We start from the raw sequence: 115,343 nt of genomic DNA, 5'->3' as shown, positions 1-115,343 counted from the left end.
GTCTTTCCTCCGGAGGCCGCCTCACGGCGCGCGCTCCAGGCGCCGTAGCCGTAGCCGACCGCCTCCATGGCACGCATCGCGACCATGCCGGCGGCGTGCAGGGGGCGTCGGGCCAGGTCGCCGCGGTGGCTCCAGTACGCGCCGAGCACCGCACGCCCTTGGTCGCTGACGGCACCGTCGTGCTCGGCTTCGAGGGCCGGGATGCTTCGGCCGTAGTAGCGCCGCTTGTCGAAGACGTCGCGCAGGGTGAGGTGACCCTCGTCGTGGTCGATGACGATGGGAGCGAGTTCGATGCGGTGTCCCGCACGGCGCATTTTCATGCGAAGGTCGGCGTCCTCCGGTCCGGACATCGCGAGGTGGAACTCGCCGTCGCCGACCATGAACTCACGGCGCAGCAGGCGTGGGTTGTGCAGCCACGGTTGGTCGAGGTAGCACTCACGCTCGAGGGCCCGGCAGGCTGTCCAGAACCCCGTGCCGATCGTGCGCTCGGGCAGGGCGACGCCGGCCGCGCCTGTTTGCTCGGCGGTGTCGAGGGCGACTTCGAGAGCACGCGGCGGCAGGATCATGTCGCTGTCGAGCCACACGATCCACGGCGTCTCGGCAGCCTGAATGCCGCGGTTGCGCTGGGCGGAACGCTCGGGGCCCGCCTCGAGGTAGACGTCGGTGTACCGCTGGGCGATCTCGGGCGTCGCGTCGTTACTCGCGTTGTCGACGACGATGAGCGTCACGTTCGGCTCGGTCTGCGCAACGACGGACGCGAGCGTCGCCTCGATCGTGCGCTCGTTGTTGCGCGTCGGCACGATGACGCTCACCGCGCGCGCAACACCGCCCTCCACATCGCGCCCGGCAGGCGTCCCTGCGCTCACGTGGCTGTCACTCATCCTCGGATCCTCCGTCGCTGTCGCTGTCGCGCGTGCGTCCCTCGTCCTCGGTGCGATCGGCGGAGTCGGTGGCGTCAGCGGCCGGCTCGGCCGTTGCGGCACCGCGGGATCCCCCGGCCAGGCCTTCACGGCGCAGGAGGCCTGCGATGGCGACGACGAAACCGGCGCCGGCAACGCGATGCGGCCACAGGCTCGCCGAGATCGCATCCGCGCTCACCTCGCCGAGGTCGGGGCTGAGGACGAGGAACAGGAGAATCGCCACGAACACCAGGGCAGCGCCGGTGACGACGAGTGCCCGTGATGTCACGCGTCCCCAGCGCAGGCCCGCCACGACGGCGAGACCCGCCACGAGTCCCGGAAGCCCCACAGCGAGCGCGGCGGCCACGACGAAGCCGGCTTGGAGCAGGACCTGACGACCCGAGCGACCCGGGGACCCGCCGCCACCGGTCATCCGCTCCTGTGTCGCGGACCGGTGCGCGCGATGAGCCGGCAGGTCCTCGTCGGCGCTCTCGTCTCGACCACCGACAAGCGCACCCGTCAGCCACGCACGCACCACGAGCGCTGCCGCGATCAACAGTGCCGCAAGCGAGAAGAGGATGGCCCAGTTGGCGTAACGCTGAGGCGTGAAGCGCATCTCGACGGTGCCCTCGGCGCCGGCCGGCAGAACCCACCCGGAGGAGTAGCCGTCGAGCAGGACGGGGCGTCCCAGATCCTTGTCGCCCAGCGTGGCGCTCCAGCGTTCGTCATAGCTCTGACCCAGCACGACGGCCTTCGGCGTGGAGCTCTTCGCCACGCGCACGGATTTCACGCTCGGCGAGTTCTTCGTCACGGCGAAGTCGACCGGGGCAGGCGAGACGCCGGCCCCCGCCTTCTCCGACACGGTGTCGCGCAGCACGAGCGAGTCGACGACGAAGTCGCGCACCGGCTCGACGTGCTGTTCGCGGGCCTTGAGGACAACCGGGTTGCACGCCGTCCAGCGGGTGCCGGCGTCCTTGGGCCCGGCCACACGGTCGCCCGACAGACGCATCGGCAGCGCCGTACCGTTGATCGTCGAGACGGCGAAGCACCGGTTCTTACCAGGCTCGTCGAACGCACCGAGAGGAGCCTTGCGCAGCGCTTGTTTCGTGTCGATCGACGTGAACTTCGCCGGGGCGCCGTTACGCGGGCCGCTCGAGGCGTCGAGCTGCACCCGCACGACCTTGCCCCGCGTCGCCGTGATGTCGATCGACGCCGTGCCGTTCGGCTTGAGAGCTCCGGAGCCGACGACGCGGCCGTCGACGCTGACCGTGGCCCGCGTCGCCCATTGGGTGCGTGATGCACCGCCCTCACCGGGGGCCTGGGTGACGGAGACAGAGCTGATCTCGCGCTCGGGCCCGCGCATCTGCCACCAGGCACCCTGCGGGCTTGCGCCACCGGGAACCCAGGCCGTCTTGTCGTTGTCGTCGGCCGCCTGGGACGCACGGTACTCGGGGCGGTTGAACCAGAACTCCGACGACGACGCCGTGACGGCATCGCTGTAGCCCGCGCTGCGGTCGTAGAAGCGCTCCTGGTCGGCCTTCGCGAGGCGCACCGTGGCGGAGGCGTCGTAGCGACGGGCGTCGGGCATCGTGAAGATGCGGTTGAGCGAGGTCTCGGAGTCGTCGTTCGGGGAGGACGAGTTCTGCACGCGCTGGAAGAGGATGTCGAGCGGTGCCTTCTCGAAGGCCGTGCGGCCCTCGGCGTCGAGGCTGTCGTACAGGTCCTTCAGAGTCGACGGCGTGCGCGCCGCACGCTCTGCCTTCGCCCCGGGTAGCCCCACTTCGGAAACACCGACGAGGTTGTAGCCGTCGCCGCGGGTCGAGTCGATCCGCAGGCGGACGGACTCGGCGTTCACGCCGCCCATGCGGAACGTGGCACGGCCGGTGTCTGGCACGCGCACGGAGACAGACTTGCCGCCTGCGATGAGGGTGGCGCGATCGATCTTGACGGGACCGAGATCGGCCTGAGCGACCGACACGTCACCGAGGCGGGCGGGCTTGTCGAGCTTCACGTTCAGGCTCTGGCCTGCGGCTCGCTGGAAGTCACCGAACCGCCACGACGTCGCATCGTCACCGTCGAAAGCGTTCTCGGCGGCGGCGAAGGGCAGGTCGAAGAACGTTCCACCGGCCGAGCTCGCGGTGACGTGCGCCCCGGAACGCTCCAGGACGGTCTGGTTCTTCGGATCGGTGCCCAGTGTGCGGCTGTTCTTCAGCGCCTCGTTCGCGGCAAGGAGCGAGCCCTGGCCGGCGGTGAGGCGCTGAGGGATGGTGTTGCGGCGGGCGTTCGTGTCGGTTTGCGCGAGGCGTGCGCCGTCCTTGAGCGCGGCCTTGAGGCTCGTCTCGTCGAGGTCCTGCGCGTAGCGCACGGTGGGGCTCGAGCGAAGCAGGCCGGCGGAGGCGAGCTGGGGGAACGCCCAGCCGTCGCCGGCGACGATCATCTGACCCGCGAGGCTCTGGGCCCGGACCGCACGTCGGGAGTCCTTGACCCCGTAGAGCTGAACCGGCGTGAGCAGGGCCTCGTCCATGCTCTCGGGCTGGTTCGTGGGCGACAGGACGTTCTGACCGGGACGTCCGAAGTTCGCGACGCCGTACAGACCGCTGTCGCCGTCGATGAGGCGCGACATGGCCGCTGGCCGCGCACCGCCGTCGTTCTCCCAGACGGTGTCGTGACGCACGAGCACGTTGTCGGCCCCGAGGTAACGCGCGAACGTCGAGGCGATGTCGCCGTTCGAGCGATCCGACTGCACCGTGTCGTCCATGGCCGCGAGGAGGTTGGCGCCGGGTGCACTCGCGTTCGGCGTCGTCTCGGGCAGCACGGCCTCGCGCTTGAGAAGCGAGTTCGTGAGGTCGTCCGGCCGTTGAACGGTCCAGCGATAGGTCGGCCTGGTCTGGCCGGGAAGCATGAGGGTACGCGCGTTCGGGTCTCCCCCGTCGGCCGTCTTGGCCGCCTCGCGCCAGTAGTTCGGCACGTCCATCTCGGAGATGTAGAGCCCGTTGGACAGGGCCGGCAGGATCCAACCGGCCACGAGAACCGTGGCCAACGAACCGGCCACGGGGGCGAGCGCGCTGCGTCGTTGGACGAGGCGCACGAGTTGCACCGCGCCGAAAGCCAGCGCCAGCGCGAAGGCCAGCGCGAGAAGCGCTCCGATCTTGTTCGTCGTGCGGAACGCGGCGAGCGGGCCGAGGCCGAGCACCTTCTCCAGCACCCACCCGACGGGGCTCTGGGCGCGTCCCTCGCCCGGGAACAGCCCGACCATGACGACGGCAGCCAGGGCGGCGAGCAACACGAGAGTGCGGCGAAGAGCAGTTCGCGCAAAGGCGAGGGAGACGAGCGCAAGCGTCGGCCACAGCGCGGTGAGGACGATGACGACCGGGCTCGTGATGTAGGTGGCGTTCTGAGGCACCCACGGCCCCGTGTCACTGTGGCCGTAGAGCGGCCACAGACCGAGGCCGCGCAGCACCTCGGTGAAGGACGACACCTTGTGAATACCGGTGAGCGTCTCGGACATGTCGACGATCTGCGCGCCTGTGCCAAGCGCTGCGGTGGCGGGCACGAGCCAGTAGACCGAGACGGCGACGACGAAGAGGCCGCACTTGGCCGTCACGGCGAGCACCTGACGCCACGTAGCGCGGCGGTGCCACAGCGCGACGGCGGCGATCGGCACGAGCGCGAGCAGCTGGTACAGCGGCACGACGGCCACGTTCATGCCGCTCATCGCGAAGAACGCAAGGCCGAACGCGGCCGGCCAGACCCAGCTGCGAGGCTGCTGCAGACCCCTCAAGTAGGCCAGGAGCATCCAGGGCAACAACGCCATCGGCAGGGCGATTGCGAGCGTGTTTCCGGCGGCGATCGTGTAGGGGTTGGCGAGGTAGAAGACCCCCGCGAACAGGCCGACCCACTTCGTCGCGCGGACGGTGGCTGCCCGCACGAGACGGTTCGCTCCCCATGCAGCGACGAGCCAGAGAGCGAAGTGGAAGACCTTGAAGGTCCACTCCGGTGACAGACCGAGCCCGCGCAGCGCCGACAGCAGAAGCAGCACGGGGACGAGGCCGACGTTGAAGTTCGCCGACCCGAGGTAGGGAGAGCTCGTCCACGACGAGAGGTAGCGCTCGACCATCGTCCACGGCGCGAGGTAGACCTCTGGCTTGATGTCGGTGTGGAAGTGACCGAGCGAGTTGCCGAAGACGATGATCGCGAGAAAGAGAACGAGCCCGCCGGTCGTGAGCGCGTACGGGCTGACCCGCGCGGCGAAGCGTCTCACGTCGTTGGCCTCCGGATCGTCGACTTCGTCACTGCACCGCGCGCCGAGCGCGCTTTCCGTCGGCGCCCCGGCGGTGACTGCCTAATATAACTGGGAAGTAACCCCCAAGAGGACCAACAAGAGGACCAACCCGAGAAGGTGGAGACGTTGAACGCTGGACGCACCGACGTCTCCACTGACTCCGCCGACGAACCGTCCGAGGCTCCTGGCAACCGGACCGAGCGCACGGCGGGCATCGGTTCGGGCGCCCTCCTCGGAGTCGCCATGGGCGTCGGCAACGCCCTGAGCTACGTCTTCGTCCTCGTGCTGACGCGCGCCCTCGGTACCGCGGGGTTCGGCGCCTACTCGGCGCTCATCACGCTCGGCATCGTGCTCGTCATCCCGGCCGGCGCCTTCCAGGTCATCATCGCGCGACGCTGGGCCGACGAGGAAGCACGCACGTCCGGGCTCGTGGCCGCGGCCGGGACGGGCGTCGCTCTCACCGGGCTCACGTGCCTGCTCGCCGAACCGATCGGCGACATCTTCCACCTCGACGGTGTGGCCGCCACCGTCGCCATGTCGCTCATGCTCCTTCCGATGACGCTCACGGGCGCGTTTCAGGGCATGTTGCTGGGGGCCGAACGCCTCGGGCACCTGTCTGCGCTCTACGTCCTCACCGCGGCCACCCGTCTGCTCGGCGCGTTCGTGTGCCTCGCGATCGATGCGAACGTCACGCAGGTCTTCGTCGCCATGGCGATCGCGGCCTGGCTCACCGCGGCGTACGGGTGGTGGGCCTGTCGCGATCTGGCCGCCACCACGCGGCGCCACTCCCCCTCGCTCCTGGCCGAGATGGCGCGATCCAACTCGACGCTCGCGGCGTTCACTGCCCTGACGAACGTCGACGTGCTCCTCGTGCGCCACTTCCTCGACGAACACACCTCCGGCGGCTACGGCCTCGCGTCGACCTTCGGGCGGGCGATGTGCTGGGGCACCCAGTTCATCGCGCTGCTCGTCGTGCCGCGCCTGTCGCGTCAGGGGTCGTCGATGATCTGGCGGGCGGCGGCGCTCGTCGTCGGAATCGGCGCGATCGCGGCCGCGGTTGTCGCGATTGACGCCGACGCCCTCGTGCGGCTCATCGGCGGCACGGCCTTCGACGGTTTCGGAACGCTCGTCCTGGCCTGCATCGCGCTCGGCACGCTGTGGGCCCTGGCGCAGCTGTGGCTCTTCTCCCAGATGGCCGACGACGACACGACTCTCGGCAAGGTGGCTTGGCTGGCCGTTGCCGTCGAGCTCGTCGTCGGGTGGCTGTGGTGGCACGACAGCGCCGAGCAGATCATCGGCCTCGCCGCCGGCTGCGCGGCGCTCGTCGTCCTCGTCGGCGTGGTGCGCACCCGCCGTCACGCCGTGACGCAGCTCGAGTCCGAGGAGGACCTCCTCGTCACCGACCGCACGTGACACGCATCGGGCCGAGCCGACACACGTGGTCAGCTCGGCCCGAGGCAACGGTGGGTCACTTCGCGCTGTCGTCGTCACCGATCTTGCGCGAGCGTCCGAGCAGCACCTTCGCGACCGCGGTGATCGGGCCGGGCACGATGCCCACGGCCTTCCACATCACGGCGTTGACGCGGTCCTGCACCGTCACCTGGTAGCGGCGCAGGGCCTCGTCCGTGCCCGAGAGTTTGCGGGTTGTACCGGGCACACGGCGGAATGTGAGGGCGTGCAGGCCGTTGGCCCAGCGCGGGTCGTCGGCGTGCGCAGCGTCCCACGTCTCGACGATCTCCCAGCCCTTGTGCCGCTGGAGGAAGAGCTTGTGGGCCTTCTGCACGACCGGCCACGACGCGTCGTCGATGAGCACGAGCGCCTCGTCCGCGAGCAACGGCTCGACGACAGCCAGGGCGAGGTAGTGCGACAGCAGCGTGTGCTCGCCGTCGTAGAAGTAGACGCCGACCGGCCGATCGAGCGCGCCTGGCTCGACCATGAGCTTGAAGCAGTCGCCCTCGAGCAGTTCGACGTCGGCGTCACTCGCGTGCTGGGCGAGGTTCGTCATGAGCTCCTTGCGGGCCATCTCACCGGCCATGCCGAACTCCATGAAGTTCTCCATGACGACGAACTTCTTGCCGGCGTTGCCCCGCACCGCAGCGCAGATCGAGCGTCCCTTGAACGTGCCGACCTCGAGGTAGGCCTCGCCCTCGGGCAGGTGACGCGCGGCCTCGTTGAGCACCGCGAGTTCGTTGACCGCCGTATAGCCGGCCACCTGGGCGGTGAGGTCCTTCCATGCACCGTCGACCGGGTCGCCGCTGTGGACGTCGGGGGTGAACAGCGCCGGAAGGGCTTCGAAGAAGGCAGACGTTTTCATGGGTTCCTTACGTGGGTGAGGCCCGAACGCACACGGCGGACCACGGACGGTGTCGGCGAACTCGGGCGGCACAAGAATGCCACCTCATGCGCCTCAGCGCTGGGCAGTCGCCAGAACCTGGGGCGCCAGCCACTTCCAGATCATCGGTGTGGCCTCCTCGGAGAAGTGGACGCTGTCGGTGTACAGCCGCTTACCGCTCACCTCGGGCTGGAAGGGATTGCTGCACACCGTCCTCGCGAGGTCGAGCAGCGGCACGTGCTCCTCGGACGCCCACTCACGGATCAGGGCGTTGACCTGGTCGGGTCGCTGCGACTCGGCGAGCGCAGGGCCGTCGGCGCGCATCGCGGCGGCGTCCTCGGGCGGGAGGACGGACAGATCGGCCTGACGGCACGGCACCGTCGTCACGTAGACACGCTGCGCTCCCCCGGCGCGGATCTTCCCGACGGTCTCGGTGAGACGCTTCTTCGCGAGGTCGCGGTAGGCGGCGTCGTCGATCCACACCTTTCGGCCGTCGAGCATGTGCCGCGAGGCGAGCTGCACGCCGGGCATGAGGACGGCGGCCTCCGCACCCGAGCCGCGAACCTTCGACGTCAGGTCGCGCTTGAGGGAGGCACAGTCATTCGGGTTGGGCACGATCTTGCTCTTGGAATCGACGATCGGGATGTCGAGCACGTCGCAGCCCGGCACGGCCAGAGCCACGGGGTGGAGCCCCGGGAAATTGAGCGACGGGTAGTTCTCGACGAGCTTGAGGGGCACCGAGTCGCCCACCATGGCCACCGTGGTCCGGCTCGAGGTCATGGGGTAGGCCTTCTGCCCCGGCACGAGGTCGGCAACGTTCGCCACGTACTGCGGCGGGCCGCTGACTCGGGTCATCGTCCACATGAGGCCTGAACCGAGGACGAGGGCCAGTGCCGAACCGACGGCGACGAACTGCCGCGTGCCGGAAGTGGATTTCGGCAGCAGACCCTTGACGCCGTTCTGCAGGACGGGCACTTCGATGTAGCGGAAGCTGAGGTACGCAGCGGCGAACGTGAGCGCACCCTTGAGCACGGCCTCGGCGATGTCGGGGAGGCCCGGCACGTCGACCCACAGGTTGATGGGCCAGTGGTAGAGGTAGAGCCCGTACGAGATGCGGCCCAGGAACGCCAGGGGCTCCCACCCGAAGATGCGGTTGATGAGCAGGTTGCGCGGGTCGACGCTCGACCACCCCATGAGGGCGGCGCCGACGGCGAAGAGCAGGATGCCACCGCGGTCGTAGACCCACGTGGTGCTCGGGTCGAGGAGGAAGACCGCCGAGACCGAGACGCCGAAGCCGATGACGCCGAGCGCCTGCGTCACGGCGCGTGGAGGGAGCACCGGGCCCCGTTTGTCGTTGCCGAGTCCGAGCAGACAGCCCAGCGCAACACCGACGAGCAGAGCCTGCACGCGGGTGTCGGTGCCGTAGTAGAGGCGCGTCTGGTCCTGCGGCGTCTCGAAGCCGAGCTGCGCCGTCCACCAGGCGCTCACCGCCGCAAGAGCGAGAGCGATGCCGGCCTTCGCGCCCCGGCGACGGGCGAGGGCGACGAGGGCGAGCACGAGGAAGGGGACAATGACGTAGAACTGTTCCTCGACCGAGAGCGTCCACGCGTGACGCAGCGGCGACGGGTCGACGAACTGGTCGAAGTAGGCGTCGCCACGGCTGATGAGTCGCCAGTTGAGGAAGAACCCGAGCGTCGCGAAAGCGTCGCCGGCGTACTCCTTGCGCTGCTCCGCGTCGGTGAAGAAGGCCGTGTGAACGAGCACCGCGGCGACGAGCACGAACATCGCGGGGAGAACGCGGCGGGCCCGGCGGACGTAGAAGCGGCGGACGTCGATGCGCCCCGTCTTCTGGCGCTCCTTGAGGAGCAGGCGAGTGATGAGGAAGCCGGAGAAGACGAAGAAGTGGTTGATGCCGACCCAGCCACCGACGAGCGCCGTCACGCCGAAGTGGTAGGCGATGACGAGGACGACGAACAGGCCGCGGTACCCGTCGAGCGCCGCATAGCGCCACGGCGTGCGAACGCCCTTGCCGCTGCGTCGCTGTGCGCGCGTGCTGCCCGTCACGGACGTCCACCTGCCTTGCTCAGAAACTGCGGGGCGAGCCAGCCCCAGATCATCGGGGTTGCCTCGGGCGAGAAGTGAATGCCGTCCTCGTAGACCTTCTTGCCGTGCAGCGTCGGCTGGTAACCGTCACCGCACACGGCGGAGGCGAGGTCGACGACAGGCACGTTCTCCTCCTTCGCCCAGGTCCTGATGAGGGTGTTGAGGCGCTTGGGGTTCTCGGCCTCGGCCACGAGTTCGGGTGAGCGGCTCAGCTCCGTACGGTACTGGGGCGGAAGGTTGAGTTCGCTCATCCGTCGGCACGGAACGGTGGTGATCTGCACCGAACGCGCCCCGGCCGCCTCGGCCTTCGTCGTGAGTTCGGAGAGCTTCGAGCGCACGGCAGCAACGTACGCCGGGTCGTCGAGCCACACCGTGCGTCCTCTGAGATGGTGGCGCAGCGCGAGCTGGAGACTGGGCAAGATGACGAACGTCTCGGCGCCCGAGGTACGCACCTTCTCCTCGTAGGTCGCCTTGTTCTGCCGGCACGCGGCGTCGGCGCCGAGCGCCACCGTCGGTGTCCACTGCACAGGGGCGTCGACGATGTCACAACCGGGTGTGCCGAGGTTGACGACCTCAAGGCCCGGGAAGTTGCCGCTGGGAAAACGGGAGACGAGGTGGAACGGCACCGAGTCACCGAACAGCGCGACCTTCGTCGGCGGCTTCGGCGCCGTGAACGTCGGCTGCCCCTCGACGAGCTGGGGGATGTTCGCCACCTTCTGCGGGACGCTCTCGTCGCGCACGGGTGCGGTGGCCTGCGCCGTACCTCCCGAGACGAAGAGCGCGCCGACGACGACCGCGGCCATCCCTGCGAAGCCTGCGGCCCCCGTCCGACGGCGACCGAACGCGCCGAGTCCGTGCTTCATGATCGGCCGTTCGAGGAAGCGGTAGCTCACGGCGGCCGCCGCGTAGGACAGGGCGAGCGTCAGCACCGCAAGAACCCAGACGTTGACGCCGGTGAGGTAGCGCGAGAGCCAGATGAAGATCGGCCAGTGGTACAGGTAGAGGCCGTACGAGATCTTGCCCGTGTAGACCGCGGGTGGCAGGGAGAACACGCGAACGAGGGGTGTGGCGCGCCTCTGCGCACAGCCGATGATCCACGCCGTCGCCGCGATGGAGGTCAGCAGCATCCCGCCGCGCGAGAACATCCACGGTTCGAGCGGCTCGATCGTGACGAACGCGACGAGCGTGGCCGCCAGCCCGAGCCACCCGACGATCTCGATCCACGGGCGGCCGTCGTCGAGGGGATCACGCGGGTCGCGGGGTTTGAGCAGCGCCCCGCCGCTCCCCCGGTGCCCGCTCCACACGCCCGCCGCGACGCCGAGCGCCAAGGCCTGAACGCGGATGTCCGTGCCGTAGTAGGCGTGCGACTGACCACCCAGCCCGACGAGGTCCAACCGCGTGGCCCACAGGGCACTGAGTCCGGCGAGCAGCACGAACGGAAGGGTCCTCGCCAGGCGCGTACGCCCCAGGGCCAGTACGGCCACGACGAGCCACGGCACGACGAGATAGAACTGCTCCTCGACCGACAGACTCCACGCGTGCCGCGTGATGCTCGGGTGGCTGAAGGCCTCGAAGTACTGATCGTCACGGGCCACGAGACGCCAGTTCATGACGTAGGTGAGGGTGGCGAGGATGTCGCCCTTGAGGAACGCCTTCTCCTCATCGGGGGCCAAGAACAGCCCGTCGAGCGTCACCGCGCCGAGCATGACGAGCAGTGCCGGGCCGAGGCGCCGCACCCGTCGGACGTAGAAATCGCGAACGCTGATGTCGCCGTAGCTACGCCGCTCGGCGAGGAGCAGACGCGTGATGAGGAAGGCGGAGAGGATGAAGAAGACGTTCATGAACACCCACAGCCCCGGCAGAACCGTGAGCGCCCCCACGTGCCACAGCATGAAGACGACCATGCCGTAGCCGCGGATGCCGTCCAGGCCAGGACGGTGGGCGAAGAGCCGTGCGGCCATGAGTTCCTCTCCGATCGAACGCGTGCGAGCGTCCGCTCACGGCGACGGGCTCACCCACCGACGAATCGGAGCGGGTGAGCCCGTTGCCGTCAGTGCGGCAGTCAGTCGCGAACCGTGTCGGGCTCGTCGTCGTCGAAGCGCGCGCGACGGCGCGCCGGACGCACATCGTCGTCGTCCTCGTCGTCGACCAGGCGCGTGCGGCGGACCTTGCGAGGGGCGTCGTCCTCGTCGTCATCGTCATCGAGGAACCGCGCGCGACGACGCTCGTCGCGTTCAGTGTCGTGCTCGTCCTCGTCACCCAAACGGGGCCGACGGCGCGGCTCCTTGGTGCGCTCGCTCTGGCGCTCCGTGCGACCGGCGAGGAGGCCCGGGCGGCGATCGGAGTCGGCGTCGTCGACGTCGTCGTCCTCCACGGCCTCGTCCTCGAGGCGGGTGCGGGCGCCGCGGGTCTGCGCTGCCGGCTCCGAGCCGAAGAGGAGGAAGCCGAGGGCGGCGGTGATGATGGCGAGGGCGAGGAAGAGGAAGCTCTGATTGCGTGCGACGTCCTCGAGGATGCCGCACTGGCCCTTGGCCAGACCGTTCGTGTTCGGTGACATCGGGCTACCGCAGCCGAAGAGGCCGCCGTCCTTGCCCATGAAGCTGGTCGGCGTGAGGAAGAAGTACGCGGCCACCGCGAGGAATCCGGTGGCGACGATGAGCGCGACCTTCGTTCCGGGGCGCAGCGACGTCACTGTACGAGTGTCTGACTGGTTCGACATGCCCGCATGCTAGCGAAGTGGAACCGCCTGCGGCCCGGCCATTCGGCAAATAGACTCGCGCCCATTGTCCTGTTCCCGTCGAGAGGCCCACCCCGTGCCACGTCGCGCACCCACTTCGTCGGGTTACCGCCCGGCGCTCGACGGACTTCGTGGCGTCGCCGTCCTCGCCGTTCTCGTTTTTCACCTCTGGCCGGTGGGGGTTCAGGGCGGCTGGCTCGGTGTCGACCTCTTCTTCGTCCTGTCGGGTTACCTCATCACGAGTCTCCTCGTGCGCGAGTACGCCCGTTCGGGCCGCATCGACCTGCGCCGCTTCTGGACTGCCCGCGCCCGACGCCTGCTGCCCAGCCTCATCACCGTGCTCATCGCGGTGCTGGCGGCGGCAGCTTTCTGGACACCCTCGGGACGACGCAGCTCGGTGGCGCTCGACACTCTCGCGACGCTCTTCTACGTCCAGAACTGGCGCCTCCTCGCGAGCAACGAGGCCTACTTCGACGCCAACGGCGTTCCCTCTCCGCTGCGCCACGCCTGGTCGCTGGCCATCGAGGAGCAGTACTACCTCCTCTTCCCGCTGCTGTTCCTCGTCCTCGCGCGGTATGTCCACCGCCGCTGGACGCTCGCGCTCGTCTTCGCCGTCGCTGCCGCCGCCAGTGCTGCCTGGATGGCCTACCTCTACGTGCCGGACGTCGACCCGACGCGCGTCTACTACGGCACCGACACCCGCGCCTTCGAACTGCTCATCGGCGCTGCGATCGGCGCGTGGGTCGGTCCGAGCCAATGGGGGCACGAACGCCCGTCGCGCTGGGTCGAGACCATCTCGAAGCTCGCCTGGCCGAGCCTCGCGGCGCTGCTCGTTGCGTTCGTCGCCCTCTCCGAGGATTCGCCGCTCGTCTTCCGCGGCGGCCTCGTCGTCGTCTGTCTTCTGACGCTGCCCGCGATCCTCGCCGCGGCGTCACCGCACGCGAACGCCTTTCAGCGGGCGTTCTCGTTCGAGCCACTGCGGCAGATCGGCCTCATCAGTTACGCGTTGTACCTGTGGCACTGGCCCGTACACGTCTTCCTCTCGCCTGAGCGTCTGGGCATGAGCACCGCTGCCGCCGCGCTCGTGCAGGCCGTCCTGTCGATCGTCTTCGCGACGCTGACCTACCGCTACCTCGAGGCGCCGATCCGGGCGGGTGGACTGCGCGGTCTGGTGCCCCGCTCGCCCAGGATCTCCCGCCTGGTCGCGGTGACGGCCTGTGCTGCCGTCGCCGTGGGTACGGTTGCGCTCCCGAGGGTCACCAGCGGTAACCCGACCGAGGAGACCGGTGCGGGAGGCGGCGAACTCACGTACGCGGTGCCGTCGTACCAGCCGGGCGCCTCGCAGCGCGTCGTCGTCGTGGGTAACTCCATTCCGCACAGCCTCATGGTGAACTTCCCGTCCACACGGTTCACCGACCTCGACGTCTCGGAGTCGACGAGCTTCGGCTGCACCACCTTCCCCGGTCAGCAGATCCTCAACGGCAAACCTGCCCCCATCCCCGCGGCCTGCCGCACGTTCTGGAAGAACTGGCACCTCGGGCTCTTCGAGGCAGACACGATGCTGTACTTCCTGCCGCAGAACCTGCTCGACGACTACGAAGTCGACGGCCGACGGCTGAAGGCGGGCAGCGCCGAGCACGACGCCTTCATCCGTTCCTCGCTCGACTCGATGCTCGCCAAGTCCAAGGAATCCCGGGTGAAGCGCCCGGTGCTGCTCGACCTCGCCTGCCACGAGATGCCGACGTTCGGCCAGAATCCGCCGTCCCTCAACGACACCGCGAAGGTGCGTCACCTCAACGGGGTCGCCAAGCAGTGGGCTGCGCAGAACAAGGTGCAGTTCCTGTCGCAGTTCGACCGGCTGTGCCCCGGCGGCACGTACCACGGCAAACTCAACGGCCAGGAGCTCTACGAGGACGCTCTGCACTACACATCCGTCTCCGGACCCATCATGTGGTCGTGGATCGCACCGCAGATCCGCAAGGACACCGCGAAGTGAGCCTTCACGCCGTCATCCTCGCGGGCGGCTACGGCTCACGGATGATGCCGCTGACGACACGCACGCCGAAGCATCTTCTCCCGATCGGTGACGAGCCCGTCATCGCTCACCAGCTTCGTCGCCTCGCCGCCGCGGGAGTGGACTCCGTGACGTTGGCGACCGCCCACCACGCCGAGGCCTTCCTGCCGGCGCTCGGCCACGGTGAGCGCTTCGGGCTCCACCTGCGCTACACCCGTGAGCCCGAGCCGCGGGGCACCGGTGGCGCGCTGAAACACGCGTGCGCCGGGCTCACGCTTCACCCGGACGACGCGCTCGTCGTCATCAACGGCGACCTCGTGAGCGACCACGACCTCGCCGCGCACGTGCGCGCGCATGTCCACGCCGGCGCACCCCTGGCGACGATCCACGCGCGACCGGTCGATGACGCGAGTGCCTTCGGCCTGCTCCATCTCGACGGTGACCGCATCACCCGGTTCGAAGAGAAGCCCGCCGGCGCACCTGCCGGTTTCGTCAACGCCGGCACGTACGTCGTCAGCCCGTCATTGCTCGATCTCATCCCGGCCGGCGAGGTGGTCTCGCTCGAGCGGGACGTGTTCCCCCGAGCCGTGGCGCTCGACGAGGGTGTGCGGGTCTACCGCGAAGACGCGCGCTTCGCCGACATCGGAACACCCGCCGCGCTGCTCGCGGCGAACCTGGCGTGGGCCCGGGATCACGTCCCGAGCGACCGCCCGAACGCCACGAGTGTTCTGCTCGGCGCCCAGGTCGCCCCCACGGCTCGCGTCGAGCGCTGCCTCGTCATGCCGGGTGCCCAGATCGGCGCCGATGCGGTGCTCACCGACAGCGTGCTCGGGCCGGGCTGCGTCATCGGTGACGGCGCGCACCTCGAGGGTTGTGTTCTGGGCGACGGGGCTCGGGTGAGCCCCGGGCTGCGACTCGCCGACGCCGTACTGGAGGTCGACGAGCGCCGCTGAACGAGTCTCACTCAGCCGGGCGACCCGATATCAGTGCTCGGCGTCCTGCCAGCTCGCGCCGGTGCCGACGTTGACGTCGAGCGGAACGTCGAGATCGGCGGCCGATCCCATCTGTTCACGCACGAGCTTCTCGACGGCCTCGCGTTCACCCTCGGCGATCTCGAGGATGAGTTCGTCGTGCACCTGAAGCAGGACGCGCGAGGCGTACTCGCCGTCGCGCAATGCCTCGTCGACCCCGAGCATCGCCTTCTTCATGATGTCGGCCGCGCTGCCCTGGATGGGCGCGTTGAGCGCCATGCGCTCGGCCATGTCGCGGCGCTGACGGTTGTCGCTCGCGAGGTCGGGCAGGTAACGGCGGCGGCCCATCATCGTCTCGGTGTAACCGACGGCGCGCGCGTCGTCGACGACATGACGCAGGTAGTCACGCACCCCGCCGAAGCGCTCGAAGTAGCCGTCCATGAGGCGCTGGGCCTCGGCGGTGGAGATGCGTAGCTGCTTGCTCAGGCCGAAGGCCGACAGGCCGTAGGCCAGGCCGTACGACATGGCCTTGACCTTGGCGCGCATCTCGGGCGTGACGCCGTCGGGCTCGACGCCGAAAACGCGGGAGCCGACGAAGCGGTGCAGGTCTTCGCCCTCGTTGAACGCGTGGATGAGGCCCTCGTCGCCGGACAGGTGCGCCATGACGCGCATCTCGATCTGCGAGTAGTCGGCCGACATGAGGCACTCGTAGCCCTCACCCACGACAAACACGCGTCGGATGCGGCGGCCCGACTCGGTGCGGATCGGGATGTTCTGCAGGTTCGGGTCGGTGGAGCTCAGGCGGCCCGTGGCCGCGATCGTCTGCTGGTACGTGGTGTGGATCCGGCCGTCGCCCGCGACCGACTTGATGAGACCGGCCACGGTCGAACGCAGCTTCGAGGAGTCGCGGTGGCGCAGGAGCGCCTCGAGGAAGGGGTGCGGCTCCTTCTCGTAGAGGTCGGCGAGAGCCTCGGCATCCGTCGTGTAGCCGGTCTTCGTCTTCTTCGTCTTCGGCATGCCGAGCGTCTCGAAGAGCACTGTCTGCAGCTGCTTGGGCGAACCGAGGTTGACCTGCTCGCCGCCGATGGCGTCCCACGCGTCGTGCTGAGCCTGGACGACGAGGGCGTCGTAGTCGCTCTCGAGGTTCTGCAGCTCGTCGAGGTCAACGGCGATACCGGCCTTCTCCATACCGGCGAGGACGTCGACGACGGGCATTTCGAGGTCGGCCATGAGCTCGGTGCCCCCGACCTCGGCGACGGCCTCGTCGAGCGCCGTGGCGAGCTTGGCGACGGCTGCTGCGCGTGCCATGACGTCGTCGGTCTCGGCCGTGGCAGTGCCGCCGAGGTCGAGCATGCCCTGACCGGTGGCAGCGTCACCCGCCTGCGGGAGTTCGATGTGGCAGTAACGCAACAGGAGGTCGACGAAGCCGTACGAGCGCTGGTCGGGTCGCACGATGTAGGCGGCGATCGCGGTGTCGCTCGTCAGGCCGCGCAGCGTGAGGCCGCGCGCGTCGAGGGCGTGCATCGGGCCCTTGGCGTCGTGCATCGCCTTCGGCTTGGACTCGTCGGCGAGCCAGGCGGCGAGGGCCTTCTCGTCGTCCGGTGTGAGCGCGGTGAGGTCGATGTAGAGCGCGCGACCGTCGTCACCTGCGAGACCGATGCCGGCAGCGTCACCGGTGCCGCGAGCCCAGGTGCCGAGGACGTGGACGCCGGTGCGTCCGGTGAGTGAGGCCAGGGCCTTCTCGGCGCCGCCCTCGGCAACGACCTCGCCGTCGACGTCGACGTTGCCCTCGGCCTCCGGCTCGCTCGTACCGAGCGTGGCGAAGAGGCGGTCGCGCAGCACCTTGAACTCGAGACCGTCGAAGACGCGGTGCACCTCGTCACGGTTCCAGTCCGCTCGCACGAGGTCGTCCGGTCCGAGGTCGAGCGGGACGTCGGTGAGCAGCTGGTTGAGGCGGCGGTTGCGCAGCACACCGTCGAGATGGGCACGCACGGACTCGCCGGCCTTGCCCTTGATCTGGTCGATAGAGGCGACGAGACCGGTGAGGTCGCCGTAGGTCGTGAGCCACTTGGCGGCCGTCTTCGGGCCGACGCCGGGCACGCCGGGCAGGTTGTCGGACTTCTCACCGACGAGGGCCGCGAGGTCGCTGTAGCGCTCGGGCGGAACGCCGTACTTCTCCTCGACGGCGGCCGGCGTCATGCGCGTCAGTTCGGAGACGCCCTTGACCGGATACAGGACGGTGACCTTCTCCCCCACGAGCTGCAGGGCGTCACGGTCACCGGAGCACAGCAGCACCTCGTCGAAGCCCTGATCGACGGCCTGCGTGGTCAGGGTGGCGAGGATGTCGTCGGCCTCGTAGCCGTCGAGTTCGATGTGCGCGACGCCCATGGCGTCGAGCACCTCCTTGACGAGGCTGACCTGCCCCTTGAACTCGTTCGGCGTCGTGGCGCGCCCCGCCTTGTACTCGGCGTACTCCTCGGTGCGGAACGTCTGACGCGACACGTCGAAGGCCACACCGAGGTGGGTGGGTTCGGTGTCGCGCAGGACGTTGATGAGCATCGAGGTGAAGCCGTACACGGCGTTCGTGTGCTGCCCCGTGGAGGTGGAGAAGTTCTCCGCGGGCAGCGCGAAGAACGCCCGGTAGGCGAGGGAATGACCGTCCAGCAACAACAAGCGCTTCACACATGGCAGCCTATGTCCCGACACTGACAACCCGAAAGGCGACCGACATGACCGAAGCTTCCCGCCCCTCCTCCGCCGCGGAGAACCGCCCCGCCACCGACGACGAACTCGCGATGCTGCGCGAGATGAGCAAGGGAACGCTCGACGAGCGCATGGGCATCGAGATCGTCGAGGCCAGCGCCGAGCGCGTCGTCGCGACGATGCCGGTGGAGGGAAACACCCAGCCCTACGGTCTCCTCCACGGCGGCGCGAACGTCGTCATCGCCGAAAGCGTGGGTTCGATCGGTGCGGCAATCGCCGCGGGCCCGGGCCGCTACGCGGTCGGCCTCGACATCAACGCCACGCACCACCGCTCGGCGCGTTCGGGCATCGTGACGGCGACGGCGACCGCCTTGTCGCTCGGTCGCACTCTCGCGGCCTACGACGTCGTCATCACCGACGACCAGGGGCGGCGCACCTGCACGGCACGCATCACGTGCATGCTGCGCGACCAGTGAACTGAGTGCAGGGTCAGTCGCCGAACTCGGCGATGACACCGTCGCAGACCTGCTGCATCGACAGGCGCCGATCCATGGCCGTCTTCTGGATCCACCGGAAGGCGGCCTGCTCGTCGAGGCCGAGCTTCGTCGTGAGCAGCCCCTTGGCACGGTCGAGCGACTTGCGCGCCTCGAAGCGCGTCTTCATCTCCTCGAGTTCGTCACTGAGCGACCGGGTGTCACTCCAGCGACGCAGCGCGACGGTGAGCGCCGGGCCGAGGTCGTTCCAGGTGAACGGCTTGACGACGTAACCCATGACGCCCGCATCACCAGCACGGTCGACGAGGTGCTTGTCGCTGAACGCGGTGAGCAACACGACGGGCGCGAGGTGCTCGCGGCCGATCTCCTCTGCGGCGCTGATGCCGTCCTTGGCCGGCATCTTGACATCGAACACGGCCAGGTCGGGGCGATGCTCGCGAACGGCGGCGAGTGCTGCCTCGCCGTCGGAAACCGCCGCGACGACGTCGTAGCCGCCCGCCTCGAGCATCTCGACGAGGTCGAGGCGGATGAGGGCCTCGTCCTCGGCCACCACGACGCGGGGAAGGGTGTTCGTCGGTTCAGCGCTGTTCGTCGTCACCCGGAGCATCCTAAGCCCGCGTCGAACACGACTCGATCACGCAGCCAATCATGCTTTGGAGCGGGAGAACTCCGACGCCGCGCGAATCTGCTCGTCGGTGGGACGCACGCCCGTGTAGAGGACGAACTGCTCGGCGGCCTGGAGTGCGATGACCTCGGCCCCGGTGATGACGCTCTTGCCGCGCTCACGCGCCGCCGCGATGAGTGGGGTCTCGCTCGGCTTGGCGACGACGTCGACGATCCAGTCCCCAGCGTCGATCTCCGCTTCGGTGAAGCTGAGTTGGCCCTCCCCTTCGCCCCCGGCCATGCCGAGCGGCGTGACGTTGACGAGGACGTGAGTTCCCTCCGGCACCTCGCGCGAGTGCTCCCAGCCGTACTGTTCGGCGAGGGCACGGCCCGTGTCCACGTTGCGCGCGACGACGGTTCCGTGGGTGAATCCCGTGTCCCGACAGGCTGCGACGACGGCCTTGCCCATGCCGCCGCTCCCCCGCACGGCGATCGTCAGGTCGGTCGGCACGCCGTGGCTCGCCAGGAGTGAGGCGACGGCCGAGTAGTCGGTGTTGTACCCGGTGAGGACTCCGTCGTCGTTGACGATCGTGTTGACCGAATCGATGGCCTTCGCCGACTCGTCGAGCCGGTCGAGCATGGGAATGACCTGCTCCTTGAACGGCATGCTCACCGCGGCGCCGCGGATCGGCAGCCCCCTGATGCCCGCCACGGCCTGCTCGAGGTCGGGGGGCGAGAACGCCTTGTAGACGTAGTCGAGCCCGAGTTCGTCGTAGAGGCGGTTGTGGAAGCGCGTGCCGATGTTGCTCGGGTTGCCCGACATCGAGATGCACAGCTGGGTGTCCTTCGAGAGCATGGCCCAACCCTACTGAGGCGCCGCGAGGGCTTCACCCCGGCGCTCTACGGGTACGCGGCCCACTGGGCGCGACACACCTTGCTAAGCGCCCAAGAGCTCACCGAGGTTGCTGAGCCGCTCTTCCGAGAACGGATGCGTCGGCCAGGTGTCGAGGTACGCGCCCCGATCGACGGCTGCGACGCCGTCAGAGATCAACCGCGCCAAACGCCCGGACGTTGACGTGAAGCGATACGCACGACGGTCGTCGCTCGAGGTGATCAACAGCAGGACGTCGTTCTCGGTAGCGAGGCATCCGACGATCGTCGCGTCAGGTTCGCGGTGAAGAACGAAGCTCGCAGCGCGCGACGACTCCGTCGCCAGCGTCCACGCGGCATCGAGGAAGTCGGTCAGAACGTCCGAGACGTAGCTCACCCGAACCGTGAGTGGGACCCCGTCGCTCGCCGCGAACGTGCAGTCCATCCACCCGGAGGAGTCGAGGGCGAACGAGATCGCCTCCAGCTCGCGCGGTGCGTCCTCGAAACTGAGGTGCGAGTCTATCTCGGTCATTCATGCCTCCAGTGAGAGGACGAAGGCCCTCGTCCGGTGCCGGACGAGGGCCTTGCGGGTCCAACATTCCTGACGAACCCCGGTGTGCCGACGGGGGGATTCGAACCCCCACGCCCGAAGGCAAAGCATTTTGAGTGCTCCGTGTCTGCCGTTCCACCACGTCGGCGCGTGACCCGGACATGCTAGCCGACGCCGGGCCCGTCGCCGTCATCGGGACAGCCCATGGCCACAGACGCGAAACACCCCCGACAGCGCACGGAAACGTGGGCTTGTCAGGGGTGTTTCGAGACCGGTCGGCCGATCAGGCCTCGGTGCCCACCGCGTTGTACGCAGGAGCCACCCGGTTCTTCGCGTCACCCATCTTGTGGACGCGGAGCGCATTCGTCGAGCCGGGGATTCCGGGCGGAGAGCCGGCCACGATGACGACGAGGTCGCCCTCGGACACGCGACCGTCGCCGAGGAAGATCTCGTCGACCTGCTGCGCCATCTCGTCGGTGTGACGCACCTTCGGGCGGCAGATCGTCTCGATGCCCCACACGAGCGCCAACTGGGCGCGCACGACGGGGTCGGGCGTGAACGCGACGATCGGCGTGCTCGGTCGCAGACGCGACATGCGCTGCGCGGAGTCACCGGTGGTCGTGAAGTTGATGAGGTACTTGCAGTCGAGCTCGGTGGCCACGACGACAGCGGCCTTCGTCACGACGCCGCCCTTGGTGTTCGGCTTCGTGCCGAGCACCGGAACGCGGTCGAGACCGTGGTCCTCGGTGGAGGCGATGATGCGCGCCATCGTGCGCACCGTCTCGACCGGCCAGGCGCCGACCGAGGTCTCGCCCGAGAGCATGACGGCGTCCGCGCCGTCGAGCACCGCGTTGGCGCAGTCGGAGGCCTCGGCGCGCGTCGGGCGCGGGTTCTCGATCATCGACTCGAGCACCTGCGTGGCGACGATGACGGGCTTCGCCGCGCGGCGGGCCAACTCGATGGCCCGCTTCTGCACGAGCGGGACGTCTTCGAGCGGGAGCTCCACACCGAGGTCACCGCGGGCCACCATGATGCCGTCGAACGCCTCGACGATCTCCTCGAGGTTGTCGACGGCCTGCGGCTTCTCGACCTTGGCGATGACGGGGCGGCGGATACCCTCCTCGTCCATGATCTCGTGGCAGCGCACGATGTCGGCGGCGTCACGAACGAACGACAGGGCGATGAGGTCCGCACCGGCCTTGAGCGCCCAGCGCAGATCGGCCTCGTCCTTTTCGGACAGGGCCGGAACGCTGACGGCCACGCCGGGCAGGTTGATGCCCTTGTTGTTCGACACAGTGCCTGGCACGACGACCTCGGTGATGACGTCGGTGTCGGTCACCTCGACGGCACGCAGTGCGACCTTGCCGTCGTCGATGAGCAGGTCGTCGCCGACCTTCACGTCACCCGGCAGACCCTTGTACGTCGTACCGACACGCTCGGCGTTGCCGTCGACGTCCTCGATCGTGATGGTGAAGCGGTCGCCCTTGGCGAGTTCGACCGGGCCACCCGAGAAACGAGCCGTGCGGATCTTCGGGCCCTGCAGGTCGGCCAGGACGCCGACAGCGCGACCGGTTGCCTCGGCAGCAGCGCGGACGTTGTCGAGACGCGTCTGGTGCTCGTCGTACGAGCCGTGCGAAAGGTTGAAGCGGGCCACGTCGAGGCCGGCCTCGACGAGTTCACGGATACGTTCGGGGGTTTCGGATGCGGGACCTAGAGTTCCTACGATCTTTGCGCGACGCATGCCTCAACCCTAGCCCCCGTCGAAGGCACACATCACGCGGTATCGCGCGCTGAGACCCCCGAATTGCCCTACTGGTGAGTACCCGCTCGGGGACGCCGAAAGCCCCCGTCCGCGTGCTGCGAACGAGGGCCTTCGAGGCTGCGATCAGACCGTCAGCGGACGATCCGTGGGCGCGATCGGCGCCGGGAGCGTCGAGTCGCCCATGAGCCAGGTGTCCACGCCGTGGGCCGCTGAACGGCCCTCGGCGATGGCCCACACGATGAGCGACTGACCGCGGCCGCAGTCACCTGCAACGAACACGCCGGGCACGCTCGACATGAAGTTCGCGTCACGGCTGACGTTGCTGCGCTCGTCCTTCTCGACGCCGAGCTGCTCGAGCAGACCTTCGCCCTGCGGGCCGAGGAAGCCCATGGCGAGGAGCACGAGCTGCGCAGGGATGACCCGCTCGCTGCCCTCGACCTCGTTGAACTTTCCGTTCTCGAACGTCACCTCGACGATTTTGAGGCCCGTGACGTTGCCGTCGGCGTCGCCCATGATCTCCTTCGTCGACGCCGAGTAGACACGCTCGCCGCCCTCCTCGTGCGCCGAGGCGACACGGAAGATCATCGGGTAGGTCGGCCAGGGCTGGTTCGTCGGGCGGTCCTCACCCGGACGCGCCATGATCTCGAGGCTCGTCACCGACTTCGCGCCCTGACGCAGCGCGGTGCCGATGCAGTCGGCGCCGGTGTCACCGCCACCGATGACGACGACGTCCTTACCGGTGGCGAGGATCTGGTCCTCCACCTCGCCGCCGAGCGAGACACGGTTGGCCTGGGGCAGGTACTCCATGGCCTGGTAGGTGCCCTTGAACTCGCGGCCCTCGACCGGCAGGTCGCGACGCACGGTGGCGCCCATGGCGAGGACGACCGCGTCGTAGCGCGCACGCAGCGACTCCGCCGTCATCGTCACGCCGATCTCGCTGTTGCAGCGGAACCGGGTGCCCTCGGCCTTCATCTGGTCGATGCGGCGGTCGAGGACGGCCTTCTCCATCTTGAACTCGGGAATGCCGTAGCGCATGAGGCCACCGGGCGCGTCGTCACGCTCGTAGACGGCCACGGTGTGACCGGCGCGCGTGAGCTGCTGGGCCGCTGCGAGACCGGCAGGGCCGGAGCCGACGACGGCGACCGTCTTGCCCGTCAGGCGCGTGGGCACCTGCGGCGCGACGTGGCCACGCTCGAACGCCTCGTCCACGGTGGTCTTCTCGATCTGCTTGATCGTCACCGCGGGCTGGCTGATGCCGAGCACGCACGCCGTCTCGCACGGCGCCGGGCACAGGCGCCCGGTGAACTCGGGGAAGTTGTTCGTGGCGTGAAGGCGCTCGATGGCCTCCTCCCACTCCCCCTTCCACGCGAGGTCGTTCCACTCCGGAATGAGGTTTCCGAGGGGGCAGCCCGAGTGACAGAACGGGATGCCGCAGTCCATGCATCGGCCGGCCTGACGCTGCAGGGTGCCGAGCTGCTGCTCCTCGTACACCTCCTTCCAGTCACGGATACGAACGGGAACGGGGCGACGGGCCGGGAGCTCGCGCTCACGGGTCTTGAGGAATCCGCGGGGGTCAGCCACGAGACGACACCTCCATGATCTGGTCCCACACCTGGGCACTGTCGGGGTCGACGCCCATGCCTTCGGCGTCCTTTCGGATGCTCAGCACGCGCTGGTACTCACGCGGCGTGACGAGCGAGAAGCGCACGAGGCTGGCGGGCCAGTCCTCGAGCAGTGACGTGGCGACGGCCGAACCGGTCTCCTCGGCGTGCTGGGTGAGCAGTTCCTTGACGATCTCCTCGTCGCTCTCCCGCAGGCCGGTGATGTCGACGAGTTCGGCGTTGACGAGTTCCTCGCGCAGGTCGAGGACGTAGGCCTCGCCGCCGGACATGCCGGCCGCGAAGTTGCGTCCCGTCGGGCCGAGGATGAGGACGCGACCGCCCGTCATGTACTCGCACCCGTGGTCACCGACGCCTTCGACAACGGCGGTGGCACCGGAGTTACGCACGCAGAAGCGTTCGCCGACCTTGCCGCGCAGGAACAGTTCGCCGCTCGTCGCACCGTAGGCGATGACGTTGCCGGCGATGGCGTTCTCCTCCGCGACGAGGGCCGTGTCGGTGTCGGGGCGCACGATGATGCGTCCACCCGACAGGCCCTTGCCGACGTAGTCGTTGCCCTCACCGACGAGGCGCAGCGTGAGCCCCTTCGGCACGAAGGCGCCGAAGCTCTGCCCCGCAGCACCGCGCAGGGTGATGTCGACGAGGTTGTCGGGCAGTTGCTCGTCGCGGTAACGCTTCGTCAGCGTGTGGCCGAGCATCGTACCGACGGTGCGGTTGACGTTGGACACCTTCGTCTCGAACGCGACTGCTTCCTTGTTCTCGATCGCGGCCTTGGCCTTTTCGATGAGCTCGTGGTCGAGTGCTACATCGAGGTGGTGGTCCTGGCCCTGGGAGTTGTACAGGTCGCCACCGAAGGGCATCTCCGCCTTGGCGAAGATCGGCGACAGATCCATGCCGCTGGCCTTCCAGTGCTCGACGGCCTCGTCGGTGTCGAGGGCCTCGACGTGTCCCACGGCCTCGGCGATCGAACGGAAACCGAGCTCGGCGAGCAGTTCGCGCACCTCTTCGGCGATGTACTCGAAGAACGTCTCGACGAACTCGGGCTTGCCGGAGTAGCGCTCGCGCAGCTCCGGGTTCTGCGTCGCGATGCCGACGGGGCAGGTGTCGAGATGACACACGCGCATCATGATGCAGCCGGAGACGACGAGCGGAGCCGTGGCGAAACCGAACTCCTCGGCACCGAGCAGGGCCGCGATGACGACGTCACGGCCGGTCTTGAGCTGGCCGTCCGTCTGGACGACGATGCGGTCGCGCAGGCCGTTGAGCAGCAGCGTCTGCTGGGCCTCGGCGAGGCCGAGCTCCCACGGGCCACCCGCGTGCTTGAGCGACGTGAGCGGCGAGGCGCCCGTCCCGCCGTCGTGACCGGAGATGAGCACGACGTCCGCGTGGGCCTTGGAGACACCCGCGGCGACCGTGCCGACGCCGACCTCGGAGACGAGCTTCACGTGGATGCGCGCGCTCGGGTTGGCGTTCTTGAGGTCGTGGATCAGCTGGGCCAGGTCCTCGATCGAGTAGATGTCGTGGTGCGGCGGCGGCGAGATGAGGCCGACGCCCGGCGTCGCGTGACGCGTGCGCGCCACCCACGGGTAGACCTTCGGGCCGGGCAGCTGACCACCCTCACCGGGCTTGGCGCCCTGGGCCATCTTGATCTGGATGTCGTCGGCCTCGGTGAGGTAGAGCGACGTCACGCCGAAGCGGCCGGAGGCCACCTGCTTGATGGCGCTGCGGCGCGTCGGGTCGAGCAGGCGCTCGACGTCCTCACCGCCCTCACCGGTGTTCGACTTGCCGCCGAGGCGGTTCATCGCCACGGCGAGCGTCTCGTGGGCCTCACGCGAGATGGAGCCGTACGACATGGCACCCGTCGAGAAGCGCTTGACGATCTCGCTCACCGGCTCGACCTCGTCGATCGAGATCGACGGGCGGTCGGAGGCGAACTTGAACAGGCCACGGAGCGTCATGAGCTCCGCCGACTGGTCGTCGACGGCCTGTGTGTACTGCTTGAAGATGTCGTAGCGGCGCGAGCGCGTCGAGTGCTGGAGGCGGAACACCGTCGTCGGGTTGAACAGGTGCGGTGCGCCCTCGCGACGCCACTTGTACTCGCCGCCGACCTCGAGCGTGCGGTGGCTCGGTCCCTGGCCGTCGCTCGGGTACGCCTTCGCGTGACGCGCCGCGACCTCGGCCGCGACGACGTCGAGACCGACACCGCCGAGGCGGGAGGTCGTGGCCGTGAAGTACGCGTCGACGAGTTCCTGGCTGAGGCCCAGCGCCTCGAAGACCTGCGCACCGCGGTAGGAGGCCACCGTGGAGATGCCCATCTTCGACATCACCTTGAGCAGACCCTTGCCGAGCGCCTTGATGAGGTTCTTCACGGCCTGCTCGGGCGTGATGTCACCGAGCGCGCTGTCACGGGCGAGCTGCTCGACGGACTCCATCGCGAGGTAGGGGTTGACGAGGGCCGCGCCGTAGCCGACGAGCAGGGCCACGTGGTGGACCTCGCGCACGTCGCCGGCCTCGACGATGAGGCCGACCTGCATGCGCGTCTTCTCGCGGATGAGGTGGTGGTGCACGGCTGCCGTGAGCAGGAGCGACGGGATCGGGGCGAACTCGGCGTTGCTGTCACGGTCCGAGAGCACGACGAAGCGGTGGCCGTCGGCAATCGCCTGGCTCACCTCCGCGAAGATGCCCTGGAGGCGTGCCTTGAGGGCGCTCGCTCCCCCGTCGACCCGGTAGGTGCCGCGGATGACGTAGGCCGCGAAGCCCTCCTGGTCGCCGTCGGCGTTGATGTGGACGATCTTGGCGAGCTCGTCGTTGTCGATGACCGGGAAGCCCAGCTCGACCTGACGCGCATGCTCCGGACCGTCGCCGAGAAGGTTCGACTCCGGACCCATCGTCGTGCCGAGGCTCGTGACGAGCTCCTCACGGATGGCATCGAGCGGCGGGTTGGTGACCTGCGCGAAGAGCTGCGTGAAGTAGTCGAACAGGAGCCGCGGCCGGGAGCTGAGCACGGCCACGGGCGTGTCGGTGCCCATCGAGCCGAGCGCCTCGGCGCCCGTCTGAGCCATGGGCGACAGGAGGATCTTGAGTTCCTCGTGCGTGTAGCCGAACGTCTGCTGGCGGCGCTCGACCGAGCTCTGCGAGTACATGACGTGCTCGCGGTCCGGCAGGTTCTCCAGCTTGACGATGCCCTCGTCGAGCCACTGCTGGTACGGGCGCTCCGCGGCGAGCTGGGACTTGATCTCGTCGTCGGGAACGATGCGCCCGGCCTCGGTGTCGATGAGGAACATGCGGCCCGGCTGCAAGCGGCCGCGTTCGACGACGTCCTCGGGCGGCAGGTCGAGCACGCCGGCCTCGGAGGCGAGGACGACGAGGCCGTCCTTGGTCACCGAGTAGCGGCCGGGGCGAAGGCCGTTGCGGTCGAGAACGGCACCGATGAGGCTGCCGTCGGTGAACGTGACACACGCAGGGCCGTCCCACGGCTCCATGAACGCTGCGTGGTACTCGTAGAACGCGCGGCGAGCGGCGTCCATCTCGGCGTGGTTCTCCCACGCCTCGGGGATCATCATGAGCACGGCGTGCGGCAGGCTGCGGCCCGACAGGTGGAGCAGTTCGAGCGTCTCGTCGAACGTGGCCGAGTCGGAGGCGTCCGGCGTGCAGATCGGCAGCAGACGCGAGATGTCGCCCGGCAGGACGTCGCTCTCGAGCTGCGACTCACGGGCGCTCATCCAGTTGCGGTTACCGCGGACGGTGTTGATCTCACCGTTGTGCGCGATGAAGCGGAACGGGTGCGCCAGCGGCCAGCTCGGGAATGTGTTCGTCGAGAAGCGGCTGTGCACGAGGGCGAGGGCCGTCGCGAAACGCTCGTCGGACAGGTCCGGGTAGAACTGCTCCAGCTGCGCGGTGGTGAGCATGCCCTTGTAGACCATGGTGCGCGCCGACAGGGACGCGAAGTACACGTCGAGGTCGTGCTCGGCACGCTTGCGGGCGCAGAAGGCACGACGATCGAGTTCGAGGCCGCTGACGCTCCCGTCGGCAGCCGCGAGGAAGACCTGGCGGAAGACGGGCATCGTCTCGCGGGCCGACTCACCGACGACGCTCGGGTCGACCGGAACGTCGCGCCAGCCGAGAACCGTGAGGCCCTCCTCCTCGGCGATGGCGTCGAACTTCTCGCCGACGGCCCACTGACCGTCCGCATCCTGCGGCAGGAACGCGATACCGACGGCGTACTCGCCCTTGGCCGGCAGGTCGAAGTCGACGACGGCGCGCAGGAACTCGTCGGGAATCTGGGTGAGGATGCCGGCGCCGTCACCGACGAGCGGGTCGGCGCCGGTGGCGCCGCGATGCTCGAGGTTCGTCAGGGCCAGAAGGGCTGCATTGACGATGTCGTGGCCGCCGTGGCCGCGCATCGTCGCGACGAGAGCGACACCGCAGGCGTCGTGCTCGAAGGTGGGGTCGTACAGCCCCTGGGCGGATGGTTGGGCGGAGAAAGCATGCGCTGACATGGCTCACCGTCCTGTTCGTCGTCGGGACGCACGCATCGTCGTGAGACGGCACGTGCGTCGAGCAGTGTTCGGAACAAACCGCGGGACGGCGTTGGCCTGCGGGCACGAGAAGACTATCGACTGTCGAGCGTTTTCGCTCAGAAAGCGGACACCCTCATCTCACTGAATGAAATGAGGGTGTCATCGTGCGAACGGCGTCTCAGTCCGTGGAGTCCTTCGTCGTGGCGGTCGCCTCGTCGGAGGTGGCGGTCTCGGACGTGTCCGACGACGCAGTGGACACGCCGTCGTCGGCGCCCCGGTCGCTGTCGTCGCCAGCCCGTGCCAGCCGGACATCCGGATCGGCTTTCCTGCGCGCCAGGAAGATTCCCAGGCCCAGGAGGAAGACGAGGATCGAGACCCACACGTTCACCCGCAGCCCGAGGATGCGGTTGGCGAAGTCGCTTCGCATGAGCTCCACGATGATGCGGCCCATCGGGTAGAGCATGACGTAGAGGCCGAAGGCCTGTCCGCGACGCAGACGTCCGCTGTCCGAGATACGCCAGATGACGAACGCGATGAGCAGGCACCACAGCGCCTCGTAGAGGAACGTCGGGTGGAACGTGCCGAGCACGACCGGCTGACCCGTGGAGTCGACGACGGCCTTGCCGGCTCCACTGTCCCACTGGTGGATCTCCAGGGCCCACGGCACGTCGGTGCGGCGGCCGTAGAGCTCGTTGTTGAAGTAATTGCCGAAGCGGCCGATGGCCTGGGCGAGCGGCAGGCCGGGGGCGATGGCATCGGCCAGAACGGCGAAGGGCACGCCCTCACGGCGTGCGCCGATCCAGGCGCCCAGAGCACCGAGGGCGACCGCGCCCCAAATACCGAGGCCGCCCTGCCACACCTTGAGTGCGTCTACGGGGTTGCCGTTCTCGCCGAAGTACGGCTGCGGTGTCGTGATGACGTGATACAGCCTGCCGCCGACGATGCCGAACGGAACGATCCACAGCACGACGCCTACGGCGGCGTCACGCGCGTACCCGCGGGTCTCGAGGCGACGACCGGCGATGATCGTGGCCACAACGACGCCCGCGAGGATGCACAGGGCGTAACCGCGCAGCGGGATCGGCCCCAGCCACAGGACGCCCTCGGTGGGCGAAGGGATCGTTGCGAGCATCAGGACTTCGCCAGAACCTTGTCGATCGTCGTCGGGGTGGAACCCTCGATGTTCATCATTCCGGCCATGTCGGCGTTCTCGACGTCCTTGCCGTTGATCTTGACGACAGGGGTGGAGTTCACGCCGTCCTTGTTCGTCTGCTCCTCGGTCTGCTCGACGTAGGAGCCGTACGTGTTGTTCTTCACGCAGGAGGCGAAGGCGGACTCGGCACCGTCGCTGATGCCCACGTTCTTGCCGAACTCGAGCAGGTCGTCCTGCGTGTAGCCCTTGCCCTCCTCCGGCTGGTTCTCGAACGTCTCGCGCGTGAACTCGGCGAACTTGCCGGCGTTGGCCGAGCAGAACGCGGCGTTGGCGGCGCGGGCCGAGTTGTCACCCGGGATGTTCTCGTCGAGGAACGTCTTGACGTGGTAGTTCAGCTTGATGTCACCGGACTTGGCCAGTTCGGTGAGCTTCTCCCCCTGCGCCTTTTCGAACTTCCCGCAGAACGGGCACTGGAAGTCGAGGTAGACGTCCACGGTCTTCGCGCTGTCCTTGGCCTTGTCGGCGAAGACCGGCATGCCCTTGCCGCCCGCCATGGCGCCCTGTGGCAGCGACTTGGCACTTGTCGCCTGGGGTGTCTCGTCCTTGCGAAGGCTCATGAAGGCGACGAGGCCGATCGCGAGGACGGCCACGAGCCCCACCACCGACGCGATGACGGCCTTGCTCGGCCCCTTCCTGGGGCCGACGGAGGCCAACTTGTCGGAAGCGTCGGGACGCATGCGCACGAACCTTTCGAAGAAGACCTGAGTGTGTCGTTCAGCCCCAGAGGGCCTGATCCACACTAAACCGGCTGCGTGGGCGCAGGCTGAGTGCCCCCGCCATGACGAGGAAAACGAGGTCGCGGGCGATCTCGAGCGGATACTTCGTGGCGTTCTCGGAGACTGCTCCACCTTCGCTGAAGCAGCCGCAGTCGATGGAGAGCCCCCGGGCCCACGCCGAGGCGATTCCTGCGATGAACACGACGAGAAGAAGCGCCGCGCAAAGCGCCGAGAAGCGGGTGAAGAGCCCCACGAGCAGGAGCACGCCGAGGGCGACCTCGACCATGGGCAACAACGTGCCGATGAGGTTCGACACGTCGTAGGAGAACAGTTCGTAGGCGCGCACCGAACGGCGCGATGCGGGGAAGTTCGTCAGCTTCGGCACACCGGCGAAGAGGAACACCGCGGCCAGTGCGAGGCGGAGCACGAGCGACACCCACGGCATGCGGGTGCCCTCGAGACGCGCCCTGTCCGTCATCCGCGGACGCCCGCCGCGAGTTCGCGCGTTTTCTCCGCAAGTCGCTCGAGACCTTCGTCGAGGTCGACGTCGAGCAGGCACTTGACGAGGGCCGAGCCGACGATGACGCCGTCCGCGTACTGGCCGATCTCGCGGGCCTGCTCGCCGCTGGAGACACCGAGGCCGACGCACACGGGCAGATCGGTGGTGGCGCGCACCTTCTCGACGAGGCCCTTGGCGGCCTCGCCCACCGACGTGCGAGCACCTGTCACACCCATGACGGACGCGGCGTACACGAAGCCGGAGGTGACGTTCGTCGTCGCTGCGATGCGAGCGGGCGTCGAACTCGGCGCCACGAGGAAGATCTTGGCCAGGCCGAGCTCGTCGGCGATCTCGATCCAGTCGGCGCCCTCGTCGGGCACGAGGTCGGGCGTGATGAGACCGCTACCGCCTGCGGCGGCGAGGTCCTGGGCGAACTCGCGCACGCCGTGACGCAGCACGGGGTTCCAGTACGTCATGACGACGGCCGCTCCCCCGGCGTCCGAGACCTCGCGCACCGCGGCGAAGACGTCGGGCACGTGCACGCCCTGCTCGAGCGCCTGCGTGGCAGCCGTCTGGATGACCGGACCGTCCATGAGCGGGTCGGTGTAGGGAAGGCCGACCTCGACGATGTCGCAGCCCGCCTCGACCATCGTGCGCACGGCCCGCAGGCAGCCCTCGCGCGACGGGAATCCGGCGGGCAGGTACCCCACGAGGGCCGCACGGCCCTCGCTGCGCGTCGCCGCGAGAACCTCGTCCAGCTTCGTCATACCTGCGTCTCCTCTTCGTCGCCCGCGACGACGACCTCGTCCTCGTCGATGAGGCCGAACCAGCGTCCGGCGGTGTGGACGTCCTTGTCACCGCGCCCGGACAGGCTGACGAGCACGAGCCCGTCCGGGCCGAGTTCGCGACCGACCTTCATCGCGCCGGCGAGGGCGTGCGCCGACTCGATGGCCGGGAGGATGCCCTCGGTCTGCGACAGGAGCTTGAAGGCCTCCATCGCCTCGGCGTCGGTGATGGGGTGGTACTCCGCCCGGCCGGAATCCTTGAGGTAGCTGTGCTCCGGGCCGACGCTCGGGTAGTCGAGACCGGCCGAGACCGAGTGCGTCTCGATGGTCTGACCCTCGTCGTCCTGGATGACGTAGGTGTAGGCGCCGTGGAGCACCCCGGGCGACCCCTCGCCGGTGAAACGCGAGGCGTGCTTGCCCGTCTCGACGCCCTCGCCGCCGCCCTCGAGGCCGATGAGGCGCACGTCCTCGTCGCCGATGAAGCGGTGGAAGATGCCCATGGCGTTCGAGCCGCCGCCGACGCACGCGCAGATGGCGTCGGGCAGGCGTCCGGTCTCCGCGAGGATCTGCTCACGGGCTTCCTCGCCGATGACCTTGTGGAAGTCACGCACCATCTCGGGGAACGGGTACGGGCCCGTCACCGTACCGAGCACGTAGTGGGTGTGCTCGACGTTCGCCACCCAGTCGCGGAACGCCTCGTTGACGGCGTCCTTGAGCGTCTGACTGCCGTGTTCGACAGGCACGACCTTGGCGCCGAGCAACTGCATGCGCGCGACGTTGAGCGCCTGGCGCTCCGTGTCGACCTTGCCCATGTAGACGACGCACTCGAGCCCCATGAGAGCCGCGGCCGTGGCCGTCGCGACGCCGTGCTGGCCCGCCCCCGTCTCGGCGATGACGCGCGTCTTGCCCATGCGCTTGGCGAGCAGCGTCTGGCCGAGGACGTTGTTGATCTTGTGCGAGCCCGTGTGGTTGAGGTCCTCACGCTTGAGGAAGATCCGCGCACCGCCACAGTGCTCGGCGAACCGCGGCACCTCGGTGAGGATGCTGGGACGGCCCGTGTAGCTGCGCTGCAGTTCGGCGAGTTCGGCGGTGAACGCCTCGTCCTCCATCGCGGCGAGGCGGTGCTCGTCGAGTTCCTCGAGCGCCGCGACGAGCGCTTCGGGAACGTAGCGGCCGCCGTAGGCGCCGAAACGGCCGAGGCCCGCCGGGACCAGCCCTTCACCGGAGGGGCGAACCTGCTTCTCGCTCATGCCAGGGCTCCTTCGCAGGCGCGGATGATGTCGGCCAGCCCCTCACGCGGGGTGCCGTTCTTGACGAGCGCCTCGCCGATGAGGAGCGCCTGGGCGCCCTCCTCGGCGTAGCGACGGGCGTCGTCCGGGCCGGAGATGCCGGATTCGGCGACCTTGACGACGTCCGACGGCAGCGTCTTCGCGATGGGGCCGAAGACCTCGGGGTGGACCTCCAGCGTCTTGAGGTTGCGCGCGTTGACGCCGATGAGCTTCGCGTCGAGCGCGAGAGCCCGCTCGGCCTCATCGGCGTCGTGGACCTCGACGAGGGCGGTCATGCCGAGCTCGCGCGTGATGTCGTGGAAGTCGCGCAGCTGGGCGTCGTCGAGCGCGGCGACGATGAGCAGGACGAGGTCGGCACCGTGCGCCCGGGCCTCGAAGAACTGGTACGGCTCGACCATGAAGTCCTTGCGCAGAACCGGGATGTCGACCGCCGCGCGAACGGCGTCGAGGTCGGCGAGGCTCCCACCGAAGCGCCGCTGCTCGGTGAGAACGGAGATGGCCGTCGCGCCACCGTCGGCGTATGCGCTCGCGAGGTGCGCCGGGTCCGGGATCTCGGCGAGCGCGCCCTTGCTCGGGCTGGAGCGCTTCACCTCGGAGATGACGCCGATGCGGCCTTGCTCGCTGGAGGCGCGATAGGCCGCGAGCGCGTCACGTGCCGGTGCCTGCGCACGAGCGTCGGCTTCGACGCTGGCGAGGGACCTGACGCGGACGCGCTCAGCGAGATCTTCGCGGACCCCGGCGATGATCGAGTCGAGAACAGTGGTCACTGTCTTATCCAATCATCGTGAGGCCCACGGCCTCACGGGTTGTCCACGGGACGGGTCAGGCGTGGCTCGCCTGGCCCTTCTTCTTGCCCTTGTTCGCCTTGCCCATGGCCCAGCCGACGAGGCCGCCGGCGATGAAGACGATGCCACCGACGATGGCAAGCATGTCGTTACCGAAAAAGACGCCGGCCGCGATGATGAGCGAGGCGATCAGGCAGATGGTGACGCCCGTCCACGCGGCGACGCTGTGACCGTGGTCGAGGTAGGGGCTGTCTCCGGACATCGTCAGGCTTCTCCTTGATGAGGGCGCGCTGAGTCGTTCCGATTCGTACCGGATCCGACGGGCGCGGCGAGGTGTTCCAGGTCATTCTGTCAGGCTCACACGGCTCGTGCGAGCCCGGGGTGTGGCGCGTGTCGCTCAGGTGCGATCGGTCGGGTCGACGCCGCGCGACATGAGATCCCAGTCGCTCTCCTCGGAGCGCTTGGGCGCCTCACCGTCGACGGGCGCCTCGTAACGACTCGACAGACCGTGCCAGCGGCGCAGACCGAGCAGGCCGAGCACCGAGGACAACAGCGCGAGGAGCGCCGCGAACACGGCCACCCAGAACCAGACGGTGAACTCGCCGCGGGCCACCGCTTCACCGGTGTGGCCGGTGACGGAGGACATGCGGCTCTTCACGGCCGAGGCAGGGTCGAGCAGTGTCCGCAGCGTCAGAGCGACCATGGCAATCGAACCGAGCAAGGAGATGACGCCGGCGGGCCAGCGCGCAATGCGACCGGCGGTCGCGGCGGCCAGCAGGCCCGCGCACGCGACGAGGGCGATTCCGAAGTACCCCGGGATCGCCTGGTTGCCCGTCACGTCGACCGCGTTCGTCGAGAGGACCCCGTCGTTGAGGGTGCCGTTGATCCACGCGCGTCCGGAGGCGATGAGCGCGAGGACGCCCGCGATGAGCGACAGGAGGATGACGCTGCGCTTCGAGGAGATGTCCCTCATCGGATGGGCTCCATCCCGGTGGCGGTCGCAACTGCTCGCAGGGCGGCCGCCGCCTTGTTGATCGTCTCTTGATATTCGCTCTCGGGCACCGAGTCGGCCACGACGCCGGCTCCCGCCTGAACGTGGGCCACGCCGTCCTTGAGCACCGCCGTGCGGATGGCGATGGCCGCGTCCGCGTCACCGGCGAAGTCGAAGTAGCCGATCACTCCCCCGTACACGCCGCGGCGTGAGCCTTCGCGCGACTCGATGATCTGCATGGCGCGCGGCTTCGGGGCACCCGAGAGCGTCCCGGCCGGGAAGGTGGCCTCGAGCACGTCGTACGCGCTGGCGTCCTCGCGCTTCGTGCCGACGACGGTGGACTCGAGGTGGATGACGTGGCTGTAGTTGCGGATGTTCATGAACTCGACCGTCTCCACGGTTCCGGCGCCGCAGACGCGTTGCAGGTCGTTGCGCGAGAGGTCGACGAGCATGAGGTGCTCGCTGCGTTCCTTCGGGTCGTTCAGCAGGTCGTCGCCCAGCTCCCGGTCGTGTTCCGGCGTCTTGCCGCGCGGGCGCGAGCCGGCGATGGGGTGGGTGATGACCCGCTCGCCAGTCACCTTGACGAGAGCCTCGGGCGACGAGCCGACGACGTCGTAGACGCCGCCGTCGGGCAGGGGCAGGCGCAGCAGGTACATGTACGGGCTGGGGTTGCTCGCACGCAGTGCGCGGTAGACGTCGAGCGCGTCGGCGTCGGTGTCGACGCTGAAGCGCTGGGAGACGACGATCTGGAACGCCTCGCCGGCGCGGATGTCCTCCTTGCAGGCCTCGACCATGTCGTGGAACTGCTCGCGCGTGTGCGTGCTGCGCACGTCCTGCTCGGGCGTGTGCAGCACGGCGACCGTGGAGGGTGCCGAGTCGCCGAGGCGCTGCTGCATGGCGTCGAGGCGCGCAACGGCGTCCACGTAGGCGCCCTCGACGCCGGTGTCGAGGCCGTCGAAGTTGACCGCGTTGGCGATGAGCAGGAGCGAGCCGTCCTGGTGGTCCATGACGGCCAGGTCGGTGGCGAGCAGCATCGTCACCTCGGGGATGCCCAGCGCGTCCTCGGCATCGTCGCCGATTTTCTCCCAGCGGCGCACGGCGTCGTAGCCGATGGCGCCCACGAGGCCACTCGTCAGGGGCGGCAGGCCGGGGATGCGTTCGGTGTGGAGTAGTTCGAGGCTCTCGCGCAGGGCGTCGACGGCGAGGCCGCTCGTCGGAAGGCCGGTAGGCACATCGCCGAGCCAGACGACCTCGCCGTCACGCTCGGTGAGCGTGGCGCGGCTCGCGGCGCCGATGAACGAGTAGCGTGACCACACGCCGCCGTGCTCGGCGGATTCGAGGAGGAACGTGCCGGGCTCGTCGCGCGCGAGCTTGCGGTAGACGCCGATCGGGGTTTCGGCGTCGGCGAGCAGGCGTCGGACGACGGGAATGACGCGGCGTTCCGTTGCGAGGTGAGTGAAGACGTCGGCGCTCGGCCACGTGGCGCCCCAGGTGAGGTCGGCGGCCAGGCTGGGCGTCGTCGTCATGCGGGATCCTCCGTGGGGTGCTGCTCGTGGGTCGGCTTGAGGTCGTGCTGGTCGATCTCCGACATCGCATCCGCGGCGGGGCCAGTGGCGTGTGTCGGAGCTCCGACGGTGGCGTCCAGATCGGTGAAGAAGCAGGTGCGCGCGCCGGTGTGGCAGGCGGCACCGATCTGCTCCACGCGGACGAGGAGTGCGTCACCGTCGCAGTCGAGCGCGACGGACTTCACGTACTGCGCATGCCCCGACGTGTCGCCCTTGCGCCAGTACTCACCACGGCTGCGCGACCAGAAGGTGACGCGCCCGTCGTTCAGCGTGCGCCGCAGCGCCTCGTCGTCCATCCAGCCCAGCATGAGCACCTCGCCACTCGCCTCATCCTGGACGATGGCGGCCACGAGACCCGAGTCGTCGCGCTTGAGCCGCTGGGCGATCTCGGTGGGCAGGGGCGTCGAAGTCATGGGTGCCATTGTGCCAACCGCACGTGCCGGAGCGAGAACCCGTCTGTGCTTGGCGGCACCGGGCGGGCGTGAGGGCGCCGCGCCGACGCGGGCAGATGATGCGATTTAGTTCACGTGACGCAGTCTGAGCAGGCGCAAAACGCGTCAGGTGAACCGAACTGCGTCAGCTGCGCCACAGCGACGCTCAGGCGACGCGGCCCGCGCGCGGTTCCAGCGGCACCGTGGCTCCGCCGGGGCGGGTCAGCCAGCGGCGGCCGGTGGGCGACTCCCACTCGCATGTGGCTTCGGCATCCATGCTCACCGCGTATCCGCCGAACGTCTTGGCGCGGTGGTGATGACGGCACAGGCTCTGGAGGTTCGACCCGCTCGTTGCGCCGCCCTCGGCGAACGGGATGACGTGGTCGAGGTCTGCAGATGCCCCGGGCCGCGTGCCGTACGGGAAGCGGCACACCTCGTCGCGATCGGTGACGAGGGCCGCCATTGTGGCGTGCGGTCGGTACGTCTGCGACAGCGTGCCGGTTGTCACGACGCGACCGTTAGCCAGATCGCGGGTGAGGCGAACCGCGAACGTCGTTCCGATCGACGCGGCTAGCCGAGCGAGCGCCTCACCTGTCACGACACCCATTCCTGGCACGTCGACGTCAGCGAAGGCAGAGCTCTCCCCTGGTGAGGAACGCAGCGCTCTGACGAAACGCATGGTGGAGCACTGCTCGCGCCGGAGGGACTGAGTGGGCGGCGAGTCAGCGGCCAACGGCACTTGCAGCGTGAAAGCAGCATGCACCGAACTGTTCTCGACCATCAGGTCGACCAGCGCATCGACACGACAGCGACCCCGCGACGGCGGCAGCCCTCCTCCGCCCCAGCCGGCGCGCAGGTGTTCGGCGCGGGCCTCGATGACGGCGTGCAGCGCCAGCGCGTCGCCCGTGTCGAGGACGACACGCATCTCGGTGAGTGAGTCGATGTCGAGGTGCGGTTCGGACCACACACCCTTCTCGCGGTCGACCAGCACTTCGTCAGCCTCCCGAGCGAGCCCCAGTGCACGCAGGAGCTTCCGCACGTGCCGCCGCGCGGCACTGCCGCCCATGCGGTGCGCACCGGACTTCTCCACCAGGTCAGTGACGCGGGCCAGGGCTTCCGGTTCGACGATGTGGTCGAGTTCGTCCGAGATGACCGTGGCCGTCGCGAAGCGCGCTCGACCGGTCACCGACCTCAGATCCATGCTCCATTATCGCACCCCTGTTCGAATCATGTCCGGTCCGTGCGCACCCAATGCCCTGACCCACGTGCCGCTGACTACAGGATCACCGCCCGCAAGCGCCCATCCTTTAGCCGCAGAGCCTCGCTGTTCCGCGGACTAGTGAACGGTTTCCCGGAGTGGCCAAGCGCGTGTCTGACGCACTGGCGATGGCGCGCCCCGAACCAGCGCCCGATGCGCCACGATGGGTTCTGCCCGAACCCAGCAGAGTCACCCGAAGAGGAGCCGCCCGCATGCCCCGTGACGACGACCTGCGTCAGCACATTGCGCAGCAGCTCTCCTCCTTCGAGCCTCGTGAAGCCACCGGTAACCCCCTGCGCGAGGCCGCGGTTTGCGTCGTCATCGCCCACAGGGCGGACGAGCCGGTTGTTCTCATGGAGAAGCGAGCACCCAGCCTCCGCGCCCACGCCGGTCAGTTCGCGCTACCGGGCGGCCGGATCGACGCGGGCGAAACGCCCCAGGAAGCTGCCCTCCGCGAACTGCACGAGGAACTCGGCATCGCGGCTTCGGCCGACGCAGTCTTGGGCAGGCTCGACGACTTCGCGACCCGCTCGGGCTATCTCATCCGGCCGTTCGTCGTCTGGGCCGGCGATGTGCTCGACGAGGTGGTGCTCAATCCGGCCGAGGTTGCGGTGCTCCACGAGATCACGCTCCCCCAACTGGACGCGGAACCGCGGTTCGTCGAGCAGCGTGGGCTGGGCGAGCCGGTGTTCCAGTGGCCCTTCGAGGACTACTGGATCCACGCGCCGACGGCGGCGATCCTCCATCAGTTCCGGGAAGTCGTTCTCCACGGCCGCAGCACGCGCGTGGCCCACTTCGAGCAGCCCAAGTTCGCCTGGAAGTAGCGCGCTACTCCGCGTGGGAGGCCACCCAGCCTTCGTGCAGCCGCCGGTAGGGTCCGTCAGCGCCGACGAGTTCAACGTGCGAGCCGCGCTGGACGAGTCGTCCGGCGTCCATGACCCAGATCTCGTCGGCCTTCTCGGCCGTCGCGAGGCGGTGCGCGATGATGACGCTCGTCCGGCCGCGCATCAGCTCGTCGAGTGCCTGGCCGACGGCAACATCGGTCGACGGGTCGACACTTGAGGTGGCCTCGTCGAGGATGAGCACGTCCGGGTCCGTCACATACGTGCGCGCGAGCGCGACGATCTGCCGCTCCCCCGCGCTGAGCCGCGATCCGCGAGCGCCCACCTCGGTGCGCACGCCCTCGGGCTGACGGACGAGCCAGTCCTCGCACCCGATCCCGACGAAGGCGCGCTCGACGCCCGCGTCGTCGAGGTCCGGGCGCGCGAAGCGCACGTTGTCGGCGATCGTGCCGGTGAAGAGGAAACCCTCCTGCGGCAGGTACGCCACGGCCTCGCGCAGCGACGCATCATCGACGTCGCGCAAGTCGAGTCCACCGACGCGCACGACACCCGACGTGGGGTCGACCAGGCGGGTCAGCAGTTTTGCGAGCGTGCTCTTGCCCGAACCGGTCTCACCGACGACGGCGACACTCGTACCCGGCGCGATCGTCGCGTCGACGTCGCGCAGCACGAGGTCGGCGTCGGGCGAGTAGGCGAAGTCGACGTGGTCGAGCTGCACCGACTTGGCGCCCGCGTTCAACGTCTGCGGTTGCGCCGGCGGCACGACCTCGAGGGGCGTGTCGAGCAACTCGATGACGCGTCGCCAGCCGGCGAGAGCGTTCTGCAGGTCGTTGAGGACCTCGGTGGCCGTCTGAACGGGCTGCGTGAAGAGGTTGGTGAGGAACACGAAGGCGGTGATCTCACCGATCGTCATGTGTCCGTTGGCGCCCATCCACGCACCCGCGATGATGACGAGGATGAGCGCGGCGCCGGAGACGCCCTGGCCCGACACGAACGCACCCACGGCACGGATCTGCGCCCCGATGGCGGCCTTGCGCTGCGCCTCGATCGCATCGTCCATGCGCTCCTGGGTGCGCGGCTGAATACCGAACAGGCGGACGGTCGCTGCCCCGGCCACGGACTCCGAGATCGTGCTCAGCATGTCGGCCACCCGCTCGCGGACGACGGCGTACGCGCGCCCGACGAGCCGCTGGAAGTAGCGCAGGAGGAAGAACAGCGGCAGGAAGCAGATCCACACGAAGATGGCGAGCGGCCACGAGTACCAGAGCATGAGGATCGTCGCGACGAGCAGTTGCCCGATGGAGACGATGAGCATCATGCCGCCGCGCTGGACGAACATCGAGATCTGGTCGACGTCGCTCGTCACGCGCGAAACCATCGAACCGCGGCGGGACGCGTTGAGCGTCAGCGTCGACAGGGCGTGCACGTGGGCGAACGCCTTGCGGCGCAGCGTCGCCAACCCCCGCTCGGACGCGCGGAAGAGCCTGACGTTCATGACGTAGGAGCAGACACCCGCCACGACGACGCCGAGGGCCGCGAGGGCAAACGTCCACCGCACGACGCCGAGATCGACCCCGCCCGGCGCGAGGATGCCGTGGTCGATGGCGCGCTGGAGCGTCAACGGCACGATGACCTGGCTCGACGTGGCCACGAGCGCGAGCAACAGCGTCCAGCCGAAGCCCTTCGTCATCTCCGGAGCGAGCGAGAGCCCGCGCCGCAGGGTGCCGCGGTCGCTCGTCACCTTGGTTGCGCCGGCGCTCATGCCCGGCCCCCTTCAGCCTCGGCGTGGGATGCGTCGGCATCGTCCCCGTCATCGGCGTCGGCTGCATCAGGGGCAGCACCCTCGGCTTCCTCCACCTCGTACGCGCTGAGCAGCGCCGCGTACCCGGGGTGGCCGGCCATGAGTTCGTCGTGACGGCCGCTGGCGGCCACCCGTCCGTTCTCGAGGTACACGACGCGGTCCGCGAGCAGGATGCTCGAGCGGCGGTGCGCGACGATGACGGTGGTGCTGCCCTCGGTCGCAGAACGCAGCGACGTGAGGATGTCGCCTTCGACGGCGGGGTCGATCGCGCTCGTCGAGTCGTCGAGCACGACGAGACCGGGCTTACCGGCGATCACTCGGGCGAGCGCGATGCGCTGACGCTGACCGCCCGACAGGCGCGAACCACGCTCACCGAGCGCCTCGTCCCGACCGTGAGGCAGGGCCTCGACGAACGTCGCCGCGTGCGCGACGTCGAGTGCGTGATCCACCTCGCCGCGACCGAGATCCGAGCGCCCCAGCGCCACGTTCTCCTCGCTCGACTCGTTGAACACGAACGCGTCCTGCGTCGCGAGCGCCACCCGCTCCTCACGGTTCGCCACGCCACCGATGTCGTGACCACCCACCTCGACGACGCCGGCCGTCGGCGGGGTGAGCCCGACGAGCACCTGAGCGAGCGTGCTCTTGCCCGAGCCCGTCGCACCGACGACGGCGAGCGAGCCGCCGGCGGGAACCTCGAGGTCGACGCCGGTGAGCGCGGGAGCGTCGGCGTCCTCGTACGTGAACGAGACACCGTGCGCCCGCAGCTCCAACGGCCCTTCGGGCAGGGACGCCTCCCGGCGGCGCGGCGGCAGATCGGCTGCGTCGTCGAGGATCGGCTTGACGCGCTTCCACCCGATGGCCACCTGCGGGAGGCTGAACAGGATCCAACCGAAGGCGCGCACCGGCCACGCGAGCAGGCTGAAGAGGTAGGCGACCTGAACGACGTCAGCGGCCGTGATCGAGCCCGAGGCCACGCGTTCGGCACCGACCACGACGACGGCAAGCGACCCGAGCGTCGGCAACGCATTCGTCATCGGGTCGAAGATGCCCTCGGTCCGTCCGAGACGGATGTTGGCATCACGCAGTTCCTCGGCCGAGCGCGTGAGTCGCGCGGTCTCCGAGTCGGCGCGACCGAGCGCCTTGACGACGAGCGCGCCGTCGAAGCTCTCGTCGGCCACGGTGCTCACCTGCGCGCGGGCCGCCTGCGATGCTTCGACACGACGGCGCATGACGATCTGGAACCAGTAGTTGATGACGATGAGCAGCGGGAACACGACGAGCGCGACGAAGCCCAGGACGACGTCGACGAGGAAGATCGAGACGAAGCCGAAGAGCAGCATGATGGCGACGCCGAGCGCCATGGGCAGTGGCTGGAAGATGTTCCAGATCGTCTCGACGTCCGAGTTCACGTGCGAGAGCAGACGTCCCGAGGGATGTACCTGGTGCCAACGCATCGGCAGGTCCTGGTAGGCGCGCGTCACCCGACGCCGCGTCGAGGCGATGAGGTTGTTGTACGTGATGCCGGCGGCGATACGTCGCACGATGACGGCGATGACGTTGAGGAACACGACGCCGCCGAGTTGCCAGGCCACCTGCCAGGCCATCGCGCCGGTGAGTTCGCCCTCGCGCACGGCAGGCGTGACGACGTCCGCCACGAGCCCGCCGATCACGGACGCGGTGAGCACGGTGAGCACGCCGTAACCGGTCGCCCCGAGGACGGAGAAGACGAACCAGCGCCACTCCTCACGGCACCCTGCCAGGGTGACGCGAACGGGTGACGCGTCGGGGGCCAGGTCGGCTGCACTCACGCGGGGGTTCCTTTGCTCGCTCGGTCGCGGGGGTGACAACATTGCGCCATGCCGAACTATGCCCAAGCCGAACGACAGGCTCTCTGCGACACCGCCCTACGGATCGGACCGGACGCTCCGACGCTCTGCGACGGCTGGACCGTGAAGGACCTCCTGGCCCACCTCGCGATGCGTGAGCGTCGCCCGGAGGCCGTCGGCATCTTTCTGCCCCAGGCACGCGACCTCGCCGAGCGTACCCGCGCGCGCTACGCGCTGCGTCCCTTCGAGGACCTCGTCGACATGGTGCGCCGAGGCCCGCACGAATTCTCGCCCTTCCGCATCCCCGCGGTCGACGCGCGCGCGAACCTGCAGGAGTACTTCATCCACCACGAGGACATCCTGCGCGCGCAGCTGCCTTACGCCGACGAGTCGCAGGTGCGCACCGTCGGTGAGCGCCTGCAGAACTCGCTTTACGCCGCCCTGCCGGCCGCCGGCACGATGATGCTGCGCCACTCGCGGATGCGCGTTGCCGCCCTCTGCCCGGGACGCACGCCGGTTGCCCTCACCAGCCCCGACGAGCCGCTCGGTGAAGTGGTCATCGAGGGCCTGCCCAGCGAGGTTCTCCTCCACCTGGCGGGCCGCATGAGCTTCGTTCAGTTCGCGGGCGAGCCGGACGACATCAACCGCTTCGCGTCGGCGCCGAAGGGCATCTGACCAGCGTCCTTCCTTGCTAGTTCAACGAATTCGGGCCCCACCTTCGAGTTGAAGGTGAGGCCCGAAATCGTGTGGCGCGGTCAGCGCACCGGCGCACCGGTGGCTGCCAGGGCCTGCTTGACGTCGCCGATCGTCATCTCGCCGTAGTGGAAGACGGAGGCTGCGAGCACGGCGTCGGCGCCGGCTTCGACCGCGGCCGGGAAGTGCTCGACGGCGCCCGCGCCACCACTCGCGATGAGAGGCACTGTGACCTCGCTGCGCACTGCCTCGATGAGTTCGAGGTCGAACCCGCGCTTCGTGCCGTCGGCGTCCATCGAGTTGAGCAGGATCTCCCCTGCCCCCAACTCCTCCGCGCGCGCACACCACTCGACGGCCTCCAGGCCGGAGCTCGTGCGGCCGCCGTGCGTCGTCACCTCGTATCGCCCGTCGATGCGCCGCACGTCCGCGGACAGCACGAGAACCTGGGCGCCGAAGCGGTCGGCGATCTCGGCGATGACCTCGGGGCGGGCGATGGCACCGGTGTTGATACCCACCTTGTCCGCGCCCGAACGCAACAGTCGGTCGACGTCGCCGACAGTGCGCACGCCTCCCCCGACGGTGAGGGGAATGAAGACCTGCTCGGCCGTGCGCGCGACGAGGTCGTACGTCGTCGATCGGTCCGCCGAGCTCGCGGTGACGTCGAGGAAGGTGAGTTCGTCAGCGCCCTGACGCTCGTAGCGTGCCGCGAGTTCGACGGGGTCGCCCGCGTCACGAAGATTCTCGAAGTTGACGCCCTTGACGACGCGTCCTGCGTTGACGTCGAGACAGGGAATGACACGTACCGCAACCGACATGGCACCGAGCCTAAGCCCTCAGGCCCCGGGCCCGGCCGGTACGTTTGCTCCGTGAACACGCCGCCCATCGCCGTCCGATCGCCCGGTCTCGCCGCGGCGCCGACGTTGTCACCGGACGCCGTGCTCGCGTGGTTCGACACCCGCGCGTCCCTGAACGAGCGCTGGCTGTTCACCCTCGACGGGCGCTCCGGAGCAGGTAAGACCCAGCTCTCGGACCGCCTCGCTCAGCACTACCCTCACGCCCAGGTGCTTCACCTCGACGACCTCTACCGCGATTGGGACAGCCTGCCCAGCGGCGTGTTGCGTGCCCGCCAGCTCGTCGAACACTGGCGCGCCGGCCGCTCCCCGAGCTACAAGCCGACGCAGTGGGCCGGTATGCCACCGCGCGAGCGCGAGCCCATCCACGCCACCCGCTCCCTCATCGTCGAGGGCGTCGGCGCTGGATGGGTGGGACAGAACATCGCGGAGGGCTCGGCGTGGCTGGAGGCCTCGCGCGAGCAGCGGCGCATCCGTGCACTGCGTCGCGACGGCGAGATGTTCGCGCCGTACTGGGTGAGCTGGGAGGCGCAGGAACGGTCCTGGTTCACCGCGCATCCGCCCCGGGCGGACGTCGTCGTCGACGCGAGCGACCTCACGGACGGAGAACGCTCCGCTGCGCACTGAGGCCGCCGACCTGCCTCAACCAGAACGTGACCGTTCAGTCGTTCGGGATCTCGCCCTGATTGACGTGGACGAGAGCGGCCAGCCGTGAGGCCTCCGCCTCGGCGGACGGGCCGTCCGCGCGCTGGATCGCCATGACGGCGAGCTGCTCGGTGTCGGCCAGGTCGAGCAGGCACCACGGGCGCCCGCCGCCGAACTGGACGCCGACGATCTCGGCCCACGGCACGAAGCGCTTCGTCAGCAGGTTGCGCACCGTGATGCCCTCGGGCGACGGCTCGGCCTTGACGAGCCCCCACCGGCTCAGACCCCAGCTGAGGAAACAGCCGAAGAAGAACACGGCCCACTTGTCGAGCATCGTCCAACCGGTAGCCCCGCCGGTGGGCAGGACGACGAAGGCAACGACACCGAAGGTCACGACCATCGCCACGGCGGCTGCGAAGGCCACCGCGCGGCCGCGACGCGGAATGAACGGACGGTAGGCGTCCTCGTTCTTGGCCATGTGATGACTCCTCTCGGGTGCTCGGGCGCGAGGCGTGGATCAGAGCCGGCAGGCGGCGATGTCAGTGACGAGGATGGCGCGCGCCCCGAGGTCGTACAACTCGTCCATGACGCGGTTGAGCGAACGGCGGTGCACCATGACGCGCACGGCGACCTGGTTCGGGTCGTGAAGCGGCGACACGGTGGGCGACTCGCTGCCGGGCGTCAGCGCGGCGGCCTCCTCGACGAGTGCGGCGTCGATGTCGTAATCCATCATGACGTAGTGGCGCGCGGTGAGAACGCCCTCGAGACGGCGCACGAGAGTCGCGGCCTGACCGGACAGCTCGCGGTCGGAGGGACGGATGAGCAGGGCCTCGCTCGTGAGGATCGGGTCACCGAAGACCTCGAGTCCGGCGTTCCGCAGGGTCGTACCGGTCTCGACGACGTCGGCGATGACGTCGGCGACGCCGAGCGTCACAGCCGTCTCGACCGCACCGTCGAGGCGAACGACCTCAGCGTTCACACCGTTCTTCTCGAGGTCGGCCCTGACGAGGCCGGCGAACGACGTCGCGATGCGTCGACCTTCGAGGTCGGCAACACTCGACGCGACGCCCGGACGCCCGGCGTAGCGGAACGTGGACGCCCCGAAGCCGAGCTGCAGGTGCTCGACGGCCTTCGAACCGGAGTCGAGCATGAGGTCGCGCCCGGTGATACCCAGGTCGAGGGTTCCCGAGCCGACGTAGACGGCGATGTCCTTGGGGCGCAGGAAGAAGAACTCGACCTCGTTGTCGGCGTCCACGACGACGAGTTCCTTGGAGTCGCGGCGCCCGCGGTAGCCGGCCTCCTTGAGCATCGAGGCGGCGGATTCGGAAAGGGCGCCCTTGTTGGGGACTGCGACGCGCAGCATGGTGTCCTTCCGGCTCAGAGGTGGGAGTAGACGTCGTCGAGCGTGATACCGCGCTCGATCATGAGCACCTGCAGGTGGTACAGGAGTTGACTGATCTCCTCGGCCGCGGCGGCGTTGCCCTCGTGCTCGGCGGCCATCCACACCTCGGCGGCCTCCTCGACGATCTTCTTGCCGATGAAGTGCACGCCCCGGTCGAGTTCGGCGACGGTGCCGGAACCCTCTGGGCGCGTCTGCGCCTTCTCATTGAGTTCGGCCCACAGCTCTTCGAACGTCTTCACAGGGTGCAAGGTTACCGGTCGCACGCCCTCGGCCCGCGCGCCGTCCGGCATGGAAGCCGGACGACGTTCATGCACCGAGCGCGCGCAGCGTCACCTCGGTGGCGACGGCCGCGGTCGCGGCCTCGTGGCCCTTGTCCTCCGAGGAGTTCTCCAGGCCTGCACGGTCGAGCGCCTGCTCGTCGTTGTCGCACGTGAGTACACCGAAGCCGATGGCCTTGCCCGTCGTGACGCCGATCTGGGTGAGGCCGTCCGTGGCAGCGCTGCAGACGTAGTCGAAGTGCGGCGTTCCGCCACGGATGACGACGCCGAGCGCGACGAGGACGTCGAACTTCTGCGCAAGACGCGCGCAGGCCGCTGTCAGTTCGAAGGTGCCGGGCACGCGCACGAGCGTGACGTCGGACTCGGCGACGCCGGCGTCGGCCAGGCCGCGGCGAGCGCCGTCGATGAGGCCGTTCATCACGACGTCGTGCCAGCTGGCCGCGACGATCGCGACGCGCAGACCCGAGCCGTCGACGTTGAGATCGGGGGAACCGTGTCCACTCATGATGCTTCTCCTACCTGAGGTTCGTCGCCACGGTCGAAGGTGTGACCGAGACGTTCGATCTTGGTGCGCACGTACGTCGCGTTGTCAGGCCCCATACCGGCCACGAGCGGAACCCGCTCGACGACCTCGATGCCGAAGCGCGCGAGCTGCGCTGCCTTGTCGGGGTTGTTCGTCAGCAGCCGCACGCGGGTGTGACCGAGCGCGCGCAACATGGCGGCCGCCGCACCGTACTCGCGTCCGTCGATGGGCAGCCCGAGCTCGACCTGAGCGTCGACGGTGTCGAAGCCCGCGTCCTGCAGGCCGTACGCGCGCATCTTGTTGAGCAGCCCGACGCCGCGCCCCTCCTGGCCGCGCAGGTACAGCACGACGCCGCCCTCGCGCGAGACGAGGCGCTGCGCCTCCCGCAGCTGCGGGCCGCAGTCGCAGCGCAGCGAACCGAGCGCGTCACCGGTGAGGCACTCGGAGTGCAGGCGCACGAGCGGTACCTCCCCCGGCTCGCGCTCGCTCACGAGGGCCAGGTGCTCGGCGCCGCTCTCGCGGTCCTCGAAACCCCACGCCGTAAACGTGCCGTACTCCGTCGGCAGGTTGGCGGAGGCGATGTGCTCGACGCGGTCGTGGCGCCGGCGCCACTCGATGAGCTGCTCGATCGTGATCACGGCGAGCCCCTCGGCCTCGGCGAGCTCCACGGCACCTGGCAGGCGCATCATCGCGCCGTCGTCGTGAACGAGTTCGACGATCATCGCGACCGGGGAGAGGCCCGCGAGTCGGCACAGGTCGACCGACGCCTCGGTGTGGCCGTCACGCTCGAGCACGCCGCCCGGTCGGGCGCGCAGCGGGAAGACGTGACCGGGGCGCGTCAGCGCCGCGGGAGGCGTCGTCGGGTCGGCGAGCAGACGCAGCGTCAGTGCGCGGTCGGCGGCCGAGATGCCGGTGTGCACGCCGTCCTTCGCATCAACGGAGATCGTGTACGCGGTGCCCTTCGGGTCTTCGTTGCGCGAGACCATCGGCGGAAGGAGGAGCCGGTCGGCCACGTCGTCCGGCATCGGTGAGCAGATGACGCCCGAGCTGTGACGGATCGCCCACGCCATCCATTCGGCGGTCATCGTCTCGCCGGCCATGACGATGTCGGCCTCGTTCTCGCGGTTCTCGTCGTCGGCAACGAGCACGGGGCGTCCGGCACGCAGCTGCGCGAGGGCGTCCTCGACGCTCGACAGCCGCAGTGCCTCCTCGGATGCGTTCGGGGTGGTCATCACGATGCCTCCATCTCACGGGCCGCCACGTCCCGGCTGCGTGAGGCACGCAGCCACTGGGTGAAGCCGTAGGCGACGAGCAGGGCGTACAGCGCATAGAGCGCAGCACTCGGGTAGTACTTGGCATAGATGAGTTCAGGCACGCCGACGAGGTCGACGGCCAGCCACATGAGCCAGAAGTCGTTCCAGCCCCGGGCCATGGCGTACGTCGCGAGTAGCGAGCCGACGAAGATCCAGGCGTCGCACCAGAAGTACCACCAAGGGGCGGGCCACCCGGCACCGATGATCTCGAACACCCAGTGCATGACGACGACGCCCGCGCCCCAGGCGATGACGTAGCCGAGACGCTGTTGCGCGCTCGCCCAGTGCGGGATGACGGCCTCGCCGGTGCTGCCCTTGTTCTTGCTCTCGCGCCACACGTACCAGCCGTAGAGCGAGGTAACGATGAAGAAGATCTGACGCCCGGCCTGCCCGAGCATCGGCGCCCGGTCGTCCATGCCGAAGACGAGGCCCGCGAACACGGTGAAGAGCAGCACGTTACCGACGATGCCGACAGGCCATGCCCAAACCTTGCGGCGCATGCCGCCGATCGCCGAGGCCATGCCGAAGCCGTTGCCGATGATCTCGCGCCACGTGATCTGCGAGCCGCCGATAGTGAGGTGCGCCGTGTAGATCTGCTCCCAGACGCTCATGCGCTCTCCGCCTTCGCAAGGCGTTCCTCGAGGGCCGCAAGGCGCGGGCCGACGAGGTGCTCGACGTACTTGGCGAGCACATCGACCTCGACGTTGACGGCGTCGCCGACGCTCGCGTCACCGAACGTCGTGAGGTCGAGCGTCGTCGGAATGAGGCTGACGGTGAAGGTGTCGGCCTCGCGTGAGGCCACCGTGAGCGAGACGCCGTTGAGCGTGATCGAACCCTTCTCCACGACGTAGGGCGCGAGCTCGACCGGCAGGTCGAAGCGCACGACGCTCCAGCGCTCCCCCGGCTCGATGGCGACGATGCGCGTCGTGCCGTCGACGTGACCCTGCACGACGTGGCCGCCGAACCGCGCGTCCGCGCGCATGGCGCGCTCCAGGTTGACCGGCGATCCGGGCTGCAGGGCACCGAGGCTCGTGCGGTCGAGCGTCTCCTTCATGACGTCGAGCGTGAAGGTGAGGGTGTCGAACGTCGTCACCGTGAGGCAGACGCCGTTGACCGCGATGCTGTCGCCGTGGTGCGCGTCCGTGAGCACCTCGGCCCCTTCGACGACCAGGACGACGGCGTCGGCGGTGTGCTCGATCGAGGCAACCCGGCCTTTGGCTTCGACGATTCCGGTGAACACGGTGTTCAGCTCTCCTCACGCGTCGCAAGCGGGCGCAGGGTCAGGCGCAGGTCGGTCTGCGCTGGGGTGGTGGCATCAGCGGGCGTGACGAGGCTCGTCACGTCGACGAGGTCGAAACGCCGCAGGTCGGTCATGGACGCGGCGCCGAAGTCTGCCGCTGCGGGCCTGCCGGCGCCGAGCATCGCGGGGGCGACGTACGCGAGTACCTCGTCGACGCGCTCGGCCGCGAGGAAGGCGGCGGCGAGCGTCGGCCCGCCCTCGAGCCACACCGCGTGGATGCCGCGCTCGTGCAGCACCTCGAGAACGGCGTCGACGTCGTGGGTGCGCAGCTGGAGGGTCTCGGCGGCGTCGTCGAGGACGCGAGCGTCGGCGGGCAGGTCGCGGTCACCGACGACGACGCGCAGGGGCTGCGTCGGGAGGTTCGTGCCGTCGGTGTCGCGGACGGTGAGCTGCGGGTCGTCGGCGAGCGCCGTTCCCGTGCCGACGACGACGGCGCCGTGCTCCGCGCGCAGCCGGTGGACATCTGCGCGGGCCGTGGAACCGGTGATCCATCGGGAGGTGCCGTCGGCGGCAGCGCTGAAGCCGTCGAGGGTGGCGGCGAACTTCCAGCGGACGACGGGCCGAGCGTGGGTGACGGAGAACGTCCAGTCCTCGTTGAGCGCGGCCCCCTGGCGTGCAAGCTCGGCGTCCTGGTCGACGGCGATGCCCGCGTCCGAGAGGACGCCTGCTCCCCCGGCGGCTGCGCCGTTCGGGTCGCTCTGGCCGTAGACCACGCGGCCCACACCGGCTGCGACGAGCGCGCGGGCGCAGGACGGCGTACGGCCCTGGTGGGCACAGGGTTCGAGGGTGACGTAAGCGGTGGCTCCACGCAGGTCAACGCCATCGGCGTTCGCCTGGGCGATGGCCGCCGCTTCGGCGTGCGGCGTTCCGGCGCCTCGGTGGTAGCCCTCGGCGAGCACCGAGCCGTCGGTCGAGACGATGACGCAGCCGACGCGCGGGTTCGCGTCCGGAAGCGGCGAAAGAGCCGCGAGCGCGACGGCACGACGCACAGCGCCTGAGCGGTCGAGATTCATCGTTGTCACCTCCGGTTCGGAACATCACCGTTCACCGGGGTGGCGCGAGATCGCACGAAATGCAGGCTCGTCACACGACGAGCAGTGCACGGCATCTTGGGCGATGCCGAACACCGGCGCTCGCTCACGCGACCGCCCTCATGCTGCCTCCCATCCGGACTTTAACCGTCGGTCTCGGAATTTCACCGAGTCAACCGACCCCTGACGAAGCGGGCCGGGTCGCGGACTTTAACCGCCGGCTAGGAATTTCACCTACCCCGGAGCACGCCGCTCATGTTACACCCGGGGTGCGCGCCTGCGACCCCGGGTGTCAACGATCGGTCCGTCAGTGAGCGTGGCCGGCTGCGAGACGTCGCAGATCCTCGACGGCGTCGGCCGCCGAGGCCGCCCCGTACACGGCGGAACCGGCGACGAACGTGTCCGCACCGGCTTCGGCGCACTGCTCGATCGTCTTCGCGGAGACGCCGCCGTCCACCTGGATCCAGATGTCACCGCCGTGCTTCTTCACGCTCTCGCGCACAGCGCGCACCTTCGGCATCTGCTCGGCCATGAAGGACTGCCCACCGAATCCGGGCTCGACCGTCATGACGAGCACCATGTCGAGTTCGGGCAGCAGTTCCTCGTACGGCTCCCACGGGGTGCCGGGCTTGATGGCCATCGACGCGCGGGCACCGGCAGCGCGGATGTCACGCGCGATCTTCTTCGGGTCGGCGGCGGCCTCGACGTGGAAGGTGACGCTCTTGCAGCCCGCTTCCGCGTACTGCGGGGCCCAGCGGTCGGGGTCGTCGATCATGAGGTGCGCATCGAGCGGCATGGGTGCCACCTTGAGCAGCGACTCGACAACGGGAAGCCCGAGCGTCAGGTTGGGCACGAAGTGGTTGTCCATGACGTCGACGTGTGCCCAGTCGGCATTCTTGATCGCGTCGAGTTCGCTCTGCAGGTTGGCGAAGTCGGCCGAGAGGATGCTCGGCGCGATGCGCATGGTGGGTTCGACGCGGGTGGTGTCGGTCATCTCGGGCCTTTCCGGTGGTCAGCGCGTCTTGCGCAGGAGGGCGAAGAACATGGCGTCGGTGCCGTGAAGGTGCGGCCACAGCTGGACCGACGGCAGGGTGCCGATGCGCTCGAGCGGCTCGTCGTAGGCGTCGAGGAAGTACGGCCAGGCGTCCTCCTGCACGACGTCGTCGCGCGCACCGAGCACCTCACCGACGACAGCGAGCGTCTCGGCCGGGTGCGGCGAGCACGTCGCGTAGCCGACGATGCCGCCCGGACGCGTGGCGTCGAGCGCGGAGTTGAGCAGTTCCACCTGCAGGGCGGCGAGCTCTGCGACGTCGAAGGGACGCCGGCGCCAGCGCGACTCGGGTCGGCGACGCATCGCACCGAGGCCGGTGCAGGGAGCGTCGAGCAGGACGCGGTCGTACGTCGCGGGTTCCTCGGCGCCGAGCTCACGGCCGTCACCGGTGCCGACGTAGATCTCGGCGCCGTCGTCGAGCAGAGCGCGCAGCGTGCGGCGAACGAGCTCGGTGCGGTGCTCGCTCGACTCGTTGCAGAACAGGACGTGTCCGCGCAGGTGCGCGATGGAACCGAGTACCGCCGCCTTGCCACCCGGGCCGGCGCACATGTCGAGCCACTGCTCGCCGGTCTTGGGGCGGGCCGAGGCCTCGGCCATCTCGTTGTCGGCCTCGATCGGCTTCGCAGGCTCGACGGGCGCTTCGGCCAGGGCGATGGCGAGCAACTGAGAGCCTTCGTCCTGCACAGCAGCGCGCGTCTCGCGGACGGCCGGGATGTTCGCCGGGTCGCCGAACGGCAGGGTAGCCGCGATGGGCGACAGATCGCTGAGTTCGGCACCGGCCTCGACGAGTTCGTCGACGTCCGCGAGGCCCGGACGTGCCACGAGCGCGACGCGGGGTGCCTCGTTGTCCGCGGCGAGCAACGCGTCGAGCGCGTCGTCGAGGCTCGGCTGACCTTCACCGCCGGCCGCTTCGTGACCGCGCAGTGCCTGACGCAGGGCCGAGACGACCCAGGCCGGGTGCGACGTCGCGATGGCGCGCACGTCGTCGGCGTCCTCGACGCCACGGGTGAGGGCGGCGATCCAGGTGTCGCGGTCACGTTCCCCAGCGCGGCGCAGAACGGCGTTGACGAAGCCGGACGCACCGGCGCCCGCATGCTCACGAGCGAGCGCGACGGTCTCGGACGTCGCCGCATGCGTGGGCACGCGCATCGAGAGCAGTTGGTGAACCCCGAGGCGCAGGATGTCGAGCACGATCGGGTCGATGTCGGCCGGCGCGCGGCCTGCTCCGACCTCGATGACCCGGTCGTAGAGGCCCTGACGCCGGATGGTGCCGAGGGCCAGTTCGGTGGCGAAGGCCGCGTCGCGACCGCTGAGGTCGTGGCGACGCAACACCTTGGGCATCTCGAGGTTGGCGTACGCGCCGTCGTCTACCGCGCGCAGAACGGCAAGAGCCGCGGTACGCGCCGGGTCGCCGCTGCGGCGTCGCTCGGACGGGGCGGCCGCGCTGCGGTGGCCCGCACTGCGCAGCCGGGCATCCGATCGCTCTCGGCCCTTGGCGTCACGACGCGAGGCGTCGTGGCCACCGCGAGAGCCGCGACCGTCACCGCGGTCGTCCCGTCGGGGGTTCGAGCCGCGGCCGTAGCCACCCGATCCTTCGCGCGCGTCAGCCACCGAGGCGTTCTCCTTCGTCGATTCGTACGCCGCGTGCCCAATCGGCCGCGACCATGCTCTTCTTGCCCTGAGGCTGCACCTCGAGCAATTCCAGGGTGCCTCCGACGGCGCCCACGAAAACCTGCTTCTTCGTCGCGCGCAGCGCACCGGCCGCCAGGGGCGGGTTCGCCTCGTCGGTCACCGCGAGGGTGCTGCGCAGCACCTTGAGGCGCTCAGCCCGGAACGTCGTCCAGGCCCCTGGCGCCGGGGACGCGCCGCGAATGCGGCGGTCGACAGCGAAGGCGGGCGACTTCCAGTCGATCTGCACGTCCTCGACGAGGATCTTCGGCGCGAGGGAGACACCGTCGGCCGACTGGGCGACGGGCGTGACCTCTCCCGCTTCAAGGGCATCGAGGGTCTTGACGAGCAACGACGCTCCGCCCTCGGCGAGGCGTCCCAGCAGGTCGCCGGCCGTGTCCGTGGCGCGGACGGCCTCTGTCATCGTGCCGAAGACTGGCCCGGTGTCGAGGCCCTCCTCGAGGAGGAAGGTCGAGGCACCCGTGACATCGTCGCCGGCCATGAGGGCGTGCTGCACGGGCGCAGCGCCACGCCACGCGGGCAGGAGCGAGAAGTGCAGATTGATCCAGCCCAGACGAGGCACGTCGAGGACGTCACGTGGGATGAGCGCGCCATAGGCGACGACGGGGCAGGCATCGGGTGCCAGTTCGCGCAGACGTGCGACGAACTCGGGGTCGGACGGCTTGGTCGGCGTGAGTACCTCGACGCCGGCGTCCTCGGCGACGCGACGCACCGGCGAAGCGGACGTCTTGCGACCGCGCCCAGAGCGGGCGTCGGGGCGGGTGATGACACCCACGACGTCGTGGGCCGAGTCGAGCAGTGCGCTCAGCGAGGGAACCGCGGCCTCGGGAGTGCCGGCGAACACAACGCGCATGGGAGCACGTCCCTTCGTCGAGTGGAGCGGGGTCGGGGTATCGGCCTCGGCCGACGTCCGGCCAAGTCTAGTGGGGGCGCTAGCGCCGACAGTCACGCACGATCGGCGCCAACGGCAGACCCCTCAGGAGCAGTTCGTCGCGCAGCGTGCCCGGGTCGGTGAACAGCAACGCGTCGAGCCCCGCCTGCTCGGCGCTCATGACGTTGGCGCTCGAGTCGTCGATGAACACCGCGTCCTCGAGGCCCCCGATGTGACGGGTCACCTCCTCGAGGATCTCCCACATCTCCGGATCGGGCTTCGTCACGCCCTCCTCGCCGGAGACGATGATCTCCTCGAACAGCTCGAGGAAGTCGTGCAGTTCTCGGGCGATCGGGAAGAGCTCGGCCGAGAAGTTCGTCACGGCGAACAGCGGCACCTGCGCTTCGTGTAGTTCCCGCAGGATGGCGACGGTGCCGTCGATGGGCTCGCGGATGGCGTCGGCGTAGTGGTCGACGTAGGCCTGGCCCACCTCTCCGACGGCTGCGTCGTGTTCGGTGAGTTCGGCGACGATCTCGGACCACGGCGTGCCCCCGTCCGCGCGCAAGTTGCGCCCGTGGAAGTCGATGGCGGCCTCGGCGAGAAAGGCATCGGCGCGCTCGCGCCCGACGACGGGTTCTAGGGCGAGCAACGGCTCCCAGCGGATGAGCACGTTGCCGATGTCGAAGACGACGAAGTCGACCGGGTTGGGGGCCGTGTCGTCCGTGAAGCCCCCGAGTTCCTCGAGATCGGGGCCGTCGAGGTCGTCGAGTCTGCTCAGGTCAGGCGTCGAAGTCATGGCGCCCACCGTAACGGAGTGGTTCTCATGCCAGGCCGTCGAGCATCGGGTCGAGCCGCAGCGTGACGACCGGTTCGCGTGCCGCCGAGCGGGCGGCCTGCACGCCACGCAGCAGCTTCGGGGGCTCGGGCGCACCGGGGTCGTTCCAGCGCACGAGGTAGCGCACCTTCGGGTCGTCGTCGTTCGAGCGGCCCGTCGCGCGATCGAACATGTGGCGTCGTCCCAACGGCAGTGGTCCGAGCACGTCGAGCGGCACGCCGTCGTCGTTCGCGCGGCGCGAGACCTCGTCGGCCACGTCCTGCGCCGCACGTCTCGGCCCCTCGAGCGCGGCCATCCGGACGACCGGGGGTAGACCGACCTCGGCGCGTTCGGCCAGCTCGCGCTCGGCGAACCACCGCGGCGCCGCACGCACGAGCGCCTCCACGCTCGGGAACGGCACGTGGCGCGGCACGCCGCACAGGTAGACCGCTCCCCCGTCAGCGGCGCCCCGCACGAGGCCCGCGGCGGTCGACCAATGCGTGAGCGCCCGCTCGGACGAGTCGAGCCCGGCGCGATCGAGCAGTGCCCACGCGTCGAGCAGGATGGCTGCGCTGTAGCCGTTTTCGGCGACCGGCTCTGCACCGGGCGTTGCGATGACGAGCGCGGGGGTGTCGGGCACCGTGGCCAGAACGTCCGGTGCACCCGATCGGCGCACCGGCACGCCGGGGAAGGCACGCCCCAGTTCCTCCGCGGTGCGACCGGCACCGACGACGAGTGACCTCAGGTCGTGCGCACCGCACTCCGGGCAGGTGATGACGTGGGCGACGTGGCCGCACCAGCGACACGCGGGCGTGGCCCCTTCGTCGGCCAACCCCAGCGGCCCGTGGCAAACGGGGCACGCAGCCTTCGTGCGGCAGCGCGCACAGGCGAGAGCCGGAACGTAGCCGCGCCGCGGCACCTGAACGAGGACGGGGCCGTGTGCGAGTGCGTCCGTGGCTCCGCGCCAGGCCTGGGCGGGAATGCGTGCCCGGGCGGCCGGGCCGTGACGTTCGACCGCCCGGTCATCCCCCGTCACGACGACGGCCGGCCCGGTACGAGCCACGGCATCGACGGCGACGAGATCCCCGCTCTCCACCCAGGCCTCGACCGCCGCCGATCGCGTGGGTCCGGCTGAGACGAGCGACGCACCACTGAGGCGGGCTCGCTCGCGCAGGACGTCGCGCACGTGCGGGTAGGGAGCATGGGGCTCGGCGTGCAGCGAGTCCGTGTCGTCCCACCACACGACGAGCCCCAGGTCCTTCACTGGGGCGAACATCGCGGCCCTCGTGCCGACAACGACGTCGGCCTCACCGCGCACCGTCTTGAGGAACGAGGTGTAGCGCGCCTGCGGCCCTTGATCGGCACTGAGGCGCACGACTTTGTCTCGCCCGAGCAGTGCGGTGCACGCCTCGAGCACGCGCTCGACGTCGCGCGCGTCCGGCACGACGACGAGGCTCCCCCGCTTCGAACGTCGAGCCGCGTCGGCGAGCTCTGCGACTGCCGCCGGCCAGGCGTCGTCACCGAACAGCCCGGGTGCCACGTTCCACGACGCACGTGGCCCTTCGCCGTCGGCGATGTGCTTGAGGAGCGACAACCCGCCGCCGTAGAAGCGCCAGGCGCTCGATGCTTCGTCGACCGCTGCCCCGGCAGGCTCGGTCGGCTCGCTCTCGGCCCGCTCATCGTCGCTCGGCGCACCCGGCGATCCGTCCGCCGCCGTCGTGTCCGATGCGTCAGCGGTCTCCCCGACGGCGTCGACATCCGCCCTTTCTGACGCCGCGGCCTTCTCGTCCCGAGCGTCGAGCGCCGCCTCGGCGCGGGCGTGCCGGGGCGGGATGGCCAGGCGCAGGACGTCGCTGACGTTCCCCGCGTCACGAGCGGCCACGGCGCGAGCCAGCTCCCACACGTGCGGCGTGAGCACGACTTGGGACGAGATGACGCGTTGGATGGGCCGCAGGGTGCCCGAGAACTCGGCCTGCTCGCGCAGAGCCACGACGTAGCCGGTGATCTGTTGCGCCTTGAACCTCACCTTGACGGCGACACCGACTGCGATGTCGTCACGCATCTCCTCGGGCACCGTGTACTCGAACTCGCGGTCGAGGTGAGGCACTTCGAGCATGGGCCAGACGACGGCGACCAGGTCGGGTTTCGACCCGGACGACGCGGGCGCTGCGTCGGCGACGTCCGTGCTGGCGTCTCCCGGCTCCTTGCGTTGGGGACGCGCGGCCTCACGCAGCAGGGCCAGCTGTTCGCTGGTCGGTGCGTGCGGCTCGCTCATGGCCCCATGTATACGGCACACCTCCGACAACCGTCGAACGTCCCCGCGTGGACGCCGAAGGGCGCCGCCCCGTCCGGTGTGGACAGGCGGCGCCCTTCGCTCTGTGAGGTCGGTGATCAGCCGGCAGCGCGCTGCAGTTCCTCGACGCGGTTGGTGCGCTCCCACGTGAACCCGTTCTCCAGGCCGGGTGCCTCGGTGCGACCGAAGTGGCCGTAGGCCGCGGTGGGCTGGTAGATCGGGCGCAGGAGATCGAGCTGCTCGACGAGCGCGGCGGGGCGCAGGTCGAACGTCGTGTCGATGGCCTTCTGGATGACGTCGAGCGGCTTGGTCTCGGTGCCGAAGCACTCGACGTAGAGGCCAACCGGCTGAGCCTTGCCGATGGCGTAGGCGACCTGCACCTCGCAGCGCTTCGCGAGGCCTGCGGCGACGACGTTCTTGGCCACCCAGCGCATGGCGTAGGCGGCCGAGCGGTCGACCTTCGACGGGTCCTTTCCGGAGAAGGCGCCGCCGCCGTGGCGGGCCATGCCGCCGTAGGTGTCGACGATGATCTTGCGACCGGTGAGGCCGGCGTCACCCATGGGGCCGCCGATGACGAACTTGCCCGTCGGGTTGATGAGCTGGCGCACGTTCGTGGTGTCGAGCGCGACGCCGCTGGCCGCGAGTTCGGCGATGACCGGGTCGATGACGTGACGTTCGATGTCGGGCGCCAGCTGCCCGCCCAGGTCGATGCCTTCGTCGTGCTGCGTCGAGAGCACGACGGTCTCGAGGCCGACCGCCTTGTCACCGTCGTAGGCGATGGTGACCTGCGTCTTGCCGTCCGGGCGCAGGTACTCGAGCGTGCCGTCCTTGCGCACGCGGGTGAGGCGCTCGGAGAGGCGGTGCGCGAGGAAGATCGGCAGCGGCATGAGTTCGGGAGTGTCGTCGCAAGCGTAACCGAACATGAGGCCCTGGTCGCCGGCGCCCTGCAGATCGAGCGGGTCGACGCCACCGTCGACGCGGTGTTCGTGCGCCTGGTCGACGCCCTGCGCGATGTCGACCGACTGCTGGCCGATCGAGACGGAAATGCCGCAGCTGTGCCCGTCGAAGCCCTTGAGCGAGGAGTCGTAGCCGACCTCGGTGATGACGTTGCGCACGAGCGTCGCGATGTCGGTGTAGCCCTCGGTGCGCACCTCTCCCGCCACGTGCACGAGGCCCGTCGTCACCATCGTCTCGACCGCGACGCGCGACTTCGGGTCCTTCTTGAGCATGTCGTCGAGGATCGCGTCACTGATCTGGTCACAGATCTTGTCGGGGTGACCTTCGGTGACGGACTCGGAGGTGAACAGACGGGTCAAAGCGGACTCCTGACGTGGGCAGCGGCTGCTGACTGGGGCGCTAACCACCCCGTCACAGCATGTTACTGAGTAGTGAAGATAGACGCGGCGAGGTCGACGACCGCTGCCGCGATGTGAGACTTCGGGGCGGGCCCGACGGTGACGACCTCGTCGGAGTCGGCTCGCAGCAGGTGGGCGGTCGACTCGTCCTGACCGAACGTGACGCCGTCGCCGACCTCGTTGGCCACGAGAACGTCGCACCCCTTGCGAGCGAGCTTGGCGCGGGCGTGGAACAGGACGTCGCCGTCGGCGTCGCCCGTCTCGGCGGCGAACCCGACGATGACGCGACGACGCGCCTCCGAGTCGGCCTTCGCGTCACGCTGCGCGACGGCTTCGGCGAGGATGTCGGGGTTGCGCACGAGTGTGATGACGGGCGCCGAGTCGTCGCCCGCGCCGTGCGTCTTCTTGATCTTCGACGTGGCCACCTCACTCGGGCGGAAATCGGCCACGGCGGCCGCCATGACGAGCAGGTCGGGCTCGGCCTCGAGCACCTTCTCGCGCATGGCCCGGGCACTCTCGACCATGACGACGTCGACGCGGGACGCAACGTCAGCGGGCGGCGTGACCGTCGTGACGAGGGTGACCTTGGCGCCCAGGTCGGCGGCAGCGGCTGCGATGGCGAAGCCCATCTTCCCGCTGCTGCGGTTGCCGAGGTAGCGCACGGGGTCGATGGCCTCACGCGTGCCGCCGGCGGTGACCAGCACGGTGCGCCCGGCCAAGGGCCCCTGTTCGCGGGCGACCGGAACCTTCTCGGCACCGTCACGGCGTGTACCGCTCGCGGCCGCAGCCAAAGCGGCTTCGTAGATGACGTCGGGGTCGGGCAGACGGCCGGGGCCGGTGTCGGCGCCCGTGAGTCGACCCGACGCGGGCTCGACGATCGTCACGCCGCGCTCACGCAGCGTGGCGACGTTGGCCTGCGTGGCCGGGTGAAGCCACATCTCGGTGTGCATGGCCGGAGCCATGACAACCGGGCAGCGCGCCGTGAGCAGCGTGTTCGTCAGCAGGTCGTTCGCCATGCCACACGCGGCCTTGGCGAGCAGGTCTGCCGTTGCCGGTGCCACGACGACGAGATCGGCGCTCTGGCCGAGCTTGACGTGCGGCACCGCGTGCACGTTCTCGAAGACACCCGTCTGCACCGGCTTGCCCGAGAGCGCCTCCCACGTGGGAGCGCCGACGAATTCGAGTGCAGCAGAAGTGGGCACGACCGTGACGTCGTGCCCACTCTCCGTGAAAAGACGAAGGAGCAACGCCGCTTTGTAGCCGGCGATGCCCCCCGTCACACCGAGAACGATGCGCATCTCGCGAGACTCAGGCTTCGAGCTTCTCGATCGAGAGCAGACCCTCGTTCATCTCGCGCAGCGCGATGGACAGCGGCTTGTCGTTGGGCTGGGCCTCGACGAGCGGACCGACGTTGTCGAGCAGGCCGTCAGCGAGCTGGCTGTAGTAGCCGTTGATCTGACGCGCGCGCTTCGAGGCGTACGTCACGAGCGCGTACTTGCTGTCCGCGATCTCGAGGAGGTCGTCGATGGGCGGGTTCGTGATGCCGATGGGCTCGGCCTTGGTGCCGGACACAATCACTCGTTTCGTCGTCAGTTTTCGGGGGTTCTCATCAATGATACGAGTTCTTCGGCTGCACGCCGAACGTCGTCGTTGACGATGACGTGGTCGAACTCGGATTTCGCGGCCAGTTCGACCTTCGCGGTCTGGAGGCGTCGCTCGCGTTCCTCCTCGGTCTCGGTGCCGCGCCCGACGAGCCGGCGCACCAGCTCGTCCCAGCTCGGAGGCTCGAGGAAGACGAAGAACGCGTCGGGCGCGTTCTGCTTGACCTGGCGCGCACCCTGGAGGTCGATCTCGAGCAGCGGCAGCTTGCCCTCGGCCATCGCCTCCTCGACGGGGGCCTTCGGCGTGCCGTACGAGGCACGACCGTGGACGATGGCGTGTTCGAGGAAGCCGTCCTCGCGCGCCGTCCGGGCGAACTCCTCGTCGCTGAGGAAGCGGTAGTGGACTCCGTCGATCTCACCCGGGCGTGGCGGGCGCGTCGTCGCGGAGACCGAGAGCCACACCTCCGGGTAGTGCTCGCGGATGTAGGCGGCGACGGTGCCCTTGCCGACCGCGGTGGGGCCGGCCAGGACGACGAGGCGTCCACTCATCGAGGATTCCTTCCACGGCGAACTGGTGCGAGACGCCCGCGAGGGCGTGTCGCTCATCCTTTCACAGGCCGACAGTTGGCCGCCCGGCCCCTGTTCAGGCCGAGCGACTCACGCCAAGCGAGCCACACTCTCGCGCGTGCGCTCCACAGCCTCGATGAGCGAGCTGACGTCCGGGCCGGCCTTGAGCACGTCGCGCGACGTCGTCGGGATGACGCGCTCGACGGAGGCGCCGAAGACTTCCTTGATCGTCTCGACCGTGCCGCCCTGCGCGCCGAAGCCCGGCGCGAGGACCGGCGCGTTCGACGCAGCGAGCGCGTCGCGCAGGCCGAGGTCGTCGAGCGCCGAGCCGATCGTGGCGCCCATGACGAAGCCGACGTGGCCCCACTCCCCCCGGCCGGCAGCCTCGGCGTTGTCGCGGGTTGCCGCAGCGACGATGTCGCCCGCGACGCTGCCGCCGGGCGTACTCGCGTGCTGGACGCCTGCGCCCTCCGCGTTCGAGGTGAGCGCGAGCACGAACACGCCGCGTCCGGTGTCCCGCGCGAGGTCGAGCGCCGGGCGCAGCGACTCGTACCCGAGGTACGGGCTGAGCGTGATCGCGTCGGCCGGCTCGGGCGCGTCCTTGCCGAGAAACGCCTCCCCGTAGGCCGTCATCGTCGTGCCGATGTCGCCGCGCTTCACGTCGAGCACGACAAGCGTGCCTGCTTCGCGCAGTTCCTTCGTCACGCGCTCGAGCAGTGCCACACCGCGCGAGCCGAACACCTCGAAGAAGGCTGACTGCGGCTTGACGGAGGCGACGCGTCCGCCGAACGCCTCGACGCACGTCAGCGCGAACCGCTCGACACCCTCGTAGCTGTAGGGCAGCCCCCACCCCTCGACGAGGCCACGGTGGGGGTCGATGCCGACGCAGGCCGGGCCGAAGCGCTCGTGCGCGGCCTTCAGTCGAGCACCGAAACCGGCTTCGGGTGACGTGGTGGTCATGGCGGTTCTCCTGGTCGAACGGTCGGCGTCAGCGGTGCGCGACGGCGGTCATGGCAGACGGGGGCATGAAGAGCTCTGAGCAGTGGCGGCGCAGTGCGTCGAGGGTCGTGACGCCGGCGCGTGGGTCGCGGATGAGCGCGGTTCCCATCTGCACCGCGCTCGCTCCCGCTGCGAGGGCTGCGACGACGTCCTCAGCCCGCGCGATGCCGCCCCCGGCCACGATCGGCGCGCTCGGGAGTCGGCCGGCGATCATCGCGGCCTTGAGTTCGAAGACGGCGCCGAGCGTCATGGGCAGCAGTGCCGGCCCGGCCATCGTCGCCGCGCCGCGCGTGCGGGGTCTCAGCGTCGTCGGGTCGATGCTCGTCGCTGCCGGCGGGTGACCGACGACGATGACGTCGACACCCGACTTCAGTGCGGCGCGGGCCAACTCGACGACATCCGTGCCCAACGTGAGCTTGGCGAAGAGGAGCAGGTTGCGTGGGAGGTGTTCGCGCACACGGGCGACGACCTTCGTCACGGCGTACTCGTCACGCGCGAAGGGGCGCCCGCTGTTCGCCTCGTTCGGCACGGACAGGTTCATCTCGACACCGAGCAGACCGCGCGCTGCGGTGCGACGACGCACGGCCGCAGCAGCCTCGGCGAAGTCGCCGCTCGTGTCCCCCGCGATCGACGCGACGACCGGCGTCTCGCCGCAGATCTCCCACGGCAGCCGCGTGGCGCTCAAGGCGTTGGCACCGATGTTCGGCACGTCGTGTGGGTGCACGACTCCCGAGGGTGTCTCGACGATGACGCGACGTTCGCTACTCTCGCGAGCTTCACTCGTCAGCGTCGGCGTGACGAGGGCCCCGAACCCGCCGAGTCCACCCCAGCGCACGAGTTCGTGCCCGAACCCGCCACAGCCGGACGCCGCGAGAAGCGGCGAGGCGAGGCGGTGGTTGCCGAGCGTGACCGACACGTCGATGTCCTCGGGAGGCGTGTTCGTCTGCGGCTCAGCGCCCTTCGGCGTCTGCGGACTCATCGCTGCTCTAACAGGTCGTGCCAGACGACGCGGTCACCGGGCAGCACCGGGCCCTCGCTGCAGCATCGAACACTGCGAACGTCGCCGGACGCCCCGGCGACCGGCACGATGCACGCACCGCACAGGCCGGTGCCGCACGGCATGGGCACGTCGAACGCACCCTGCAGCACTGCCCCTCGACCCTGGGAGGCCGCCGTCATCGCCGCAAGAGCCGACACGTCGCCGGCGGCGTACACCACCGGTGCGTCACTTACTCGGAGCGCGGCATCGAGCGCGACCTGCACGAGGTATTCGAGCGACGTCACGCCCCCCGCTTCCGGCACCACGGTGACGACGTCACCCACGAGACGGCGTGCTTCGATGACACCGAGCAGGTGACGGTCGTCGCGACCGCCGATGACGACGCGCGGCACCTGGCTCCCCGCTCGACGCAGTTCGGTGATGAGCCACACGAGCGACGCCGCGCTGGCACCGACGCCCGCGACGACCGCACGCACCGGCTGCGACGGCAGCGGGAAGCCACGCCCGAGCGGGCCGAGGATGCTCACCTCGTCGTGGAGGCGTCGCCCGGCGAGCCAGGCACTGGCCTCGTCGGCGTCGGGGTCGATGACGACCTCGACGGTGCCGCCGAACGTTCCCGTGGGAGTGACGGCCCGCAGCGGCAGCGCGCGTCGGGTGATGATCGCCGACGCCTCGTCACCGATCGCCACCGAAACGAGCTGTCCCGGCCGCGCCGCCTCGGCGATGCCGGGCGCGACGAAGGTGTGCGCGACGAAGGCACCGACGCGTCGCGTCGCGATGAGCTCACCCGTGACGGAGACGACGCCGTCGGCGTTCGACGGCGACGCCTGCGCGTCCGGTGTCGTGCGTGCGTTCAGGGCGGGCCTCAGCGCGCCGCGAACAGGTTGAGGTCGGCCGCGTGCTCCTGCAGCGACTTCACCGAGAACTCGCCCTGCATGCCGGCCTCGATGGCCTGCACGGCTGCGGCGAGCTCCTGAACCGTCGTGATGACGGGCGCGTTCATCGACGTTCCCGCCGCGCGGATCGCGTAACCGTCGGCGCGCGCGTCCTGGCCGGACGGCGTGTTGACGATCATGCCGACCTCGCCGTCGAGGATGCGCTGAACGATTGTCTTCTCGCCGTCCTCGCCCTGACCCTGCGAGTGCTTGCGCACCGTGGTCGAGGCGATGCCGTTGCGGCGCAGCACGTCCGACGTTCCGCTCGTCGCGAGCACCGTGAAGCCGAGGTCGACGAGGCGCTTGACGGGGAACAACATGGCGCGCTTGTCGCGGTTGGCGCACGAAACGAAGATGTTGCCCGAGCGCGGCAGCCCCTGGCCCGAACCGAGCATCGCCTTGGCGAACGAGGTGGCGAAGTCGGCGTCGATGCCCATGACCTCACCGGTGGAGCGCATCTCCGGGCCGAGGAGTGAGTCGACGACCTCTCCCTCGGCGGTGCGAAAGCGCTGGAACGGCAGCACGGCCTCCTTGACCGAGACCGGAGCGTCGAGGGGCAGGTGCGAACCGTCCCCGGTGGGCGGCAGCATGCCCTCGGCGCGCAGGTCGGCGATCGAGGAGCCGAGCATGACGCGGGCGGCGGCCTTGGCGAGCGGCACGGACGTTGCCTTGGCGACGAACGGCACCGTACGGCTGGCGCGCGGGTTGGCCTCGAGAACGTAGAGCACGTCCTGAGCGAGCGCGAACTGCACGTTCATGAGGCCGCGCACACCGATGCCCTCGGCGAGGGCGAGCGTCGAGGCGCGAACGCGGTCGAGCTCCTCGGTGCCGAGCGTTGCCGGCGGCAGGACGCAGGCCGAGTCACCGGAGTGGATGCCGGCCTCCTCGACGTGCTCCATGATGCCGCCGAGGTACATCTCCTTGCCGTCGTAGAGGCAGTCGACGTCGATCTCGATAGCTTCGTCGAGGAAGCGGTCGACGAGCACGGGGTGCTCGGGCGACGCCGTCGTCGCACGCGTGACATACCCACGCAGCGTGTCGTCGTCGTAGACGATCTCCATGCCGCGGCCACCGAGCACGTAGCTCGGGCGCACGAGCACCGGGAAGCCGATCTCACGGGCCACCTCGACGGCCTCGTCGGCCGAGTAGGCGATGCCGTGGCGCGGCGCGGGCAGGTTCGCCTCGGCGAGCACGCGGCCGAACGCTCCGCGGTCCTCGGCCAGGTCGATGGCCTCGGGAGACGTGCCGACGATCGGCACGCCCTCGGCCTTGAGGGCGCGCGCCAGGCCGAGCGGCGTCTGGCCACCGAGCTGGACGATGACGCCCGCGAGCGGACCGGCCTCACGCTCGGCGTGGACGACCTCGAGCACGTCCTCGAGCGTCAGCGGCTCGAAGTAGAGGCGCGAGCTCGTGTCGTAGTCGGTGGAGACCGTCTCGGGGTTGCAGTTGACCATGACGGTGTCGAAGCTGGCGTCACGCAGCGCGAACGAGGCGTGCACGCACGAGTAGTCGAACTCGATGCCCTGACCGATGCGGTTGGGGCCCGAGCCGAGGATGATGACGGCGGGCTTCTCGCGCGGCAGCACCTCGCTCTCCTCGTCGTAGGAGGAGTAGTAGTACGGCGTCTGCGCAGCGAACTCGGCTGCACAGGTGTCGACCGTCTTGTAGACCGGGCGCACACCGAGCGCGTGGCGGACGCCGCGCACGACGTCCTCCTTCATGTCCGTCAGCTGTGCGAGCTGGGCGTCGGAGAAGCCGTGCTTCTTCGCCAGGCGCAGCAGTTCCGGCGTCAGCTGGGGTGCGCGCGAGATCTCCTCGGCCACCTCGTTGATGAGCTGCAGCTGGTCGAGGAACCACGGGTCGATCTTCGTGGCCTCGTGCACCTCTTCGACGCTGAGGCCGCCACGCAGCGCCTGCTGGACGAGCAGGATGCGGCCGTCGGTCGGGCGCTTGGCCTGCTCGAGCAGCTCGCGCGCCATCTCGGGCGTCGGCAGGTCGTCGGCGCGCCAGTGGAACTGCGCCTCCTTGCGCTCGATGGAACGCAGCGCCTTCTGCAGCGCCTCGGTGAAGTTGCGGCCCAGCGCCATGGCCTCGCCGACCGACTTCATCGTCGTCGTGAGGGTCGGGTCGGCGGCCGGGAACTTCTCGAACGCGAAGCGCGGCACCTTGACGACGATGTAGTCGAGCGTCGGCTCGAAGCTCGCCGGCGTCTCGGCCGTGATGTCGTTCGGCACCTCGTCGAGGGTGTAGCCGATGGCCATCTTCGCCGCGATCTTGGCGATCGGGAAGCCGGTGGCCTTCGACGCGAGCGCCGACGAACGCGAGACGCGCGGGTTCATCTCGATGACGATCATGCGGCCGTCGGCCGGGTTGATGGCGAACTGGATGTTGCAGCCGCCGGTGTCGACGCCGACCTCGCGGATGACGGCGATGCCGACGTCACGCATGCGCTGGTACTCGCGGTCGGTGAGCGTCAGCGACGGGGCCACGGTGATGGAGTCACCGGTGTGAACACCCATGGGGTCGAAGTTCTCGATGGAACAGACAACAACGACATTGTCGACGTTGTCCCTCATCACCTCGAGCTCGTACTCCTTCCACCCGAGGATCGACTCCTCAAGGAGCACCTCGGTGGTCGGGCTGGCCTGCAGGCCCGCGCCGGCCATGCGGCGCAGGTCGGTCTCGTCGTAAGCGAAGCCGGAGCCGAGGCCACCCATGGTGAACGAGGGACGCACGACGACCGGGTAGCCGAGCTCCTCGGCGCCGGCGAGCACGTCGTCCATGGAGTGGCAGATGTAGGAACGGGCCGACTCGGCGCCACAGCGCTCGACAACGCCCTTGAACTTCTCGCGGTCCTCGCCGAGCTCGATGGCTTCGACGTTGGCGCCGATGAGCGGGCAGCCGTACTTCTCGAGCACGCCGTCCTTGTGCAGCGCGATGGCCGTGTTGAGCGCCGTCTGACCACCGAGGGTGGCGAGGACGGCGTCCGGGCGCTCCTTCTCGATGATGGAGGCGACGATCTCGGGCGTGATCGGCTCGACGTAGGTGACGTCTGCGGTCTCCGGGTCGGTCATGATCGTCGCCGGGTTGGAGTTGACGAGGATGACGCGAAGGCCCTCCTCTCGCAGCACGCGGCAGGCCTGCGTACCCGAGTAGTCGAACTCCGCGGCCTGGCCGATGACGATCGGGCCGGAGCCGATGACGAGGACGCTCTTGATGTCGGTGTTCTTGGGCATCAGGCGCTCACCTTCGCGTCGTTTTGGTCGCTCATCATGGCGACGAAGCGGTCGAACAGGTAGGCCGCGTCGTGCGGCCCGGCTGCGGCCTCCGGGTGGTACTGCACCGAGAAGGCGGGGATGTCGAGGCAGCGAAGCCCCTCGACGACGTCGTCGTTGAGGCACACGTGCGAGACCTCGACGCGCCCGAAGTTCGTGCCGTGCTCGGCGTCCGCAGGGGCGTTGGTGTGCCCCTCGATGGGTGCGTCGACGGCGAAGCCGTGGTTCTGGGCGGTGATCTCGACGGTGCCGCTCTCCTTGTCGAGCACGGGCACGTTGATGCCGCGGTGGCCGTACTTCAGCTTGTACGTGCCGAAGCCGAGGGCGCGTCCGAGCAGCTGGTTGCCGAAGCAGATGCCGAAGTACGGAATGCCGGCGCCGAGTACGTCACGCAGGAGGCCGACCTGAGGCGCGGTGGCCGGGTCGCCCGGGCCGTTCGAGAAGAAGACACCGTCGGGGTTGATCGCCTGCACCTCCTCGAGCGTCGCCGTGGCCGGCATGACGTGCACCTCGATGCCGCGCTCGCTCATCATGCGCGGGGTGTTCGACTTGATGCCGAGGTCGACCGCGGCCACGGTGAACTTCTTCTCGCCCTGGGCCGGGACGACGTAGGTCTCCTTCGTCGCGACCTCGGAGGCGAGCTCGCTGCCCTCCATCGTCGGCGCGTTCTTCACGGCCGCGAGGAGTTCGGAGTCCAGCTTGTCCGCGTCCGCGCCGGAGAAGACGCCAACACGCATGGCGCCGCGCTCGCGCAGGTGACGCGTGAGGGCGCGCGTGTCGATCTCGCAGATCCCGACGATGCCCTGCTCGACGAGGTCGTCCTCGAGCGTGCGCACGCTGCGCCAGTTCGACGGGCGGATGGCGGGGTCGCGCACGACGTAACCGGCCACCCAGATGCGGCGCGACTCCTCGTCCTCGTCGTTCATGCCGGTGTTGCCGACGTGCGGCGCCGTCATGACGACGACCTGCTTGTGATAGCTCGGGTCGGTCAGCGTCTCCTGGTAGCCGGACATCCCGGTTGAGAAGACGGCCTCACCGAACGTCGTACCCTCGGCGCCGTAGCTGCGACCGCGGAAGACGCGCCCGTCCTCGAGGACGAGCACGGCGTCGGAACGCCGGGCGAGAACGCCGGTCTGATCGTTCGTGTTCACTGGTGAACCTCTCCGTTGGCGAAGGTGCGGCGTCCGCGCAGGAACGTCGCGGCGACGGCGCCCTTGAGCGTGTGTCCGTGCCAGGGGTTGTTGCGGGAAAGCGACTTCGATTCCTCGCGGTCGACGACGTTCGTCACCGCGGGATCGAAGAGGGTGATGTTCGCGGGGGCACCGGCCACGAGGCCGCCGCCCTGCGACGTCAGGCGGGCGATGCGCGCCGGCCGCGCTGAGGTGGCCTCGGCAACCTGCGCCCACGTCATGCGGCCCGGTTCGACCATCGTCGTGTGGAGCACCGCGAGCGCCTGCTCGAGCCCGAGCATGCCGAACGCGGCGTCGGCGAAGGCATGCTCCTTGTCGTGGCGGGCGTGCGGGGCGTGGTCGGTGGCGACGGCGTCGATCGTGCCGTCGGCGAGCGCCTCGCGCACGGCCTCGATGTCCTCCGCGGGACGCAGCGGCGGGTTGACCTTGAACACCGGGTCGTACCCGGCGAGCAGGTCGGTCTCGAGCATGAGGTGGTGCGGCGTGACCTCCGCGGTGACGTCGATGCCGAGCGACTTGGCCCAGCGCAGCACCTCGACGGTGCCCGCGGTGGAGGCGTGCGCGATGTGCACGCGGCTGCCCGTGTGACGGGCCAGCATCACGTCGCGCGCGACGATGACCTCCTCGGCGACACCCGGCCAGCCGGGCAACCCGAGGCGCCCGGAGACCTCGCCCTCGTGGCAGCACGCGGAGCCGTCGGCGAGCAACGGATCCTGGGCGTGCTGGCTGACGACGCCGTCGAACGCCTTGACGTACTCGAGAGCGCGGCGCATGAGGCGGGCGTCGTGGACGCACTTGCCGTCGTCGGAGAACACGCGCACCTGGGCGCGGCTGCGCGCCATGAGACCGAGCTCGGCGAGCTCCTCACCGGCGAGGCTCTTCGTCACGGCACCGACGGGGTGGACGTCGACGAGACCGACGCGCTCCCCCAGTTCGGCGATCCGCTCGGCGGCCTCCGCGGTGTCGGTGACGGGGTTCGTGTTGGCCATCGCGAAGACGGCCGTGAAGCCACCGGCTGCGGCGGCGGCCGATCCGGTGCGGATCGTCTCGGCGTCCTCACGGCCCGGCTCCCGCAGGTGCGTGTGCAGGTCGACGAGGCCGGGAAGAGCGACGAGGCCGTCGGCGTCGACGCGCTCAATGCCGGACGGAACATCGAGCCCCGTACCGATCTCGGCGATACGCCCGTCGCGCACGAGGATGTCGGCGGCCCCGCTGCCGACGACGTCGGCGCCGGTGATGAGGTAGTCGGTCGTGCTGGCCATCAGGCGCCGGCTCCTTCGTTCGAGGCGAGCAGGTGGTAGAGAACGCTCATGCGCACGGCGACACCGGCGCTGACCTGGTCGAGCACCTTGGAACGCGCTTCGTCGGCGGCGTCGGGGCTGATCTCGAGGCCACGGTTCATGGGCCCCGGATGGCAGATGACGGCGTGCGCCGGCAGGAGGCCGAGGCGGTCGCGCGTGAGTCCGTAGCCGACCGTGTACTCGCGGGGCGTCGGGAAGTAGCCGCCCGACATCCGCTCACGCTGCACGCGCAGCATCATGACGGCGTCGGCGTGCGGGAGCACGGCGTCGAGGTCGTAGCTCGTCTCGAATCCGTCGGCCCCAGCCCACGAAGCGATACCGCTGGGCATGAGCGTCGGCGGCGCGACGAGCGTGACGTGCGCGCCGAGCGTCTTGAGCAGGATGAGGTTCGAACGCACAACACGGCTGTGCGTCAGATCGCCGACGATGACGACGTGCTTGCCCTCGAGCGTGCCGAGCTGCGCCTGCATCGTGTAGGCGTCGAGCAAAGCTTGTGTCGGGTGCTCGTGGGTACCGTCACCGGCGTTGACCACCATGCAGTCGACCCACTGGCTCACCTGCAGCGGAGCGCCGGAGCGCATATGGCGGATGACGAGACCGTCGACGCCCATGGCGGCGACCGTGAGCACGGTGTCGCGCAGCGACTCGCCCTTGCTCACGCTCGAGCCCTTGGCGCTGACGTTGATGACGTCGGCCGAGAGCCACTTGCCCGCGATCTCGAAGGAACTGCGGGTGCGGGTCGAGTCCTCGAAGAAGAGATTGACGACGGTGCGTCCGCGCAGGGCGGGCAGCTTCTTGACCTCGCGGTTCTGCACGTCGTGCATCGCACCTGCGGTCTCGAGGATCTGCCCGGCCATGTCACGGCTCAGGTCGGCCGCCGAGAGAAGGTGCTTCATGCGTCACTCCTTGCGGCGGAACCCGAGATGCGAACCTCGTCGGCGCCGTCGATCTCGGTGATGGAAACCCGCACGTGCTCGCTCGTGGCGGTCGGCAGGTTCTTGCCCACGTGGTCGGCACGGATCGGAAGTTCGCGGTGCCCGCGGTCGACGAGGACGGCGAGGCGCACGGCCTTCGGACGGCCCAGATCGCCGAGGGCGTCGAGAGCGGCGCGGACCGTGCGTCCGGAGAAGAGCACGTCGTCGACGAGGACGACGGTGCGCTCGTCGATGCCACTGGCGGGGATGTCGCTGTGGTGGGCTACGCGAGCCGGGTTCTTGCGCAGATCGTCGCGGTACATCGTGACGTCGAGCGTCCCGACGGGGATGTCGACGCCTTCGACGGCCTTGAGGGCGTCACCGAGGCGGCGGGCGAGGTGCGCTCCGCGCGTCGGGATGCCGAGGAGGACGAGATCGTCGGCGCCCTTGTTGCGTTCGAGGATCTCGTGGGAGATGCGGCGCAGAGCTCGCGCGATCTCGGGAGCCGACAGCACCACCCTCCCCACATCGGGCGGTGAACCGGCCGCCTCGCGGCCCGATTCGGTGTCGGCGGGGTGCCCGTTCCCGGGTACGCCCATGTCGTCGCGCGTCATGCGCAGGCCTCCTTCGCCGCCTCGCGGGACGGATCGTTAAAGGATGATTCCGCGCCCGAGTTTACATGCCCTTCCTCTGGCAGCATGACGCCCGTGACCGACCCGAGCGACACCCCAGCCCGCAGGCTCGAACGCAGCGGCGCTCGCCTCCTCCAGCAGGTCGCGAGCTGATCGGACGTCGAAGCGCCCGCAACCCCTCCATGGGGTGCGGGCGCTTCGGCGGAACTGCAGTCGGCGAGTTTCAGTCGACGAGCGAGGACTTGACCTCGGAGAGCTTCGTCAACAGGCCGCCGATGAACTGCGGCGAGTTGTCGGTCGACAGCTCGGTGGCGAGGTTCTTCGCCTCGGAGACGGCGACGCCGTCCGGAACGTCCTCGACGTAGAGCACCTCGTACGCCGAGACGCGCAGCAGGGCGCGGTCGACGGCCGGCATGCGCTCGAGCGACCAGCCCTTGGCGTAGGTCTCGAGCGCCTCGTTGATGGATCGCCAGTTGTCGACGACACCACGCACGAGCACGGCGGTGTACTCCGGCAGCGGCGCCGGGGTCACGGGGGCGAGGACGCGCTCGTCGAGCAGGTCACGGGCGTTGACGCCGCGCTGTTCGGCTTCGAAGAGCAGGTCGAGGGCGCGCTTGCGCGCCTTGGTGCGAGCGCCCATGAATCAGTTGACGCGGCCCAGGTAGGAACCGTCACGCGTGTCGACCTTGACCTTGGTGCCCTGCTCGAGGAACAGCGGGACCTGGATCTCGGCGCCGGTCTCCAGCGTTGCAGGCTTCGTGCCACCGGTGGAGCGGTCGCCCTGCAGGCCCGGCTCGGTGTGCGTGATCTCGAGGACGACGGAGGCCGGCAGCTCGACGTAGAGGACGGTGCCCTCGTTCGTCGCGACGATCGCTTCCTGGTTCTCGAGGAGGAAGTTCGCCGCGTCACCGACGGTCTCCGCGGGGATGTTGATCTGGTCGTACGTCTTCGTGTCCATGAAGACGTAGTCGCCGCCGTCCTGGTACAGGTACTGCATGTCGGAGCGGTCGACGTTGGCGGTCTCGACCTTGACGCCTGCGTTGAAGGTCTTGTCGACGATCTTGCCCGAGAGGACGTTCTTGAGCTTCGTGCGGACGAAGGCGGGGCCCTTGCCCGGCTTCACGTGCTGGAACTCGACGACGGACCACAGCCCGTTGTCGATCTTGAGAACCATGCCGTTCTTGAGGTCGTTCGTGCTCGCCACGGATTTCCGCCTTCGTTGCTCGCGCGGCACGGGCCTGGCCCGGTCTGCCACGTCACGTCGTCGCTGTGATGCCACCCAGGAGGCGGCGAACAGCGCTTGTCGTTGCTGAATCTGTCGTTGTCACCCGCACGAGACGCACGGGCATCCCCGTCATTCTAGGGGGCGCGGCGCACCGGCCCGAATCGCGTACGCGCGCAACCCCGGATCAGGCACGGCCGGGGTGATGCGTTTCACGCGTCGGTGTGCTCAGATGGGGGCCATGAAGTGGTCTCGAATCGCCGCCTCCCTGCCTTTCGTCGCAACGGCCGGTGTGGCCGCGCGTGACCTCACGCAGAAGGACCATTCGCTCCTGCGCAACTTCCCCGTCCTGGGTCACGCCCGCTACGGCCTGGAGTTGATCGGCCCGGAGTTGCGCCAGTACATCGTCGCGAGCAACGACGAGGAGCGTCCGTTCAGCCGCGATCAGCGCGCCTGGATCTACCGCTCCGCAAAGGGCGTCAACAACTACGCCGGCTTCGGCACCGACAATGACATGGAGACGCTGCAGGGTTACCCGATCATCAAGCACCGCACCTTCGCGCGGTCGATGGCGGCCGAGACGGAGGATCACGCCATCCCTTGCGCGAAGGTCCTGGGCGGCGCCCGCCGGCGCGCCAAGGCGTTCCGCCCCCGTTCCGTCGTCAACGTCTCGGCGATGAGTTTTGGCTCGCTGTCTGGCAACGCCATCATGGCGATCAACGCCGGCGTGCACCTTGCGGGCGCGATGCACAACACGGGCGAGGGCGGCCTGTCCACCTATCACCGTCAGGGCGGCGAGCTCATTCTCCAAATCGGCACCGGCTACTTCGGGTGCCGTGACGAGAACGGCGAGTTCGACCTCGAGCGTCTCGTGGCCGTCGTCGAGTCGGCGCCGGTCAAGGCGATCGAGATCAAGCTCTCCCAAGGCGCCAAGCCCGGCCTCGGTGGCGTCCTGCCCGGCACGAAGGTGACGAAGGAGATCGCGGAGATCCGAGGTGTCGTCGAGGGCAAGACGGTCGTCTCCCCCAGCCGTCACACCGCGTTCCACGACGAGGACTCGATGCTCGACTTCGTCGAGCGCATCGCGACGAGGACGGGTCTGCCGGTCGGCATCAAGTCCGCTGTCGGCGAGATGGCCTTCTGGCACCGTCTCGCGGACCTCATGTCGAGCACCGACGGTCCCCGCCGGGGAGTCGACTTCATCACGATCGACGGCGGTGAGGGCGGCACGGGTGCCGCGCCCATCGTCTTCTCCGACTCCGTCGCTCTCCCCTGGGCCGTCGGGTTCTCGCGCGTCTACAAGACCTTCTACGAGGCCGGGTTGAGCGACGACGTCGTGTTCATCGCCTCCGGCAAGCTCGGCCTCCCGTTGACGGCGACGCAGGCCTTCGCCATGGGCGCCGACATGATCAACGTGGCGCGTGAGGCGATGCTGGCCATCGGGTGTCTGCAGACGCAGAAGTGCCACGAGGACACATGCCCCACCGGTGTGGCCACGCAGAACAAGTGGCTCGCTCACGGCCTCGACCCGCAGCAGAAGAAGCACCGCATGGCGAACTACGTCCTGGCCCTGCGCAAGGACCTGCTCAAGATCAGCGACGCGATCGGTGTGGCACATCCGGCCCTCATCGGCCCGGAGGACCTCGAACTCATGGACGGTGTGCGCCGCGGCGTAGCGCTCGACGAGGTCTTCGGCTACCCGGAGGGTTACGGACGCCTCGGGCTCGACCTCGCAGCCGAGATCGAGCGCATCATGGTCGAGGGCGATTTCGTGCACCTCGGCGGTGAGAACGAGGACAACCGGGAGACTGCTGCCACCGAGCAGCCCACGCGCTAACGGCTCTCCCACGAACGCCGACAAGGGCCGGGGCCCTCACCGCTCGGTGGGCCTCCGGCCTTCGTCGTCGCGGTCAGGTGCTCGTCAGGGGTGCGGACGGCTTCGTCGCAACGACGAGTGCGGCCTCACTGGCGAAGTTCAGCAGCCCGTCGTGTGCCTCAGTCGCCGCGAGACGGACGAAGTGCTCCTGCACCGCACGCCGCACGTCCGGCGTCTGAGCGAGGTAGCGTGCGCCAGCGGCCGCCACGCCCGAAGAGATCCCGGCCCACCGATCGTCGGGGCTCACGCGCCACCGCCACGTCGTCCGGTCCTTCACCACAACGGACAGACCGGCAGCTCGCGTGATGTCCGCCAGACCTTCCGGGCTCCGCTCGAAGTCGAGATGCTCGGGCAGCTGGGCAGACGGCGGCGATGTCGCGTCGGCGGCCTCGAAGGCAGCGCCGACGAGGTCGGCCCATCCGGCGCCGGCGCGCGTCCAGATCGTCACAGCCAGCCGTCCGCCGGGCCGTACCACCCGGGCCGCCTCTGCCAACGCCGCGCGTGGATCGGCGACGTGGTTGACGACGAAGTTCGCCACGACGGCGTCGACACCGGTGGAGGTTAACGGCAGGTTCGGCAACGCCGCGCGCACCACCCGGGCCGCCTCGGCCGGAGCGTCCATGGCGTCGCCTGTCATCGACGCCATGTCCGCTTCGGGATCGAGAGCGATAACCAGCCAACTGCGCCCAGCGGCGGCTCGAGCCACCGTTCCCGTGCCGGAGCCGACATCGAGCAGAACCGCCGAACGCCGCTCCATGGCCGGGGCGACGTGGTCGAGCAGTGTGGGCACGGGCCCGACGCAGAGCGTCGCAAAGGATCTGCGGTAGCCCTCACTGACGTTCGACCAGGTGCAAGCGCTCGTCACGGCGTCGGCTCGCGGCGGGCTCAGGCGGTGACGGCGTCGAAGGCCGCGCGCAGCTCGTCGCGGCTGGGCCCTTCGAGGCGATGCGTGTCGCCGATGGCGTGCAGCACGACGAAGCGCAGCAGGTTTCCTCGGGTCTTCTTGTCGCGCCCCATTACGGTGAGCATCTCGTCGAAGTCGCCCCCGCTGTACGTGGTCGGCAGTCCCAGTGCTGTGACAACGGCGCGCTGGCGCGCCACCGAAGCGTCATCGAGAACGCCCGCAGCGCGAGCCAGTTCGGCCGCGAACAGGCACCCCACCGCGACGGCGTCGCCGTGACGCCAGGTGTAGTTCTCGCGCTGCTCGATGGCGTGGGCGAACGTGTGGCCGTAGTTGAGGATCTCGCGCAGGCTCGACTCCTTGAGGTCGGCTGCGACGACATCGGCCTTGACCTGCACTGCTCGCTCGACGAGCTCGGTCAGCGCCGCGCCACGCACGTCGAGTGCCGTTTCGGGAGAGGCCTCGACGATGTCGAGGATGCGCTCGTCGCGGATGAACCCGCACTTGACGACCTCCGCGAGGCCGGCTGCGACGTCGCGTGCCGGCAGTGTCTCGACGGTCTCGAGGTCAGCGACGACGGCGAGCGGCTCGTGGAAAGCGCCCACGAGATTCTTGCCCTCCGCGATGTTGATGCCGGTCTTGCCGCCGACCGCGGCGTCGACCATGGCGAGCACCGTCGTCGGCACCTGAACGACGCCGACACCCCTTAGCCAGGACGCAGCCACCCAGCCCGCGAGGTCGGTCACCGCTCCCCCGCCGACACCGACGACCACGTCGGTCCGCGTGAATCCGGCCCGAGCCATGACGCCCCACAGGTGCGCGCTGACCTCGACGGTCTTTGCGGCCTCGCCGTCGGGCACGGCCTCACGCAGCACCTCGATCCCGCGCGCGGTGAGATCAGCGGCGACGCGCTCGGCCACCGCGGCCACGGCGGCCTGTTCGATGACGAGCACGCGGGCGGCGGTGTCCGGCACCGCAGCCGCGGCGCGCTCGAGGACGCCGCGTCCGATCGTCACGTCGTAACGACCGGCAACGGAGATGACGCTCATGTGGGGCTCCCTGACGTGGTGCGGTCGGAGGCGTCGCTCGGCGCGGCGCGAACGGGCACCGACGACGGCAGCGGCCGCTTTCCGCCGGTCGATGTGGCCCGTTCGTACCCTGCCTCGATGAGGGCTTCGATGATGCGGGTGGCGGACGCGCCGGTCGTGCCACGTGAGGTGTCGACCTCGACGGTGCCGACTTCGGCATACAGGTGGCGGCGCTCGGCGTAGATGCGGCGCCAGGTCTCCAGACCACCGCCCGCCAACACGGGACGCGACGTGTCCCCGCGGATGCGGAATCCGGCGTTTCGCTCGTCCACCGTCAGGGAGACGACGACGTGATCGGCCAGCGCCTCTCGTGTCAAGGGGTCGAGCACCGCCCCGCCGCCGAGGGCCAGAACTCCGTCGAACGACTCGAGTTCGCCGAGGATCACCTCACGCTCGAGGTCACGGAAGGCCTGCTCACCGTCGGACGCGAAGATATCCGAGATGGGTCGTCCCGCGCGCTCGACGATGACGTGATCGCTGTCGCGCAGTTCCACGCCCCACCGGGCGGCGAGACTGCGACCGACGGACGTCTTGCCGGACGCCATCGGCCCGACGAGCACAGCCCGCGGTCGACGGCGCGGCGGCGTCACGTCCGTCACTCCCACGTCGTGAGGAGCTCAGGGATGTTCGCCAGGTAGCTCTCGTAGTTGCGGCGCGTCTCGGCGACGCTGTCGCCACCGAACTTCTCGACGCAGGCCTCGGCCAGGACGAGGGCGACCATGGCCTCGGCCACAACGCCGGCAGCCGGCACCGCGCACACGTCGGAGCGCTGGTGGATGGCCGTTGCGGCCTCACCGGTGGCGAGATCGACCGTGGCCAGGGCGCGCGGCACCGTCGAGATGGGCTTCATCGCGGCACGAACCCGCAGCACGTCACCGGTGGACATGCCACCCTCGGTGCCACCGGCACGGTTCGTGCGACGGCGGATGACGCCGTCGGTGCGCTCCATCTCGTCGTGGGCCTCGGAACCACGACGGCGCGCGGTGGTGAAGCCGTCACCGACCTCGACTCCCTTGATGGCCTGGATGCCCATGAGGGCACCCGCGAGACGCGAGTCGAGGCGGCGGTCCCAGTGAACGTGCGAACCGAGGCCGGGCGGGAGGTTGTACGCGCAGACCTCGACGACGCCGCCGAGGGTGTCGCCCGACTTCTTCGCCGAGTCGATCTCCGCGACCATCGCCGCGGAACCGTCCTCGTCGAGGGTGCGCACCGGGTCGGCGTCGAGGCGGGCCACGTCATCGGGGCCGGGCAACGGAGCGTCATCGCTGACGGCCGCCGTGCCGACCGCAACGGTGTGGCTGACGAGGCGAATGCCGTAGGCCTGCTCGAGGAAGCGCGCTGCGATCTCGCCGAGGGCGACGCGGGCCGCCGTCTCACGGGCCGAGGCGCGCTCGAGCACGGGGCGGGCGTCGTCGAAGCCGTACTTCTGCATGCCCACGAGGTCCGCGTGCCCGGGGCGCGGACGCGTGAGCGGCCGGTTGCGGGCGATCTCCTTCTCGGCGTTGACATCGTTGGACGCCGCGTAGGCCTCGGCCTCGACGGGGTCGGGAGCCATGACGGTCTCCCACTTGGGCCATTCGCTGTTGCCGATCTGCAGGGCGAGCGGAGAACCCAGCGACACCCCGTGGCGCAGGCCGCCGATGAACGTCACGACGTCCTGCTCGAACTTCATGCGCGCGCCGCGCCCGTAGCCGAGGCGGCGGCGGGCAAGGGCGTCGGCGATGTTCTGGCTCGTGACCTCGACACCGGCCGGAAGGCCCTCGATGACGCCCATGAGGGACGGGCCGTGCGACTCACCTGCGGTCAACCAACGAAGCATGCCGGTCATCATTTCACGGCGTCGGAGGCCGCCTGCATCATGTCCGCAATGGGGGCGGGCGTTGCCGTGAAGAGTTCGAACTGTGCGGCGGCCTGATGGACGAGCATGTCGAGTCCGTTGACGACCGTGGCACCGCGCTCCTGCATGACCTGCGCGAGGCGCGTCGGCCAGTCGGCGTACACGACATCGAGCACGTAGGGCCCGGCCGCCGGCCCGATGCGCAGCGAAGGCGCGTCGACGAGGCGGTCGGCGACGACGTCGGCCCCGCCCTGCGGAAGCGTGGAGACGACGAGCAGACAGCGACCGACGAGGGCCGGCACCTCGTCCGCGTCCTGGCGGACGACCTGTGCGTCGATCCCGAGCTTGTCGGCGAGGGCCAGGGTTTCGGGACGTGCCGTGGTCCGCACGACGAACGTCACGTCGCTGACACCGAGCTCGGCCAGAGCCGCGATGACGGCGCGAGCCGTGGCGCCCGAGCCGAGAACGACCGCGTGCTGGGTGCCCTCGCACCCCGCACCGCGCAGGGCACCGACGACTCCGGCGACGTCCGTGTTGTCGGCATGCCAGCCGTCGTCCGTACGCACGAGCGTGTTCGCCGCGCCGACGCCCCTGGCGAGCGGCGTGGCCGTCGCGGCGGCCGCCAGGGCGGCCTCCTTGCACGGCATCGTCACCGAGAGGCCGTGGACATCGGCGTCGAGTCCGGCGAGGAACTCGGGCACCTCGTCAGCCGTCACCTCGGCGCGGTCGTACGACCAGTCGGTGAGGCCGGCCACCCGGTAGCCCGCCTCGTGGATGACAGGCGAGCGCGAGTGACCGATCGGCGAACCGATGACGAGCGCCCGAGGCATCAGCACTTACCAGGGTTCTTCTGGCACCACTCGCGGAACTTCTTCTCGTTCTCGAGCTGCTGGTCGTAGGTCTCCGAGAAGAGCGTCTCGCCCGTCTCCTGGTTGACCGTGACGAAGTACTTCCACGGGCCGGGCGTCGGGTTGGCTGCCGCCTTGATCGCCGCGGCACCGGGGCTGTTGTACGGCGTCGGCGGCAGACCCTTGTGCTTGTACGTGTTGTACGGGCTGTCGCTCTGACGGTCTTCGTTACTCGTCGTCACCGTGCCGCGCTTGTGAATGATGTAGTGCACGCTCGAGTCCATCTGCAGGGGCATGTCCTCGTCGAGGCGGTTCTCGATGACGCGGGCGACCTTGCCGTCGTCAGCGCCGGCCGGCGACTCGGCCTGCACGATGCTGGCCTTGGTCAGCACTTCCTGGAGCTGGTCGGCGCGAACGTCGAGCGAGTTGAGCTGGTCCTTGGTGTTCTTCACCATGGCCTGCAGTTGCTCCTTGGCCGTCATCGACTTGTCGAAGTCGTAGGTCGAGGGGAACAGCCAGCCCTCGAGCTTGCCGTTCATCGACTTGGGCAGGCCGAGCTGGTTGGCGGTGACCTTCTCGTACTCACTCACCGGACGACCGCTGCCCTTGGAGAGCTTGGCGAAGATCTCGCTCTGCCACAGACCTTCCTGAATGACGATGCCGCCGCCGACGCGGTTCTTCGGGTCCTGCAGGGCCGTCAAGGCGGACTCGGCGCTCTGCTTCTTGCGCAGCTTGTAGGTACCCGGGGTGAGGTTGACCTTCGGGTTGGCAGCCATGGCCTCGACGAACGCGGACGTCGACTTCGTGACGCCGGCCTCGACCAGGGAGGAACCGATCGTGCTGCCGGCGTCGCCCTTGTTGATCTTCACCTCGACGGTCTCGTCCTCACCGGCGCCGTCGTAGTCGCCACCCTGGCTCTGGAACGAGGGCAGGCCGAGGCCGAGAGTCCGCCAGGCGAACGTTCCGCCGACCAGGACGAGAAGGAGGGCGAGAACGAGGGGAACCATGCCGCGGCGACGGTTCGGGTTGTAGTCGACCGACGTCTCCCCCGCCTCACGACGACGCTCCGCTTCGCGCAGTGCCTCGTCGCGGTCGCGTCGCTCACGACGCGTCATGGCCGGATTCTTGCGGGCCTTGGGCAACGCGGCGCGAGTCTGCGCTCCGCGCTCTCCCTCACGACGCACGGCCTGGCTCGGGTCGACCTCGTCCTCGGCGCGGCCGAAGAGTCGATCTCGGGGCGAACTACCCATGGTGCGAGCCACCTTCTTTCGTCGTGCGCCGGGCGCGGGGTTTGCGCCCACCGACCTCGGCCCCGGGGGGCCGGCCGGTTCCGCGCTCGGTGTCGAGCGCAGCTTGCAGGATGAGCACCGCCGCCTGTTGGTCGACGTGCGTGCGGTGCTTACGTCCCGCCACCCCGCTCTCGTGCAGGGCACGGTGTGCGGTCACCGATGTTAGACGTTCGTCGACGAGAACCACGCGAAGCTGCGGCCGAAGGCCCTTCAGCGTGTTGGCCCACGCCCGGGCCGCCGCCGTGGACGCAGTGTCCTCGCCCTTCATGTTGAGGGGCAGCCCGACGACGACCTCGAGCGCCTGAGCCTCGTCGGCCGCTTCCGCGACGGCGACGACGTCCTTGTTCGTCGACTCCGCTCGAGCGAGCGTGCGGATCGGGGTGGCCATGATGCCGGAGGGGTCACTGGCCGCCAGGCCGACACGTACCGTGCCGACGTCGACGCCCAGTCGCACTCCGGTTCTCATGGCCACCCCGCCCGTATCAGTTCGTGACCGTGCGGCCGACGGTGTGCTCGACCTCGGCGAGCGCCTCGCCGAGCTTGGAGGCATCCTGGCCACCGCCCTGGGCGAGATCCGGCTTGCCGCCGCCACCGCCGCCGAGGACACCGGCCGCGACCTTGACGAGGTCACCGGCCTTGACGCGCCACTCGCGTGCAGGGGCGTTCGTCGCCACGACGACGACCGGACGGCCCTTGCTCACACCACCGACAGCGACGACGGCCGGCGAGGAGTCACCGAGCTTCGAGCGCAGGTCCATGGCGAGGGTACGAGCCGAGTCACCGTCGAGCGAGTCGTCGTGGTGGGAGACGAAACGGACGCCGAAGACGTCCTTCGCGTTCTCGACGAGCGAACCGGCCGCGGCGGCCATCTGCTGTTGCTTGAGGCGGCTGATCTCGCGCTCGGCGTCCTTGATGCGGGTGAGCATCTCGGAGATCTTCTCCTTGAGCTCACCTGGCTGCGCCTTCGTCATCGACGTGAGGTCGGCGACGAGGGCGCGCTCCTTGGCGAGGTAACGCAGGGCGTCGATGCCGACGAAGGCCTCGAGGCGCCGCACTCCGGAACCGACCGACGACTCGCCCGTGAGGGACAGTGCACCCACCTGCGAGCTGTGGGCGACGTGCGTACCACCGCAGAGTTCACGCGACCAGGGGCCGCCGATCTCGACGACGCGCACCTGCTCGTCGTAGGTCTCGCCGAAGAGGGCCAGCGCGCCCCACTTCTTGGCCTCGGGCAGCGTCATGTACTGCGCGGAAACCGGCAGGTCGCGGCGCACCGCGAGGTTCGCCACCTCTTCGATCTCGCTGCGGGTCTCGGGCGAGAGCGCCGAGTTCCACGCGAAGTCCAGACGCAGGTAGCCGGGCTTGTTGTACGAGCCGCTCTGGAGCGCGGACGGGCCGAGCACCTCGCGCAGGGCAGCGTGCACGACGTGCGTGCCCGAGTGCGCCTGGCACGCGGAGATTCGCCACTCGGGGTCGACCTTCGTCTGCACACCCTCGCCGACGCGCACAGGGCCGTCGAGCACCTCGACGGTGTGCGCGATAAGGCCCTTGACCGGGCGCTGCACGTCGATGACCTTGAGTCGGCCACCGGGTGTGACGATGATGCCCTCGTCGGCGATCTGACCACCGGACTCGGCGTAGAACGACGTGCGGTCGAGCACGATCTGACCATTCTGGCCCGGCTCGAGCTCCTCGACAGCCGTACCGCCGGAGACGAGACCGCGCACGGTCGCCTCGGCCTCGAGGCCGTGGTAGGCGAGGAACTCCGTGGCGCCCTGCTCGCGCAGCTGCGTCCACACGGCGACGTCACCGTGACCGGTCTTCTTCGCCTTGGCATCGGCCTTGGCACGCTCGCGCTGCTCGGTCATGAGGCGACGGAAGCCCTGCTCGTCGACGCTGACGCCCTGTTCGGCCGCCATCTCGAGCGTGAGGTCGATCGGGAAGCCGTACGTGTCGTGGAGGCTGAAGGCCTTCTCCCCCGACAGCACCGGCGCAGCACCGGAGCCTTCGCTCGACGTCGCCTGCTTGGCCTTGTTCACCGCGGTGTCGAGGATCGTCGTGCCCTGTACGAGCGTGCGGCGGAACGCCTCTTCCTCGGCGTAGGCGATCTGTGAGATGCGCGCGAAGTCCGTCTTCAGTTCCGGGTACGACTGCGACATGCGCTCCATCGAGATCGGGAACAGGTGCGGCAGGGCCGGGTCGGCGTAGCCGAGCAGGCGCATCGCGCGCACGGCGCGGCGCAGCATGCGGCGCAGCACGTAGCCGCGCCCTTCGTTGCCGGGCGTGACGCCGTCACCGATGAGCATGAGCGAACTGCGCACGTGGTCGGCGACCACCCGCAGGTGCACGTCGTCGGGGTGGCTGCTGGCCGACGACTGGCCCGAGTGCGCGCCGTAGCGCTTGCCGGTCATCTCGGCCGCCATGTCGAGGACGGGGTAGACCTCGTCGATCTCGTAGAGGTTGTCGACGCCCTGCAGCAGCGACGCCATGCGCTCCAGACCCATGCCCGTGTCGATGTTGCGCTTCGGCAGTTCCCCGGCGACGTCGAAGTCAGCCTTGCTGCGCACTTGCGACAGTTCGTACTGCATGAAGACGAGGTTCCAGATCTCCATGTAGCGGTCCTCGTCGACCGCCGGGCCGCCCTCGGTGCCGTACTCGGCGCCGCGGTCGAAGAAGATCTCCGAGCAGGGGCCACCGGGCCCGGGCACGCCCATGCTCCAGTAGTTGTCGTTGGCGTCACGACGCGTGATGCGCTTCTCGTCGACGCCCACGACGTTCTTCCAGATCTCGAAGGCCTCGTCGTCGGTCTCGTACACCGTCGGCCACAGGCGGTCGGCATCAAGTCCGTAGCCGCCGGCGCCCTGGTCGGTCGTCAGCAGTTCCCAGGCGAACTTGACGGCGTCTTCCTTGAAGTAGTCGCCGAAACTGAAGTTGCCGTTCATCTGGAAGAACGTGCCGTGACGGCTCGTCTTGCCGACCTCTTCGATGTCACCGGTGCGAACACACTTCTGGACGCTCGTGGCACGCGTGAACGTGGGCGTCTGCTGGCCGAGGAAGTACGGCTTGAAGGGCACCATGCCCGCGTTGACGAACAACAGGTTCGGATCGTCGTGGATGAGCGGGGCGCTCGGCACGACCGTGTGGCCCTTGCTCTCGAAGAACTGCAGCCAACGGCGCCGGATCTCGGCGGTTTCCATCAATCGCCCTCACTGGTAGGTGTCGTACGGGTGTGCGTCCGCCATCATCCCATGCGCGACGGGAGTTCGAGTGCCCCCACCGGCGCGGGTCGCGAGGCGCAGCGGGTCAACGCTGCCTCGTCACGCTCCCTGAGGTCTTCCCGCTCATCGCCTGCTTGATGCCGTAGCCCACCGAAGCGACCTTGAGCATCGGCCGACCGACGGTTGCCACGGTGAGCGAGGTCAGCGCGTTGAGGTTGTTGGACATGGTCGCAAGGTTGGCGGTGATGGCGTCGAGTCGTTCGATCTGGCCGTTCGTCGCGGAAACGGTGTTCGTCATCTCGGTGATGAGCGGCAGGGTCTCGTCGCTCACCTTCCGCACAGCGGCGCTGGCCTCGTCGAGAACGGCGCCGGCCTTGTTGATGACGCCGCCGAGGCGCCACACGAGTACGGCGAACGCCACCGCCGCAATGAAACCGGCGATCTCACCCACGGAAACGCTCATCTCGTCACACCCCTTCTTCCGCGCCCATTATGACCGCACACGTCACAGCCCTCCCGCGCGGGAGCGGGAGGGCTGGACGCGCACAGTGCGCAAACCTAGTGAGCTGAGTCGGCCACCGATGTGGCCGCGCGGCACTGACCGATCGACCCCACGTCACACGACGTCGGTGCGAACCTCCGGGAAGTGGCAGGCGACGCGGTGGCCCGGCGCCACCTCGGTGGCCTCGGGCTCGACCTGGGCGCACAGGTCCTGAGCCTTGGGGCAACGCGTGCGGAACACGCAACCCGACGGCGGGTTCTGCGGGCTGGGCAGGTCGCCCTTGAGCAGGATGCGCTCACGCTTGCCCTTGAGCGTCGGGTCCGGAATCGGCACAGCCGAGAGCAACGCGTGCGTGTACGGGTGCTGCGGCCGCTCGTAGAGCGTGTCGCGATCCGCGTCCTCCATCACCTTGCCCAGGTACATGACGATGACGCGGTCGGAGATGTGACGCACGACGGACAGGTCGTGTGCGACGAAGACGTACGCCATCTTGTCGCTCTCCTGGATCTCCTCCAGCAGGTTGACGACCTGAGCCTGGATCGACACGTCTAGCGCCGACACCGGCTCGTCACAGACGATGACCTGCGGCTTGAGCGCGATGGCTCGGGCCACACCGATGCGCTGACGCTGACCACCCGAGAACTCGTGCGGGTAACGGTTGTAGTGCTCGGGGTTGAGGCCGACGCGCTCCATGAGTTCCTGAACCGCGTTCTTCACACCCCCCTCGGGCTTGACGCCCTGGATGTCGAACGGCGCCGCGATGATCTTGCCGACCGTGTGACGCGGGTTGAGTGAGCCGTGCGGGTCCTGGAAGACCATCTGCAACTCACGACGGATGCGACGCAGGTCGCCGCCCTTGAAGTTGGTGATGTCCTCACCGGCGAACTCGATGGTGCCGCCCGTGGGTTCGAGGAGCTTGAGCATCGTGCGCCCGGCGGTCGACTTGCCACAACCCGACTCCCCCACCAGCCCGACCGTCTCGCCGCGGCGGAGGACGAGGTCGATGCCGTCGACAGCCTTGACGGGGTTGTCGGGGCGACGGATGAGGCCCGCTTTCTTCTGCGGGAAGTGCTTCTGAAGGCCGCGGACACGCAGCACCTCTTCACCGACGGCGACCTGCTTGGCGCCCTCGACGGTGTTCTCCTGTGCGGGGGTGGTCATGCGTCGTCTCCCAGCTTGGTGGAGCCGTGGGCCTCGACGGGTCCAGCGGCGGCGGGGGTGTCCATGGTGCGGGCCTGCGCCGGCTTCATGTGCTCGGCCTTCTGCTCCTCGGTGAGGAAGCAGCGGGCCTGCTGATCACCGAACGTGTAGAGATCCGGCATCTCGGTGTCGCACCGGCTGCCCGGCACCAGGTGCCTGAACGCGCAGCGGGGAGCGAACGAGCATCCCTTGGGCAGGCTGATGAGCGACGGCGGGTTTCCGGGGATCGGGTCGAGCTTCTCGCGGCGGGCCTCGTCGAGGCGCGGCATCGAGTTGAGCAGCCCAACGGTGTAGGGGTGCTGCGGCTTAGCGAAGGTGTCGTAGACATCTCCGCGCTCGACCGGGCGGCCCGCGTACATGACGAGCAGGTCGTCGGCGACGTCGGCAACGACGCCGAGGTCGTGCGTGATGATGATGATCGCCGACTTGAACTCCTGCTGGAGGTCCAGCATGAGGTCCAGAATCTGCGCCTGGACCGTCACGTCGAGCGCCGTGGTGGGCTCGTCCGCGATGAGCAGCTTGGGGTCGTTGACGAGCGCCATGGCCGTCATCGCGCGCTGACGCATACCGCCGGAGAACTCGTGCGGGTACTGGTCGACGCGCTTCTGCGGGGACGGGATGCCGACACGGGCGAGCATCTCGATGGTGTGCTCGCGAGCTTCCTTCTTCGAGGCCTTCGGGTGGTGAACCTTGTAGGCCTCGATGATCTGCGCGCCGACCGTGTAGTACGGGTGCAGCGCCGAGAGCGGGTCCTGGAAGATCATCGACATCTTCTGGCCGCGCAGTTCGCGAAGGCGGTCTTCCTTGATGGTGAGCAGGTCGTCACCGTCGAAGTCGATCTGGCCACTGATCTGCGCGTTGGTTCCGCGGTTCAGACCGAGGATTGTCGTACTCGTGACCGACTTGCCCGAACCGGACTCACCGACGATGCCAAGGGTCTGGCCCTCGTAGAGGTCGAAGCTCACACCGTCGACCGACTTGACGACACCGTCGTCGGTCGGCCAGTGGACCTTGAGGTCGCGCACCGACAGCAGCGGACGGCCGGACTTGTCGACGACCTTCTTACCGGGCTTCTCAGCCGAAGCGGTGAAGCGCTCCTGTGCGTGCTTGGCGTCACCGGCGCCCACCTTGGCAGCGGCGGTGGCGACAGCGTCCCCGGCCTTCGACACTGCGGCCTCGGCCGCGTCCCCGACCTTGTCGGTGACGCTCCGTGAGTCACTGCCGAGGTGACGGGCGTTCGAGTTGGGCGTCGAACCGCCGGAGTTCTTCTTGAGCTTGTCAAACATGCGGTTCTCCCTCATCCCAGCTTCACGCGCGGGTCCACGACCGCGTAGAGCACGTCGACGACGATGTTCATCACGATGACGAGCGCCGACAGGACGACGACAATACCGACGTTCATGGGCAGGTCCGGAACGAGCGTCGAGTTGACGACCAGCTTGCCCAGACCGTCGTAGTTGAAGACCGATTCCGTGATCGGTGCACCGCCGACCAGGACGGCGAAGTCGATACCGGCCATCGTCATGATCGGGGTGACGGCAGCACGCATCGTGTGCTTCCACAGGATCTTGCCCTTGGCCAGACCCTTGGCCTTGGCCGTACGCAAGTAGTCCTCGCTCATGGTCTCGAGTACATAGGCACGCGTCATACGGACATATCCGGCGGCCGTGAACAGCGCCAGGGTGAGCGCCGGGAGCAGCAAACCCTTGAACCAGCCCAAGAGCCCGCCTTCTTCGATCGTTACGTACTCGGGCACTTCGACCAGGCCCCACTTGAGTGCGACGAACTGGTAGAGCAGAAGCCCCATCGCGAAGGTCGGGAAGGAGTAGAAGAACAGAGCGGTACCGACGACGGATTTGTCGACGAACGTCCCGTTCGTCAAAGCCGCGACGATGCCGAGTCCGACCCCCAGGACTATCACCAAAGTGAACGCGACGATGGCGATGGAGAACGAGATGGGGAACGCTTCCTTCACCGCGTCCGTCACGCTCTGACTTGCCAACGGGGAGTACCCGAGGCAAGGAGCCTCGCACTCGGCGATCGTCTCCGGCGCCTTCGCCTTCAGTTCGGGGTCGTCGGGGAACTCGCGCCCGGCGACTGTGCCCTTGACGAAGTCACCCCACTGAACGAGAACCGGCTTGTCGTACCCGAGGGCCTTGCGGTTCTGCTCGATGAGCTGCGGCGTGCAGTTCTTGCCGCAGGTCTGACGGGCCGGGTCCTTGCCGGCGGCGAAGAAGAGCACGAACGTCACGAGCGTGACCATGAGGAGCATGATCAGACCCGAGAAGATTCGGCGGATGACGTAGGCAACCATGAGCTTCCGGCCCTCGCGGGCTGTCCTCTCGAACGGGGAACAGGATGAGTTCGAAAGCCGGTCTGCGACCGGCGAACCGGCGGGGCATCGGTGGATGCCCCGCCGGTCAGGTGGTGATCAGGCGATCACTTGGAGACGCCGATGGCACCCAGGTCGGGGTACATCGAGGTCGCCGGGTTGTTGATGTAGTTCGTCACCTTCGAGCCACGCAGGTAGTAGAACTTCTGGATCTCGAGCGGGATGTACGCAACGTCCTCACCGAGCTTCTTGTCGATCTGCTTGTAGACCTCACCGGCCTCGTCGACGGACGTCTTCTTGGCCGCCTCGTCGATCATCTTGTTGACCTCGTCCGACTTGTAGTTGCCGTAGTCCTGGCCGTTCGACTTCTCGGTCAGGTTGAGGCGGCTGTCGAAGAGTGCCGGGATGACGGTGCTGGCCGACGGCCAGTCCGAACCCCAGCCGCCCCAGAACACGTCGCCGTCGGCCTTCGGGTTCTGGATGACGTCGTAGTACGTGTCGGTCAGACCGTTGAGCGTGACCTTGAAGCCGGCCTTCTCCCAGTTGTCCTTCATGGCGCCGGCCTGCTTGTCGGCGGTCGGCGTACCACCGGAGTAGGTGAACTTGATGTTCTTCTCGGACGCCGGAACGCCCTCGAGGAGCTTCTTCGCCTTCTCGATGTTGCCCTTCGGAACGTCCGTGAACGCCGGGTTCTTGGCGTAGGCGGTGGTCAGCGCGGGGTTGATGATCGAGTACGAGGGTGCGTAGGCCTTGTCGCCACCGCCAGCGGTGATCCAGGCGTCCTGGTTCGTCGCCGCGAGGAGGGCCTGACGGACCTTCAGGTTCTTCATCTTGTTGAAGTTCGGGACGAGGTAGTCGACGTAAGGCGACTCGACGTTGACCGAGCGCTTCTGCGAGTCACCCTTGATCTGGCCGTACATCGACGGCGGGATCGCGCGGTCCGTGATGGCGGACTTGTCCTTGCCACCGTCGGCGATCAGACGCTGGTTGATGATCTCGTTCGTCAGACCTTCCTTGAACTCGATCTTGTCCGGGAGGGCCTTGCGGACGCCGTCCGTCTTGGCGTCGTAGTGCTCGTTGCGCACGAACGTACCGCCCGTGCCCTTCTTCCAGGTGCCCTGCAGCTTGTACGGGCCGTTGGAGAAGATGGCGTAGTTGCTCTTGTCGCCCTTGTCCTTGTCCTTGCGGTACGGGTCGAACGCACGCAGCGACGCGACGGCCAGGTTGAAGTCCGGCCACGCCTTGTTGAACTTGTACGTGATCGTCTTGCCCTCACACGTGACGGCCTTGTCGAACTCCGCCTGGCCTTCCTTCTTGTAGGGGCCGTTGTACGCGGGGGCGTCACCCTTCTTCGGGATGTCGAGGAAGCCGATCGCGTAGTTCGGGCCACCCGTGATGACGTCGGTGGCGAACGTGCGGCTCAGGCCGTACTTGAAGTCGGCGCAGGTGATGTCCTTGCCGTCCTCCCACTTGACGCCGTCCTTGATCGTGAACTTCCACGTCTTGCCGCCGTCCGACATCTTGCCCGTGTCGGTGGCGAGGTCGGCGACGGGCTTGTCGGCCTTGGCCTTGTCCTCCGTGACCGGGAACTGCACGAGCGAGCGGTACGTCAGGCGACCCAGGTTGGACAGGTCACGACCGATGTACATGCGCTGCGGGTCGAGGTGCTCCGCGGGGCGCTTTGTCAGGTAGTAGAGCGTGCCACCCGACCCCTCGGCGCCCGAACCCCCGGACTTGTTGTCACTCGAGCCGCCGCCACATGCAGCGAGGCCCATCGAACCAGCCACCGCCACGGCGAGGATGGAATACGACTTCTTGTTCATCGTCATCTCCTTGATGAAGCAGGATCCGCCGAGGCGATCCAACTGGCCTGACCGTTGCTGGTCAGGAGTACGGGGTGCCACGTGTCAGTGGCGGTCGGCCTTGGGGTCCAAGGCGTCGCGGAGGCCGTCACCGACAAGGTTGAAGCTCAGCACCAGCAGAGCAACAGACAGGGTCGGGGCGAAGAAGTAGAGAGCGTTGGTCTGCGCGTAGGCAACCGAGTCGTTGATGATGTTTCCCAGCGTCGGGGTGGGCGCCTTGATGCCGACCCCGAGGAACCCGAGGGCCGCCTCGGCCGAGACGAAGACCGGGAACAGCAGCGTGGAGTACACGAGCAGCGGGGCCCACAGGTTGGGCAGCAGCTCGGTGAAGTACAGGCGCTTGTTCGAGGCGCCGAGGCTTCGAGCGGCTTCGACGAACTCGCGGTTGCGCAGGGTCATGACCTGACCACGGATGATTCGCGCGAAGGTCGGCCATCCGAACAGGCCCAGGACGAGAATGACGTAAAGGCCCATCGCGACATTGCCCTTCGGAACTCCGATGTCTTCGAGGCGCGCGACCAGTGTTCCCGAAAGAGCGAGCAACATGAGCGTCTGCGGGAAACACAAGACGAGGTCGATCAAACGGCTGCACAGGAAGTCGACCTTGCCGCCGGAGAAGCCCGCGATGAGACCGATCACGAGACCGATGCTGATCGCCACGATCGTGGCGCACAGACCGACGATGACGGAGAACGTCACACCCAGCATGAGGCGGCTGAGCAGATCTGTGCCGCTACCGGGAACAACCCCCAGCAGGTGGCTTCCACTGATGCCGACCTTCGGGTTACCCGAGGAGTCGATCAACTCGCGGTGGTTCGTGAAGGGGTCGATGACGCCCATCTTGTCGAGGATCGGCGAGGCGATCGCGCACAGGATGAACAGAGCCGCGATCATCATGGCGGCGAGGGTGCCCTTGTCCTTCTTCAGGCGACCGAGGGCGATCTGCCGAAGCGAACGTCCTTCGATCTTCTTGGGGCTCTCGGACTCCGCGCCGTCGGGAGAGAAGTTCTCGACGTTCGGATCGCCGGTGACCATCGTCAAGGCTCTGCCCTTTCGGTAGCGACGCCCTGTGGGGCGCTTCGGTCCGCGCGCGAAAAACCTGTTGCGGGAAGGTGTCCCGCTGTGCGCACCCACAGATCATGCCTCAGCGAAGGTGTGATGCAAGCCTTATCGAGGCACGGTCACCAGATCGTTACCTTTCTCAGCCCATGAGACGAGGGGTTAACAAAACACGGCCAGGGGCGGAAACTCTCGCAACGTTTCTCAGCGCGGTGCATCGCCTTGCACGCTCAACGGCCGCGAATTGTCGCGCGCAGCGAGCGCCACCGCTCGCCCAGCCGTTCCTCCCAGCCGCGTGCCGTCGGCGCGTAGTAGTCCGCGTCCGCCACCAGATCGTCCGGTAGGAACTGTTGCGGCCCGACACCGGACGGTTCGTCGTGCGTGTATCGATATCCGGCCCCGTGGCCGAGCTGCGTCGCCCCGGCGTAGCCGGTACCGCGCAGATGAGGTGGCACGGCGCCTCCGCGCCCGGCACGGACATCGGCGATGGCGGCGTTGATCGCCGAGTAGGCGGCGTTCGACTTCGGAGCGAGACAGTTGTGGACGACGGCCTGGCCGAGGATGATCCGAGCCTCGGGCATGCCGATCTGCGCCACGGCGTGCATGGCGGCCACTGCGGTCTGCAAAGCCGTCGGATCTGCCATGCCAATGTCTTCACTGGCCGCGATGACGATGCGGCGTGCGATGAAGCGCGGGTCCTCCCCCGCCTCGAGCATGCGCGCGAGGTAGTGAAGTGCGGCATCGACGTCCGAACCGCGCATCGACTTGATGAGGGCCGACGAGACGTCGTAGTGCTGGTCGCCGGCACGGTCGTAACGAACAGCGGCCGCAGCCATGGCCTGTTCCACCGAGGCCAACGAGATCTCGCTCCCCCCTGCGTCCGTGGTGACGCCGGCGGCAGCTTCGAGTGCCGTCAGAGCTCGCCGGGCGTCACCCCCGGCCATGCGCACGAGATGGTCGCGCGCGTCGTCCGCGAGCGTGAACGCGCCTGCGAAACCCCGCTCGTCGGCGAGGGCACTGGCGATGACGGCGGCAACCTGCTCGTCGTCTAGCGACTTGAGCGTCACGAGGACGGAGCGTGACAACAGGGGCGCGATGACGCTAAAGCTGGGGTTCTCCGTCGTGGCCGCGACGAGGATGACGGTGCGGTTCTCCACTCCCGGCAGGAGCGCGTCCTGCTGTGCCTTGGAGAAGCGGTGGATCTCGTCGAGGAACAGCACGGTCGAGCGTCCGTACATCGCGAGGTGACGGCCAGCCTCCTCCATCGCCTGCCTCACGTCCTTCACGCCGGCGGTAATCGCGGAGAGCTCGACGAAGCGTCGGTCGGCGCTGCCCGCGGCCAGGTGCGCCAGCGTCGTTTTCCCTGTTCCCGGAGGACCCCAGAGGATCGCGCTCATCGGACCGGCAGCCCCCGATTGACCTTCGATGAGTCGACGGAGCGGCGAACCGGGCTTGAGGACGTCACCCTGCCCACGCACTTCCTCGAGCGTCCGCGGACGCATTCGAACGGCCAAGGGCGCCATGGCCCCGCTGGCTGCCGTACCGTCGCGACGTTCACCGTCGAGTTGGTTCGAGAACAGGTCATCGCTCATGCGCCCAGTCAATCAGGTGGACCCGGCAGCACCCCGCTAGAGTTGGGCCGCCAGAACGAGAGCGGAGATGCACCATGTCCCAACCGAGCGGGGTCAAGGCGACCAGGCAGCGCTTCAACGTCTACATCGGCTGGATCGGGGTCGTCATCGGAGCGCTCCTTGCCGTGGCCGGGGCCTTCTCCCACAGCGGACGCCCGATGCTGTACTTCGGCGCCGCGTTCGCCGCGCTCTCGTTCTGTGTCATGGCGCGTCCGAGCCTGCGCTTCACCGCGGACGCCGTGATCGTGAGCAACGTCGTGCGTGAGGTCACTCTTCCGTGGGAGGGCATCTCCCACACGGATTCGCGGGGAAGCCTCATCATCCACGACAACGACGGTGGCCGCACGACCGTCTGGGCAATCGGCTCCCAGAAGGCACGCAGTGACCGTGACATGCAGACCTCCGGCGCCGCGGGTTCGTGGCGCCCCGAACCCGGATCCCTGGTGGAATTGCCGACATCGTCACGTGCGTTGCGCGAGGCCATCAATGCAGAGACCGTCGACAACCCCACCGGCACCCCGTCGGGCAAGTCCGTGCGTTTCCTCCCGCTCCCGACCGCACTCATGGTTCTTGCCGTTGTCTGCGTCGTCGTCGGGATTCTTGCGTGACCACCCGAACCTCCCAGGGCGGGCGCTACGGACACTTCGTCGCCCGTCGCGCGAAGTGGATCGCACTCGCGTGGCTCGTCGGCGTCGTGCTCGCTTTCGCCGGCACGAGCGGAGCCTTCGGCGGGGGCGGACTCTTCGGGCAACTGCAGCAGAAGGAGCCGTACGTCCCCGGTGAGTCCCACTTCGGCAACGAGAAGCTCCTCACCGGTGACAAGGCCGGCGGCAGCGTCCTCGTGCGCATCGACGGTCTCGACCGATCCGAGCAACGCTCCCTCGGCCCGCGCCTGCAGAAGGAGATCGACGCTGCCCCGCGCACGAGGTCCGTCGAGTCGGCCTTCACCCCCGCGGCTCGGGATCCGCGCGTGGCCGCGGTGTACACCTCGAAGTCCGCCCCACAATCGGTCGTTTTCGTCGCGAGCCTCGAGCCGGGTTTGGCCAAGGCCGACCAGGAGAAGGCCTCCAGCGAAGTCACTCGCCGCGCGAAGGCCGTCGTCGGCGATGCCGGCACCGTTCGCACCGGTGGTTCGGTCGAGGTGCTCAAGCGCATCACCGACCAGGTCCAGGAGGATCTGCGCACCGGGGAGGGAATCGCCTTCCCGCTGACACTCGTCGTCATGGTCATTGTCTTCGGCGGCTTCATCGCAGCGGGCCTGCCTCTCGCGGGTGCGATCTCCTCCATCGGTGGCGGCCTGCTCGCCCTCTTCGGATTCGCCCAGTTCACCGAACTCGACGCCACCGTCGTCAACATCGTGACGATCCTGGGCCTCGGCCTGTCCATCGACTACGGCCTGCTCATCGTCGGGCGATTCCGCGAGGAACTGTCACGCCTGCGTGGTGACGACCGTGAGGCTCGGGACCTGAGCGACGCGGAGCTCGATCTCGCGACGGCTCGCACGCTCTCCACAGCGGGACGTACCGTGCTGTTCAGTGGCCTGACAGTCGCCATCTCCGTGTCGGGTCTGCTCCTCTTCCCGGCCTCGGTGACGAAGGCGGTCGGTCTCGCAGGCCTGTCCGTCGTTGTCGTCGCGTGCCTTGCTTCCCTCACCCTCGTCCCCGCATGCGCCCGCCTCGCGGCGCGGCGACTCGCTCGCAAGCGGGTCGTGCCGGACGCGGACACGGGTCGTTTCGCCTGGCTCGCCCACGGGGTGCAACGTCACATCTGGGTCTCCATCGCCGCTGTCGTGGCCGTGCTCGTGCTGCTCGCCACTCCCCTCGCCGGCCTGCGCCAGGTCAGTTCCACCGGCACGATGCTGCCCAAGGAGGACACGCAGCGGGTGCTGCTCGCCGATTTGCGCGAGGACTTTCCCGCACTCGCCGAGCCCGCGGTCACCGTCGTCGCGAAGACCGACGTCGCGACCGCGAGCGCCTGGGCCACACGGGACGTTGCGAAGGTTGAGCACGTGAGCGGGATCAACCCGACGCGCGATCTCGGCGACGGCTATGTCGCAGTCGGTGTTCGCGTCGCCGGTGCGACGCCGTCCAACGGGCGAACCGGCCAAGTCGTCTATGCCCTGCGCTCAGACCGCCCTGAGTTCGACACCTGGGTGACGGGTCAACAGGCGAAACTCGACGACTACAGCAAGGCCATCACCGCCCGCGCTCCACTCGTGGCACTCGTCGTCGCACTCGCGACGCTCGTCCTGCTCTTCCTCATGACCGGTTCGCTCGTGCTCCCGCTCAAGGCGTTGATCTTCAACGCGCTGTCACTGGCAGCGAGCCTCGGCGCCATGACGTGGATCTTCCAGAACGGGCACTTCGAAACCCTGCTCGGCTACACGAGCAACGACGCCGTCGAATCCACCGTGCCCGTCATTCTCTTGGCGTTCGGGTTCGGCCTCGCCATGGACTACGAGGTCTTCCTCCTGTCACGCATCGTCGAGGCGCACGAACAGGGCGACGACGACGCGCGAGCCGTGGCCGTCGGCATCCAGCGATGCGGCCGGATCGTGACGAGCGCCGCACTGCTCATGATCATCGTCATGCTCGGCTTCGCCGCGGCCAAGATGATCGTCGTCAAGCAGCTCGGCGTCGGACTCGCGCTGTCGATCGCGCTCGATGCGACGCTCGTGCGCATGATCCTCGTCCCCGCGACGATGACGCTCATGGGCCGGTGGAACTGGTGGGCGCCGGCGTTCCTCAAGCGCTGGCACGCCAGGTTCGGCTTCACTCACTGACCGACGGAAACCACCAGATGAGTCGCGATGCGGACTCATCGGGTGGTGCGTTGGCGGAAATCAGTCGGGCAGGAGCCCTTCATTGCGCAGCGCAGCTCGAAGGCTCGCGACGTTGTCACTCGCGTCCACGAGGTGCGAGCGCAGACCCACGCCGGACGCGGAGCGGACGTTGGCCGGTGAGTCGTCGACGAAGACGCAGTCACCCGGCTGCAGGCCGAGGGTCTCGAGGACGCGGACGAAGTACTGCCCCGCCGGTTTGGCTTCTCCCACCTCGCAGGAGAAGAAGTAGCCGTCGAGGCGGTTCGCGTAGCGTTCACGCATTGCCGCAACCCGGACGTCCTGCTGGTTGGTCGTGAGGTGACACCGGTACCCGAGCGCGCGTAGCTCGTCGACCACGGACAGAGCCTCCTCGTCGAGGTCGAAGCGTCCCCACAGCGTCAGGGTGTCGTCGACATCGATGTCGCTGCCGACCGCCTGCGCCGCGGCGAGGAGCGCCTCACGCATCGTCATCTCCCCGCGCATGGCGGGCCGCTCGTGCTCGAAGACGGCCGCGGGGAAGGCCGCTCCCCCGACGTCGGCCAAGGCGGCCTCCCAGTCGTGGGACGGGTGCTGCAGCACGCCGTCGGCGTCGAGAAGGACAGCTCGCGGGGATGAAGTCATGCGACCCAAACTATCGCCCGGAAAAGGGGCGTGCCCCGCCACCCACGGGGGATGACGGGGCACGAGCGGCCGTCGATCAGGACTGCGTGGGCGAAACCTCGTCCGGTGCGGCCGGGGAAGCTGCGTCCTTCTTCGGCTCGGGCTTCGCGTCGATGCCGGCCTCCTTGCGCTGCTGCGCAGTGATCGGGGCGGGCGCGGCCGTCAGCGGGTCGTAACCGCCACCGCTCTTCGGGAAGGCGATGACCTCACGGATCGAGTCGACACCCGCGAGCAGCGACACGATGCGGTCCCAGCCGAACGCGATACCGCCGTGCGGCGGGGCGCCGAAGCTGAAGGCCTCGAGGAGGAAGCCGAACTTCTCCTGTGCGTCCTCCTGCGACAGGCCCATGACCTTGAACACGCGCTCCTGGATGTCGCGGCGGTGGATACGGATCGACCCGCCGCCGATCTCGTTGCCGTTGCACACCATGTCGTAGGCGTAGGCGAGCGCCTCGCCCGGGTTCGTGTCGAACGTGTCGAGGTACTCGGCCTTCGGCATGGTGAAGGCGTGGTGCACGGCGGTCCACTTACCCGCACCGACGGCCACGTCACCCGAGGCGACGGCGTCCGCGGCCGGCTCGAACAGAGGCGCGTCGACGACCCACAGGAAGCTCCACGCGTTCTCGTCGATGAGCTCGCAGCGCTTGCCGATCTCGAGGCGCGCCGCACCGAGCAGAGCCCGCGAGGCCTTCGTGGCGCCGGCGGCGAAGAAGATGCAGTCGCCCGGCTTCGCGCCGACGTGCTCGGCCAAGCCGGACGTCTCGGTCTCGGAGAGGTTCTTCGCCACGGGGCCGGTGAGCGAACCGTCCTCGGCGACGAGGACATACGCAAGACCCTTGGCGCCGCGCTGCTTGGCCCACTCCTGCCACGCGTCGAGCTGTCGACGCGGCTGGCTCGCGCCACCCGGCATGACGACGGCGCCGACGTACTCGGCCTGGAACACACGGAACGTCGTGTCGGAGAAGAACTCGGTGCAGTCGGTGAGCTCGTTGCCGAAGCGCAGGTCGGGCTTGTCCGAGCCGTACTTCGCCATGGCGTCGGCGTACGTCATGCGCGGGAACGGCGTCGGCAGGTCGACACCGATCGTCTTCCACACCGCCTTGGCGATCGACTCACCGAGCTCGATGACGTCGTCCTGCTCGACGAAGCTCATCTCGATGTCGAGCTGCGTGAACTCGGGCTGACGGTCGGCGCGGAAGTCCTCGTCGCGGTAACAACGCGCGATCTGGTAGTAGCGCTCCATGCCGGCCACCATGAGCAGCTGCTTGAACAGCTGCGGGCTCTGCGGCAGGGCGTACCAGCTGCCCGGCGCGAGGCGTGCGGGCACGAGGAAGTCGCGAGCGCCCTCGGGCGTGGAACGGGTGAGCGTCGGGGTCTCGATCTCGACGAAGTCGCGCTCGCCGAGCACGGAACGCGCGGCCTGCGACACCTTCGAGCGCAGACGGATCGCGTCGCCAGGAGCCTGACGGCGCAGGTCGAGGTATCGGTACTTGAGGCGGGCCTCTTCGCCGACGGTGATGCGCTCGTCGATCTGGAACGGCAAAGCCGCGGCCTCGGAGAGAACCTCGATCTCGTCGGCAACAACGTCGACCTCACCGGTCGGCAGGTTCGGGTTGACGTCCTTCGCCTCGCGGGCGGTGACCTTGCCGGTCACCTTGATGCAGTACTCGGAGCGCAGGCCGTGCGCGGCGCCGGTGAGCACCTCGTCGCGCGCGACGACCTGGACGACGCCCGAGGCGTCACGCAGGTCGACGAAGGCCACGCCACCGTGGTCGCGTCGCTTGGCCACCCAGCCGGTGAGGGTGACGGTGTCACCGACGTTCGACTGGCGCAGGGTTCCGGCTTCATGGGTACGAAGCATGATGTTCCTTTCGGGTCGGTCCACGACGGGTTCACCCGGAAAGATGCTTGCGATGCCTGCGACCGGGTGCGCCCACGTGGGGGCAGCCCGGGAGGTGTGGGCGGGGGCCAGGTCGCGGTGCCACCACACCTTCGCCGAAAGAGCTTCGGCCTCTCGTCGGTGTCGCCGGACGCGCGTGCTGTTCGCCGAGCTTTCGAAGAGGCTCCGGTGGGTCGTCACGCCACCACGAACAACGCTTCCCATTCTAGGTGACGCGCGGCGATGGCCGCACCCGTGATTCCGCCCGGCCTAGTCTGGCGTCATGGACGTCGACGTAGTGCGCCGGGCCGCTGCGGCCATCGTGTGGGAGCCCGACTTCGCGGAGGTGGTTCGCACCGACGCCTTCACCCTGGTGAAGTACCCGATGTGGCTGCAGCAGCACTGCCAGGCCCACCGCCTCACCTCGCGCTCCCCCGCCGACGACGTCATCGACGCCGCCCTGGCGCAGGCGTGCTCGTGGAGCCGCGACACGGTGTGGTTCTGCGGCCTGAGCAGCGCCACCCCGAACCCTTCACTCGAGCCCAGGCTCCTCGAGCGGGGCGGGCACGTGGCCGAGACGTTGTCCGTGCTCGCACTCGATCTGAGCGAGGGCGTGCCGGACGTACCGGTGCCGGACGACGTGTCCACCGAGCCCGTCACCACACCCGACCTCGTGAAGGCCTGGGATGCCGTGAGCGATGAGGCGTTCGAGAACGAGACCCCGAACGACGAGGACCCCGACGTGAGGGCTCGGGCGTGCCAGGAGGAGTACGACCAGGGGCGCGGCGGCGTCTTCGTCACGGTGCTCGACGGCCGACCGGCTGCCTCCGGCGGCATGACGTTCCACCCCGACGATCGCCTCGTTCTCCTGTGGGGAGGATCGTCGACGAAGGCGGCGCGCGGGCGCGGGGCCTACCGCGCGAACCTTCTCGCCCGTCTTCGGCGCGCACACGAACTCGGGTATGCACATGCCGTCGTCAAGGGGCGGGTGACGACGAGCGCCCCGATCCTCACGCGGGTCGGGTTCGTCGACCTCGGCCAGGAGCGAGTTGTCGCTCTCGACGTTCAGGCGAGTTCGTCGCCGTCGACGTAGAACCAGCGCCCGGCGCGGCGAGCGAAGCGTGAGTGTTCGCGAACGGCGCCTCGCTCCCCCGCGTCGGTGCGGAAATGGGCGGCGAAGTCGACGGTGCCTTCGCTGTCGTCAGGCCCTCCTGCTTCGGTGCCCAGCACCTCGAGACCCAACCACGTCACGCCGTCGAGGTCGGCCACCTGCTCCGGGCGGGTACGCGGGTGCCATGTCCGCCACAGGTGGTCGGCGTCCCGACGGGCGAACGCCGTGTACCGCGATCGCATGAGCTGTTCGCACGTCGGGGCGGTCTCACCGTCGTCGACGAAGGGTGCGCAGCAACGCGCGTACGAGGTCTCGGCGGCGAAGCCACCGCAGGGGCATAGCTCCTCGGCATTCATGCGTTCGAGCCTAGTTGTCCTGCCCGGTCGTGTTGTTCGGGCCGGCTGACCCGGCCCCATCGATGGGCCGCGGCACGGGCCGGTACCCTGACGCCCATGACGGCACGGGTGACGATGTACTTCCTCGGCGGCACGATCAGCATGTCCTCCGCGGACGGTCACTCGGTACGGCCGACGCTGAGCGGAGACGACCTGCTCGCCGCCGTTCCAGGCCTCGATCAGGTGGACGCCGAGGTCACGGCCGAGCAGGTCGCTCGCGAACAAAGCGGCTCACTCACCTACACTCACCTGCTCACGGTTTTCGAGCGCGCCCGATCGAGCGATGCTGGCGGATTCGTTCTCGTTCAGGGAACCGACACCCTCGAAGAGTCGGCCTACCTGCTTGATCTTCTCTGGGACGACCCGCGACCCTTCGTCGCCACAGGCGCCATGCGAAACCCGACGATGGCCGGCGCCGACGGCGCAGCGAACCTCCTCGCGGCCGTGCGTGTCGCAGCTTCCCCCGAGGCGCGCGAAAGGGGTGCCTTCGTCGTCTTCGCCGACGAGATCCACGCGGCGCGCCACGTCACCAAGTCGGACACCGCGTCCATCTCTACCTTCCGCTCCCCCAACACCGGCCCCGCCGGTCGCGTGCTCGAGGGGCACGTCCACTTCTTCTCTCCGCCGGGCGCGCGCTCTGCGCTCGGCGCCGACGTGTCGAACGTGACGACGATGGACGTCGAGGTACCCGTCCTCGTCACTGGCTTCGGGCAGTCAGTCCGGACTCTGAAGGCCATCGCTGACGGCGCCGACGCCCTCGTCCTGGCCGGCTTCGGCGCAGGCCACGTTCCGGGGTGGTGGGCCGAAGCGGTCGGCGCCATCGCCGAGCGCATGCCCGTCGTCATGACGAGCCGTACGCACTCCGGCCCGGCCCTCGTCGAGACGTACGGCGCCGTCGGGGCGGAGGTCGATCTCCAGCAGCGCGGCGTCGTCATGGGCGGCTATCTCGATGCACTCAAGGCGCGCCTGCTCGTCAGCGTGCTACTGGCCGCGGGCACAGACCGTGAGCAGATCGAAGCGGCCGTGCGTCGGCACGGCGGCTACCGCTGATCCGGAACGTCCCCTTCGTCGGCTCGCCCCTGCGGGCGGTCCTCGGACAGCTCGTCCACGACGAGGCGTTCTTCCCCGCGGTTGTCGGTACGCACCGCGGCACGCCCGATCATGTGGCTCGCGACCGGTGAGGTGACGAGCTGGAAGATGATGACGAGGGCGAGCAGCCCGAAAGCTTCCGGCTCACGCAGCCGCAGCGCGACGCCGAGCAGGACGAGGCCGAGCCCCAACACCTGAGGCTTCGTCGCGGGGTGAGTGCGGCTGAGCAGATCCGGCATCCGGACCTGCCCGATCGCGGCCACGAGCGCCAGCAGCGAGCCCGTGATCATGCAGATGGCGGCAACGACGTCGAAGAACGTGGTCATGCTCCGTCCTCCTCGTCCTCGATGTCGTCGAACCCTCGGATGTAGCGCGCCACGGAAACCGAACCGGTGAAACCGAGCAGCGCGAGCACGAGGAGGGTTGGCAGGGTGAACAGGTGCTGGTTCCAAGCGGCTTCAACCGCGAGGCCACAGATGACGATCGAGATGAGCACGTCGAGCGCGACGCTGCGGTCGAGCATCGTCGGGCCCATCGTGACGCGGGCGAGCGTGAGCACGGCTGCAGCCGTGAGGACGACCACGCACACCAGGTAGACGGCGTTCATCGCTCGGTTCCTCCCTCACGGACCGGTCGGTGGCTCCGTTCGTCGATGTCGTGGGCGTACCCACCGATGGCCGCGACCACGCGCTCTTCCTGCTCGAGCACCCGCTGACGGAACTCGTCCGCTTCCTCGGCGCTGTTCACGTCGAGGACGTGCAGGTAGAGCGTGTGCCGCGCGCGGTGGACGTCGACGACGATGCTTCCGGGGATGAGCGAGGTCATCTGCGCGACCACCGTGAGGACGAAGTCCGACGGCGTCGCGAGTTCCACCCGTACGATGGCGTTCGTCAGCGAGGACGCCCCGGGGCGAAGGGTCGTCCACGCGACCCGCACGCTCGAGACGACGACGTCGACGACGAACTTTCCGACGAGCACGGCCAGAGCCACGGGGCGCGGCCGCAGATGCAGGTGCAACGGCGGCATCGGGAAAGCGATGACGACGACGGCACCTACGAGCGCGCCCGCGAGGATGTTGAACAGGCTGAACTCGCCCCAGAGCAGACACCACACGACGGCCAGCGGCACCATGGAGGGCCAGACCGAGCGCGCTAGGCGACGACGCCCGGACGGCGACTGTCGATCACTCATCGGTCGTCTCCCAACACCGCGTTGACGTACGGCGTACGCGCCTTCATGTCGACAGAGGCACGCTCGGTGAGGCCGAAAAGCGGTCCAGCCACGACGGTGAGCGCGATCGAGAAGGCGACGAGCGCCGTCGTCGGCCACATGAGCGTGCGCGGAGTCGAGCCTTCACGGGCGTGGAGCGGTTTGTCGTAGAGGTCGTCCACCTCTTCGTCCTCCTCCGTCGCGCCGGCAGCGAGCGCGACGTCCGTCGGCATGACCCGGTCCGCCTCACTGGCGTTCTTCTCGACGGCCCGCTTCGTGATGTGTCGAAGGGACGGCTCGTCGTGTTCGGCCGCTGCCTCGTTGAGCGCCTTGGACATTTCGCGCGCCTGTTCCTCACTGCGCCAGAAGGCGAGCGCCCACGCCTTCGCCATAGCGTAGAGCGTGAGAAGGCTCGTCACGACGGCGCCGCCGACGAGGACGTAGGCCGTGGCCGAGCCGTCTGCGACGGCCGCCTGCAGGAGTCCGATCTTGCCGAGGTAGCCCGACAGCGGCGGGATGCCCGCGAGGTTCATCGCCGGAATGAAGAAGAGGATCGCGATGAACGGCGCGGTCTTCGCCAAGCCGCCGAGGCGCAGCAGGCTCGTTGTTCCCGTGCGGTATTCGATGAGCCCCACGACGAGGAACAGCACGGTCTGGATCGTGATGTGGTGCACGACGTAGAACGTGGCCCCCGCGAGGCCCTCGGCCGAACCGAGAGCGATGCCCAGGATCATGTAGCCGATGTGACTGACGAGCGTGAACGAGAGCATTCGCTTGACGTCCGACTGCGCGACCGCGCCGAGGATGCCGACGAGCATCGTGGCGAACGCCGTCCACAGCAGCAGGTTCGACAGCGGGCTGTCGGGGAACAGCAGTGTCTGGGTGCGCAGGATGGCGTAGACACCCACCTTCGTCAGCAAGCCGGCGAAGACGGCCGTCACCGGCGCGGGCGCCGTCGGGTAGCTGTCCGGGAGCCAGAACGACAGCGGGAACACAGCGGCCTTGATGGCGAATACCGTGAGCAGCAGCAGTTGCAACGTGAGGGCCACGCCGTCCGGCAGGTCGCCGAGGCGCTCGGAGAGCTGCGCGAAGTTGAGCGACCCCGTCGCGGCGTAAACCGCTGCGATGGCGATGAGGAACAACGCCGACGACACCATGTTGATGACGACGTAGATCGTGCCCGCCCGGATCCGGCTCTCGGTACCACCGAGGGTGAGCAGGACATAGCTCGCGAAGAGCAGCATCTCGAAGCTGACGAACAGGTTGAACAGGTCACCCGCGAGAAAGGCGTTCGAGACGCCGGCGACGAGCACCATGAACGTCGGGTGATAGATCGAGACCGGAGTGCTCTCGTCGTCCTCGCTCGCGCCGCCCTGGGCCAACGAGTACACGAGGACCGCGAGGGTGACGATGGCCGACACGAGCAGCATGAGCGCCGACACGCGGTCGGCCACGAGTGCCAGGCCGAGGGGCCGCGGCCACGAACCGAGCCACGCGACCTGCGGTCCGTGCCGGTCGGCGGCGACGAGGAGCATCGAGGCGATGGCCACGACGGCGACGAGGACGCTCACCGTGATGACGCGCTGTACCCGGGGGCGACGCGAGAACATCAGTGCGGCGCCGCAGCCGAACAGCGGCAGCAGAACGGGAAGGGGGACGACGTAATTCATGCCTTCTCCTCGGGTGCGGAGTCGTCGTCGTCCGGACCACCGGTCGTGAGGTCGTAGCTGTCGGAGGCCTCGTCACGCAGGGCGCGACGACGGATCGCGGCGTCCTCGACGTCGTCCTGGACGTCGTCGTGCCCGTTGAGCTGCCAACTGCGGTAGGCCATGGCCAGGGCGAACGCCGTCGTACCGAGAGCGATGACGATGGCGGTGAGGACGAGTGCCTGCGGAAGCGGGTCGGTCATGTCCTCGGCCGACACCTTGCCGGCGACCGGCGGATGCCCCGAGGGCCCCGCAGCGACCATGAACAGAAGGTTCACCCCGTTGCCGAGCATGAGCAGCCCGACGAGGACGCGCGTCAGGCTGCGCTCGAGCAGCAGGTAGACACTGACGCCGATGAGGCTCGCCGCCGTGATGATGAGGGTCAGGTTCGCGCTCATCGAGCCACCTCCGCGTTCGCCGCGTCGTTGTCGCGTTCCTCGGAGATGATCTGACGGTCGATCCGCGAACCGAACGTGCGCAGCAGATCGAGGATGAGCCCGACGACGACGAGGTAGACACCGATGTCGAAGAACAGCGACGTCACGAGGTGGTGGTCACCGAGGAGCGGCAGGTGGACGTCGTACTGGTAGCTCTCCAGCACAGCGCCGCCGAACGCCAGCGGCGCGAGGCCCGAGCCCGCCGCGATGACGAGACCAACGCCCAGGAGTGTGCCCGCGTCGATCGGCGCAGCCTCGTCGAGCTCGTACCGGCCGCCCGCGAGGTAGCGCACGACGAGGGCGAGCCCCGTGACGATGCCGCCGGCGAACCCGCCACCGGTGAAGTTGTGGCCTGCGAACAGCAGGTACACACCGACCATGACCATGGCTGGGAACACGAGACGCGTGACGACCTCGAAGATGATGGAACGCTTCTCCGGCGCGAGTGTGCTCGGCCCGGAGAGCCACGAGCCGCTCGTCTTCGGTTCCGCCGCGTGGTGCTGGGGCAGGTCCCCGACGCGGCGAATCGTTGAGCGGCGCGTTCCGATGAAGAGCAGGCTCGCCACACCGGTGGCCGCTGCTACGAGCACGGAGATCTCCCCCATCGTGTCCCACGCACGGATGTCGACGAGGGTGACGCTGACGATGTTCTTGCCGCCGCCGAAGTCGACGCTCGCCTCGGGGAAGCCGACGGAGACGGGCTGCGCGGTGCGGGCGTTCGTCGCGACGATCATGATGCCTGCGACCGCTGCACCGACGGCGAGGCCGAGCAGGGCGCGCACGTAACGCTGCGCCGACAGCGGCCGATCGGTGAAGTAGGTGGGCAGACGGCGCAGGACGAGCACGAAGACGATGACGCTGGCCGTCTCGACGAGCACTTGGGTGAGGGCGAGGTCGGGTGCGCCCTGCAGGACGAAGAGGACGGCGCAGCCGTACCCCGTCACACCGACGAGCAGCGCAGCGCGAAGGCGCCGACGCGCGCGGGCGGTCATGATGGCCGCGAGGACGACGACGAGTCCGGCCGCCGCCTGGGCCGGCGTGTCCCACACGTGGACCTGGACGTCCGGCGTCCACGCCATGAGCATGGCGACACCGGGGAACGCGAGAAGGACGACCAGCGTCACCGCGAGGTAGGCGCTCACCGAACCACGCTGCATGAAACCGGTGACCTCGACGGAGAGGCGGTCGACGCCGTGCATGAGCGAGAGGTAGGCGCGCTGCGCACTCCACGGCTGGGCGACCTTCGCCTGCGCATGAGCGATGGGGCGGCGCGCGACGAACATGAGCGCACCACCGACCAGGGCGAGGACCGACAGTGCGAGCGGAAGGCCGAGCCCGTGCCAGAGAGCCAGCTTCGCCGCGTGGGCCCCCGGCGGGAACTGGTGGGTGTACCCCTCGAGCGACTTTGTCAGCGGCCCGCCGAAGAACGCGACGCCGAGGCTGAGGACGGCGAGGACGACGGGTGAGGCGAGGAAAGCGGGGCTGGGAGTCTTGAAGTCCGTGGCCTCGACGCCAGGCTTGTCGGCGAAAGCGCCCCACAGGAATCGCAACGTGTACGCCGTGGTGATGATCGAGCCCAGGACGACTCCGGCGAGCACGGTCCAGGCCGCCACCGGTCCGAGACCGGTTCCGTCGCCACCGGCCGTCACGTCGACGAGGGCGGTGAGAACGCTCTCCTTGGCCACGAAGCCCAGCAGGGGCGGGAAGCCGACCATCGATGCGCCGGCGATCGCGGCCGCGGCGAACAGCACCGGCGAACGGCGCCCGAGGCCCGAGAGGGTGCGCAGGTCACGGTTTCCAGCGTTGTGGTCGATGATGCCGACGACGAGGAACAAGCAGGACTTGAACAGCGCGTGGGCCAGGAGCAACGCCACACCGGCCAGAGCCGCCGCGCGGGTGCCGACACTGAGGACGACGAGGAGGAACCCCAACTGGCTCACGGTGCCGTAGGCGAGGATCAGCTTGACGTCGCACTGCACGAGTGAACGCCAGCCGCCGACGAGCATGGTGAGCACACCGAGGGTGAGGATGCCGGCGCGCCAGCCGGGCACACCCGCGAACGCCGGGGCGAGCAGGGCCACGAGGTAGACGCCCGCCTTCACCATCGAGGCGGCGTGCAGGTAGGCACTCACCGGGGTCGGGGCCGACATGGCACCGGGCAGCCAGAAATGGAACGGCACGATGGCCGACTTGCTCAGAGCGCCGACGAGCACGAGCATCACGGCCGCCGTCAGCAGGCCGCTGGCAGCCGGCGGGTCGGCGAGGATCTCGGAGATACGCATCGTGCCGGCGAGGTGACCGAGCATGAGCATGCCGACGAGCATCGCGAGCCCGCCGAACGTCGTGACGATCAGCGCTTGCATGGCTGCCAGGCGCGCCGAGCGCTTGGTCATGTCGTAACCGATGAGCAGGTAGGAGAAGACCGTCGTCATCTCCCAGAAGACGTAGACCATGAGCAGGTCGTCGGCCAGGACGAGGCCGAGCATCGAACCGGCGAACGCGATGAAGGTGGCCGCGAACGAGCCGACACGGTCGTCGTCATGGAAGTAGGAGGCGCAGTAGAAGAGGACGAGGGCACCCACGCCGGCCACAACGAGGGTCAGCAGCCACTGCAGGGCACCCATCCGGAACGCCAGATCGGTTCCGAGTGAGGGAATCCACGAGACGGACTGGGTGACGGGGGCGGCGCCCGGCGCATTGAGCACGGCCCAGACGAAGGTGGCGAGCGGCACGATCGCAAGGGCCATGAAAACCTTGCGCCCGAGGGCACGCGCCATGGCCGGCGCGGCGAGCGCAGCCAGGAGATGAGCGGAGATGAGAAGGATCACGCGAGAACCTCGAGCCGACGTTCGGGAGGGCCGGCGGGTGGGTGGAGCGGAAGGGACTTCTTGGGTCGGGATGCGAGGAACCGCGGCCATGCGGGCCGCACTCAGGCACCCGCGGCGTCAGGAGACCTTCGGGTGGACCTCCCACGGTGAGTCGGCGGGTCGCAGGTCGTTCCACCCGTTCGCGCGTGCGACATTCGCGGCGAACGCTCCCATGAGGAGGGTCGGATTGTGGATGCGGCCCGCCATGGCCGCGGCGACGACATCGTCGAGCGACACCCAGGCCGTCGGCATGTCGAGCTCTTCGTCCTCGCGCTCGAAACGGTCGTCGGCAGCGACCTCGCTCACGTCCCGGGCGAGGTAGATACGCAACTGCTCCGACAGACCGCCCGGCGAGGAGGCGTAGTCGATGAGCAGGTCGAGGCGCCCGGCTCGCAGGTCGGCCTCTTCGTAGAGTTCGCGCAGTGCCGCTTCGTGCGGAGGTTCGCCGTCGACGTCGAGCAGACCCGCAGGAATCTCCCACTCGCGGGCACCGATCGGGTGGCGGTACTGCTGAATGACGAGCACCTCTTCGGCGCCGGCTTCACCACGCAGGGCGAGAACAGCGACGGCGCCAGGGTGGTCGACGAAGTCGCGGGTGACGCGACCGGCGTCGCCGAGGTCGGCCTCCTCGGACAGGACGTTCCAGACCCGGCCTTCGTAGACGCACTCGCTATGCGTGACGGGCGCCTTGGCGTACTCGTCGACGAGGTCGTCGCGGTTCATCCGTCCGTGCTCGCTCGTCATGAGGGGATTTTCTCACAGAACGGTCGGTGCCCGCCCCATGTGTCCAGGGGCAGGCACCGACCGGTTCGCTTGCGGCTCAGCCCTTCTTGCGCTCGAGCGCCGCCTCCACGAGACCGGCGAAAAGCGGGTGCGCCCGGTGCGGGCGCGACTTGAACTCGGGGTGCGCCTGCGTCGACACGTAGTACGGGTGGACGTCCTTCGGCAGCTCCACGAACTCGACGAGGGTGCCCTCGGGCGAGGTGCCGGAGAAGACGAGACCCGCCTGCGTGATGTCGTCGCGGTAGTCGTTGTTGACCTCGAAACGGTGACGGTGACGCTCGCTGACGTCCGTGGCGCCATAGGCCGTCGCTACGACAGAACCCTCCGCGAGCTTCGCGGGGTAGGCACCGAGGCGCATCGTGCCGCCGAGGTCGCCCTCGCCCTGGACGTAGGACTTCTGCTCCTCCATCGTCGCGATGACGGGGTGGCTCGTGTTCGGGTCGAACTCCGAGGACGAGGCGTCCGCGATACCGGCGACGTTGCGGGCGTACTCGATGACCATGCACTGCAAACCGAGGCAGATGCCCAGGGTGGGCACCTTGTTCTCACGCGCCCAGCGCAGAGCGCCGAGCTTGCCCTCGATGCCGCGCACGCCGAAGCCGCCGGGGACGAGGACGCCGTCCACTCCCCCGAGCGCCTTCTGCGCGCCGGCCTCGGTCTGGCAGGTGTCGGAGGCGACCCAGCGGATCTTCACCTTGGTGTCGTGGTGGAAGCCACCGGCACGCATGGCCTCGGTCACCGACAGGTAGGCGTCGGGCAGGTCGATGTACTTGCCGACGAGCGCGAGCTCCACCTCGTGGGCCGGCGAGTGAACGTGGCCGAGCAGCGTGTCCCACTGGGCCCAGTCGACATCACGGAACGGCAGGCCGAGACGGCGGATGACGTAGGCGTCGAGGCCCTCGGCGTGCACGACCTTCGGGATGTCGTAGATGCTCGGCGCGTCGACGGCAGCGGCGACTGCCTCGGAGTCGACGTCGCACATGAGGGAGATCTTGCGCTTGATGCCCTCGGGAATGTCGCGGTCCGCGCGCAGCACGAGGCCGTCGGGCTGGATGCCGACCTGGCGCAGCGCCGCGACGGAGTGCTGCGTGGGCTTCGTCTTGAGCTCGCCGCTCGGTCCGATGTAGGGCACGAGGGAGACGTGGAGGAAGAAGACGTTGTCGCGGCCCACGGCGTGGCGGACCTGGCGAGCGGCCTCGAGGAACGGCAGCGACTCGATGTCGCCGACGGTGCCGCCGATCTCGGTGATGATGATGTCCGGAGCGTCGGGGCCGTTGGCCTCGGCGCGCATGCGGTCCATGATCTCGTTCGTGATGTGCGGGATCACCTGCACGGTGTCGCCGAGGTACTCGCCGCGACGCTCCTTGACGATGACGTCGGAGTACACCTGGCCGGTCGTCACATTGGCGCGACCGTGCAGATTGACGTCGAGGAACCGCTCGTAGTGCCCGATGTCAAGGTCGGTCTCCGCACCGTCTTCGGTGACGAACACCTCACCGTGCTGGAACGGGTTCATCGTTCCCGGGTCGACGTTGAGGTACGGGTCGAGCTTCTGCATCGTGACGCTGAGGCCACGTGCGCGAAGGAGTCGGCCGAGGCTCGATGCCGTCAGGCCTTTTCCGAGGGAGGAGGCAACGCCCCCGGTGACAAAAATCTGCTTCGTCGTCTGATCCACCACGGAATGCCAGCCTACGTCATCGAACGGGGGCGGGCGACATCGCCTCGCGACGAATCGCGTCGGAGGAGGCAAGGAGTTGCTTCGCGTGCTCCACCGCAACCGCGCTGGAGGCGTCACCGCCCAGCATTCGCGCCAGTTCTTCGTGCCGGGCCTCACCTGTGACGCTCGTGACACCACTTTCCGTCACGGCACCGTCGTGCGACTTGTGCACGACGAGGTGGTTGTCGGCGAACGCCGCGACCTGGGCGAGGTGCGTGACGACGATGACCTGTGCCTGTTCGGACAGTTTGGCCAGACGCGCGCCGATGTCGACCGCCGCCTCACCGCCGACACCGGCATCGACCTCGTCGAAGACGAACGTCGGCACCTCGCCCGTGCTGCTCACGACCTCGAGCGCGAGCATGACGCGGGAGAGCTCACCACCGGAGGCAGCCTTCGTCACCGGCTTCGGAGCCATGCCCTTGTTCGCCGCGAGCAGGAGCGCGACGTCGTCGATGCCGTGTTCGGTGGGCTTCACGATGCGCCCGTCCCCCAGCTCGAGGCCGGCTTCGGCCTCGTTGAGCGTGACGGCGACTTCGAGGCGCGCCGAGCCCATGGCAAGGTGGGCAAGCTCGGCGGTGACATCTTGGGCGAGCTTGGTAGCGGCCTCAACGCGCGCATCGTGCAGACGAAGCGCGAGGTCGGCCACCTTCGGCGTGAGTGAGGCGATCTCGGCGTCGATGGCCGAGACACGGTCGTCGGAGCCTGCTAACGCCTCGGCCTCGACTCCCGCTGCCGTGCGCCAGGCGACGACATCGGAGAGCTCGGGACCGAACGCCTTCATGAGGGCCGTGAGGGCCGCGCGACGCTGGTGCACGTCGGCAAGCCGCGCCGGATCCATGTCAATACCGGAGGCGTACCCCGAGACGTCGGCCGCGAGGTCGGCGGTCAACGTCTGGATCTCCTTGAGCCGGGTGACGTACTCGCCCAGTGAGGCGTCCAGCGACACCGCCGAGTCGAGCACACTTCGTGCGTGCGCGAGCAGCGCAAGAGCGTTGGGCTGGTCAGGGTCCGTCTCGTCACCGGCAAGTGCGCCGGCGGCCCCCGTGCCCGCCGCGAGGAGATCCTCGGCGTGGGTGAGACGCTCGCTCTCCGCGGCGAGTTCGACGTCTTCCCCCTCCACGGGCTCGAGCTCGTCGATCCGTGCGATGCCGGCCTCGAGCATCGTGAGGCGCTGCGCGCGCTCCTGAGCCTTCTGCGTCAGTTCACGCCGTTCGGCCCGAAGAGCCTTCAACCGGACGAAGCCTTCGCGGTACTGCTCGGCGAGAGCGGCCAACTCGGCACCCGCGAACGAGTCGAGCACCTCACGGTGTTCCTCGGGACGCTTGAGACGCCACTGATCGGCCTGACCGTGCACGGCAACGAGGTCGTGGCCGACCTGGGCCAGCACTGACGCCGGCACGCTGCGCCCGGCGACATGAGCTCTGGACCGGCCTCCCGCAGCCACCGTGCGCGAGAGGATGAGTTCCTCGTCGCCGTCGAACTCGAACTCGTCGCGCAGCGTCGCGAGGGCAGCGTGGTCGTCAGGCAGGTCGAGGAAGCCCTCGACCACGGCACGCTTCTCCCCCGTGCGTACACGATCGGCGTCGGCGCGCTCGCCGAGGAGCAACCCCAGGCCGGAGACGACCATCGTCTTGCCTGCGCCGGTCTCACCGGTGACGACGTTGAGGCCCGGGCTCAGCTCCAACGTGGCATCGGCGATGACACCCATGTTGCGAATGCGGATCTCCTTGAGCACGAGACCACTCTAGGGAGCCGACCGACCGATCGTCGTTCGAACACGCATTCGATTGGAGATTTCGCTCCTGGCGAACGATCTCAGGCGCGCGAGCCGCGCCACCCCGAGACCGAGAGGTCGAACTTGCGCACGAGACGATCCGTGAACGGAGCGGAGCTGAGACGCGCCAGGCGTACCGGCTTGGCACTCGCCACGACGTCGATCCGCGCACCGTCGGGCAGATCGAACGAACGTCGCCCGTCACACCACAACACTGCCTTCCCCTGCGCCCCCGGCACCAGTTCGACCGCGAGCCGAGCGGCCGGGCTGAGCACGAGGGGGCGCGCGAAGAGCGCGTGGGCGGAGATCGGCACGAGCAGGATGGCCTCGGTGTCGGGCCACACAACGGGCCCCCCGGCGCTGAAGGCATAGGCAGTCGAGCCCGTGGGGGTCGCGATGACGACGCCGTCCGCTCCCCATGTCGACAGCGGCCGGCCGTCGATCTCGACCGTCAGTTCGAGCATTCGCTCGCGTTCGGCTTTCTCCACACTGGCTTCGTTGAGAGCCCAGCCGCGGTACAGCTCGGTGGGGTCGTTCCCGCCGGACGAGGCGACGACCTCGAGCGTCACCCGCTCCTCCACGCTCCAGCTGCGTTCGATGATGCCGCCGGCGATGCGGTCGACGTCCTCCATCTCGGCTTCTGCGAGAAAGCCGACGTGGCCGAGGTTGATGCCGAGCAGCGGCATGCCCGTGTCACGGCAGATCTCTGCTGCACGAAGGATCGTTCCGTCGCCACCGAGGACGACGGCCAACTCGCACCCCTGCGGCAACGTACCTTCGGCGAGCGTGACGACGTGGTCACGCTCTCGGATGCCGAAGGCCGTCAACTCGTCGGCGAATCCGACGACGGTGATGCCCTGCTCGGTGAGAGCGGACACGAGCCGCTCGGCCACGTCGAAGGCCTCAGGACGTCGCGAATGGCCGATGAGCAGGATGCGGCGGCTCATGTGTCGTCCCTCCCGGTGAGCTGGTCGATGGTGGCGCGCAGGGTCTCGTCGTCGAGGCCGCTGCCTTGGTTCTCACGGCGCAACCACACGAGGTATTCGTGGTTGCCGTGCGTACCCACCATGGGGCTCCACGCTATGCCATGGACGACGAGCGAAAGCCCGGTGGCCGTGGCGAGAACGCGTTCGAGACTCTCACGGCGCTGATCGCGCGACGTGACGACGCCGGTGCGCCCCAGACGTTCGCGGCCGACCTCGAACTGCGGCTTGACGAGCACGACGAGATGCCCGGCCTCCGCCAGGAGGAAGTTCATGTGCGGTAGCGCCAAAGTGAGCGAGATGAAGGACAGGTCACTCACGACAAGATCGAAAGGAGAGCCGTCCACCTTGTCGCGCGAGACGACGTCGCGGATGTTGAGGCCCTCGAGATCGGTGACGCGAGGGTCGCTCTTGACTGGTTCGGCCAGTTGTCCGTGGCCCACGTCGAGCGCCACGACATGCGTCGCACCACGCTCGAGCAGCACCTGGGTGAAGCCACCCGTCGAGGCACCGACGTCCACGGCACGTGCACCGGAAACGGCGCCCGCGAAGTCCGGGAAGGCCTCGAGCGCGGCGAGGAGCTTCCGCGCTGCGCGCCCGACGTAGGGGTCACGCTCCTCGCTCGTCGTGACGACGTCCGCATCTGCGACCTTGGTGGAGGCCTTGCGTTCGATCTGCCCGTTGACGGCGACACTGCCGCGTGCGAGAGCCTCCTTGGCCTGGGCCCGCGAACGCACGAGACCCCGCTCGACGAGCGCCGCGTCGAGCCGGGTCTGGCCGCTCACGATCCGGCCTCCTGCAGGCGACGCTGCAACTGTTCGTGCACCGCCTCGGCGGCCTCGATGACGCCGCCGGCGTCCTCGCGCGCACCGTCGACGAACTCCTCGGTGGACTTCGACAGCGTCTCGAGCGCCGCATCGACAGCCCCGTCGTGCTGAGTTTCCCCACCGCCCGCGGGACCGCCTGCGCGATTGAGGTCGCGCGGGGAAGGAACGGCCGTCATGCCGAGCGCACCGTGAGGTCCGTGAACCGATGACGGGCGCCGTCCGCGTCGAGCTCGCCGGCGTCGACCTCGGCCCACGTCGCGCGCAGCAGCGCGCGCGCCTGGGACCAGGTCAGGTCGTCGTGCGAGGTGCTGGGGGCGGAAGGGTCCTCGTCGTAGGGCTGCGCCAGGGACCGCAGGTCTTCGACGACGAACGTGGGCCGACGCTCTGGGGCCGCAGCCGCCGCATCGGCAAGATCGTGCACGCCGGTGAGGACGAGCACGGAATCCATACCCGCACGCACGGCGCCCTCGATGTCGGTCTCAAGCCGGTCGCCGATGGCCAGTACCTGGTGCGCGTCGATGCCGCTGCGTCGCGCTGCCATCTCGTACATCGTGGGCATCGGCTTGCCTGCCACCTCCGGGTCCACGCCGACGGCGTTGCGTACCGCGCCCACGAGCGAACCGTTGCCCGGCGCGACTCCACGGTCGGTGGGGAGGGTGAGATCGGTGTTCGTCGCCATCCAGCGTGCCCCGCCGGCGACGGCGAAACCCGCCTCCGCGAGGTCACTCGCACGCACGTCCGCGCCGTACCCCTGGAGCACAGCCTCGACCGGCGTGCCGTCCCGGGCCTCCTGGGGCGACACCGGCGTCAAGCCCGCCTCGGTGAGCGCGACACCCACACCGGCGCCCCCGACGGCGAGCACCCGAGCTTTCGCCGTGAGCGACCCCGCCAGTAGGTAGGCACCCGCTGCCGAGGAGTTGACGACGTCGGCGTCGTCAACCACGAGGCCGAACTCACGCAGGTGCCCCGCGACCTCGGCCGGGGTACGCGACGCGTTGTTCGTCGCATAGACGACGTGGGCACCGTTGTCTGATGCCGCCGTCAACGCCTCGACAGCGTGCTCGATCGGCTCGGGACCGGCGTACACGACCCCGTCGAGATCGCAGACGATCGCCGCGTACCGAGCGATCAACGCATCAGCCACGAGAGCTGCCGTCGTCGAACGTCGCGCGAGGAACGCTGCGCTCTCCGGAGGACTCCGCCTCCTGGGCGTCAGACTCGACGATGTTGTCGCTCACCGCATGCTCGTTGGCCGCAGCATCTGCGGACGCCTCGGTCGGCTCAGCAGATGTGGCCTCCGGGCGCTGCGGCTGCACCGCCCCGTACTCGGACAGGTCGATCTCGGCAAGGCGCGGGTCCTGCTCGTCCTCGTCGTCGGGCGTGAGGTCGGTCAGCTCGAAGCCGTCGATCTGGTCGATGCGGTCACCCGCGTCCGTCTCACCGTCCCGGTCGGCCTCGTCGGCCTTGACGAACCACTCGCGCGCCTCGTCCGACTCGCCGAGGTCCATGAGGGCATCGGCGTACGCGTAGAACAGACGGGCTGCCCACGGCTGGGTCGTGGCCTTCTGTAGCGCCGGAAGACGCAGGCCGACGACCGCCGCACGCGCCTGGCCCATGTCGCGACGGACACCCGACACGACGATGGCCAGTTCGATGTTGTCCGCCTCCGGCAGGCGCTGGGCCTCCGGCGAGTTGGCGAGCTCGAGGGCGCGCTCGTAGCGGCCGAGGCCGCGCTCGCAGTCGACCATGTACGGCAGCAGGTGATCGGAACCCGACAGACGGCGAGCCGTGCGGAACTCCCGCAACGCCTCGGCGTACTCACCCGTGCGGTAGAGCACGAGACCGAGGGCCTCGCGGGCCGCCGGAACTCGGCCGGCCCGCGACACCGCGTGCTGCGCGTGGTCCAGAGCCTTCTCCGGGTTCTCCTCGAGCAGTTCGGCTGCGGCCACGAGGTGGCGCGCCACGCCTTCAGCGTTGTCCTTGCTCAGCGTGCGCAGTTGCTGACGCACCGACTTGTCGAGCTCGTAGCCCGTGATCTCCTCCGGCAGCATCGGCTCGGGACGACGACGGGGACGCTCGTCACCGGTCGCCTTCGCGTCCCAGCTGCGCGGGCCGCGGATCTGGCTCTGCGCGTCCGACCAGCCGGCGCCGCGGTCACCTCGACCGTCGAACCCGCCGCGACGCTCGAAGCCGCGGCCGCGATCACGTCCGCCGTCGCGTCCCCCACGCTCGAAGCCGTCCCGTCGGTCGCGGGAATCGAAACCACGCCCGCGGTCGGAGGAACCAACGCTGCGCCCACCCGAGCGCGCGCCGTCGCGGTCGCCGAAGCCCCGGCGCTCTCCGTCACGTCCGGCCCCGGCCCGCTCGTCACGTCCGCGGAAGCCCCCGCGGTCGCCTCGCTCACGAAAACCACCGCGTTCGTCACGACGGCCATAGCCACCGCGGTCCTCGCGTCCGCGGTATCCACCGCGCTCAGAGCGCTCGTCGCGACGCCCATAGCCGCCCCGGTCGGATCGTTCATCGCGCCGGCCATGGCCGCCGCGATCATCACGGACACCGTAGCCGCCACGACCATTGGGCTCGTCGCGGTTGCCGTAGCCTCCGCGCTGCGGCCGATCGTCACGACGCCCCTGATAGTCACGGTCTTCGCGACGGCCGTAACCTCCGCGCTCACCCTGCGCCCCACGCGAGAAACCGCCATCGCGGCGTTCGAAGCGACGCTCACCATCACGCGAGTCCTGTCGGCGGTAGCCACCCCGATCCTCCCGAGACTCCCCGCGACGCGCACCGCCACGGTCTTCACGTCGATCGAAACCACCGCGGCGCTCGTCATCGCGGGAACCACGGTCATCGAAGCGACCGTAGCCCCCACGATCGCCATATCCGCCGCGGCGGTCGTCGCCTCGGGAGGCACCACGGGACGACTCACGGAAGCCGTCCCCTCGTGGCTGACCTTCACCACGCGATTCGTCGCGGCGATCCCAACGGTAGGTGTCGTCACCCCGACGCTGATCACGAGAACCGTCGCGCCGCGGAGCGTCACGACGATCCGAACGAGCGCTGGACCAACGCTGGCTTCGCTGGCGCTCGGCGCCCTCTGAGGATGCGTTGTCGTTGCGCTCTTCGGACATGGTTTCCTCTCGGTTGGTACGACGACTTCATCGTCGCACAGGCCTCCGACAACCGCGGCCCGGCCGGCTACGAAGCCGAGTACCAACACGTCGAAGGAAAGAC

99 protein-coding genes, 1 tRNA gene and 1 riboswitch (1 of these 101 running past the window's edge) are annotated in these 115,343 nt (G+C 68.8%); of the genes, 13 read left to right on the top strand and 87 right to left on the bottom strand.

Annotation, left to right across the window (positions count from 1 at the left end; genetic code table 11):
• Together AA983_RS13095 and AA983_RS13090 are read right to left on the bottom strand one after the other, a co-directional pair.
• Positions 1–881 carry the 5' portion of a glycosyltransferase family 2 protein gene (locus AA983_RS13095; protein WP_052947142.1) on the bottom strand. 7 nt of this gene lie to the left of the window's left edge, so 881 of the gene's 888 nt are visible here — the first part of the coding sequence; its start codon is at positions 879–881; the stop codon falls past the left edge of the window.
• On the bottom strand, positions 874–5,160 hold the full coding sequence (locus AA983_RS13090) for an alpha-(1->3)-arabinofuranosyltransferase family protein (protein ID WP_047312734.1): 4,287 nt from the start codon (positions 5,158–5,160) through the stop codon (positions 874–876). Before AA983_RS13090 ends, AA983_RS13095 begins: the two co-directional genes overlap by 8 nt.
• Positions 5,161–5,307: 147 nt before the next feature.
• On the opposite strand from AA983_RS13090, the gene AA983_RS13085 reads away from it, so the two are divergent.
• Positions 5,308–6,594 (top strand): lipopolysaccharide biosynthesis protein, encoded by a 1,287-nt coding sequence (locus AA983_RS13085; RefSeq protein ID WP_156170424.1) that lies wholly within the window; start codon positions 5,308–5,310, stop codon positions 6,592–6,594.
• Positions 6,595–6,649: 55 nt separating this feature from the next.
• Here the strand turns inward: AA983_RS13085 and AA983_RS13080 are convergent, their stop codons facing one another.
• From AA983_RS13080 to AA983_RS13065, 4 genes are all read right to left on the bottom strand, one after another.
• The gene (locus AA983_RS13080; protein WP_047312732.1) at positions 6,650–7,495 is read right to left on the bottom strand and encodes a class I SAM-dependent methyltransferase; all 846 of its coding nucleotides are present in this window, start codon (positions 7,493–7,495) and stop codon (positions 6,650–6,652) included.
• A gap of 93 nt (positions 7,496–7,588) precedes the next feature.
• Positions 7,589–9,577 (bottom strand): acyltransferase family protein, encoded by a 1,989-nt coding sequence (locus tag AA983_RS15010; RefSeq protein WP_052947141.1) that lies wholly within the window; start codon positions 9,575–9,577, stop codon positions 7,589–7,591.
• The gene (locus tag AA983_RS13070) at positions 9,574–11,577 is read right to left on the bottom strand and encodes an acyltransferase family protein (RefSeq protein WP_047312731.1); all 2,004 of its coding nucleotides are present in this window, start codon (positions 11,575–11,577) and stop codon (positions 9,574–9,576) included. The genes AA983_RS15010 and AA983_RS13070 overlap by 4 nt, the downstream gene beginning before the upstream one ends.
• Before the next feature lie 101 nt (positions 11,578–11,678).
• On the bottom strand, positions 11,679–12,335 hold the full coding sequence (locus AA983_RS13065) for a hypothetical protein (RefSeq protein WP_156170422.1): 657 nt from the start codon (positions 12,333–12,335) through the stop codon (positions 11,679–11,681).
• Positions 12,336–12,429: 94 nt separating this feature from the next.
• On the opposite strand from AA983_RS13065, the gene AA983_RS15005 reads away from it, so the two are divergent.
• Both AA983_RS15005 and AA983_RS13055 read left to right on the top strand, forming a co-directional pair.
• The gene (locus AA983_RS15005; RefSeq protein WP_052947140.1) at positions 12,430–14,349 is read left to right on the top strand and encodes an acyltransferase; all 1,920 of its coding nucleotides are present in this window, start codon (positions 12,430–12,432) and stop codon (positions 14,347–14,349) included.
• A complete protein-coding gene (locus AA983_RS13055) occupies positions 14,346–15,320 on the top strand; it encodes an NDP-sugar synthase (RefSeq protein WP_052947139.1) in 975 nt (324 codons plus the stop codon). The genes AA983_RS15005 and AA983_RS13055 overlap by 4 nt, the downstream gene beginning before the upstream one ends.
• Positions 15,321–15,350: 30 nt before the next feature.
• On the opposite strand, the gene polA is transcribed toward AA983_RS13055, so the two are convergent.
• The gene (polA, locus tag AA983_RS13050) at positions 15,351–18,020 is read right to left on the bottom strand and encodes a DNA polymerase I (RefSeq protein WP_047312729.1); all 2,670 of its coding nucleotides are present in this window, start codon (positions 18,018–18,020) and stop codon (positions 15,351–15,353) included.
• A gap of 47 nt (positions 18,021–18,067) precedes the next feature.
• Here polA and AA983_RS13045 point away from each other — a divergent pair, with 47 nt between their 5' ends.
• Entirely contained in the window at positions 18,068–18,517 is a 450-nt protein-coding gene (locus AA983_RS13045) for a PaaI family thioesterase (protein WP_047312876.1), read from the top strand.
• Positions 18,518–18,530: 13 nt separating this feature from the next.
• On the opposite strand, the gene AA983_RS13040 is transcribed toward AA983_RS13045, so the two are convergent.
• The 18 genes from AA983_RS13040 to AA983_RS12955 all read right to left on the bottom strand — a co-directional run bounded on the left by AA983_RS13040 (position 18,531) and on the right by AA983_RS12955 (position 37,934).
• Positions 18,531–19,133, bottom strand: coding sequence for an ANTAR domain-containing response regulator (locus AA983_RS13040; protein ID WP_369798815.1), 603 nt, complete (start codon positions 19,131–19,133; stop codon positions 18,531–18,533).
• Positions 19,134–19,181: 48 nt separating this feature from the next.
• On the bottom strand, positions 19,182–19,994 hold the full coding sequence (locus tag AA983_RS13035) for a shikimate 5-dehydrogenase (protein WP_047312727.1): 813 nt from the start codon (positions 19,992–19,994) through the stop codon (positions 19,182–19,184).
• An 81-nt stretch (positions 19,995–20,075) separates the two neighbouring features.
• Entirely contained in the window at positions 20,076–20,540 is a 465-nt protein-coding gene (locus tag AA983_RS13030) for a hypothetical protein (protein ID WP_047312726.1), read from the bottom strand.
• A gap of 85 nt (positions 20,541–20,625) precedes the next feature.
• A tRNA-Leu gene (locus AA983_RS13025) sits at positions 20,626–20,706 on the bottom strand.
• 135 nt (positions 20,707–20,841) lie between these two features.
• Positions 20,842–22,299, bottom strand: a complete 1,458-nt coding sequence (gene pyk, locus AA983_RS13020; RefSeq protein ID WP_047312725.1) for a pyruvate kinase — start codon at positions 22,297–22,299, stop codon at positions 20,842–20,844.
• 144 nt (positions 22,300–22,443) lie between these two features.
• Entirely contained in the window at positions 22,444–23,901 is a 1,458-nt protein-coding gene (locus AA983_RS13015; RefSeq protein WP_047312724.1) for a glutamate synthase subunit beta, read from the bottom strand.
• On the bottom strand, positions 23,894–28,438 hold the full coding sequence (gltB, locus tag AA983_RS13010) for a glutamate synthase large subunit (protein WP_047312723.1): 4,545 nt from the start codon (positions 28,436–28,438) through the stop codon (positions 23,894–23,896). Before gltB ends, AA983_RS13015 begins: the two co-directional genes overlap by 8 nt.
• Positions 28,439–28,637: 199 nt before the next feature.
• The gene (gene lgt / locus AA983_RS13005; protein WP_047312722.1) at positions 28,638–29,591 is read right to left on the bottom strand and encodes a prolipoprotein diacylglyceryl transferase; all 954 of its coding nucleotides are present in this window, start codon (positions 29,589–29,591) and stop codon (positions 28,638–28,640) included.
• Positions 29,591–30,349: a thioredoxin domain-containing protein gene (locus tag AA983_RS13000; RefSeq protein WP_052947138.1), complete on the bottom strand. Its 759-nt coding sequence runs from the start codon at positions 30,347–30,349 to the stop codon at positions 29,591–29,593. The genes lgt and AA983_RS13000 overlap by 1 nt, the downstream gene beginning before the upstream one ends.
• A gap of 37 nt (positions 30,350–30,386) precedes the next feature.
• A complete protein-coding gene (locus AA983_RS12995; protein WP_231579609.1) occupies positions 30,387–30,833 on the bottom strand; it encodes a MauE/DoxX family redox-associated membrane protein in 447 nt (148 codons plus the stop codon).
• 29 nt (positions 30,834–30,862) lie between these two features.
• Positions 30,863–31,654 (bottom strand): tryptophan synthase subunit alpha, encoded by a 792-nt coding sequence (gene trpA / locus AA983_RS12990; protein ID WP_047312720.1) that lies wholly within the window; start codon positions 31,652–31,654, stop codon positions 30,863–30,865.
• Positions 31,651–32,922: a tryptophan synthase subunit beta gene (gene trpB, locus AA983_RS12985; protein ID WP_047312719.1), complete on the bottom strand. Its 1,272-nt coding sequence runs from the start codon at positions 32,920–32,922 to the stop codon at positions 31,651–31,653. The genes trpA and trpB overlap by 4 nt, the downstream gene beginning before the upstream one ends.
• A complete protein-coding gene (gene trpC / locus AA983_RS12980; protein WP_047312718.1) occupies positions 32,919–33,728 on the bottom strand; it encodes an indole-3-glycerol phosphate synthase TrpC in 810 nt (269 codons plus the stop codon). Before trpC ends, trpB begins: the two co-directional genes overlap by 4 nt.
• 55 nt (positions 33,729–33,783) lie before the next feature.
• Positions 33,784–34,008, bottom strand: a complete 225-nt coding sequence (locus AA983_RS12975; RefSeq protein WP_047312717.1) for an HGxxPAAW family protein — start codon at positions 34,006–34,008, stop codon at positions 33,784–33,786.
• A gap of 135 nt (positions 34,009–34,143) precedes the next feature.
• A complete protein-coding gene (locus AA983_RS12970) occupies positions 34,144–34,719 on the bottom strand; it encodes a Trp biosynthesis-associated membrane protein (protein WP_047312716.1) in 576 nt (191 codons plus the stop codon).
• Complete coding sequence (locus AA983_RS12965) at positions 34,716–36,263, bottom strand: anthranilate synthase component I (protein WP_047312715.1); 1,548 nt, start codon at positions 36,261–36,263, stop codon at positions 34,716–34,718. The genes AA983_RS12970 and AA983_RS12965 overlap by 4 nt, the downstream gene beginning before the upstream one ends.
• Complete coding sequence (hisI, locus tag AA983_RS12960) at positions 36,260–36,724, bottom strand: phosphoribosyl-AMP cyclohydrolase (protein WP_118912494.1); 465 nt, start codon at positions 36,722–36,724, stop codon at positions 36,260–36,262. The genes AA983_RS12965 and hisI overlap by 4 nt, the downstream gene beginning before the upstream one ends.
• A gap of 175 nt (positions 36,725–36,899) precedes the next feature.
• Entirely contained in the window at positions 36,900–37,934 is a 1,035-nt protein-coding gene (locus tag AA983_RS12955; RefSeq protein ID WP_047312714.1) for an HNH endonuclease signature motif containing protein, read from the bottom strand.
• Between the two features lie 269 nt (positions 37,935–38,203).
• Here AA983_RS12955 and AA983_RS12950 point away from each other — a divergent pair, with 269 nt between their 5' ends.
• Positions 38,204–38,815, top strand: a complete 612-nt coding sequence (locus AA983_RS12950; RefSeq protein ID WP_047312713.1) for a CoA pyrophosphatase — start codon at positions 38,204–38,206, stop codon at positions 38,813–38,815.
• Positions 38,816–38,819: 4 nt separating this feature from the next.
• On the opposite strand, the gene AA983_RS12945 is transcribed toward AA983_RS12950, so the two are convergent.
• On the bottom strand, positions 38,820–40,595 hold the full coding sequence (locus AA983_RS12945; RefSeq protein ID WP_047312712.1) for an ABC transporter ATP-binding protein: 1,776 nt from the start codon (positions 40,593–40,595) through the stop codon (positions 38,820–38,822).
• Positions 40,592–42,442, bottom strand: coding sequence for an ABC transporter ATP-binding protein (locus AA983_RS12940; protein WP_047312711.1), 1,851 nt, complete (start codon positions 42,440–42,442; stop codon positions 40,592–40,594). Before AA983_RS12940 ends, AA983_RS12945 begins: the two co-directional genes overlap by 4 nt.
• Positions 42,443–42,490: 48 nt before the next feature.
• On the opposite strand from AA983_RS12940, the gene AA983_RS12935 reads away from it, so the two are divergent.
• Positions 42,491–43,135: a TIGR03085 family metal-binding protein gene (locus AA983_RS12935; RefSeq protein WP_047312710.1), complete on the top strand. Its 645-nt coding sequence runs from the start codon at positions 42,491–42,493 to the stop codon at positions 43,133–43,135.
• 80 nt (positions 43,136–43,215) lie between these two features.
• On the opposite strand, the gene hisF is transcribed toward AA983_RS12935, so the two are convergent.
• Complete coding sequence (hisF, locus tag AA983_RS12930) at positions 43,216–43,968, bottom strand: imidazole glycerol phosphate synthase subunit HisF (RefSeq protein WP_047312709.1); 753 nt, start codon at positions 43,966–43,968, stop codon at positions 43,216–43,218.
• Positions 43,969–44,019: 51 nt separating this feature from the next.
• Here hisF and AA983_RS12925 point away from each other — a divergent pair, with 51 nt between their 5' ends.
• Positions 44,020–44,631, top strand: a complete 612-nt coding sequence (locus tag AA983_RS12925) for a hypothetical protein (protein WP_047312708.1) — start codon at positions 44,020–44,022, stop codon at positions 44,629–44,631.
• 34 nt (positions 44,632–44,665) lie between these two features.
• Here AA983_RS12925 and AA983_RS12920 read toward each other — a convergent pair whose 3' ends face one another.
• The 27 genes from AA983_RS12920 to efp all read right to left on the bottom strand — a co-directional run bounded on the left by AA983_RS12920 (position 44,666) and on the right by efp (position 72,187).
• Entirely contained in the window at positions 44,666–45,127 is a 462-nt protein-coding gene (locus AA983_RS12920) for a PH domain-containing protein (protein WP_047312707.1), read from the bottom strand.
• A gap of 39 nt (positions 45,128–45,166) precedes the next feature.
• Positions 45,167–46,012 (bottom strand): ATP phosphoribosyltransferase, encoded by an 846-nt coding sequence (gene hisG, locus AA983_RS12915; RefSeq protein WP_047312706.1) that lies wholly within the window; start codon positions 46,010–46,012, stop codon positions 45,167–45,169.
• Between the two features lie 14 nt (positions 46,013–46,026).
• Positions 46,027–46,290, bottom strand: a complete 264-nt coding sequence (locus AA983_RS12910; RefSeq protein ID WP_047312873.1) for a phosphoribosyl-ATP diphosphatase — start codon at positions 46,288–46,290, stop codon at positions 46,027–46,029.
• A 67-nt stretch (positions 46,291–46,357) separates the two neighbouring features.
• On the bottom strand, positions 46,358–46,834 hold the full coding sequence (gene ribH / locus AA983_RS12905; protein ID WP_047312705.1) for a 6,7-dimethyl-8-ribityllumazine synthase: 477 nt from the start codon (positions 46,832–46,834) through the stop codon (positions 46,358–46,360).
• Positions 46,831–48,084 (bottom strand): 3,4-dihydroxy-2-butanone-4-phosphate synthase, encoded by a 1,254-nt coding sequence (gene ribB, locus AA983_RS12900; protein ID WP_187034871.1) that lies wholly within the window; start codon positions 48,082–48,084, stop codon positions 46,831–46,833. The genes ribH and ribB overlap by 4 nt, the downstream gene beginning before the upstream one ends.
• On the bottom strand, positions 48,084–48,776 hold the full coding sequence (gene pnuC, locus AA983_RS12895; protein WP_047312704.1) for a nicotinamide riboside transporter PnuC: 693 nt from the start codon (positions 48,774–48,776) through the stop codon (positions 48,084–48,086). The genes ribB and pnuC overlap by 1 nt, the downstream gene beginning before the upstream one ends.
• Positions 48,773–49,405: a riboflavin synthase gene (locus AA983_RS12890; protein ID WP_047312703.1), complete on the bottom strand. Its 633-nt coding sequence runs from the start codon at positions 49,403–49,405 to the stop codon at positions 48,773–48,775. Before AA983_RS12890 ends, pnuC begins: the two co-directional genes overlap by 4 nt.
• Before the next feature lie 5 nt (positions 49,406–49,410).
• Positions 49,411–50,478 carry a bifunctional diaminohydroxyphosphoribosylaminopyrimidine deaminase/5-amino-6-(5-phosphoribosylamino)uracil reductase RibD gene (ribD, locus tag AA983_RS12885; protein ID WP_047312702.1) on the bottom strand — a complete coding sequence of 356 codons (1,068 nt, stop codon included), beginning with the start codon at positions 50,476–50,478 and terminating at the stop codon, positions 49,411–49,413.
• 138 nt (positions 50,479–50,616) lie between these two features.
• Positions 50,617–50,746, bottom strand: a riboswitch (FMN riboswitch).
• Positions 50,747–50,803: 57 nt separating this feature from the next.
• A complete protein-coding gene (gene rpe, locus AA983_RS12880) occupies positions 50,804–51,460 on the bottom strand; it encodes a ribulose-phosphate 3-epimerase (RefSeq protein WP_047312871.1) in 657 nt (218 codons plus the stop codon).
• A 48-nt stretch (positions 51,461–51,508) separates the two neighbouring features.
• Positions 51,509–53,158: an RsmB/NOP family class I SAM-dependent RNA methyltransferase gene (locus tag AA983_RS12875; RefSeq protein WP_369798814.1), complete on the bottom strand. Its 1,650-nt coding sequence runs from the start codon at positions 53,156–53,158 to the stop codon at positions 51,509–51,511.
• Positions 53,151–54,089: a methionyl-tRNA formyltransferase gene (fmt, locus tag AA983_RS12870; protein WP_047312701.1), complete on the bottom strand. Its 939-nt coding sequence runs from the start codon at positions 54,087–54,089 to the stop codon at positions 53,151–53,153. Before fmt ends, AA983_RS12875 begins: the two co-directional genes overlap by 8 nt.
• A gap of 79 nt (positions 54,090–54,168) precedes the next feature.
• The gene (locus AA983_RS12865) at positions 54,169–54,903 is read right to left on the bottom strand and encodes an HAD-IA family hydrolase (RefSeq protein WP_082128921.1); all 735 of its coding nucleotides are present in this window, start codon (positions 54,901–54,903) and stop codon (positions 54,169–54,171) included.
• 25 nt (positions 54,904–54,928) lie between these two features.
• Positions 54,929–57,196 carry a hypothetical protein gene (locus AA983_RS12860; protein WP_052947137.1) on the bottom strand — a complete coding sequence of 756 codons (2,268 nt, stop codon included), beginning with the start codon at positions 57,194–57,196 and terminating at the stop codon, positions 54,929–54,931.
• 116 nt (positions 57,197–57,312) lie between these two features.
• The gene (gene metK, locus AA983_RS12855; RefSeq protein WP_047312700.1) at positions 57,313–58,530 is read right to left on the bottom strand and encodes a methionine adenosyltransferase; all 1,218 of its coding nucleotides are present in this window, start codon (positions 58,528–58,530) and stop codon (positions 57,313–57,315) included.
• Between the two features lie 62 nt (positions 58,531–58,592).
• Positions 58,593–59,867, bottom strand: coding sequence for a bifunctional phosphopantothenoylcysteine decarboxylase/phosphopantothenate--cysteine ligase CoaBC (gene coaBC / locus AA983_RS12850; protein WP_047312699.1), 1,275 nt, complete (start codon positions 59,865–59,867; stop codon positions 58,593–58,595).
• A 10-nt stretch (positions 59,868–59,877) separates the two neighbouring features.
• Positions 59,878–60,141 (bottom strand): DNA-directed RNA polymerase subunit omega, encoded by a 264-nt coding sequence (rpoZ, locus tag AA983_RS12845; protein ID WP_047312698.1) that lies wholly within the window; start codon positions 60,139–60,141, stop codon positions 59,878–59,880.
• A gap of 17 nt (positions 60,142–60,158) precedes the next feature.
• The gene (gene gmk, locus AA983_RS12840) at positions 60,159–60,719 is read right to left on the bottom strand and encodes a guanylate kinase (protein WP_047312697.1); all 561 of its coding nucleotides are present in this window, start codon (positions 60,717–60,719) and stop codon (positions 60,159–60,161) included.
• A 108-nt stretch (positions 60,720–60,827) separates the two neighbouring features.
• Positions 60,828–61,697, bottom strand: a complete 870-nt coding sequence (gene pyrF, locus AA983_RS12835; RefSeq protein ID WP_047312696.1) for an orotidine-5'-phosphate decarboxylase — start codon at positions 61,695–61,697, stop codon at positions 60,828–60,830.
• A 28-nt stretch (positions 61,698–61,725) separates the two neighbouring features.
• Positions 61,726–62,715, bottom strand: coding sequence for a nitronate monooxygenase (locus AA983_RS12830; protein ID WP_052947136.1), 990 nt, complete (start codon positions 62,713–62,715; stop codon positions 61,726–61,728).
• Positions 62,712–63,425: a hypothetical protein gene (locus AA983_RS12825; protein ID WP_231579608.1), complete on the bottom strand. Its 714-nt coding sequence runs from the start codon at positions 63,423–63,425 to the stop codon at positions 62,712–62,714. Before AA983_RS12825 ends, AA983_RS12830 begins: the two co-directional genes overlap by 4 nt.
• 176 nt (positions 63,426–63,601) lie before the next feature.
• Complete coding sequence (carB, locus tag AA983_RS12820) at positions 63,602–66,907, bottom strand: carbamoyl-phosphate synthase large subunit (protein WP_047312695.1); 3,306 nt, start codon at positions 66,905–66,907, stop codon at positions 63,602–63,604.
• Positions 66,907–68,097, bottom strand: coding sequence for a glutamine-hydrolyzing carbamoyl-phosphate synthase small subunit (gene carA, locus AA983_RS12815; RefSeq protein ID WP_047312694.1), 1,191 nt, complete (start codon positions 68,095–68,097; stop codon positions 66,907–66,909). Before carA ends, carB begins: the two co-directional genes overlap by 1 nt.
• The gene (locus tag AA983_RS12810) at positions 68,094–69,398 is read right to left on the bottom strand and encodes a dihydroorotase (RefSeq protein ID WP_047312693.1); all 1,305 of its coding nucleotides are present in this window, start codon (positions 69,396–69,398) and stop codon (positions 68,094–68,096) included. The genes carA and AA983_RS12810 overlap by 4 nt, the downstream gene beginning before the upstream one ends.
• A complete protein-coding gene (locus tag AA983_RS12805; protein WP_047312692.1) occupies positions 69,398–70,333 on the bottom strand; it encodes an aspartate carbamoyltransferase catalytic subunit in 936 nt (311 codons plus the stop codon). Before AA983_RS12805 ends, AA983_RS12810 begins: the two co-directional genes overlap by 1 nt.
• Complete coding sequence (gene pyrR, locus AA983_RS12800; RefSeq protein ID WP_082128920.1) at positions 70,330–70,965, bottom strand: bifunctional pyr operon transcriptional regulator/uracil phosphoribosyltransferase PyrR; 636 nt, start codon at positions 70,963–70,965, stop codon at positions 70,330–70,332. Before pyrR ends, AA983_RS12805 begins: the two co-directional genes overlap by 4 nt.
• A gap of 241 nt (positions 70,966–71,206) precedes the next feature.
• Positions 71,207–71,623 carry a transcription antitermination factor NusB gene (gene nusB, locus AA983_RS12795; protein WP_047312691.1) on the bottom strand — a complete coding sequence of 139 codons (417 nt, stop codon included), beginning with the start codon at positions 71,621–71,623 and terminating at the stop codon, positions 71,207–71,209.
• A 3-nt stretch (positions 71,624–71,626) separates the two neighbouring features.
• Complete coding sequence (gene efp / locus AA983_RS12790) at positions 71,627–72,187, bottom strand: elongation factor P (RefSeq protein WP_047312690.1); 561 nt, start codon at positions 72,185–72,187, stop codon at positions 71,627–71,629.
• Positions 72,188–72,446: 259 nt separating this feature from the next.
• Between efp and AA983_RS12785 the strand changes: the two genes are divergently transcribed.
• Entirely contained in the window at positions 72,447–74,042 is a 1,596-nt protein-coding gene (locus AA983_RS12785) for an FMN-binding glutamate synthase family protein (RefSeq protein WP_047312689.1), read from the top strand.
• Between the two features lie 73 nt (positions 74,043–74,115).
• Here AA983_RS12785 and AA983_RS12780 read toward each other — a convergent pair whose 3' ends face one another.
• The 15 genes from AA983_RS12780 to AA983_RS12710 all read right to left on the bottom strand — a co-directional run bounded on the left by AA983_RS12780 (position 74,116) and on the right by AA983_RS12710 (position 91,809).
• Positions 74,116–74,871 (bottom strand): class I SAM-dependent methyltransferase, encoded by a 756-nt coding sequence (locus AA983_RS12780; RefSeq protein WP_156170418.1) that lies wholly within the window; start codon positions 74,869–74,871, stop codon positions 74,116–74,118.
• A gap of 95 nt (positions 74,872–74,966) precedes the next feature.
• Positions 74,967–76,031 carry a 3-dehydroquinate synthase gene (gene aroB / locus AA983_RS12775; RefSeq protein WP_047312688.1) on the bottom strand — a complete coding sequence of 355 codons (1,065 nt, stop codon included), beginning with the start codon at positions 76,029–76,031 and terminating at the stop codon, positions 74,967–74,969.
• Entirely contained in the window at positions 76,028–76,675 is a 648-nt protein-coding gene (locus AA983_RS12770; RefSeq protein ID WP_129663283.1) for a shikimate kinase, read from the bottom strand. Before AA983_RS12770 ends, aroB begins: the two co-directional genes overlap by 4 nt.
• Positions 76,666–77,889, bottom strand: coding sequence for a chorismate synthase (gene aroC / locus AA983_RS12765; RefSeq protein ID WP_047312862.1), 1,224 nt, complete (start codon positions 77,887–77,889; stop codon positions 76,666–76,668). The genes AA983_RS12770 and aroC overlap by 10 nt, the downstream gene beginning before the upstream one ends.
• Positions 77,890–77,897: 8 nt before the next feature.
• The gene (locus AA983_RS12760) at positions 77,898–78,737 is read right to left on the bottom strand and encodes a shikimate dehydrogenase (protein ID WP_197079027.1); all 840 of its coding nucleotides are present in this window, start codon (positions 78,735–78,737) and stop codon (positions 77,898–77,900) included.
• Positions 78,737–80,005: an endolytic transglycosylase MltG gene (gene mltG, locus AA983_RS12755; protein ID WP_156170416.1), complete on the bottom strand. Its 1,269-nt coding sequence runs from the start codon at positions 80,003–80,005 to the stop codon at positions 78,737–78,739. Before mltG ends, AA983_RS12760 begins: the two co-directional genes overlap by 1 nt.
• Positions 79,998–80,510, bottom strand: a complete 513-nt coding sequence (gene ruvX / locus AA983_RS12750; protein ID WP_047312686.1) for a Holliday junction resolvase RuvX — start codon at positions 80,508–80,510, stop codon at positions 79,998–80,000. Before ruvX ends, mltG begins: the two co-directional genes overlap by 8 nt.
• A 16-nt stretch (positions 80,511–80,526) precedes the next feature.
• Entirely contained in the window at positions 80,527–83,241 is a 2,715-nt protein-coding gene (alaS, locus tag AA983_RS12745) for an alanine--tRNA ligase (protein WP_047312685.1), read from the bottom strand.
• A gap of 106 nt (positions 83,242–83,347) precedes the next feature.
• Complete coding sequence (locus AA983_RS12740; protein ID WP_047312684.1) at positions 83,348–83,725, bottom strand: DUF948 domain-containing protein; 378 nt, start codon at positions 83,723–83,725, stop codon at positions 83,348–83,350.
• A gap of 153 nt (positions 83,726–83,878) precedes the next feature.
• Positions 83,879–84,925 (bottom strand): ABC transporter ATP-binding protein, encoded by a 1,047-nt coding sequence (locus AA983_RS12735; RefSeq protein WP_047312683.1) that lies wholly within the window; start codon positions 84,923–84,925, stop codon positions 83,879–83,881.
• Entirely contained in the window at positions 84,922–86,250 is a 1,329-nt protein-coding gene (locus AA983_RS12730; protein WP_231579607.1) for an ABC transporter ATP-binding protein, read from the bottom strand. Before AA983_RS12730 ends, AA983_RS12735 begins: the two co-directional genes overlap by 4 nt.
• Positions 86,251–86,261: 11 nt before the next feature.
• Positions 86,262–87,278, bottom strand: coding sequence for an ABC transporter permease (locus tag AA983_RS12725; protein ID WP_047312682.1), 1,017 nt, complete (start codon positions 87,276–87,278; stop codon positions 86,262–86,264).
• Between the two features lie 125 nt (positions 87,279–87,403).
• Positions 87,404–89,119: an ABC transporter substrate-binding protein gene (locus tag AA983_RS12720; RefSeq protein ID WP_225911158.1), complete on the bottom strand. Its 1,716-nt coding sequence runs from the start codon at positions 89,117–89,119 to the stop codon at positions 87,404–87,406.
• A gap of 84 nt (positions 89,120–89,203) precedes the next feature.
• A complete protein-coding gene (locus tag AA983_RS12715; RefSeq protein WP_047312680.1) occupies positions 89,204–90,193 on the bottom strand; it encodes an ABC transporter permease in 990 nt (329 codons plus the stop codon).
• A 254-nt stretch (positions 90,194–90,447) separates the two neighbouring features.
• Positions 90,448–91,809, bottom strand: coding sequence for a replication-associated recombination protein A (locus AA983_RS12710; RefSeq protein WP_047312679.1), 1,362 nt, complete (start codon positions 91,807–91,809; stop codon positions 90,448–90,450).
• A 74-nt stretch (positions 91,810–91,883) separates the two neighbouring features.
• On the opposite strand from AA983_RS12710, the gene AA983_RS15695 reads away from it, so the two are divergent.
• Positions 91,884–92,456: a PH domain-containing protein gene (locus tag AA983_RS15695; protein ID WP_047312678.1), complete on the top strand. Its 573-nt coding sequence runs from the start codon at positions 91,884–91,886 to the stop codon at positions 92,454–92,456.
• Positions 92,453–94,630, top strand: a complete 2,178-nt coding sequence (locus AA983_RS12700) for an MMPL family transporter (RefSeq protein WP_047312677.1) — start codon at positions 92,453–92,455, stop codon at positions 94,628–94,630. The genes AA983_RS15695 and AA983_RS12700 overlap by 4 nt, the downstream gene beginning before the upstream one ends.
• Positions 94,631–94,690: 60 nt before the next feature.
• Here the strand turns inward: AA983_RS12700 and AA983_RS12695 are convergent, their stop codons facing one another.
• Together AA983_RS12695 and aspS are read right to left on the bottom strand one after the other, a co-directional pair.
• Positions 94,691–95,290, bottom strand: coding sequence for an HAD-IA family hydrolase (locus AA983_RS12695; RefSeq protein ID WP_047312676.1), 600 nt, complete (start codon positions 95,288–95,290; stop codon positions 94,691–94,693).
• Positions 95,291–95,366: 76 nt separating this feature from the next.
• Complete coding sequence (aspS, locus tag AA983_RS12690) at positions 95,367–97,190, bottom strand: aspartate--tRNA ligase (protein WP_047312859.1); 1,824 nt, start codon at positions 97,188–97,190, stop codon at positions 95,367–95,369.
• Between the two features lie 301 nt (positions 97,191–97,491).
• Between aspS and AA983_RS12685 the strand changes: the two genes are divergently transcribed.
• Positions 97,492–98,301 carry a hypothetical protein gene (locus tag AA983_RS12685; protein WP_047312675.1) on the top strand — a complete coding sequence of 270 codons (810 nt, stop codon included), beginning with the start codon at positions 97,492–97,494 and terminating at the stop codon, positions 98,299–98,301.
• Here AA983_RS12685 and AA983_RS12680 read toward each other — a convergent pair.
• Complete coding sequence (locus AA983_RS12680; protein WP_047312674.1) at positions 98,274–98,675, bottom strand: YchJ family protein; 402 nt, start codon at positions 98,673–98,675, stop codon at positions 98,274–98,276. The two genes, AA983_RS12685 and AA983_RS12680, sit on opposite strands and share 28 nt — an antisense overlap.
• Before the next feature lie 96 nt (positions 98,676–98,771).
• On the opposite strand from AA983_RS12680, the gene AA983_RS12675 reads away from it, so the two are divergent.
• On the top strand, positions 98,772–99,764 hold the full coding sequence (locus tag AA983_RS12675; protein ID WP_082128917.1) for an asparaginase: 993 nt from the start codon (positions 98,772–98,774) through the stop codon (positions 99,762–99,764).
• Here AA983_RS12675 and mnhG read toward each other — a convergent pair.
• From mnhG to AA983_RS15690, 14 genes are all read right to left on the bottom strand, one after another.
• Positions 99,755–100,129 (bottom strand): monovalent cation/H(+) antiporter subunit G, encoded by a 375-nt coding sequence (gene mnhG / locus AA983_RS12670; RefSeq protein WP_047312672.1) that lies wholly within the window; start codon positions 100,127–100,129, stop codon positions 99,755–99,757. The two genes, AA983_RS12675 and mnhG, sit on opposite strands and share 10 nt — an antisense overlap.
• On the bottom strand, positions 100,126–100,410 hold the full coding sequence (locus AA983_RS12665) for a monovalent cation/H+ antiporter complex subunit F (protein WP_047312671.1): 285 nt from the start codon (positions 100,408–100,410) through the stop codon (positions 100,126–100,128). The genes mnhG and AA983_RS12665 overlap by 4 nt, the downstream gene beginning before the upstream one ends.
• A complete protein-coding gene (locus AA983_RS12660) occupies positions 100,407–100,994 on the bottom strand; it encodes a Na+/H+ antiporter subunit E (RefSeq protein ID WP_047312670.1) in 588 nt (195 codons plus the stop codon). Before AA983_RS12660 ends, AA983_RS12665 begins: the two co-directional genes overlap by 4 nt.
• Positions 100,991–102,682 (bottom strand): Na+/H+ antiporter subunit D, encoded by a 1,692-nt coding sequence (locus AA983_RS12655; RefSeq protein ID WP_047312669.1) that lies wholly within the window; start codon positions 102,680–102,682, stop codon positions 100,991–100,993. The genes AA983_RS12660 and AA983_RS12655 overlap by 4 nt, the downstream gene beginning before the upstream one ends.
• Positions 102,679–103,116 carry a Na(+)/H(+) antiporter subunit C gene (locus tag AA983_RS12650; RefSeq protein ID WP_047312668.1) on the bottom strand — a complete coding sequence of 146 codons (438 nt, stop codon included), beginning with the start codon at positions 103,114–103,116 and terminating at the stop codon, positions 102,679–102,681. Before AA983_RS12650 ends, AA983_RS12655 begins: the two co-directional genes overlap by 4 nt.
• Entirely contained in the window at positions 103,113–105,983 is a 2,871-nt protein-coding gene (locus AA983_RS12645) for a Na+/H+ antiporter subunit A (protein WP_047312667.1), read from the bottom strand. The genes AA983_RS12650 and AA983_RS12645 overlap by 4 nt, the downstream gene beginning before the upstream one ends.
• Positions 105,984–106,100: 117 nt before the next feature.
• Positions 106,101–106,766 (bottom strand): NUDIX hydrolase, encoded by a 666-nt coding sequence (locus tag AA983_RS12640; RefSeq protein ID WP_052947131.1) that lies wholly within the window; start codon positions 106,764–106,766, stop codon positions 106,101–106,103.
• 76 nt (positions 106,767–106,842) lie between these two features.
• Entirely contained in the window at positions 106,843–108,480 is a 1,638-nt protein-coding gene (locus AA983_RS12635) for a CTP synthase (protein WP_047312665.1), read from the bottom strand.
• A gap of 19 nt (positions 108,481–108,499) precedes the next feature.
• A complete protein-coding gene (gene recN, locus AA983_RS12630; protein ID WP_156170412.1) occupies positions 108,500–110,260 on the bottom strand; it encodes a DNA repair protein RecN in 1,761 nt (586 codons plus the stop codon).
• Between the two features lie 80 nt (positions 110,261–110,340).
• On the bottom strand, positions 110,341–111,246 hold the full coding sequence (locus tag AA983_RS12625; protein WP_047312664.1) for an NAD kinase: 906 nt from the start codon (positions 111,244–111,246) through the stop codon (positions 110,341–110,343).
• The gene (locus tag AA983_RS12620) at positions 111,243–112,067 is read right to left on the bottom strand and encodes a TlyA family RNA methyltransferase (RefSeq protein WP_047312663.1); all 825 of its coding nucleotides are present in this window, start codon (positions 112,065–112,067) and stop codon (positions 111,243–111,245) included. The genes AA983_RS12625 and AA983_RS12620 overlap by 4 nt, the downstream gene beginning before the upstream one ends.
• Entirely contained in the window at positions 112,064–112,285 is a 222-nt protein-coding gene (locus AA983_RS12615; RefSeq protein ID WP_047312662.1) for a hypothetical protein, read from the bottom strand. Before AA983_RS12615 ends, AA983_RS12620 begins: the two co-directional genes overlap by 4 nt.
• On the bottom strand, positions 112,282–113,253 hold the full coding sequence (locus AA983_RS12610; RefSeq protein WP_047312661.1) for an HAD-IIA family hydrolase: 972 nt from the start codon (positions 113,251–113,253) through the stop codon (positions 112,282–112,284). Before AA983_RS12610 ends, AA983_RS12615 begins: the two co-directional genes overlap by 4 nt.
• Positions 113,246–114,160, bottom strand: coding sequence for a tetratricopeptide repeat protein (locus AA983_RS15690; protein WP_197079021.1), 915 nt, complete (start codon positions 114,158–114,160; stop codon positions 113,246–113,248). The genes AA983_RS12610 and AA983_RS15690 overlap by 8 nt, the downstream gene beginning before the upstream one ends.
• Before the next feature lie 480 nt (positions 114,161–114,640).
• Here AA983_RS15690 and AA983_RS15685 point away from each other — a divergent pair, with 480 nt between their 5' ends.
• A complete protein-coding gene (locus AA983_RS15685) occupies positions 114,641–115,210 on the top strand; it encodes a hypothetical protein (protein ID WP_047312659.1) in 570 nt (189 codons plus the stop codon).
• Positions 115,211–115,343 lie beyond the last annotated feature (133 nt).

This window comes from Dermacoccus sp. PE3 (genome assembly GCF_001021715.1).
In the GTDB taxonomy this organism is placed as follows: domain Bacteria; phylum Actinomycetota; class Actinomycetes; order Actinomycetales; family Dermatophilaceae; genus Dermacoccus; species Dermacoccus abyssi.
This window is presented reverse-complemented; position numbering and strand designations above follow the sequence as displayed.

Bases quoted from the DNA above. Each gene is read 5' to 3' on its own strand.
- AA983_RS12760 (WP_197079027.1), bottom strand. From the start codon at position 78,737: ATGCCTCGGGCGCTCGTCATCGGTTCGCCGATCGGTCACTCGCGCTCG.
- mltG (WP_156170416.1), bottom strand. From the start codon at position 80,005: ATGGGTAGTTCGCCCCGAGATCGACTCTTCGGCCGCGCCGAGGACGAG.
- AA983_RS12660 (WP_047312670.1), bottom strand. From the start codon at position 100,994: ATGAGTGATCGACAGTCGCCGTCCGGGCGTCGTCGCCTAGCGCGCTCG.
- AA983_RS12830 (WP_052947136.1), bottom strand. From the start codon at position 62,715: ATGAGTCCGCAGACGCCGAAGGGCGCTGAGCCGCAGACGAACACGCCT.
- AA983_RS13070 (WP_047312731.1), bottom strand. From the start codon at position 11,577: ATGGCCGCACGGCTCTTCGCCCACCGTCCTGGCCTGGACGGCATCCGC.
- AA983_RS12710 (WP_047312679.1), bottom strand. From the start codon at position 91,809: ATGAGCGATGACCTGTTCTCGAACCAACTCGACGGTGAACGTCGCGAC.
- AA983_RS12665 (WP_047312671.1), bottom strand. From the start codon at position 100,410: ATGAACGCCGTCTACCTGGTGTGCGTGGTCGTCCTCACGGCTGCAGCC.
- AA983_RS12725 (WP_047312682.1), bottom strand. From the start codon at position 87,278: ATGGTTGCCTACGTCATCCGCCGAATCTTCTCGGGTCTGATCATGCTC.
- AA983_RS12920 (WP_047312707.1), bottom strand. From the start codon at position 45,127: ATGGCCAAGAACGAGGACGCCTACCGTCCGTTCATTCCGCGTCGCGGC.
- nusB (WP_047312691.1), bottom strand. From the start codon at position 71,623: ATGGGCGCTCGCACCAAGGCGCGCAAGCGCGCCCTCGACCTGCTCTTC.
- AA983_RS15690 (WP_197079021.1), bottom strand. From the start codon at position 114,160: ATGCTGCCGGAGGAGATCACGGGCTACGAGCTCGACAAGTCGGTGCGT.
- AA983_RS13065 (WP_156170422.1), bottom strand. From the start codon at position 12,335: ATGTCGAACCAGTCAGACACTCGTACAGTGACGTCGCTGCGCCCCGGA.
- trpB (WP_047312719.1), bottom strand. From the start codon at position 32,922: ATGAGCGAGAAGCAGGTTCGCCCCTCCGGTGAAGGGCTGGTCCCGGCG.
- ribH (WP_047312705.1), bottom strand. From the start codon at position 46,834: ATGAGTGGACACGGTTCCCCCGATCTCAACGTCGACGGCTCGGGTCTG.
- AA983_RS12935 (WP_047312710.1), top strand. From the start codon at position 42,491: ATGCCGAACTATGCCCAAGCCGAACGACAGGCTCTCTGCGACACCGCC.
- trpA (WP_047312720.1), bottom strand. From the start codon at position 31,654: ATGACGAAGCTGGACGAGGTTCTCGCGGCGACGCGCAGCGAGGGCCGT.
- AA983_RS12740 (WP_047312684.1), bottom strand. From the start codon at position 83,725: ATGAGCGTTTCCGTGGGTGAGATCGCCGGTTTCATTGCGGCGGTGGCG.
- AA983_RS12640 (WP_052947131.1), bottom strand. From the start codon at position 106,766: ATGACGAGCGAGCACGGACGGATGAACCGCGACGACCTCGTCGACGAG.
- lgt (WP_047312722.1), bottom strand. From the start codon at position 29,591: ATGCTCGCAACGATCCCTTCGCCCACCGAGGGCGTCCTGTGGCTGGGG.
- AA983_RS12810 (WP_047312693.1), bottom strand. From the start codon at position 69,398: ATGGCCAGCACGACCGACTACCTCATCACCGGCGCCGACGTCGTCGGC.
- mnhG (WP_047312672.1), bottom strand. From the start codon at position 100,129: ATGACCACGTTCTTCGACGTCGTTGCCGCCATCTGCATGATCACGGGC.
- ribB (WP_187034871.1), bottom strand. From the start codon at position 48,084: ATGACCACCCCGAACGCATCCGAGGAGGCACTGCGGCTGTCGAGCGTC.
- AA983_RS12625 (WP_047312664.1), bottom strand. From the start codon at position 111,246: ATGAGCCGCCGCATCCTGCTCATCGGCCATTCGCGACGTCCTGAGGCC.
- AA983_RS12965 (WP_047312715.1), bottom strand. From the start codon at position 36,263: ATGACGACGACGCCCAGCCTGGCCGCCGACCTCACCTGGGGCGCCACG.
- ruvX (WP_047312686.1), bottom strand. From the start codon at position 80,510: ATGAGAACCGGAGTGCGACTGGGCGTCGACGTCGGCACGGTACGTGTC.
- pyrR (WP_082128920.1), bottom strand. From the start codon at position 70,965: ATGACGCGCGACGACATGGGCGTACCCGGGAACGGGCACCCCGCCGAC.
- AA983_RS12955 (WP_047312714.1), bottom strand. From the start codon at position 37,934: ATGGATCTGAGGTCGGTGACCGGTCGAGCGCGCTTCGCGACGGCCACG.
- AA983_RS13080 (WP_047312732.1), bottom strand. From the start codon at position 7,495: ATGAAAACGTCTGCCTTCTTCGAAGCCCTTCCGGCGCTGTTCACCCCC.
- AA983_RS12730 (WP_231579607.1), bottom strand. From the start codon at position 86,250: ATGTTTGACAAGCTCAAGAAGAACTCCGGCGGTTCGACGCCCAACTCG.
- hisF (WP_047312709.1), bottom strand. From the start codon at position 43,968: ATGTCGGTTGCGGTACGTGTCATTCCCTGTCTCGACGTCAACGCAGGA.
- AA983_RS12945 (WP_047312712.1), bottom strand. From the start codon at position 40,595: ATGAGCGCCGGCGCAACCAAGGTGACGAGCGACCGCGGCACCCTGCGG.
- AA983_RS13000 (WP_052947138.1), bottom strand. From the start codon at position 30,349: ATGCGTCCCGACGCTTCCGACAAGTTGGCCTCCGTCGGCCCCAGGAAG.
- AA983_RS15695 (WP_047312678.1), top strand. From the start codon at position 91,884: ATGTCCCAACCGAGCGGGGTCAAGGCGACCAGGCAGCGCTTCAACGTC.
- pyrF (WP_047312696.1), bottom strand. From the start codon at position 61,697: ATGACCACCACGTCACCCGAAGCCGGTTTCGGTGCTCGACTGAAGGCC.
- AA983_RS12695 (WP_047312676.1), bottom strand. From the start codon at position 95,290: ATGACTTCATCCCCGCGAGCTGTCCTTCTCGACGCCGACGGCGTGCTG.
- AA983_RS12720 (WP_225911158.1), bottom strand. From the start codon at position 89,119: ATGAACAAGAAGTCGTATTCCATCCTCGCCGTGGCGGTGGCTGGTTCG.
- AA983_RS12615 (WP_047312662.1), bottom strand. From the start codon at position 112,285: ATGACGGCCGTTCCTTCCCCGCGCGACCTCAATCGCGCAGGCGGTCCC.
- fmt (WP_047312701.1), bottom strand. From the start codon at position 54,089: ATGCGCGTTGTGTTCGCCGGCACTCCCGAGGCCGCGGTTCCCTCGCTG.
- AA983_RS12685 (WP_047312675.1), top strand. From the start codon at position 97,492: ATGGACGTCGACGTAGTGCGCCGGGCCGCTGCGGCCATCGTGTGGGAG.
- aspS (WP_047312859.1), bottom strand. From the start codon at position 97,190: ATGCTTCGTACCCATGAAGCCGGAACCCTGCGCCAGTCGAACGTCGGT.
- AA983_RS12650 (WP_047312668.1), bottom strand. From the start codon at position 103,116: ATGAGCGCGAACCTGACCCTCATCATCACGGCGGCGAGCCTCATCGGC.
- aroC (WP_047312862.1), bottom strand. From the start codon at position 77,889: ATGCTTCGTTGGTTGACCGCAGGTGAGTCGCACGGCCCGTCCCTCATG.
- rpe (WP_047312871.1), bottom strand. From the start codon at position 51,460: ATGCGCATCGCGCCGAGCATCCTCTCGGCCGACTTCGCCAACCTGCAG.
- AA983_RS12715 (WP_047312680.1), bottom strand. From the start codon at position 90,193: ATGGTCACCGGCGATCCGAACGTCGAGAACTTCTCTCCCGACGGCGCG.
- AA983_RS12655 (WP_047312669.1), bottom strand. From the start codon at position 102,682: ATGAATTACGTCGTCCCCCTTCCCGTTCTGCTGCCGCTGTTCGGCTGC.
- pnuC (WP_047312704.1), bottom strand. From the start codon at position 48,776: ATGAGCGTCTGGGAGCAGATCTACACGGCGCACCTCACTATCGGCGGC.
- AA983_RS12975 (WP_047312717.1), bottom strand. From the start codon at position 34,008: ATGTCCGGAGACAGCCCCTACCTCGACCACGGTCACAGCGTCGCCGCG.
- AA983_RS12735 (WP_047312683.1), bottom strand. From the start codon at position 84,925: ATGACCACCCCCGCACAGGAGAACACCGTCGAGGGCGCCAAGCAGGTC.
- carB (WP_047312695.1), bottom strand. From the start codon at position 66,907: ATGCCCAAGAACACCGACATCAAGAGCGTCCTCGTCATCGGCTCCGGC.
- AA983_RS13035 (WP_047312727.1), bottom strand. From the start codon at position 19,994: ATGCTCTCGAAGGACACCCAGCTGTGCATCTCGATGTCGGGCAACCCG.
- AA983_RS13045 (WP_047312876.1), top strand. From the start codon at position 18,068: ATGACCGAAGCTTCCCGCCCCTCCTCCGCCGCGGAGAACCGCCCCGCC.
- AA983_RS12865 (WP_082128921.1), bottom strand. From the start codon at position 54,903: ATGACTTCGACGCCTGACCTGAGCAGACTCGACGACCTCGACGGCCCC.
- coaBC (WP_047312699.1), bottom strand. From the start codon at position 59,867: ATGCGCATCGTTCTCGGTGTGACGGGGGGCATCGCCGGCTACAAAGCG.
- AA983_RS15685 (WP_047312659.1), top strand. From the start codon at position 114,641: ATGGCCGCCGCGATCATCACGGACACCGTAGCCGCCACGACCATTGGG.
- AA983_RS12995 (WP_231579609.1), bottom strand. From the start codon at position 30,833: ATGCCGTGGGTGTCGCTCGTGCTCCGCCTCGCACTGGCCGCGGTGTTC.
- hisG (WP_047312706.1), bottom strand. From the start codon at position 46,012: ATGCTGCGCGTCGCAGTCCCCAACAAGGGCGCCCTTTCCGAATCCGCC.
- AA983_RS12785 (WP_047312689.1), top strand. From the start codon at position 72,447: ATGAAGTGGTCTCGAATCGCCGCCTCCCTGCCTTTCGTCGCAACGGCC.
- alaS (WP_047312685.1), bottom strand. From the start codon at position 83,241: ATGGAAACCGCCGAGATCCGGCGCCGTTGGCTGCAGTTCTTCGAGAGC.
- gltB (WP_047312723.1), bottom strand. From the start codon at position 28,438: ATGTCAGCGCATGCTTTCTCCGCCCAACCATCCGCCCAGGGGCTGTAC.
- ribD (WP_047312702.1), bottom strand. From the start codon at position 50,478: ATGAATCTCGACCGCTCAGGCGCTGTGCGTCGTGCCGTCGCGCTCGCG.
- pyk (WP_047312725.1), bottom strand. From the start codon at position 22,299: ATGCGTCGCGCAAAGATCGTAGGAACTCTAGGTCCCGCATCCGAAACC.
- AA983_RS12950 (WP_047312713.1), top strand. From the start codon at position 38,204: ATGCCCCGTGACGACGACCTGCGTCAGCACATTGCGCAGCAGCTCTCC.
- AA983_RS12860 (WP_052947137.1), bottom strand. From the start codon at position 57,196: ATGAGCGAGCCGCACGCACCGACCAGCGAACAGCTGGCCCTGCTGCGT.
- AA983_RS12970 (WP_047312716.1), bottom strand. From the start codon at position 34,719: ATGAGGGACATCTCCTCGAAGCGCAGCGTCATCCTCCTGTCGCTCATC.
- hisI (WP_118912494.1), bottom strand. From the start codon at position 36,724: ATGGCACCCATGACTTCGACGCCCCTGCCCACCGAGATCGCCCAGCGG.
- AA983_RS12680 (WP_047312674.1), bottom strand. From the start codon at position 98,675: ATGAATGCCGAGGAGCTATGCCCCTGCGGTGGCTTCGCCGCCGAGACC.
- AA983_RS13030 (WP_047312726.1), bottom strand. From the start codon at position 20,540: ATGACCGAGATAGACTCGCACCTCAGTTTCGAGGACGCACCGCGCGAG.
- gmk (WP_047312697.1), bottom strand. From the start codon at position 60,719: ATGAGTGGACGCCTCGTCGTCCTGGCCGGCCCCACCGCGGTCGGCAAG.
- AA983_RS12675 (WP_082128917.1), top strand. From the start codon at position 98,772: ATGACGGCACGGGTGACGATGTACTTCCTCGGCGGCACGATCAGCATG.
- aroB (WP_047312688.1), bottom strand. From the start codon at position 76,031: ATGAGCGTCATCTCCGTTGCCGGTCGTTACGACGTGACGATCGGACGC.
- AA983_RS12805 (WP_047312692.1), bottom strand. From the start codon at position 70,333: ATGAAGCACCTTCTCTCGGCGGCCGACCTGAGCCGTGACATGGCCGGG.